This is a genomic window from Nocardia sp. FDAARGOS_372, assembly GCF_002554515.1.
Taxonomy (GTDB): Bacteria; Actinomycetota; Actinomycetes; order Mycobacteriales; family Mycobacteriaceae; genus Nocardia; species Nocardia farcinica.
Map to the genome: position 1 here is coordinate 1053727 of NZ_PDDW01000001.1, position 113766 is coordinate 1167492.

General features: G+C 71.9%; 108 protein-coding genes and 1 riboswitch (2 of these 109 cut by a window edge). Of the genes, 46 read left to right on the top strand and 62 right to left on the bottom strand.

Going from position 1 to position 113766, the window contains the following annotated elements:
• The 3 genes from CRM89_RS05390 to CRM89_RS05400 form a co-directional block, all read right to left on the bottom strand.
• On the bottom strand, window positions 1-689 hold the 5' portion of the coding sequence (locus CRM89_RS05390) for a nuclease-related domain-containing protein (protein WP_098083378.1). Its footprint begins 202 nt before the window's first position; 689 of the gene's 891 nt are visible here — the first part of the coding sequence; its start codon is at window positions 687-689; its stop codon lies off the left edge, out of view.
• Between the two features lie 104 nt (window positions 690-793).
• Window positions 794-2185: a DUF2252 domain-containing protein gene (locus CRM89_RS05395; protein WP_098083379.1), complete on the bottom strand. Its 1392-nt coding sequence runs from the start codon at window positions 2183-2185 to the stop codon at window positions 794-796.
• A gap of 52 nt (window positions 2186-2237) precedes the next feature.
• Window positions 2238-3932 carry a GMC oxidoreductase gene (locus tag CRM89_RS05400; RefSeq protein ID WP_098083380.1) on the bottom strand — a complete coding sequence of 565 codons (1695 nt, stop codon included), beginning with the start codon at window positions 3930-3932 and terminating at the stop codon, window positions 2238-2240.
• A gap of 129 nt (window positions 3933-4061) precedes the next feature.
• Here CRM89_RS05400 and CRM89_RS05405 point away from each other — a divergent pair, with 129 nt between their 5' ends.
• The 7 genes from CRM89_RS05405 to gcvP all read left to right on the top strand — a co-directional run bounded on the left by CRM89_RS05405 (window position 4062) and on the right by gcvP (window position 11230).
• Window positions 4062-4655: a CDP-alcohol phosphatidyltransferase family protein gene (locus CRM89_RS05405; RefSeq protein ID WP_011209016.1), complete on the top strand. Its 594-nt coding sequence runs from the start codon at window positions 4062-4064 to the stop codon at window positions 4653-4655.
• Window positions 4656-4733: 78 nt separating this feature from the next.
• Window positions 4734-5132: a glycine cleavage system protein GcvH gene (gene gcvH, locus CRM89_RS05410; protein WP_011209017.1), complete on the top strand. Its 399-nt coding sequence runs from the start codon at window positions 4734-4736 to the stop codon at window positions 5130-5132.
• Window positions 5133-5296: 164 nt separating this feature from the next.
• Window positions 5297-5782, top strand: a complete 486-nt coding sequence (locus CRM89_RS05415; protein WP_011209018.1) for an FHA domain-containing protein — start codon at window positions 5297-5299, stop codon at window positions 5780-5782.
• Window positions 5783-5927: 145 nt separating this feature from the next.
• On the top strand, window positions 5928-6701 hold the full coding sequence (locus CRM89_RS05420) for a MerR family transcriptional regulator (protein WP_098086881.1): 774 nt from the start codon (window positions 5928-5930) through the stop codon (window positions 6699-6701).
• Window positions 6702-6846: 145 nt separating this feature from the next.
• Window positions 6847-7320 carry a bifunctional nuclease family protein gene (locus tag CRM89_RS05425; RefSeq protein WP_011209020.1) on the top strand — a complete coding sequence of 158 codons (474 nt, stop codon included), beginning with the start codon at window positions 6847-6849 and terminating at the stop codon, window positions 7318-7320.
• A 185-nt stretch (window positions 7321-7505) separates the two neighbouring features.
• Entirely contained in the window at window positions 7506-8063 is a 558-nt protein-coding gene (locus CRM89_RS05430) for a MerR family transcriptional regulator (protein ID WP_011209021.1), read from the top strand.
• Window positions 8064-8161: 98 nt separating this feature from the next.
• A riboswitch (glycine riboswitch) is annotated at window positions 8162-8260 on the top strand.
• A gap of 165 nt (window positions 8261-8425) precedes the next feature.
• Window positions 8426-11230, top strand: a complete 2805-nt coding sequence (gene gcvP, locus CRM89_RS05435; protein ID WP_098083381.1) for an aminomethyl-transferring glycine dehydrogenase — start codon at window positions 8426-8428, stop codon at window positions 11228-11230.
• 4 nt (window positions 11231-11234) lie between these two features.
• On the opposite strand, the gene CRM89_RS05440 is transcribed toward gcvP, so the two are convergent.
• Window positions 11235-11843, bottom strand: a complete 609-nt coding sequence (locus tag CRM89_RS05440; RefSeq protein WP_228786976.1) for a TetR/AcrR family transcriptional regulator — start codon at window positions 11841-11843, stop codon at window positions 11235-11237.
• A gap of 72 nt (window positions 11844-11915) precedes the next feature.
• Here CRM89_RS05440 and CRM89_RS05445 point away from each other — a divergent pair, with 72 nt between their 5' ends.
• Together CRM89_RS05445 and CRM89_RS05450 are read left to right on the top strand one after the other, a co-directional pair.
• Entirely contained in the window at window positions 11916-13391 is a 1476-nt protein-coding gene (locus tag CRM89_RS05445) for an ABC-F family ATP-binding cassette domain-containing protein (RefSeq protein WP_371392049.1), read from the top strand.
• A complete protein-coding gene (locus CRM89_RS05450) occupies window positions 13384-14223 on the top strand; it encodes a virginiamycin B lyase (RefSeq protein WP_098083383.1) in 840 nt (279 codons plus the stop codon). Before CRM89_RS05445 ends, CRM89_RS05450 begins: the two co-directional genes overlap by 8 nt.
• Window positions 14224-14237: 14 nt before the next feature.
• Here the strand turns inward: CRM89_RS05450 and CRM89_RS05455 are convergent, their stop codons facing one another.
• The 5 genes from CRM89_RS05455 to CRM89_RS05475 all read right to left on the bottom strand — a co-directional run bounded on the left by CRM89_RS05455 (window position 14238) and on the right by CRM89_RS05475 (window position 18293).
• Window positions 14238-15842 (bottom strand): VWA domain-containing protein, encoded by a 1605-nt coding sequence (locus CRM89_RS05455; RefSeq protein ID WP_229434995.1) that lies wholly within the window; start codon window positions 15840-15842, stop codon window positions 14238-14240.
• Window positions 15843-15966: 124 nt separating this feature from the next.
• The gene (locus tag CRM89_RS05460; protein WP_011209027.1) at window positions 15967-16239 is read right to left on the bottom strand and encodes a WhiB family transcriptional regulator; all 273 of its coding nucleotides are present in this window, start codon (window positions 16237-16239) and stop codon (window positions 15967-15969) included.
• Between the two features lie 38 nt (window positions 16240-16277).
• Window positions 16278-16811, bottom strand: a complete 534-nt coding sequence (locus tag CRM89_RS05465; RefSeq protein ID WP_098083385.1) for an HNH endonuclease — start codon at window positions 16809-16811, stop codon at window positions 16278-16280.
• A 50-nt stretch (window positions 16812-16861) separates the two neighbouring features.
• A complete protein-coding gene (locus CRM89_RS05470; protein ID WP_098083386.1) occupies window positions 16862-17053 on the bottom strand; it encodes a hypothetical protein in 192 nt (63 codons plus the stop codon).
• A 109-nt stretch (window positions 17054-17162) separates the two neighbouring features.
• Window positions 17163-18293, bottom strand: a complete 1131-nt coding sequence (locus tag CRM89_RS05475) for an acyl-CoA dehydrogenase family protein (protein WP_098083387.1) — start codon at window positions 18291-18293, stop codon at window positions 17163-17165.
• Between the two features lie 87 nt (window positions 18294-18380).
• On the opposite strand from CRM89_RS05475, the gene CRM89_RS05480 reads away from it, so the two are divergent.
• A complete protein-coding gene (locus tag CRM89_RS05480; RefSeq protein ID WP_098083388.1) occupies window positions 18381-19070 on the top strand; it encodes a winged helix-turn-helix transcriptional regulator in 690 nt (229 codons plus the stop codon).
• A gap of 25 nt (window positions 19071-19095) precedes the next feature.
• Here the strand turns inward: CRM89_RS05480 and CRM89_RS05485 are convergent, their stop codons facing one another.
• From CRM89_RS05485 to CRM89_RS05500, 4 genes are read right to left on the bottom strand one after another with little or no spacing between them, the layout of a single operon-like run.
• On the bottom strand, window positions 19096-20388 hold the full coding sequence (locus tag CRM89_RS05485; protein ID WP_098083389.1) for an acyl-CoA dehydrogenase family protein: 1293 nt from the start codon (window positions 20386-20388) through the stop codon (window positions 19096-19098).
• A gap of 2 nt (window positions 20389-20390) precedes the next feature.
• Complete coding sequence (locus tag CRM89_RS05490; protein ID WP_098086882.1) at window positions 20391-21029, bottom strand: TetR/AcrR family transcriptional regulator; 639 nt, start codon at window positions 21027-21029, stop codon at window positions 20391-20393.
• On the bottom strand, window positions 21026-22075 hold the full coding sequence (locus CRM89_RS05495) for a zinc-binding dehydrogenase (RefSeq protein WP_060591646.1): 1050 nt from the start codon (window positions 22073-22075) through the stop codon (window positions 21026-21028). Before CRM89_RS05495 ends, CRM89_RS05490 begins: the two co-directional genes overlap by 4 nt.
• 34 nt (window positions 22076-22109) lie before the next feature.
• Window positions 22110-22850: an SDR family NAD(P)-dependent oxidoreductase gene (locus CRM89_RS05500; RefSeq protein ID WP_041560938.1), complete on the bottom strand. Its 741-nt coding sequence runs from the start codon at window positions 22848-22850 to the stop codon at window positions 22110-22112.
• A gap of 199 nt (window positions 22851-23049) precedes the next feature.
• On the opposite strand from CRM89_RS05500, the gene CRM89_RS05505 reads away from it, so the two are divergent.
• Entirely contained in the window at window positions 23050-25230 is a 2181-nt protein-coding gene (locus CRM89_RS05505) for a malate synthase G (protein ID WP_060591644.1), read from the top strand.
• Window positions 25231-25475: 245 nt separating this feature from the next.
• Here the strand turns inward: CRM89_RS05505 and CRM89_RS31555 are convergent, their stop codons facing one another.
• From CRM89_RS31555 to CRM89_RS05525, 4 genes are all read right to left on the bottom strand, one after another.
• On the bottom strand, window positions 25476-25760 hold the full coding sequence (locus CRM89_RS31555; protein WP_228821052.1) for a hypothetical protein: 285 nt from the start codon (window positions 25758-25760) through the stop codon (window positions 25476-25478).
• 523 nt (window positions 25761-26283) lie between these two features.
• A complete protein-coding gene (locus CRM89_RS05515; protein WP_098083390.1) occupies window positions 26284-26916 on the bottom strand; it encodes a DUF305 domain-containing protein in 633 nt (210 codons plus the stop codon).
• Window positions 26913-28487, bottom strand: a complete 1575-nt coding sequence (locus tag CRM89_RS05520) for an LVIVD repeat-containing protein (RefSeq protein WP_098083391.1) — start codon at window positions 28485-28487, stop codon at window positions 26913-26915. Before CRM89_RS05520 ends, CRM89_RS05515 begins: the two co-directional genes overlap by 4 nt.
• A 119-nt stretch (window positions 28488-28606) precedes the next feature.
• The gene (locus CRM89_RS05525) at window positions 28607-29491 is read right to left on the bottom strand and encodes a hypothetical protein (RefSeq protein WP_041560939.1); all 885 of its coding nucleotides are present in this window, start codon (window positions 29489-29491) and stop codon (window positions 28607-28609) included.
• A 293-nt stretch (window positions 29492-29784) separates the two neighbouring features.
• On the opposite strand from CRM89_RS05525, the gene CRM89_RS30785 reads away from it, so the two are divergent.
• The gene (locus CRM89_RS30785) at window positions 29785-29952 is read left to right on the top strand and encodes a hypothetical protein (RefSeq protein ID WP_011209040.1); all 168 of its coding nucleotides are present in this window, start codon (window positions 29785-29787) and stop codon (window positions 29950-29952) included.
• 192 nt (window positions 29953-30144) lie between these two features.
• Window positions 30145-31401 carry a CdaR family transcriptional regulator gene (locus CRM89_RS05530; RefSeq protein WP_098083392.1) on the top strand — a complete coding sequence of 419 codons (1257 nt, stop codon included), beginning with the start codon at window positions 30145-30147 and terminating at the stop codon, window positions 31399-31401.
• A gap of 47 nt (window positions 31402-31448) precedes the next feature.
• Here the strand turns inward: CRM89_RS05530 and CRM89_RS30790 are convergent, their stop codons facing one another.
• Window positions 31449-31928 (bottom strand): hypothetical protein, encoded by a 480-nt coding sequence (locus tag CRM89_RS30790; RefSeq protein WP_041560101.1) that lies wholly within the window; start codon window positions 31926-31928, stop codon window positions 31449-31451.
• Window positions 31929-32299: 371 nt separating this feature from the next.
• On the opposite strand from CRM89_RS30790, the gene CRM89_RS05540 reads away from it, so the two are divergent.
• Window positions 32300-33235: an alpha/beta hydrolase family protein gene (locus CRM89_RS05540; RefSeq protein WP_011209043.1), complete on the top strand. Its 936-nt coding sequence runs from the start codon at window positions 32300-32302 to the stop codon at window positions 33233-33235.
• A 58-nt stretch (window positions 33236-33293) separates the two neighbouring features.
• Here the strand turns inward: CRM89_RS05540 and CRM89_RS05545 are convergent, their stop codons facing one another.
• From CRM89_RS05545 to CRM89_RS05590, 10 genes are all read right to left on the bottom strand, one after another.
• Complete coding sequence (locus tag CRM89_RS05545) at window positions 33294-34358, bottom strand: hemolysin family protein (RefSeq protein WP_060591629.1); 1065 nt, start codon at window positions 34356-34358, stop codon at window positions 33294-33296.
• Window positions 34351-35730, bottom strand: coding sequence for a hemolysin family protein (locus CRM89_RS05550; RefSeq protein ID WP_098086883.1), 1380 nt, complete (start codon window positions 35728-35730; stop codon window positions 34351-34353). Before CRM89_RS05550 ends, CRM89_RS05545 begins: the two co-directional genes overlap by 8 nt.
• Window positions 35731-35942: 212 nt before the next feature.
• Complete coding sequence (locus CRM89_RS05555; protein ID WP_098083394.1) at window positions 35943-37379, bottom strand: GuaB1 family IMP dehydrogenase-related protein; 1437 nt, start codon at window positions 37377-37379, stop codon at window positions 35943-35945.
• 53 nt (window positions 37380-37432) lie between these two features.
• Window positions 37433-38464, bottom strand: coding sequence for a DMT family transporter (locus CRM89_RS31560; RefSeq protein WP_098083395.1), 1032 nt, complete (start codon window positions 38462-38464; stop codon window positions 37433-37435).
• Window positions 38465-38634: 170 nt separating this feature from the next.
• Window positions 38635-40137: a DEAD/DEAH box helicase gene (locus CRM89_RS05565; RefSeq protein ID WP_229434999.1), complete on the bottom strand. Its 1503-nt coding sequence runs from the start codon at window positions 40135-40137 to the stop codon at window positions 38635-38637.
• A 224-nt stretch (window positions 40138-40361) separates the two neighbouring features.
• On the bottom strand, window positions 40362-41303 hold the full coding sequence (locus CRM89_RS05570; protein WP_011209049.1) for a M56 family metallopeptidase: 942 nt from the start codon (window positions 41301-41303) through the stop codon (window positions 40362-40364).
• Between the two features lie 96 nt (window positions 41304-41399).
• The gene (locus CRM89_RS05575) at window positions 41400-41792 is read right to left on the bottom strand and encodes a BlaI/MecI/CopY family transcriptional regulator (RefSeq protein ID WP_041560102.1); all 393 of its coding nucleotides are present in this window, start codon (window positions 41790-41792) and stop codon (window positions 41400-41402) included.
• Between the two features lie 128 nt (window positions 41793-41920).
• Window positions 41921-42760: an ABC transporter ATP-binding protein gene (locus CRM89_RS05580; RefSeq protein WP_060591617.1), complete on the bottom strand. Its 840-nt coding sequence runs from the start codon at window positions 42758-42760 to the stop codon at window positions 41921-41923.
• The gene (locus CRM89_RS05585; RefSeq protein WP_060591615.1) at window positions 42757-43860 is read right to left on the bottom strand and encodes an iron chelate uptake ABC transporter family permease subunit; all 1104 of its coding nucleotides are present in this window, start codon (window positions 43858-43860) and stop codon (window positions 42757-42759) included. Before CRM89_RS05585 ends, CRM89_RS05580 begins: the two co-directional genes overlap by 4 nt.
• A complete protein-coding gene (locus CRM89_RS05590; RefSeq protein WP_011209053.1) occupies window positions 43857-44903 on the bottom strand; it encodes an iron ABC transporter permease in 1047 nt (348 codons plus the stop codon). Before CRM89_RS05590 ends, CRM89_RS05585 begins: the two co-directional genes overlap by 4 nt.
• Window positions 44904-45010: 107 nt before the next feature.
• Between CRM89_RS05590 and CRM89_RS05595 the strand changes: the two genes are divergently transcribed.
• The 5 genes from CRM89_RS05595 to CRM89_RS05615 all read left to right on the top strand — a co-directional run bounded on the left by CRM89_RS05595 (window position 45011) and on the right by CRM89_RS05615 (window position 48845).
• Entirely contained in the window at window positions 45011-45721 is a 711-nt protein-coding gene (locus tag CRM89_RS05595) for a hypothetical protein (protein WP_098083396.1), read from the top strand.
• Between the two features lie 236 nt (window positions 45722-45957).
• Window positions 45958-46404: a PaaI family thioesterase gene (locus CRM89_RS05600; protein ID WP_011209055.1), complete on the top strand. Its 447-nt coding sequence runs from the start codon at window positions 45958-45960 to the stop codon at window positions 46402-46404.
• An 86-nt stretch (window positions 46405-46490) separates the two neighbouring features.
• Entirely contained in the window at window positions 46491-46793 is a 303-nt protein-coding gene (locus CRM89_RS05605; RefSeq protein WP_011209056.1) for an urease subunit gamma, read from the top strand.
• A 7-nt stretch (window positions 46794-46800) separates the two neighbouring features.
• A complete protein-coding gene (locus tag CRM89_RS05610) occupies window positions 46801-47127 on the top strand; it encodes an urease subunit beta (RefSeq protein ID WP_060591610.1) in 327 nt (108 codons plus the stop codon).
• Entirely contained in the window at window positions 47124-48845 is a 1722-nt protein-coding gene (locus CRM89_RS05615; RefSeq protein ID WP_011209058.1) for an urease subunit alpha, read from the top strand. Before CRM89_RS05610 ends, CRM89_RS05615 begins: the two co-directional genes overlap by 4 nt.
• Before the next feature lie 67 nt (window positions 48846-48912).
• Here the strand turns inward: CRM89_RS05615 and CRM89_RS05620 are convergent, their stop codons facing one another.
• The gene (locus CRM89_RS05620; protein ID WP_011209059.1) at window positions 48913-49695 is read right to left on the bottom strand and encodes a VOC family protein; all 783 of its coding nucleotides are present in this window, start codon (window positions 49693-49695) and stop codon (window positions 48913-48915) included.
• Between the two features lie 218 nt (window positions 49696-49913).
• Here CRM89_RS05620 and CRM89_RS05625 point away from each other — a divergent pair, with 218 nt between their 5' ends.
• The 3 genes from CRM89_RS05625 (at window position 49914) to CRM89_RS05635 (ending at window position 51933) form a co-directional block, all read left to right on the top strand.
• Window positions 49914-50510 (top strand): YbaB/EbfC family nucleoid-associated protein, encoded by a 597-nt coding sequence (locus CRM89_RS05625; RefSeq protein ID WP_127516067.1) that lies wholly within the window; start codon window positions 49914-49916, stop codon window positions 50508-50510.
• An 88-nt stretch (window positions 50511-50598) separates the two neighbouring features.
• On the top strand, window positions 50599-50934 hold the full coding sequence (locus tag CRM89_RS05630; RefSeq protein ID WP_011209061.1) for a hypothetical protein: 336 nt from the start codon (window positions 50599-50601) through the stop codon (window positions 50932-50934).
• A 3-nt stretch (window positions 50935-50937) separates the two neighbouring features.
• The gene (locus CRM89_RS05635; RefSeq protein WP_098083398.1) at window positions 50938-51933 is read left to right on the top strand and encodes a WXG100 family type VII secretion target; all 996 of its coding nucleotides are present in this window, start codon (window positions 50938-50940) and stop codon (window positions 51931-51933) included.
• A gap of 20 nt (window positions 51934-51953) precedes the next feature.
• On the opposite strand, the gene CRM89_RS05640 is transcribed toward CRM89_RS05635, so the two are convergent.
• Window positions 51954-52790, bottom strand: a complete 837-nt coding sequence (locus CRM89_RS05640) for an SGNH/GDSL hydrolase family protein (protein ID WP_098083399.1) — start codon at window positions 52788-52790, stop codon at window positions 51954-51956.
• Between the two features lie 121 nt (window positions 52791-52911).
• Here CRM89_RS05640 and CRM89_RS05645 point away from each other — a divergent pair, with 121 nt between their 5' ends.
• The gene (locus CRM89_RS05645; protein ID WP_098083400.1) at window positions 52912-53574 is read left to right on the top strand and encodes an O-methyltransferase; all 663 of its coding nucleotides are present in this window, start codon (window positions 52912-52914) and stop codon (window positions 53572-53574) included.
• On the opposite strand, the gene CRM89_RS05650 is transcribed toward CRM89_RS05645, so the two are convergent.
• Complete coding sequence (locus CRM89_RS05650) at window positions 53571-54245, bottom strand: TetR/AcrR family transcriptional regulator (RefSeq protein ID WP_098083401.1); 675 nt, start codon at window positions 54243-54245, stop codon at window positions 53571-53573. The two genes, CRM89_RS05645 and CRM89_RS05650, sit on opposite strands and share 4 nt — an antisense overlap.
• Before the next feature lie 107 nt (window positions 54246-54352).
• Here CRM89_RS05650 and CRM89_RS05655 point away from each other — a divergent pair, with 107 nt between their 5' ends.
• Entirely contained in the window at window positions 54353-55846 is a 1494-nt protein-coding gene (locus CRM89_RS05655) for an MFS transporter (RefSeq protein WP_098083402.1), read from the top strand.
• 116 nt (window positions 55847-55962) lie between these two features.
• Window positions 55963-57645, top strand: coding sequence for an ABC transporter ATP-binding protein (locus tag CRM89_RS05660; protein ID WP_098083403.1), 1683 nt, complete (start codon window positions 55963-55965; stop codon window positions 57643-57645).
• A 12-nt stretch (window positions 57646-57657) separates the two neighbouring features.
• On the opposite strand, the gene CRM89_RS05665 is transcribed toward CRM89_RS05660, so the two are convergent.
• From CRM89_RS05665 to CRM89_RS05670, 3 genes are all read right to left on the bottom strand, one after another.
• Window positions 57658-58815 carry a methyltransferase gene (locus CRM89_RS05665; protein ID WP_098083404.1) on the bottom strand — a complete coding sequence of 386 codons (1158 nt, stop codon included), beginning with the start codon at window positions 58813-58815 and terminating at the stop codon, window positions 57658-57660.
• A gap of 297 nt (window positions 58816-59112) precedes the next feature.
• Complete coding sequence (locus tag CRM89_RS30320) at window positions 59113-59331, bottom strand: hypothetical protein (RefSeq protein ID WP_127516069.1); 219 nt, start codon at window positions 59329-59331, stop codon at window positions 59113-59115.
• Between the two features lie 114 nt (window positions 59332-59445).
• On the bottom strand, window positions 59446-60180 hold the full coding sequence (locus CRM89_RS05670; RefSeq protein WP_098083405.1) for a hypothetical protein: 735 nt from the start codon (window positions 60178-60180) through the stop codon (window positions 59446-59448).
• 154 nt (window positions 60181-60334) lie between these two features.
• Here CRM89_RS05670 and CRM89_RS05675 point away from each other — a divergent pair, with 154 nt between their 5' ends.
• The 3 genes from CRM89_RS05675 to CRM89_RS05685 all read left to right on the top strand — a co-directional run bounded on the left by CRM89_RS05675 (window position 60335) and on the right by CRM89_RS05685 (window position 62582).
• Window positions 60335-60985, top strand: a complete 651-nt coding sequence (locus CRM89_RS05675) for an urease accessory protein UreF (RefSeq protein WP_098083406.1) — start codon at window positions 60335-60337, stop codon at window positions 60983-60985.
• Window positions 60986-61012: 27 nt separating this feature from the next.
• Window positions 61013-61729, top strand: a complete 717-nt coding sequence (gene ureG, locus CRM89_RS05680; RefSeq protein ID WP_060591580.1) for an urease accessory protein UreG — start codon at window positions 61013-61015, stop codon at window positions 61727-61729.
• Window positions 61730-61868: 139 nt separating this feature from the next.
• A complete protein-coding gene (locus CRM89_RS05685) occupies window positions 61869-62582 on the top strand; it encodes an urease accessory protein UreD (RefSeq protein ID WP_195039540.1) in 714 nt (237 codons plus the stop codon).
• A gap of 24 nt (window positions 62583-62606) precedes the next feature.
• On the opposite strand, the gene CRM89_RS05690 is transcribed toward CRM89_RS05685, so the two are convergent.
• The 3 genes from CRM89_RS05690 to CRM89_RS05700 all read right to left on the bottom strand — a co-directional run bounded on the left by CRM89_RS05690 (window position 62607) and on the right by CRM89_RS05700 (window position 65377).
• Entirely contained in the window at window positions 62607-64037 is a 1431-nt protein-coding gene (locus tag CRM89_RS05690) for an NAD(P)/FAD-dependent oxidoreductase (RefSeq protein WP_011209074.1), read from the bottom strand.
• A gap of 188 nt (window positions 64038-64225) precedes the next feature.
• On the bottom strand, window positions 64226-65125 hold the full coding sequence (locus CRM89_RS05695) for a serine hydrolase (RefSeq protein WP_011209075.1): 900 nt from the start codon (window positions 65123-65125) through the stop codon (window positions 64226-64228).
• A 99-nt stretch (window positions 65126-65224) separates the two neighbouring features.
• Window positions 65225-65377, bottom strand: coding sequence for a hypothetical protein (locus CRM89_RS05700; RefSeq protein WP_228788317.1), 153 nt, complete (start codon window positions 65375-65377; stop codon window positions 65225-65227).
• Between the two features lie 248 nt (window positions 65378-65625).
• Between CRM89_RS05700 and recC the strand changes: the two genes are divergently transcribed.
• From recC to recD, 3 genes are read left to right on the top strand one after another with little or no spacing between them, the layout of a single operon-like run.
• A complete protein-coding gene (gene recC, locus CRM89_RS05705; RefSeq protein ID WP_098083407.1) occupies window positions 65626-68964 on the top strand; it encodes an exodeoxyribonuclease V subunit gamma in 3339 nt (1112 codons plus the stop codon).
• Window positions 68961-72302 carry a UvrD-helicase domain-containing protein gene (locus CRM89_RS05710; protein ID WP_098083408.1) on the top strand — a complete coding sequence of 1114 codons (3342 nt, stop codon included), beginning with the start codon at window positions 68961-68963 and terminating at the stop codon, window positions 72300-72302. Before recC ends, CRM89_RS05710 begins: the two co-directional genes overlap by 4 nt.
• Window positions 72299-74185: an exodeoxyribonuclease V subunit alpha gene (recD, locus tag CRM89_RS05715; RefSeq protein ID WP_098083409.1), complete on the top strand. Its 1887-nt coding sequence runs from the start codon at window positions 72299-72301 to the stop codon at window positions 74183-74185. Before CRM89_RS05710 ends, recD begins: the two co-directional genes overlap by 4 nt.
• A 51-nt stretch (window positions 74186-74236) precedes the next feature.
• Here recD and CRM89_RS05720 read toward each other — a convergent pair whose 3' ends face one another.
• The 4 genes from CRM89_RS05720 to CRM89_RS05735 all read right to left on the bottom strand — a co-directional run bounded on the left by CRM89_RS05720 (window position 74237) and on the right by CRM89_RS05735 (window position 79361).
• On the bottom strand, window positions 74237-75124 hold the full coding sequence (locus CRM89_RS05720) for an amidohydrolase family protein (RefSeq protein ID WP_011209080.1): 888 nt from the start codon (window positions 75122-75124) through the stop codon (window positions 74237-74239).
• Window positions 75121-76188, bottom strand: a complete 1068-nt coding sequence (locus CRM89_RS05725) for a nucleoside hydrolase (protein WP_011209081.1) — start codon at window positions 76186-76188, stop codon at window positions 75121-75123. The genes CRM89_RS05720 and CRM89_RS05725 overlap by 4 nt, the downstream gene beginning before the upstream one ends.
• Before the next feature lie 100 nt (window positions 76189-76288).
• Window positions 76289-77839, bottom strand: a complete 1551-nt coding sequence (locus CRM89_RS05730) for an MFS transporter (protein WP_371392050.1) — start codon at window positions 77837-77839, stop codon at window positions 76289-76291.
• Between the two features lie 175 nt (window positions 77840-78014).
• Entirely contained in the window at window positions 78015-79361 is a 1347-nt protein-coding gene (locus tag CRM89_RS05735) for a CoA transferase (protein WP_172456722.1), read from the bottom strand.
• Window positions 79362-79400: 39 nt separating this feature from the next.
• Here CRM89_RS05735 and CRM89_RS05740 point away from each other — a divergent pair, with 39 nt between their 5' ends.
• Complete coding sequence (locus CRM89_RS05740; RefSeq protein ID WP_098086888.1) at window positions 79401-80159, top strand: thioesterase II family protein; 759 nt, start codon at window positions 79401-79403, stop codon at window positions 80157-80159.
• 39 nt (window positions 80160-80198) lie between these two features.
• Here the strand turns inward: CRM89_RS05740 and CRM89_RS05745 are convergent, their stop codons facing one another.
• On the bottom strand, window positions 80199-80573 hold the full coding sequence (locus CRM89_RS05745; RefSeq protein ID WP_098083410.1) for a DUF2784 domain-containing protein: 375 nt from the start codon (window positions 80571-80573) through the stop codon (window positions 80199-80201).
• Window positions 80574-80592: 19 nt separating this feature from the next.
• Window positions 80593-82023 carry an SDR family NAD(P)-dependent oxidoreductase gene (locus CRM89_RS05750; RefSeq protein ID WP_098083411.1) on the bottom strand — a complete coding sequence of 477 codons (1431 nt, stop codon included), beginning with the start codon at window positions 82021-82023 and terminating at the stop codon, window positions 80593-80595.
• A gap of 116 nt (window positions 82024-82139) precedes the next feature.
• On the opposite strand from CRM89_RS05750, the gene CRM89_RS05755 reads away from it, so the two are divergent.
• The 4 genes from CRM89_RS05755 (at window position 82140) to CRM89_RS05770 (ending at window position 85669) form a co-directional block, all read left to right on the top strand.
• Window positions 82140-82823: a flavin reductase family protein gene (locus tag CRM89_RS05755; RefSeq protein ID WP_307786469.1), complete on the top strand. Its 684-nt coding sequence runs from the start codon at window positions 82140-82142 to the stop codon at window positions 82821-82823.
• A gap of 128 nt (window positions 82824-82951) precedes the next feature.
• Window positions 82952-84097: an acyl-CoA dehydrogenase family protein gene (locus CRM89_RS05760; RefSeq protein ID WP_011209088.1), complete on the top strand. Its 1146-nt coding sequence runs from the start codon at window positions 82952-82954 to the stop codon at window positions 84095-84097.
• A complete protein-coding gene (locus CRM89_RS05765; RefSeq protein WP_098083412.1) occupies window positions 84081-84707 on the top strand; it encodes a TetR/AcrR family transcriptional regulator in 627 nt (208 codons plus the stop codon). The genes CRM89_RS05760 and CRM89_RS05765 overlap by 17 nt, the downstream gene beginning before the upstream one ends.
• A 269-nt stretch (window positions 84708-84976) precedes the next feature.
• Entirely contained in the window at window positions 84977-85669 is a 693-nt protein-coding gene (locus CRM89_RS05770) for a hypothetical protein (RefSeq protein ID WP_098083413.1), read from the top strand.
• A 7-nt stretch (window positions 85670-85676) separates the two neighbouring features.
• Here CRM89_RS05770 and ligD read toward each other — a convergent pair whose 3' ends face one another.
• The 9 genes from ligD to CRM89_RS05815 all read right to left on the bottom strand — a co-directional run bounded on the left by ligD (window position 85677) and on the right by CRM89_RS05815 (window position 96157).
• Window positions 85677-86678, bottom strand: coding sequence for a non-homologous end-joining DNA ligase (ligD, locus tag CRM89_RS05775; protein ID WP_060591555.1), 1002 nt, complete (start codon window positions 86676-86678; stop codon window positions 85677-85679).
• Complete coding sequence (locus CRM89_RS05780; RefSeq protein WP_194998353.1) at window positions 86675-87763, bottom strand: ATP-dependent DNA ligase; 1089 nt, start codon at window positions 87761-87763, stop codon at window positions 86675-86677. Before CRM89_RS05780 ends, ligD begins: the two co-directional genes overlap by 4 nt.
• 133 nt (window positions 87764-87896) lie before the next feature.
• Window positions 87897-88289, bottom strand: a complete 393-nt coding sequence (locus CRM89_RS05785) for a cold shock domain-containing protein (RefSeq protein WP_060593358.1) — start codon at window positions 88287-88289, stop codon at window positions 87897-87899.
• 94 nt (window positions 88290-88383) lie between these two features.
• A complete protein-coding gene (locus CRM89_RS05790) occupies window positions 88384-90096 on the bottom strand; it encodes an acyl-CoA dehydrogenase family protein (RefSeq protein ID WP_098083414.1) in 1713 nt (570 codons plus the stop codon).
• Between the two features lie 93 nt (window positions 90097-90189).
• A complete protein-coding gene (locus CRM89_RS05795; RefSeq protein ID WP_060591549.1) occupies window positions 90190-90816 on the bottom strand; it encodes a TetR/AcrR family transcriptional regulator in 627 nt (208 codons plus the stop codon).
• A 55-nt stretch (window positions 90817-90871) separates the two neighbouring features.
• A complete protein-coding gene (locus CRM89_RS05800) occupies window positions 90872-92197 on the bottom strand; it encodes a pyridoxal-phosphate dependent enzyme (RefSeq protein WP_098083415.1) in 1326 nt (441 codons plus the stop codon).
• Window positions 92197-93606: a Y4yA family PLP-dependent enzyme gene (locus CRM89_RS05805; protein ID WP_098083416.1), complete on the bottom strand. Its 1410-nt coding sequence runs from the start codon at window positions 93604-93606 to the stop codon at window positions 92197-92199. Before CRM89_RS05805 ends, CRM89_RS05800 begins: the two co-directional genes overlap by 1 nt.
• A complete protein-coding gene (locus CRM89_RS05810; protein WP_098083417.1) occupies window positions 93603-94868 on the bottom strand; it encodes a heavy-metal-associated domain-containing protein in 1266 nt (421 codons plus the stop codon). The genes CRM89_RS05805 and CRM89_RS05810 overlap by 4 nt, the downstream gene beginning before the upstream one ends.
• Window positions 94865-96157, bottom strand: a complete 1293-nt coding sequence (locus tag CRM89_RS05815; protein WP_098086890.1) for an aminotransferase class V-fold PLP-dependent enzyme — start codon at window positions 96155-96157, stop codon at window positions 94865-94867. Before CRM89_RS05815 ends, CRM89_RS05810 begins: the two co-directional genes overlap by 4 nt.
• A gap of 138 nt (window positions 96158-96295) precedes the next feature.
• Here CRM89_RS05815 and CRM89_RS05820 point away from each other — a divergent pair, with 138 nt between their 5' ends.
• Window positions 96296-96727, top strand: coding sequence for a pyridoxamine 5'-phosphate oxidase family protein (locus tag CRM89_RS05820; protein ID WP_011209100.1), 432 nt, complete (start codon window positions 96296-96298; stop codon window positions 96725-96727).
• A gap of 6 nt (window positions 96728-96733) precedes the next feature.
• Here the strand turns inward: CRM89_RS05820 and CRM89_RS05825 are convergent, their stop codons facing one another.
• The 3 genes from CRM89_RS05825 to CRM89_RS30805 form a co-directional block, all read right to left on the bottom strand.
• Entirely contained in the window at window positions 96734-97168 is a 435-nt protein-coding gene (locus CRM89_RS05825; RefSeq protein ID WP_011209101.1) for a CBS domain-containing protein, read from the bottom strand.
• A gap of 90 nt (window positions 97169-97258) precedes the next feature.
• Entirely contained in the window at window positions 97259-98515 is a 1257-nt protein-coding gene (locus CRM89_RS05830) for a CdaR family transcriptional regulator (protein ID WP_098083418.1), read from the bottom strand.
• A gap of 260 nt (window positions 98516-98775) precedes the next feature.
• Entirely contained in the window at window positions 98776-98952 is a 177-nt protein-coding gene (locus CRM89_RS30805; RefSeq protein ID WP_167547506.1) for a hypothetical protein, read from the bottom strand.
• A gap of 191 nt (window positions 98953-99143) precedes the next feature.
• On the opposite strand from CRM89_RS30805, the gene CRM89_RS05835 reads away from it, so the two are divergent.
• On the top strand, window positions 99144-101246 hold the full coding sequence (locus CRM89_RS05835; RefSeq protein ID WP_172964447.1) for an MMPL family transporter: 2103 nt from the start codon (window positions 99144-99146) through the stop codon (window positions 101244-101246).
• Window positions 101247-101249: 3 nt separating this feature from the next.
• Here the strand turns inward: CRM89_RS05835 and CRM89_RS05840 are convergent, their stop codons facing one another.
• Window positions 101250-101828 (bottom strand): TetR/AcrR family transcriptional regulator, encoded by a 579-nt coding sequence (locus CRM89_RS05840; protein WP_098083419.1) that lies wholly within the window; start codon window positions 101826-101828, stop codon window positions 101250-101252.
• A 61-nt stretch (window positions 101829-101889) separates the two neighbouring features.
• Between CRM89_RS05840 and CRM89_RS05845 the strand changes: the two genes are divergently transcribed.
• On the top strand, window positions 101890-102546 hold the full coding sequence (locus tag CRM89_RS05845) for a class I SAM-dependent methyltransferase (RefSeq protein ID WP_098083420.1): 657 nt from the start codon (window positions 101890-101892) through the stop codon (window positions 102544-102546).
• 18 nt (window positions 102547-102564) lie between these two features.
• Here the strand turns inward: CRM89_RS05845 and CRM89_RS05850 are convergent, their stop codons facing one another.
• The 5 genes from CRM89_RS05850 to CRM89_RS05870 are packed head-to-tail and all read right to left on the bottom strand — an operon-like array spanning window position 102565 to window position 106875.
• Window positions 102565-103611, bottom strand: a complete 1047-nt coding sequence (locus CRM89_RS05850; protein ID WP_011209108.1) for a prenyltransferase — start codon at window positions 103609-103611, stop codon at window positions 102565-102567.
• On the bottom strand, window positions 103598-104326 hold the full coding sequence (locus CRM89_RS05855) for a methyltransferase domain-containing protein (protein ID WP_011209109.1): 729 nt from the start codon (window positions 104324-104326) through the stop codon (window positions 103598-103600). The genes CRM89_RS05850 and CRM89_RS05855 overlap by 14 nt, the downstream gene beginning before the upstream one ends.
• On the bottom strand, window positions 104313-105587 hold the full coding sequence (locus CRM89_RS05860; protein ID WP_098083421.1) for a glycosyltransferase family 4 protein: 1275 nt from the start codon (window positions 105585-105587) through the stop codon (window positions 104313-104315). The genes CRM89_RS05855 and CRM89_RS05860 overlap by 14 nt, the downstream gene beginning before the upstream one ends.
• Window positions 105588-105589: 2 nt before the next feature.
• The gene (locus tag CRM89_RS05865) at window positions 105590-106450 is read right to left on the bottom strand and encodes an LLM class F420-dependent oxidoreductase (protein ID WP_011209111.1); all 861 of its coding nucleotides are present in this window, start codon (window positions 106448-106450) and stop codon (window positions 105590-105592) included.
• 38 nt (window positions 106451-106488) lie between these two features.
• Window positions 106489-106875, bottom strand: coding sequence for a carboxymuconolactone decarboxylase family protein (locus CRM89_RS05870; RefSeq protein ID WP_098083422.1), 387 nt, complete (start codon window positions 106873-106875; stop codon window positions 106489-106491).
• 370 nt (window positions 106876-107245) lie between these two features.
• On the opposite strand from CRM89_RS05870, the gene CRM89_RS05875 reads away from it, so the two are divergent.
• The 7 genes from CRM89_RS05875 to CRM89_RS05905 are packed head-to-tail and all read left to right on the top strand — an operon-like array spanning window position 107246 to window position 113628.
• On the top strand, window positions 107246-108451 hold the full coding sequence (locus CRM89_RS05875) for a cytochrome P450 (protein WP_011209113.1): 1206 nt from the start codon (window positions 107246-107248) through the stop codon (window positions 108449-108451).
• Window positions 108451-109245, top strand: coding sequence for an SDR family oxidoreductase (locus CRM89_RS05880; protein WP_060591515.1), 795 nt, complete (start codon window positions 108451-108453; stop codon window positions 109243-109245). The genes CRM89_RS05875 and CRM89_RS05880 overlap by 1 nt, the downstream gene beginning before the upstream one ends.
• A complete protein-coding gene (locus CRM89_RS05885; RefSeq protein WP_011209115.1) occupies window positions 109242-109469 on the top strand; it encodes a ferredoxin in 228 nt (75 codons plus the stop codon). The genes CRM89_RS05880 and CRM89_RS05885 overlap by 4 nt, the downstream gene beginning before the upstream one ends.
• A complete protein-coding gene (locus tag CRM89_RS05890; protein WP_011209116.1) occupies window positions 109466-110017 on the top strand; it encodes a nuclear transport factor 2 family protein in 552 nt (183 codons plus the stop codon). Before CRM89_RS05885 ends, CRM89_RS05890 begins: the two co-directional genes overlap by 4 nt.
• 5 nt (window positions 110018-110022) lie before the next feature.
• The gene (locus CRM89_RS05895; RefSeq protein ID WP_098083423.1) at window positions 110023-111267 is read left to right on the top strand and encodes a hypothetical protein; all 1245 of its coding nucleotides are present in this window, start codon (window positions 110023-110025) and stop codon (window positions 111265-111267) included.
• Between the two features lie 23 nt (window positions 111268-111290).
• A complete protein-coding gene (locus CRM89_RS05900; protein WP_098083424.1) occupies window positions 111291-112391 on the top strand; it encodes a dihydrodipicolinate reductase in 1101 nt (366 codons plus the stop codon).
• A 10-nt stretch (window positions 112392-112401) separates the two neighbouring features.
• Window positions 112402-113628, top strand: coding sequence for a cytochrome P450 (locus CRM89_RS05905; RefSeq protein ID WP_011209119.1), 1227 nt, complete (start codon window positions 112402-112404; stop codon window positions 113626-113628).
• Window positions 113629-113714: 86 nt separating this feature from the next.
• On the opposite strand, the gene CRM89_RS05910 is transcribed toward CRM89_RS05905, so the two are convergent.
• On the bottom strand, window positions 113715-113766 hold the final stretch of the coding sequence (locus CRM89_RS05910; RefSeq protein ID WP_098083425.1) for an FAD-dependent oxidoreductase. Its footprint extends 1613 nt past the window's final position; the window shows 52 of its 1665 coding nt (coding positions 1614-1665); the start codon falls outside the window, past its right edge — the gene reads right to left on this strand; the stop codon is at window positions 113715-113717.

The following is a 113766-nucleotide window of genomic DNA, read 5'->3' on the forward strand; positions in this document are numbered from 1 at the left end:
AGCTCCTCGGCGTAGGCCTCGGCCTGCGCCTGGGCCGGGCCGCCGTGCCACAGGGTGATGTCGATCGGCCCCAGAAAGCCCTCGTTCAGCAGCTCCTGCGGAGCGGGTAGGTAGGGGAGCAGGCCGAGCCCACGAAACGCCACCGCGACGTCGTTGGCCGTCCACAGGTGCTTCTCGCTCTGCGCCAGCGTGTCGAAGTAGTGCCGCAACCGGCCCTGGTCACTGCCCAGGATCGCATCGAAGCTCGGGTCGCTCCAGGCTTGGCGGACCTCGAGCTTCGACCCGCGCGGCGGGATGACCAGCGCCACCCCGTGCACCGCCCGCTGGCCGAGGCCGCGCGCGGACAACCAGTCCTGCAAGGCGAAGGTGTGCTCGCGGGACCGCTCCAGCGGGGTGCGCTTGTCGCGGCCGGTCATCGTGATCTGCTCGCCGTCGATGGTCCACGGGCCGTTGAGCGGGACCTCGAGGGTGCCGTCGCGCTGGGTGTCGGGCTCGGCGGCCTCGATCACCACGCAGCTGGTCGGCGTCCACACCACCGCGTCGAACTGGTGCAGCCGATCCTGGTGGAACAGACTGCAATTGATCGTCGCGACGCCGTGCGGGCTGTCCGGGTCCTTCCAGGTGCGCAGCCAGTCGATCAGCGCCCGCTCGGCAGTGGTGCCTGCCGGGTTCTGTACTCGCACAAGCATTCGCGACCGCCCTTCACGTCGTCACTCGACTCCGCACAGGATACGAGGAATCCGCCACCGCGCGCCCCGGCGCCGACGCGGCGCGGCGTGTCGGCGCCCGGTGCTCACTCCGGGAGTTCGGCGCGCAACCGGCCCGACGCCACCGCGCGCACGAGCTCGGCGTGGTCGGCCTCGGTCCGGTCGGCATAGCGGACCGCGAAGGCGGCCACCGCCTCGTCGAAGCGCTCGTCGCCGTCCAGATAGCCCGACAGCAGTCGCGGGTCGAGCGAGCGGGCGTGTGCCCTGGCCAGCAGCGCCCCCGCCAGCCGGCCGTAGTCGTCGAGATCGTCCTTGCCCAGGCCCGCCGGATCGATGCTGCCCTTGAGATTGCGGAACTGGCGCACGATGAACGGCAACTCGCGCCCGTCCAGCCGCAGCGTGGTCCACCCGAGCAGGATGTCGGTCTCGGCCTGAACCAGCCTGGCGCCCTGCACGATTCGTTCGCCCTCGTGCGCGACCGGGACGGCGGGCAGGTAGGGCGCGAGCGCGGAGGGGATGGCCTGCTTGAGCTGCAACACCAGCACCTCCTCGTCGTTGCCGTGCAGCAGCGCGACGTAGCTGTGCAGGCCGACGCTGCCGGTGCCGACGATGCGGAAAGCGATGTCGGACACCGCGAATCGGGCGAGCAGATCGCGCCGCGACTCGCGCAGCGTGATGCCGTAGCGTTCCAGGCCGTCGGTGACCGCCTCGGCCACCTCCTCGCTCACCTCGGTGAGCACCGGCGGGTCGGCGACGAAGCGGCGCTTGCGCACCCCCGTCTCGTGGTCGTCGATGTGCTCGGTCCACTTGGCGGCGACCTTGGCGCTGGTGTTCTTGCGCGCCTTCTTGGCGGCCTTCTTGAAATCGTCGATCAGGTCGTCGGCCTTGGCCCGGCCGAGGATCGATTCGTCGGGCAGCGCGCTCCAGGACTCCATGAACGGCCGCCCCGCCAGGTCGTCGATCGCCAGCCGGTAGGAGCGCGCCGCGTCCAGCGCGGCGGCCCGGCAGTCGTCCTCGCCGACGCCGGACTCCCGGCCGGCCAGCACCAGGCCGGCCGCCAGCCGTTCCAGGTCCCATTCCCACGGCCCGCGGATCGTCTCGTCGAAATCGTTGATGTCCATGACGATCTCGCCGCGCGAGGTGCCGTAGAGGCCGAAGTTGGCCGGGTGGGCGTCCCCGCACAGCTGGGCGTGCACGCCGGTCGCCGGGCCGTCCGCGAGATCGGCGGCCATCAGGCCCGCCGCGCCCCGGTAGAAGGTGAACGGACCGCTCGCCATCCGGCCCACCCGCAGCGGCACCAGATGCGCGAGCCGGTCGGCGTGCGCGGCGGCGAGGAAATCGAGCACGGCGGGCCGGCGCGGCCCGGCGGCCTGCCGGTCGCGAGCCGTCGCCGGCACGTGCTCCCGCAGGGCGCGGCCCTTGGCGCGTACCTCGTCGGCGGGCACGAAGGTACGCAGGTCGATACGACTGTCTGACACAGCCGCTCACGTTAGTGCCGTGGCCTGCGCCGCGCGCGGAACCCGGCCGGGATCACGGCGCGGGCACCGGCGGATCGACGGGGGTGATCGGCAACCGCAGCGCGCCGGGCGCGTGCTCGGGCACCGTGGGCCGCACCGGCCGGACCGGGTCGATGCGCCGGTACGGTGCGCCCAGCTCCGGGCGCGGATCGGGCTCACCCTTGTTCGGCCAGAACGCCATCGCGCGCTCGGCCTGCGCGGTGATGGTCAGCGACGGGTTCACGCCCAGATTGGCCGTCACCGCGGAACCGTCGGCCACGTGCAGGCCGGGGTGCCCGAACACGCGCTGGTAGGGGTCGACGACACCGGAGCGCGGGGTCTCGCCGATCACGCAGCCGCCGATGTAGTGCGCGGTCGCCGGGATGTTGAACACGTCCATGATCAAGCCGTGGGTGTCGCCGTCGATCTTGTCCGCGAACCGCCGCGCGATGTCGTGCGCCAGCGGGATCCAGGTCGGATTCGGCTCGCCCGTGCCCTGTTCGGTGCGCAGCGCGCCGCGCTTGCGGAACGAGGTCAGCGAGTTGTCCAGCGACTGCATCACCAGCAGGATCACCGACTTCTCCGAGCCGCGGTAGGGCACGCGGCTGCGCAGGAACGCCAGCGGATGGGTCAGGATCGCCAGCAGGAACCGTAGGAACCGGAACGCCCCGCCGTCCACCAGCGGCACCGCCATGGTCGCCAGCGCGTTCTGGCCCTTGCCGTAGTGGCACACCTCCACGTGCGTGTTCGGCTCCGGGTGGATGGAGGAGGTGATCGCCACACCCTGGGCGAAGTCGTACCGGGACCGGCTGGCCACGTTCAGGATCGCCTCGGAGTTGCTGCGGGTGAGTTCACCGAGCCGGGGGGACAGTCCGGGCAGCACGCCCTCGTCCCGCATCCGGTGCAGCAGCTTCTGGGTGCCCAGCGCCGCGCCCGCGAAGACCACCTGCTCGGCGGTGAAGGTCCTGGGCTCCTTGCGGATCCAGCGCCCGGACCGCTCGGTGTCCACCGCGTACCCGCCGCCGGACAGCGGCCGCACCGCGGTGGCGGTGGTGAGTTCGTGCACCCGCGCCCCGGCCTGCTCGGCGAGGTAGAGGTAGTTGGTGGTGGTCGTGTTCTTGGCGTTGTGCGGGCAGCCCGTGAAACAGCGCGCGCAGTGGACGCAGCCGCTGCGGCGCGGCCCCGCCCCGCCGAAGTAGGGGTCGTCCACCTCCTCGCCCTGCCGGTCCTCGTTGAAGAACACACCCACCTGGGTGGGATGGAAGGTGTCGGCCACGCCGATGTCCTCGGCGACCTCCTTGATGATCTCGTCGGCCGGGGTCGTCCGCGGGTTCGGCGCCACGCCGAGCATGCGCTTGGCCTGGTCGTAGTACGGGGCGAGTTCGCTGCGCCAATCGGTGATGTGGGCGCACTGCCGGTCGGTGTAGAAGGCGGGCAGCGGCTCGTAGAGGGTGTTGCCGTAGATCAGTGACCCGCCGCCGACCCCCGCGCCGGAGAACACCGCGCACTTGCCGAGGATGCTGATCTGCTGCGGCCCGGTCAAGCCCAGTTTCGGTGCCCAGATCGACTTGCGCAGATTCCAATTCGTGGCGGGCAGATCCGCGGCGTCCCAGCGCCTGCCCGCCTCGAGCACGCCGACCCGGTACCCCTTCTCGGTCAGCCGCAGGGCGGCGACGCTGCCGCCGAACCCGGAGCCGATCACCACCACGTCGTAGTCGAACTCGGCCATGTCTTCCTCTCCATCACCATCGGTTCGATGAGATGATTTCACAGTCATTCTTTCACCGCGGGTGTTGTGGCGAAAAGCAACCGCGCGCCCGGATGGCGGTCACCGGGGCCGGTGCGGTAAGCACAGCGTGTGACGACGACGCCGGCCGACCGCATCCTCACCGTCCCCAACGTGCTGAGCGTGCTGCGACTGATCGGCGTGCCGGTGTTCCTGTGGTTGTTGCTGGTCGAACGGGCCGACGGCTGGGCCTTCGCCCTGTTGGTCGCCAGCGGGATCACCGACTTCCTCGACGGCAAGCTGGCCCGGCTGCTCGACCAGAGTTCGCGGCTGGGCGCGCTGCTGGATCCCTTCGTCGACCGGCTCTATCTGGTCACCACGCTGGTGGCCTTCGTGGCGCGCGGGCTGCTGCCCTGGTGGGTGGCCCTGCTGCTGGTCGGGCGCGACGCGGTGCTGACCCTGACCCTCTCGATCTATCGCCGACGCGAACTCGACCCGCCCGAGGTGATCTACCTCGGCAAAGCCGCCACCTTCGCGCTCATGTCGGCGCTGCCCTGGCTGCTGGCCGGGCAGATGGACTGGCCGCTGGACGGTTTCGGACGGGCCTTCGGCGGGGCATTGTTGATCTGGGGCACCGCGGTGTATCTGTGGACCGGCGTGCTCTACACGGGCAAGGCCGTCGCGGTGGCACGGGCGATACCGGCTGTGCGGCAGCATCACCCATAACCGCCGGCGTCACCCGGTACCGATAAGGTTGCGTGCAGCGTTCACGACGAACGACGGTCATGACGGAAAGGACGCCCAGTGGCAGTGACCCCCGAGGATCTGCGCTACACCGAGGAGCACGAGTGGGTCCGGCGGATCGGCCCCACGCGGGTCCGGGTCGGCATCACCGACTACGCCCAGTCCCAGCTGGGTGACGTCGTGTACGTTCAGCTGCCGGACGAGCAGCGCGAGGCCGCCGCGGGCGAGAGCATCGCCGAGGTGGAATCGACCAAGAGCGTCTCGGACATCTACGCCCCGCTGGCCGCGAAAGTCGTTGCGGTGAACGAAGAACTGTCCAACGCGCCGGAGACGCTGAACGCCGATCCGTACGGTGCGGGCTGGCTGTTCGAGCTGGAGGTGGCCGATGCCGCCGCACTCGACGTCACGCTGGGCGAACTGCTGGATGCGGCAGGTTATCAAGGAGTTATCGGGGGCTGAACCGGCCTTCCCGGTTCTCCCTGCACGGGCGGGCCCCGGCAGGGTACGGTCAAAGCCAACGGATGAGCCGGCGCGGTGACGTCGGCGTTCTGACGACACGACCTCGTGTCGACCAAAGCATCACCTGCTTGCATGGATAATCAGGTTCGAGGAGGAGAGAAACGGTGAGCGAGAACAAAGACCCGGGTTACCAGGAGACCGCGGCCGAGACGACGTCGGTCTTCCGCGCGGATTTCCTGAACGAGGTCGACGCGTCGCGCTCCGGTGAGCAGACCGGCGAACAGCCGGTTCAAGGGGTCGAGGGCCTACCGGCGGGCGCGGCCCTGCTGGTCGTCAAGCGTGGCCCCAACGCGGGCTCGCGGTTCCTCCTGGACCAGCCGACCACCTCGGCGGGCCGCCACCCCGACAGTGACATCTTCCTCGACGATGTCACCGTCAGCCGTCGGCACGCGGAGTTCCGTCAGGACGACGACACCTTCCAGGTGGTCGACGTGGGCAGCCTCAACGGCACCTACGTCAACCGGGAGCCGGTGGACTCCTCGGAACTGCAGAACGGCGACGAGGTGCAGATCGGCAAGTTCCGGCTCGTGTTCCTCACCGGTCCGCGCGCACAGGTGAACGAGCCCTCGGCGGGTGCGGGCAGTCTATGAGAACCACGTCGGACGGCGGCGTTCGCGGGGGCACGCGTGGCGGTAGCGCGCGGTCGTCGAACCCGTCGCCGGTCCGGCGTGCGGCAACGGACGGGAAGGACTCGGCGCGGTGACGGGCGCGGCGCAGCAGTGGGCACGCGGAGGCATGTCGATCGGCTCCGTGCTCGACCTGTTGCGGCCTGATTTCCCGGACGTCACGATCTCCAAGATCCGTTTCCTCGAATCCGAGGGCCTGATCCGTCCGGAGCGCACCCCCTCGGGGTACCGGCGGTTCTCGGTGGCCGACTGCGAGCGGCTGCGCTTCATCCTCACCGCGCAGCGCGACCAGTACCTGCCGCTGAAGGTGATCAAGGAGCAACTCGAGGCGATCGACAAGGGGGCGGCCACCCTCGGCGTGCGCGAGGCTCGCGCCAGGGCGCTGTCGAGCCGGGCGGGCGGCGCGGAGGCCCCGGGGGCCGGTGCCGGCTCGGCCGGCGGGCGCGGCGCACCCCGCAAACTGGGTGTGGTGCCCGACGAGGTATCGCCGGAGGAGTTGCGTGTCGATCACGAAATCCGGCTCACCCGAGCCGATCTGCTCGCCCAGGCGGGCATCGATGAACCCTTCCTCAACGACCTGATCCGTGCCGGGCTCATCACGCCCGGTCCCGCGGGCTTCTTCGACGGCGAGGCGGTGACCCTGGCCAAGACCGCCCGCGCGATGGCCGAATTCGGGCTGGAAGCGCGCCATCTGCGGGCGTTCAAACTGGCCGCCGACCGCGAGGCCGCGCTGCTGGCCCAGATCGCCGCGCCGATCGCCAAGAGCCGTGATGCCGGCGCCAGGGCCAGGGCCGAGGAGACGGTGCGGGAGCTGGCGGCGCTGTCGCTGACCCTGCACACGTCCCTGGTGAAGGCCTCGGTGCGGCACGCGCTCGGTAACTGAACCGCGCCGCCGTCGGCCGGGCAACACGCCCCGGGCGGCGGCACGGACCGATCGCAGCACCCCCGCCCGTTCGCTTAGACTCGGAGTTACGGCGAGCTCTGCAGCGGTTCGAGCCGGGCGGCCGGCGATTATGGGAGGCAGTGGCATGAGTGAAATGCGTGTGATCGGCATCCGCGTCGAGCAGCCACAGAACCAGCCGGTGCTGTTGCTTCGCGAGGTGTCCGGCGATCGGTATCTGCCGATCTGGATCGGGCAGGCCGAGGCCACAGCCATCGTGCTCGAGCAGGAGGGGGTGACCCCGATCCGTCCGCTGACCCACGATCTGATCAAGATCATGATCACCGAGCTCGGACACACCCTCAAAGAAGTGCGGATCGTGGATCTGCAGGAGGGCACCTTCTACGCGGATCTGGTCTTCGACAACGATCTGCGGATTTCCGCGCGCCCCTCGGACTCGGTCGCGATCGCCCTGCGGGTCGGTTGCCCGATCTATGCCGAGGAGCCGGTGCTCGACGAGGCGGGACTGGTGATGCCCGACGAGCGCGAGGACGAAGTGGAGAAGTTCAAGGAGTTCCTGGAATCGGTCTCCCCGGACGATTTCAAGGCCACCGACAGCTGAATTTCTCGACCTGAAGTACAGCCTGAGACTTTTACCGCGCGTCGCGTTTGGTCCGATGATGCCATTCCCCGGACAATCGACGGGAGTAATCTCGATAGTTGGGCCGCGATCATCACGGTGCTCGCGGTCGTCACGGAGTCGGGTCATCGGTGCGGCCGGGCGTCGGCGGAGCAAGGGAGTGGTCAGTGGCAGAGCAATCGCAGGATGTGGTACAGCCAGGCCTGTTCCCGAACGACGCGGTGCCCGACGACCTGGTCGGCTATCGCGTGCCCAGCGCCTGTCAGGTGGCGGGGATCACCTACCGCCAACTCGACTACTGGGCGCGCACCGGGCTGGTCGTGCCCTCGATCCGCGGCGCCGCGGGCTCGGGGAGTCAGCGGCTCTACTCGTTCAAGGACATCCTGGTCCTGAAGATCGTCAAGCGGCTGCTGGACGCGGGCATCTCGTTGCAGAACATCCGCATCGCGGTCGACCACCTGCGCAGCCGCGGCGTGGAGGATCTGGCGGGCATCACGCTGTTCTCCGACGGCACCTCGGTCTACGAATGCACCTCGCCGGAAGAGGTCGTCGATTTACTGCAGGGCGGCCAGGGCGTGTTCGGGATCGCGGTCTCCGGCGCCATGCGTGAGCTCACCGGCGTCATCGCGAATTTCCCCGCCGAACGGGCGACCGCGGCCACCGAGCGGCCGGAGGACGAATTGGCCTACCGTCGCAAGGCGCGGATGAACCGGGCCACCGGATAGGCGGACAGTGCCGATCGCTGTCCGTTCGCGGGAGTGACGAGCGCGACATCGGAGTCGGCGCGTGGTTTCGGCACCGCGCGCCTTACACTGACGGTGCGTCGCGCCGTGCGGGAGAGTCCCGGTCTCAGCCGAGTCCGGGCGCCGAAGGAGCAGCACCTCCCCGTCAATCTCTCAGGCAACCGGACCGTGCGGCTTTCGACGCCTCTGGAAAGCGGTGGTCCGCGCGCTGACGCGGGTGCGCCCGCCCACGGGGAAAGGGGGCCGGCAGCGCGTCGGCATCCCGAATCTCTCAGGCATCACGACAGAGGGGGAGGGCCGGTACCCGTCGACACCGTCGACCCGCCCGACCTGGAGTTGCCGCCGTGACCCGATCCTTCGCCGACCGCCACATCGGACCCGATGCCGCCGAACTGTCCCGGATCCTCGAGGTCGTCGGGGTCGACTCCCTCGACGCGCTGGCCGCGGCCGCGCTGCCCGCGAGCATCCTCGACGACGCAGGCGCGGGCCCGCTGGCCGCGTTGCCGCCCGCGGTGAGCGAGCACGAGGCGCTGGCCGAACTGGCCGCCCTCGCGCAGTCCAACACCGTGACGACCTCGATGATCGGCCTCGGCTACTACGACACGCTGACTCCGCCGGTGCTGGTGCGCAACCTGCTGGAGAACCCCGCGTGGTACACCGCCTACACCCCGTACCAGCCCGAGATCAGCCAGGGCAGGCTCGAGGCACTGCTCAACTTCCAGACGATGGTGTCGGATCTGACCGGGATGGAGGTCGCCAACGCCTCCATGCTCGACGAGGCCACCGCGGCCGCGGAAGCGATGACGTTGCTGCGCCGCGCGGGCCGCTCCCGATCGAACCGGCTGCTGATCGATGCCGACCTGTTCCCGCAGACCCGCACGGTGCTGCACACCCGGGCCGAGCCGCTGGGCATCGAGATCGTCGAGGCCGACCTGGCCGCCGCCGGACTGCCCGAGGGAGAGTTCTTCGGTGTGATCGTCCAGCTGCCCGGCGCGTCCGGCCGGGTGGTGGACTGGACCGCGCTCATCGCGGCGGCCCACGAGCGCGGCGCGCTGGTCGCCGCGGGCGCCGACCTGCTGGCCGTGACGCTGATCGTCCCGCCCGGTGAGCAGGGCGCCGACGTGTGCTTCGGCACCACCCAGCGCTTCGGCGTGCCGATGGGCTTCGGTGGTCCGCACGCGGGCTATCTGGCGGTGCGCAGCGCCCACGCGCGGCAGTTGCCGGGCCGGTTGGTCGGTGTCTCCAAGGACGCCGACGGCAATCCCGCCTACCGCCTGGCCCTGCAGACCCGCGAACAGCACATCCGCCGGGAGAAGGCGACCTCCAACATCTGCACCGCCCAGGTGCTGCTGGCGATCGTGGCCGCGATGTACGCCTGCTACCACGGCGCCGACGGGCTGCGCGCCATCGCGCGCCGGGTGCACGGCCATGCCGCGCGGATCGCCGGGGCGCTCGGGGAGGCGCTGGTGCACGACACCTACTTCGACACCGTGCTGGCGCGGGTGCCCGGCCACGCCGAAGCCGTCGTCGCCAAGGCCGCCGCCTGCGGGATCACGCTGCGCCTGGTCGACCCCGATCACGTCGCGGTCGCCTGCGACGAGGCCACCACCGACGCGCACGTCGAGGCCGTGCTCGACGCGTTCGGCGTGGCGCCCGCCGAGCCGGTGGACGCGGGCATCGCCACCCGGACCTCGGAGTTCCTGACGCATCCGGCGTTCACCCGCTACCGCACCGAGACCGCGATGCTGCGCTACCTGCGGTCGCTGTCGGACAAGGACATCGCCTTGGACCGCAGCATGATTCCGCTGGGCTCGTGCACCATGAAGCTCAACGCGACGGCCGAGATGGAGCCGATCACCTGGCCCGGCTTCGCCAAGCTGCACCCCTACGCACCGGTCGAGCACGCCCCCGGCCTGCTGAAGCTGATCGGTGATCTGGAGAGCTGGCTGGCCGAGATCACCGGCTACGACGCGGTGAGCCTGCAACCGAACGCGGGCAGCCAGGGCGAGTACGCGGGCCTGCTGGCGATCCGCCGCTACCACCTCGACCGCGGCGACACCCATCGCGACACCTGCCTGATCCCCTCCAGCGCGCACGGCACCAACGCGGCCTCCGCCGCGATGGCGGGGCTGCGGGTGGAGGTGGTCAAGTGCCGCGAGAACGGTGACGTCGACCTCGACGACCTGCGCGCCAAGATCACCGACCACGCCGAGCGGCTGGCGTGCATCATGATCACCTACCCGTCCACGCACGGCGTCTACGAGCACGAGATCGCCGAACTGTGCGCGCTGGTGCACGACGCGGGCGGGCAGGTCTACGTCGACGGCGCGAACCTCAACGCGTTGGTCGGGCTGGCCAGGCCGGGCCGGTTCGGCGGCGACGTCAGCCACCTGAACCTGCACAAGACCTTCTGCATCCCGCACGGCGGCGGTGGTCCCGGTGTCGGGCCGGTCGCGGTGCGCGCGCACCTGGCGCAGTACCTGCCCGGCGACCCGCTGGAATCGGACTCGCACGCGGTTTCGGCGGCGCGCTACGGCTCGGCCTCGATCCTGCCGATCACCTGGGCCTACATCCGGATGATGGGCGCCGAGGGGCTGCGCAAGGCGACGCTGACGGCGATCGCCTCGGCCAACTACCTGGCGCGCAGGCTCGACGAGTACTTCCCGGTGCTCTACACCGGCGAGAACGGCATGGTCGCCCACGAGTGCATCCTGGATCTGCGCGAGCTGACCAAGCGCACCGGCGTCACCGTCGACGATGTGGCGAAGCGCTTGGCCGACTACGGTTTCCACGCACCGACGATGAGCTTCCCGGTGGCGGGCACCCTCATGGTGGAGCCCACCGAGAGCGAGAACCTCGCCGAGCTGGACGAGTTCGTGGCGGCGATGATCGCCATCCGTGCCGAGATCGATCAGGTCGGCGCGGGCGTGTGGCCCGCCGAGGACAACCCGCTGCGCGGCGCCCCGCACACCGCCGAGTGCCTGGTCGGTGAGTGGGCGCACCCGTACTCGCGCGAAATCGCGGTCTACCCACGGGGTCTCGGCCACGCCAGGGCCAAGGTGTGGCCCGCGGTGCGGCGCATCGACGGCGCGTACGGCGACCGGAACCTGGTGTGCTCGTGCCCGCCGCTCGAGGCGTACGCGGAATAGCCGATCAGGACCGGCCCGGTGCGCGATCGAGCAGCCCGGCGCGGGCGGCCGCGATCGCGGTGTCGGCGGCGTGCCGGGTCAGTGTCTCGTCCACGGGTTCGTGGGTGATGAGCAGGCGGTGGAACACCGGCGCGATGGCGTAGCGGACCACCGCCTCCGGGTCGACCTCGGGCCCGAGCTCGCCGCGGGCGACGGCGCGGCGCACGATCTCGGCGGATTGGTGGTGGCGGGCGCGGTAGAACGCCCGCAGCGCCGTCGCGGCGTCGGGGTTCTGCAGTGCCGCGGTGACGAACGCGGTGGCGACCGGTCCGGCGTCGGGGTCGGTGAAACCGGTGTGCACGGCGGCGGTGAGGGCGCGCAGATCCGCGGTGAGATCACCGGTGTCGGGCAGCGGCCATGCCTCCTCGGCTGCCAGTTCGAGTGCGTCGGCGACCAGACCGGCGGGGGAGCCCCACCGGCGATAGACGGTGGTCTTGTGGACGCCGGAGCGCTGCGCGACGTTGTCGATCGTCAGCCCGGCGTAGCCGTGCGCGACGAGCTCGTCGAGGGTGGCCTGCCGCACGGCCGCGCGCACGCGCGCGCTGCGGCCGCCGGGGCGCTTCGTGGTCTCCAAAGACAACTCCTGTTGCATTAATCGAGTGGTGGGACTATCTTAAAGCTACACACGTAGCGATTGGAGAACCACCTGACCACTCAGCTGTCTTTGCGGACCATCGAGAAGTCCTACGGCGCCCGGGTCGTGCTCGACGGAGTGTCCCTGTCGATCCGGCCCGGCGAGCGGGTGGGCATCGTCGGGGAGAACGGCTCCGGCAAGTCCACCCTGGTGCGGATCATGGCCGGGCTCGAGGCGCCCGACGACGGCGAGGTCGTCTGCTCCGCGCCCGGCGGCGTCGGGCACCTCGCGCAGACGCTCGACGCCGAGACCGTCGGCGCCGCCATCGATGCCGCGCTCGCGGACGTGCGCGAACTCGCCCGGCGGATGGAGATCGCCGCCGAAGCCCAGGACATGGCCGCCTACGGCGAACTGCTCACCGCGTTCGAGGCGCGGGACGGGTACGAGGCCGACCTCCGGGTCGACCAGGCGCTGCACGGGCTCGGCCTGGGACACCTCGACCGCGACCGCGCACTGACGGCGCTCTCCGGTGGGGAGCGGGCCCGGTTGGCACTGGCCTGCCTGCTGGCCGCCTCCCCGGAGATCCTGCTGTTGGACGAGCCGACCAACCACCTCGACGACGCCGCGCTGACCTGGCTGGAAGAGCGGCTGCGCGGCCATCGCGGCACGGTCGTGGTGGTCTCGCACGACCGGGTGTTCCTGGATCGCGTGGCCACCGCGATCGTGGAGGTGGCCGACGGCGGCGTCACCCGGTTCGGCGGCGGCTATTCCGGATTCCTGGCCGAGCAGGCGGCGGCGCGGCAGCGCTGGGAGCAGGAGTACGCCCGCTGGTGCGCCGAGATCGAGCGATTGCGCGAGTTCTCCCGCGACACCGCGCACCGCGTGGCGGTGGGCCGGGCCATGCGTGACAACAACAAGATGGCCTACGACCGCAATGCCGGGCGGGTGCAGAGCTCGGTGTCCTCGCGGGTGCGCCAGGCCGCGGAGAAGGTGCGCCGCCTCGAGGCCGACCCGGTGCCGCGGCCGCCGGAGCCCCTGCGGTTCCGCGCGGGATTCCGTGCCGCGCAGCCGAAGTCGTTCGATCTCGGCGTGCTGACCCTGGGCCCGCGGGATCGGCTGCTGATCCACGGTCCCAACGGCGCGGGCAAGTCGACGCTGCTGGACCGGCTCTACGCCACGGCGCCGGGCCGGGTCGGCTATCTGCGCCAGGAGGAGACGTTCGATCCCGAGCAGACCGTGCTCGCCGCCTACGGACGCGGGCGGGCGGCGCTGCTGGCCACCGGCCTGTTCGCGGCCGAAACGCTGGATGTGCGGGTGGGGGCGTTGTCGGAGGGGCAGCGGCGCAGGCTGGCGCTGGCCAGGCTGCTCGCCGGCGAGCACGACCTGCTGTTGCTCGACGAGCCGACCAACCACCTGTCGCTCCGGTTGGTCGAGGAGCTGGAACAGGCGCTGGCCGAGTACCGCGGCGCGGTCGTCGTCGTCACCCACGATCGTGGGCTGCGGCGCCGCTTCCGCGGGGTGCAGAAGGGAGTGTGGGAGTTTGCCTGAGATCCTCGAGGTGGTCGACGTCGACGGTGGCCCGTACGGGGTGACCGTGGACGAGACGGGCACGCTGTGGTTCACCCTCGCGGCCCGCGGCGCCGTGGGCCGGCTGGTCGACGGCACGGTCGAGACCGTCGCGCTCGAACCCGCGGACGGCTCGCCCACGGTGATCGTGGCCGAGGGGGACGGCGCGTGGTTCACCGAGTTCCGCGGAAACCGGATCGGCCGCGTGGAGGCGAACGGCGCCCTGTCCTTCCTGGCCGCCGAGTCGCCCTACGGGCTGTGCCGGGCGGGCGACGGCGGGCTCTGGTACACCGAACTGTCCGCGGGCGGCGTGGTCCACCGGGCACCCGACGGCACCGCGACCCGGTACGCGGTCGAGGGAATGCCGTCGATGATCGCCGAGGCCGCGGACGGGACGGTGTTCGTCACCCTCAACCAGGGCAACGCCGTCGCCCGCATCACCCCGGACGGGCAGGTGCGCACCACCGCCCTGCCCACCGCCGGGGCCGGACCGGTCGGCCTCGCCCCGGCCGCCGACGGCGCCTGGTTCGTCGAACTGCTCGCCGGTCAGCTCGGGCACGTCGACCGGGACGGGACCGTCACCGAACATCCGCTGCCGGACCGCGACGCGCGCCCGCACGCGGTGGTGGTCGCCCCGGACGGCACGGTGTGGTTCACCGAGTGGGCCGCCGCGCGCCTCGGCCGCCGCACCGCCGACGGCGAGATCACCGAGCTGGCGTTGCCCGGCACCGAACCGCACGGACTGACCGTGGCGCCGGACGGGACGCTGTGGGTGGCGATGGAGTCCGGCGCGCTGGTGCACGTCCGTCCCTGACGGCGCCGGCCGGCCTAGGTCGTCGTCAGCGCCTGCGCCATCGCGGTGCCGAAGGCCAGGTCGTTCGAGGTGGGCACCGTGGTGTAGGTGCCGCCGGTGCGTTCGGCGGCGGTCTGCAGGGTGTCGGTGCCCGCGCCGCCCACCACGATGACGTCGATGCGGACCGGGCGGGCGGGGTCGGCGGCGGCGGCGAGATCGGCGAGCAGCTGCGGCCCGGTGACCGCGGAGTCGTCGTCGGGGCCGTCGGTGACGAGCAGGACGGTGTTGGTGCGGCCCGCCTGGTGGTTCTGCACGGCCTGGCGGTAGGCCGCCAGCAGCGTCGGGTAGGCCTGGTCGGGGCGGGTGTCGGTGGCGCGCACCGAGGACAGCGCCTGGTCGACGGCGGCGCGCTGGGCGTCGGTGAGCAGGCCGGTGGGGGCCTGGACCTCGTAGGGCCGGTTGCCGTCGAGGTTCTTGCCGAAGGTCCACACGCCGAGACCGAAGTCGGGCGGCATGACGGTCATGGTCGAGCGCAGCGCGCCCAGGGTGTTGGCCAGGCGGGTGGTCGAGCCCTCGGTGGTGGCCATGCTGGCGGAGACGTCCACCAGCACGGTGGCATGGACGCCGAGGACCGGGTTGGCGAGGGTGGCGCGCACCGTCTCCAAGGCCGCCCGGTCCGCGCCCGCGCCGGTCGGTGCGGGGGTGGCGGTGAATCCGGCGGTGGTGAAGAACGCGGCCTGGTCGGGGTGGCGCAGGTAGTCGACGAACATGCCCGCGGCCAGGTTCTGGGTCTGGTCCACCCACGGGCCGGACAGCAGCGCGGCCGGGTGGTCGGCGACCGGTGTGGTCCCGGCGGGCCGGAACGCGGTGAGCTGCGGGTGCGCCGCGATTTGCTGTTCGGTTGCGGCCACCGCGTGCACGGGTGCGTTCCCGCCTCCGGCGGCGGCCAGCGCGGCCGCGGTGTCCCCGGCGTCGGGCGCACCGACGGCCAGCCCGGAGACGGCGGCGACCGCCTGCCCGGACGCGGCGCCGGACTCGGTCAACGGTTCCTCGCCCGCGACCGCCGCCGCGACGGAGGTCGCGACCGCCAGGGCGGCGTCCCCCTCGGGCAGCGCCAGCCGCAGCCCGCCCCACCCGGACAGCCCGAGTTCGTCGAGCGAACCCTGTTGCAGCCGAGGCAGATCCGCCCACGCGACGTTCGCCTGCGCCAGTGCGGCGCGCAGCGGCTCCGGCACCGCGAGCGCGACGGGCGTGGCGGCGATCGGCGACGGCTCACCGGCGACCAGCCCCGGCACCCGCATCGCCTCGACCGAGCGCGAGGAGTCCGGAATCCACAGTGCCGGTTGCGGTCCCAGCGTGCTGTTCCACGGGCCACCCGCGCGGAAGGCCTCGACGACCGCCGCCGAGGGTTGCGCGGTGACGGTCACCGTCACGCAGTGGTCGCGCACCTGCGGATCGGTGGCGTTGTACTTCTCCGCGATGGCACGCACCGGCGCCTCGATCCCGGGGTCGACCGTGACGGAGACCGTCGCCGACCCTTCGACACAGTCGGCCGCGGCCGCGCTGTCGCGCTCGGCCGCCCGGTCCCGGAACTGGAACCACGCGAAGACCGCCGCGACCAGCAGCAGAACGGCAACCACTGCGATAACCGGACCTTTGCTGACGCCCCGGGATCGGGTTCCGCTGCGATGAGTGCCCACGGGGCAACAGTGTATGGTCACCCGCTCGGGCAGGCCCCGCGAGGGAGCGATCCCGGTTACCCGGTCACTCGCGCACCAGGCGGCCGCGATCGAACTCCGACCCGCCCCACACCCCGGACTGTCCGGTCTCGGCCGCGAACTCGCCGCAGGCCACCCGGATCGGGCAGCCCGCGCAGATGGCGCGGGCGTAGTCGAAGTCCTCCGACGGGTACGGGAACCACGCGTCGTGGTTGGGATCGCCGCGGCAGGCGGCGCGGTGCCAGCCTCGCGCGTCGGAGAGCGGCAGCAGCTCGGTGAGCGCCCGCTGCGCCGCGCTCGGTAGGGTTCGGACGGTCATCGTGTTCGCTCCTCTCCGTGCGGATTCGCGTGAAGTCCTCACGCGGACAACTGCTTCCAGATGCGCCGCTGGCGCTTGCCGAAGTGGTCGGGCGCCTTGGGCTGCCACAGCAGCCGCATGCCCGCCTCCTCCGGGGTGCGGTCGGCCTTGCGGGTGTTGCAGGGCGCGCAGCAGGCGACGAGGTTGTCCCAGGTGTTGGGGCCGCCCCGGCTGCGCGGGCGGATGTGGTCGACGGTGTGCGCCCAGTCGGCGCAGTACCCGCACCGGTTGCCGTCGCGGCGCAGCACACCGGCCAGGGTGGCGCGGCTGTCGTCGTGCACCACCGCGGCGTGCTCGAGGAACACGTAGTGCCGCAGCCGGATGGTCTGCGGCAGCGCGATCTCGAGTCGCTGCGACCGGATCGGCAGATAGGGCTCGCGGTCGGCGATCGACTCGGCGATCCCGCCGATCAGCAGCACCACGGCCCGGTCCGCGGTGACCTCGGTCAGCGCCTCGTAGGAGGCGTTGAGCACGAGTACGCGGGTGTGTATCCAGTTGTCGGCGGTCACCTCGGGGACGGCAGCGGGCAGCATGGGGCTCACCATGTTTCGTGGGGAAAGTGGGAAGGGCGGCGGGACGCGGCTCAGGCGCCGTGTTGTCCGGCGATGCCGGGCACGCCGGGGACACGGCGGGCGACCGCGCGGCGTTCGCTCGACATCCCCTGCGGCGACGGCAGATCCGTCGGATTCGATGGATACGAACGCATGGTCACCCCCTTCCCGGTCCTGGTGGTCGCGGCCGGTCCGGCCGGGCGCGCGACATCGTGGAATGCCATGGTGGCACAGGGCATACGGCTCTGTCGGCTCATTTTTTCCGCGGTCGGGCCGACGCACGACGAACGCCTCGCCCCGGTGCGGGGGCGAGGCGTTCGCGCCGGTCGGGTGTCAGCCCAACGGGCCGTGTCCGAGCAGCACGTTGCCGGTGAACCGCAGCTGTTTGGCGCGGGGGAGCGGATGGAAGAGGATGCCGTGCACGTCGCGGTAACGACGCTCGATGTCGCAGGACCGCGAGTAGCCGAGCCCGCCGACGGTCTCCATCGCCAGCCGGACGGTGGTCACCAACTGGTCGCCCGCCACGGTCTTGCGGCTCAGGATCGCCGCGGCGTGCGCGTCGGTGTTGTCGAAGCCCAGGTCGTCGGAGGCGGCGAACATCGCGTCCACCAGGTCGGCGGCGGTGGTGTGGGCGTTGGCCATCTCACCGGTCAGTGCGATCACGTGATCGTCGGTGCGTCCGCGCACGAGAGCGAGTGCGGTGTCCACCGCACCGTCGGCGATGCCCAGGTAGGCGGCGGTGATGAGCGGCATGGCCGCGCCCATCACGATGTTGAGCAGCGGCGGCCACACGTCGGCCGGGCGGATCAGCGACACCGCGGCATCGGGGACGAACACGTCCTCGAGCACGACGGTGTGCGATCCGGTGGCGCGCAGGCCCAGGGTGTCCCAGGTCTGTTCGATCCGCACGCCCGGCGCGTTCAGCGGTACCGCGCAGTGCAGCACCCGCGCGCCGTCCGGAGCGTCCCACCGGATGCTGGTCACCAGGATGGTGCCGACCTCGCACCCGCTGGCCGGTGCCTTGCGGGCGGACACGCGATAGCCGCCCTCGACCCGCTCGGCCCGGCCGTTGGAGGCCACCCAGTCCGAGGCGCCGGTGCTCACCAGGATCGCCCCGGCCCCCACCTTGCCGAGCACCCCGGAGGCGTCGGCGCCGTGCTTGTGCCGCCACACCTGGGCGGCGACGAGGTGGCAGTGCATGGCGAAGGCGACCGCGGTGCTCGGGTCGTGGCGGCCGAGTTCGCGCAGTATCGCGCCGATCTCGGCGTGGGTGGCCCCGCCCCCGCCGAATTCGACCGGCACGCCCGCGGCGGTCAGGCCGTGCTCGCGCAGTGTGTCGACGGCGGTGGGGGAGATGACGCCGGTGCGGTCGCGGTCGGCGACCTCGGGGCGCAGCGTCGCACCGACCGCGCGGGCGCGATCGATCCAGTTCACGGTGGTCTCGGGAGCGGCGAAAGTAGTCATGTTTCGAAGCTAGGAATCGGCGCGATAACCGGATAGTCCAGGAAATGGACCGTCCCGGTCCCGAATCACGACCTCCGAGGTGAGCCGATGCCGAGCCCGACCGCAGCCTACGGCCAGTACTGTCCGATCGCGCGCGCCCTGGATCTGCTCGGCGAGCGCTGGTCGCTGTTGATCCTGCGGGATCTGCTGCTGGGCAGCACCCGCTTCAACGACCTGTCCCGCGGCCTGCCCGGCCTGTCCCGCAGCCTGCTCGCCAAGCGGCTGCGCCAGTTCGAGCGGGCCGGCCTGGTCGAGAAGGTCGGCCTCCGGTACGTGCCGACCCAGGCGGGCCTGGATCTCGAGCCGGTGCTGTTCGGGCTCGCCGAGTGGGGCGCGAGCTGGAGTTTCGGCGCACCCGACCCGGCCGAACTCGACGCCGACCTGCTGGTGTGGTGGATGCACACCCGGCTCGACACCACCGGACTGCCGGGGCTGCGGCAGGTGTTCGCGGTGCGCTTCACCGACGACGCGCGGCGCTACTGGATCGTCGTCGACCGCGGCGCGCCGTCGGTGTGCGTGACCGATCCGGGCTTCCCGGTCGACGTCACCATCCGGTCCGATGTGGCCTCGCTCTACCAGGTGTGGCTGGGCCGCCTCCCGATCGGGCACGCGCAGCGCACCGGCCGCCTGGAGTTCCTCGGCCCGCCCGCGCTCACCCGTCGCATGTCGACCATCCTGCGGCTGAGCCCGGTGGCCCCGTACTCGGCCACTCCACTGCGGATGGCGGAGACCGCGTGAGCCGGAGGCCCCGGGCGCGCCGGCCTCACAGGTTGCCGACGACGTGCTCGAGGCGCTCGGCGAGGTATTCGCGCGCCTGCTCGCGCAGCGCCGGACGGTACCCGCTCGGGTACACCGGGTCGCCGGGCGCGTAGTTCTTCAGCACCTCCTTGGCGAGGGTGATCTTGTGCACCTCGGTCGGCCCGTCGGCCAGGCCCATCACCTCGGCGTAGGTGAGCATGTCCACGAACGGCAGGTCGGTGCTCACGCCGATGGCACCGTGCAGGTGCAGGGCACGCTGGGCGATGTCGTGCATGACCTTGGGCATCGCGACCTTGATGGCGGCGATGTCCTTGCGCACCTTCAGGTAGTCCTGCTCCTTGTCGATACGCCAGGCGGTGCGCAGCACCAGCAGGCGGAACTGCTCCATCTCGATCCAGCTGTCGGCGATGCGCTCCTGGGTCATCTGCAAGGCCGCCAGCGGGCGGCCGTTGCGCATCTCCCGGGAGACCGCGCGCTCGCACATCATGTCGAAGGCCTTGCGCACCAACGCCACCGTGCGCATGGCGTGGTGCACCCGGCCGCCGCCGAGGCGGGTCTGGGCGACGACGAAGCCCTGGCCCTCCGCGCCGAGCAGGTGGTCGGCGGGCACCCGCACGTCGGTGAAGCGCAGGTGTCCCTCGTGCTCGCTGAACCCGGGGACGTGGAAGTTCTTGACGATCTCCAGTCCGGGCGTGCCGGCGGGCACGATGAACATCGACATGCCCTGGTACGGGCTGACGTCGGGGTCGGTGACCACCATGACGATGTGGAAGCTCGCGAACTCGGCGTTGGAGTTGAACCACTTCTCGCCGTTGATGACCCAGTGGTCGCCGTCGCGCACCGCGCGGGTCTTGAACAGGGTGGGATCCGAGCCGCCGGTCGGTTCGGTCATCACGTAGCAGGAGCCGATCTCGCCGTCGAGCAGCGGCTGCAGGTACTTCGCCTTCTGCTCGGGGGTCCCGTAGTGGGCGAGGATCTCGGCGTTGCCGGAATCCGGCGCCTGACAACCGAATACCGACGGCGCCCATACCGACGTGCCGAGCACCTCGTTGAGCAGGGCCAGCTTCATCTGGCCGTAGCCGGGACCGCCGAGCTCGGGGCCGAGGTGGCAGGCCCACAGCCCCTGCTCCTTCACCTTCTCCTGCAGGGGCCGCACCAGCGCCATGGCCGCGGTGTCGGAGCGGTCGTAGGGATTCGGGTAGATCAGGTCGAGGGGCTCGACGTCGGTGCGGACGAACTCGGCGGCCCAGTCCAGCTTCTGCTGGAACTCCGGGTCGGTTTCGAAATCCCAAGCCATGGTCAGCCTTTCGTGTGGGAGATGGTGACGACACCGTCGAGGACGGTGGCGGCGAGGATGTCGGCGATCTCGGCGGGGGTGCGTCCGCCGTGCGGGCGATACCAGAGGGTGACGGTGTTGAGCATGCCGAGCACGCTGTTGGTGACCACGTGGTCGGCGGTGCGCAGCAGACCGGCGGCGTGGCCGGCGTCGAACACCCGCTGCCAGTGTGCCTGGATGCGGTCGCGCAGTTCCTGGAGTTGCGCGGCCCGCTCGCCGGTCAGGGCGCCGACATCGCGCAGCTGGATGGCGACCTCGCGGCGGTGCCGGATGATCAGGACGACGTGGCTGCGGATCAGCTTGCGCAGTTTCGCCACCGGGTCGTCGTCGCCGTCGGTGATGCGTTCGGCGTCGGCGAGCATCAGCGCGGTGTAGCCGTGCAGGATCTGCCACAGCAGCTCTTCCTTGGAGCCGATGTGGTAGTACAGCGCCCCGCGTTGCACGTCGGCGCGGTCGCCGATCTCGGCGACGCCGGTGCCGTGGAAACCCTTCTCCGCGAACAGCTCCACCGCGGCGCGCACGATGCGCTCACGGGTGTCGGCGGCGCCGGCCGCCGAGGCGGGTGGCCTGCCGCGGCGGCGGGTGCGCGTCTGCTCGCTCATCGCCACGGGTCGAGCACGACCTTGCACACGTCGTCGGCGCGGTCGGCGAACATCCGGTAGGCCCGCGCCCCGGCCGACATCGGCAGCCGGTGCGACACCACCACCTCGGGGCGTAGCCTGCCCGCGGCCGTGAGACTCAGCAGGGCGGGAAGTTCGTACTGCACCGAGCACAGGCCGATGTGGAACTCGAGTTCCTTGACCTGCGCGAGCGGCAGATGGAACGGGAACGCCCGGTTCTGGCTGACGCCCACGACGGCGACCCGGCCACGGTGGCCGACCACGGCGGTCGCCAGCGCGATGGTGGCGTCGGCGCCCACGGCCTCCAACGCGACGTCGGCGCCGCCGCCGAGCATCTCGCGCACGGCCTGCTTGGGATCGTCGCCCTCGACCGGTTCCGCGCCGAGTGCGGCGGCGCGGGCGCGCCGGTCGGCGACCAGGTCGACGCCGAGCACCCGGGCCGCCCCCATCACGAACGCGGCCTGCACGGCCATCAGCCCGACCGGACCGAGACCGATCACCACCACCGTGTCGCCCGGGGCGATCCGTGCGCGCCGGGCGCCGTACCAGGCGGTGGGGGCGTTGTCGGTGAGCACGACCGCCGCCTCGTCACCGATCGCGTCCGGCAACCGGACCAGGTTGCCGCCGGCGTGCGGCACCGCCAGCAGCTGCGCCTGCGCACCGGCCAGTGCCCCGCCCAGCCCGTAGCACGCGTCCACCGGCAGCGGCTGCCGCGCACACGCCGCCACGACGCCGGCCCGGCAGTTCCCGCACCGGTCGCAGCCCGCGGAGGCGGGCACCAGCACCCGGTCGCCGACCGACAACCCGTGCGCCTGCGGCCCGAGCTCCACGACCTGCCCGACCGCCTCGTGCCCGACGCCGTACCCGGTGCCCGGGGTGAAGCCGTGACCCCCGTAGATGTGCAGATCGCTGCCGCAGATCCCGGCCGCCGTCACGCGCACGATCGCGCCGTCCGGGCCGGGCAGGGCCGGAACGTCCACCTCGGTGCACGAAATCGCTTGCGGCCCCGCGTAGGTCAGTGCTTTCACGCCGTGCCGCCGTTCGCCTCGGTGCCGTGGCCCCTCATCGCCAGCCACCGTCGAGGGCGAGGGTGGCTCCGGAGGCGAACGAGGACGCCTCGGTGGCGAAGAACAATGCGGCGCCGATGATCTCGTGCGGTTCGCCGACCCGGCCGAGCGCGGTGTGCCGGGCCAGTTCGGCGCGCAGCTCGTCCGGCCAGGCGGCCGAGATGTCGGTGGCGAACGGGCCGCACTGGATGGTGTTGACCCGCACCGTCGGGCCGAAGGTCTGCGCCAGGCCCGCGGTGAGGGCGTTGAGCCCGGCCTTGGCGGCGGCGTAGGGCACGGCGAGCGGTTCCGGCCGGGCCGCCTCGATGGAGGAGATGTTGATGATGCTGCCGCCCGCGCCCGCGGCCATCCGCGCGCCGATCAGGGCCGAGAGCCGGAACGGACCCTTGAGATTCACCCCGATCACCTTGTCGAACAACGCCTCGCTCACCTGGTCCAGGCTCGGGTACAGCGGCGAGAGGCCCGCGTTGTTCACCAGCACGTCCACCCGGCCGAACTCGGCGTAGGCGGCCTCGGCCAGCGCGTCGCACTGCGCCCAGTCGCTGACGTTGGCCGCCACCGGGAGCGCGCGCCGCCCGTGCTGCTCGCGCACCTGCTCGGCCAGCGCGGCGCAGCCGTCGAACTTGCGGCTGGCGATCACCACGTCCGCGCCCGCCGCGGCGAAGGCCAGCACCATCTGCTTGCCGAGGCCGCGACTGCCTCCGGTGACCAGGACGACCTTGTCCGTGAGCGACACCAGCACTCCTTGCGTCGGGGAAACGGGGTTCCGGCCGAAATGTTCCGATCAGTACATTAAGGGCCGCCGCGGTGCCGGGCAAGGGGCGCCGCCCGGCCAACCCGCAGCTACGCCCTCGGCCCACGGAAAGGGGCCCACTACCGGTGGGTAATATGAATGCCGTCCTTTCCCACCCGGCTTCTCGGAAATGAGGCAGTAGATGACAGAGCGGATTCAGGTCGGCGGGCTCCAGGTGGCCAAGGTTCTCCACGACTTCATCGAGAACGAGGCACTGCCCGGCTCCGGCGTAGATTCCGCCGCGTTCTGGGCGGGTGCGGAGCAGGTGATCACCGATCTGGCTCCGCGCAACCGCGCCCTGCTGGCCGAACGCGACGAGATCCAGGGCAAGCTCGACGCCTGGCACGCGGAGCACCCGGGCGCGAACTACGACAAGGCCGCCTACAAGAACTTCCTCACCGAGATCGGTTACCTGCGGCCCGAACCCGCCGATTTCCAGATCACCACCCAGAACGTCGACAGCGAGATCGCCGAGACCGCGGGCCCGCAGCTGGTTGTGCCGGTGATGAACGCGCGCTTCGCGATCAACGCCGCCAACGCGCGCTGGGGCTCGCTCTACGACGCCCTCTACGGCACCGACGCCATCCCCGAGGACAACGGCGCGGAGAAGGGCACCGGCTACAACAAGGTCCGCGGCGACAAGGTCATCGAGTGGGCGCGCAACTTCCTCGACGACGCGGTCACCCTGATCACCGGCTCGCACATCGGCTCCACCTCGTACGCGATCGTCGACGGTGAGCTCGAGGTCGGGCTGGAGGACGGCACCACCATCGGCCTCGCCGACGCCTCGCAACTGGTGGGCTACCAGGGCGATCCGGCCAAGCCGACCTCGATCCTGTTGAAGCACAACGGCTTGCACATCGACATCCAGATCGATCCCGAGTCGCCGATCGGCAGCACCGACACCGCGGGCATCAAGGACATCGTGCTCGAGTCCGCCGTCACCACCATCATGGACTTCGAGGACTCGGTCGCCGCGGTCGACGCCGAGGACAAGGTGCTCTGCTACCACAACTGGCTCGGCCTGATGCAGGGCACGCTGGCCGAAGAGGTCAGCAAGGGCGGCAAGACCTTCACCCGCACCATGAACCCCGACCGCGTCTACACCGCGCTCGACGGGTCCGAGCTGCGCCTGCACGGCCGCTCGCTGCTGTTCGTGCGCAACGTCGGCCACCTGATGACCTCCGACGCCATCCTCGACGCGCAGGGCAACGAGGTGCCCGAGGGCATCATGGACGGCCTGATCACCTCGCTCATCGCCAAGCACTCGCTGCGCGAGGACGTCGAGCTGAAGAACAGCCGCACCGGCTCGGTCTACATCGTCAAGCCGAAGATGCACGGCCCCGACGAGGTGGCGTTCACCAACGAGCTGTTCGGTCGCATCGAGGACGTGCTCGGCCTGGCCCGCAACACCCTCAAGGTCGGCATCATGGACGAGGAGCGCCGCACCACGGTGAACCTGAAGGCCTGCATCGAGGCCGCCAAGGAGCGCGTGGTCTTCATCAACACCGGCTTCCTCGATCGCACCGGCGACGAGATCCACACCTCGATGGAGGCCGGGCCGATGGTCCGCAAGGCCGACATGAAGTCCCAGCAGTGGATCGCCTCCTACGAGGACTGGAACGTCGACACCGGCCTGGCCACCGGCCTGCCCGGCAAGGCCCAGATCGGCAAGGGCATGTGGGCCATGCCCGACCTGATGGCCGACATGCTCGCCCAGAAGATCGGCCACCCGAAGTCGGGCGCCAACACCGCCTGGGTGCCCTCGCCGACCGCCGCGACCCTGCACGCCACCCACTACCACCTGGTGGACGTGTTCAAGCGGCAGGCCGAGATCGCCAAGGGCGGGCGGCGCGCGAGCGTCGACGAGATCCTGGAGATCCCGCTGGCGGCGAACCCGAACTGGTCGCCGGAGGAGATCCGCCAGGAGCTGGACAACAACTCCCAGTCCATCCTCGGCTACGTGGTGCGCTGGATCGACCAGGGCGTCGGCTGCTCCAAGGTGCCCGACATCAAGGACGTCGCCCTCATGGAGGACCGCGCCACCCTGCGCATCTCCAGCCAGCTGATGGCCAACTGGCTGCGCCACGGCATCGTCACCGCCGACGAGGTGGTGGCCAGCCTGGAGCGGATGGCCCCGGTGGTGGACCGGCAGAACGCCGGCGACCCGAACTACCGCCCGATGGCGCCGGACTTCGACGGCAGCATCGCCTTCCAGGCGGCCAAGGAACTGATCCTGGAGGGCACCAAGCAGCCCAACGGCTACACCGAGCCCATCCTGCACCGCCGCCGCCGTGAGGCCAAGGCGCTCTCGCGGGTGTGAGCCGCTACCCTGGGCCACGCACTGCAATCGAGAGGTTAGGTATTCATGGGAAGCGTCGTTCTCGACATCGTCGCCTTGGTCACCAATCGTGCCGCGGCCTTCTGGAATTGGATGGCCACCGGCTCCGCGGGATTCCCCCCGCTGTGACCTGCCGCTGATCCCGGCGCAACGAACCCCCGGCCACTGGGCCGGGGGTTCGTTCGTTTCCGGGCGGTCGGGCGGTCAGGGCAGTGGATGCCGGGCGGTCAGGGCAGTGGATGCGGGGAGGGCTCGCGCGGCTCGATCCACAGCGCCTCGGCCACCGCGCACAGCTCGCCCGAGGACGTCGCCAGCGCCACCCCGACGGTGTGCTTGCGCCCCTCGACGGCCAGCGGCCAGGCGTAGCTGATGTGCGGCGCGCCCGCCTCGACCGGTGCGAGCAGGGTGGTGGTCAGCGCGGCGGTCACCGATCCCTGCCGCATCCCGGTGAGGGTGAAGCCGACCCAGCCGCCGGGGCAGTCCATCGCCGCCCAGACGTTCTCCCTGCCCACCGTGCCGTCCGGACCGGCCAGCGCCGGATCGGGGGTCCAGGCGGAGACGACCAGGCCGCGCTCGCGCAGCGGCGCGGGGAATAGCCGCAGGCCCCGGCCGGGCGGGCAGCCCTGCCCGCAGCCGTAGCAGTGCGTGTAGGGGCGGCGCGTGGAGCGCAGCGCGCGGTCGGTGGCGGCCTCGACCTCGGCGCGCGGCGGGCAATCCGGGACGTCGAGGTCGAGGGTCGCGGGATGGGCTTCGGTGAGAACGGCGCCGTCGGCGTCGGTGAGGGCCAGGGCCGCGGGCGGTGCCGGTGCGGGTCAGTGGTGTGCCGACCGGCACCGCGCCGCGGAAGTCGACACGCAGGGTCTCGGCGGGGGAGTGGGTGGCGAGCACGCCGGCGACGTAACCGCCGAAGGCGACACCGGGATACCCGAACACGTGCTCGGGAATGGTGATCTGGTCCAGCTGGATCATGCGCGCGGTGGTGTCCTTCCCCTCGACCCGGACGTGGTCGAGCTGATCCGACGATACCGCCGCCGCTCAGGGCAGTGGCTGCCCGCCGAACTGCACCAGCAGCGCGTTGAGCACACCGAGCTCCTGACCCTGCTGCTGCACCATCGAGCGCGCGGTCTCCTTCACCGGCCCGCGCTCGAGCAGCGCGTCGGCGGCCCGCGCCATCGCCACCCCGCCCTCGTGATGGCGGATCATCAACTGCAGGAAGAGGATGTCGGCGTCGCGGCCGCGGGCGGCGGCGAGCGCGTCGAGGTCGGCGGTGCTCGCCATGCCCGGCATGCCACCGGCGGCCTCGTCCGGCCCGTCGTGCCGGTGTCCGGCGGGCAGCCAGCCCAGGTGCTCGGTGGGCAGCGGGGAGGCGCCCGCCAAGCGCAACCAGCCCAGCATCGTGCCGATCTCGATGCGCTGCGTGTCGGTGATCTGCCGGGCGAGCCGCCGCACGGTCGGGTCGGCGTCGGGCGCGAGCCGGTCGGCCATGAGCAGCGCCTGTTGATGGTGGGCGGCCATGTCCTGGGCGAATCCGGTCTCCACGGTGCCGAGCACCGGCGGCGCGGAGTGGCGTTCGGGCAGCACCAGCGGGCGCAGCGCCGCGCCGAGCACCAGCAGCGTCAGTGCCAGTGCGGCGGAGGCGGCGATCCGCATCGCGCGCGGCACGGTCACGACCCGACGACCGAGCGTTGATCCGGCGGCGGCGTGTACACCCCGTTCTCCAGTTGCAACACCATGAAGCCGTTGTCCGAGCAGGCCACGTAGAGCTGGTCGCCGCGCCACTCCGGCGGCGAGAAGCACCAGTCGGTGGACACGTCGCCGAAGGCCAGCCTGCCGGTGCGGGGGGTGAGCGCGTCGTGCGGGTTGAACTCGCCCTCCAGCACCGCCCGCACCGCGGTCGGCGCGCTCATCAGCGGCACGCCGATCAGCGAGGCCAGCGCGTGCGGGGAGTTCCACAGCTCGAGGTTGCGCCCGGTGCGGGCGGGCGGGTTGAAATAGGCGATCTCGCGGATCGCGAAGGGATCACGCACGTCGAACACCCGGATGCCGGAGGAGATCCACCCGCAGGCCAGCGCGGTCGGATTCACCTGCCGGTCGGCCGCGCAGTAGTGCGATTCGTAGGCGAAGGCCGAACCGCCCATCGAGGAGCCGATATTGCTGTCGATGTGCTGGGGCAGGTTGATCTCGAGCTTGAGCTTCGCGGCGACCTTCGGCGCGGTCTCGTCGGAGAGGTCGATCAGTTTGACCCCGCCGGAGCCGCCTTCGTCGACGGTGAACAGGAACGGTTCGCCGTCGTAGCTCACCGGGATGCTGTGCTGGGTGGCCCACCCGTCGGTCCAGAAGGTCCGCCCGATGTGGTGGACCTGCGGGTTCGGGTCGCGGCGCTGCACGGCGGCGACGTCGAGCACGGTGAAACCGCCCAGCGCGGACAGATACAGCCGGTTGCCGTCGGGGCTGACGCCGAACCCGTGCGCCTCGATGCCGGTGAGGCCCTGCCAGATCACCCGCGGGTTGGCGGGATCGGTGAGGTCGACGGCACTGAGGAAGCCGGGCACGATGCCCGAGGCCCAGTAGGTGCGCCCGTCCGGGGAGAAGCCGCCCTCGTGCGTGGTGATCGGCAGCGGCATCGCCGGGTTGGTGCCGGGCCCGGGATTGAGCAGCCGGGGATGCGCGCAGTCGGAGACGTCGTAGACCGACAGGAAGCCGGCCCCGAGGAGCAGCGGCACGCCCGTGCCGACGAGCAGTTTCCGTTCGGTGTTGACCTTGAGGCTCTCCCAGGTGCCCGCGACCATGGCGGGTTCGGTGAGCGTGGCCGTGTGCCGGGGAGCGGCCGGATCGGACAGGTCGAGTACCTGCACGCCGCCGCCCTGCGTCAGCAGATTGCCGGGGAAGAAGGTACCCAGGTAGGCGCAGTGCTCGAAGCTCGTGGAGGTGATGCCCGCGCCGTGGCCGGGATACTGGCCCACCATCGAGATGTTGCAGCTGTAGCCCATCGTGCTGCGGCCGCTGTCGCGGTCGGCGGCGGGCACGTCACCCTGCAGGCCGGGCTCGGGTCGCGAGCCGGGCCCGCAGTCCGCCCGCGGCACGGCGGTGCGGCCCACGTCGAAGAACTCCTGGACGGCCGTCTCGATGTCGGAGCGCAGATCCGCGCCCGCGCCGCCGGGCAGCATCATCGCGGCCAGCACACCGGCGACCAGCACGGCCAGCGGCCGGGCGCGGCGCATCCCGCTCGGAGAACGCATCGTCGCAATCCCCCCAACTTCCTTGTCAGGTGCCCGCCGGACCCGGCGGTGCGAACTGACTGCATGGTAATGAGAGGTCCGCAGCGCCGGAGGCGATTTCCGGGAACCGGGCGGACGCGTCAGGACGACACGGTCGCTGTCGCCGCCTCGACCGGATGCGCGAGCAACCGTTCACAGGCGGCGCGCAGCCGGGCGCGCAGCCCGCCCGCCCGCTCGGCCAACGCCGCCTGACCGCGCACGTATTCGGCCCGCCCCGACGGTGTTTCGATCGGCACCGGCGCGTAGCCGTAGTCGCGCAGATCGTAGGGACTGGCCCGCATGTCCAGCTCGCGGGCCGCGCACGCCAGCTCGAAGCAATCCAGCAGCAGCGCCGAATCGATCAGCGGGACCAGTTTGAAACCCCACTTGTACAGATCCATGTTGGCGTGCAGGCAGCCGGGCTGTTCGACGGCGATCTGGTCGTCGCGGGTCAGCGCGGCCGCGTTGCGCCCGACGGCCTCCGGGGTGAAGAAGCGGTAGGCGTCGAAATGGGTGCAGCGCAACGACATCGATTCGACCACCGCGTCGGTGCCCGCCCGGCCCAGGCGCAACGGCACCTGCCGGTGCCTGACCTCGTCGGTGCGATACACCATCGCCCACTCGTGCAGGCCGAAGCAGGACAGCTGCGGTGGCCGGGCGGCGGTGGCGCGCAGCAGATCGGCGATGAACACCACGGTGTCCCGGCGCCGGGCCAGAAAGGCCGGATCGGCGGTGACGACGCCCCCGACCCGGTGGTAGCCGCGCGCCCCGTCGTACTCGCCCGCGCCGGCGAGCCCGACGCCGAAGCCGGGATGCCAGCGCCGCAACTGCGCGGGCTTGTGCCCGTAGTAGGTGAACAGGAAATCGATCACCGGGTGGTTCTGCCCGGCTCGGCGGCGTTCCAGGTACGGCCCGACCAGCTCCTCGAAGCGCGCCCGGTGCGCCCGCGCGCGTGCCCGCCACTCGGCCGGCGGCAATACCCGCAGGTCGGGAAGGTGATCGAGGGTGGTGCGCGTGCTCACCCCGCCATTGTCCCGCACCGGTTCGCGGGGACCGAACGGGTGGGGATGGTCGGAGCGGGAAACAACGGGCATTCCTAGCCGATGCCGTGCGTGTCCGCTGCAAGCCGTCGTTGTGGATTTCTCCGACGATTCCGGCCGGCGCGATAGGGAAAGGCCGAAACATGAAAATCCGTTCCGGTGGTCGGGCGGCGCCGTGATCTGATCGAGATGTCCCGCAGATCGGGATGTTTCACCGAAGTTCGACCGAGGAAGTATCCATGAACTCCAGAATTGTCCGCTCGTTCGCAGTCGCTACGTTCGCGGTGGCCGTCGCGGCGCTCAGCACCGGCACCGCTTCCGCCGCCGCACCGGCCCCGGTGTCGGGTTCGGTGGAGGTGTGCCTGCCGTTGCCGCTGCCCGTGCTCGAAGTCAGCTTGTGCGTGTGACCTGTTAGACCGCGCGGAGCCGGTGTGGACGAGGGTCCGGGGGCGTCCACACCGGCCCGGCGGTCGTTGTCGGCTTCCCTAAACGATCGCGCGTTCTTTTGCCGTTTGTCACAAGCGGAGCGGGGACCTCACAAATGGCCGACGCGGTAGTTTGGTCACTTGCCCAGTGAACTGGGTGGGAAGGATTCACTCATGGCTGCACCGACATCCATCGAACCGTTCTTGACCGCCGCGGGCCGCCCGGTCTCGACTCCGCTGAAAGATGTTCGTTCGGTCGCGCGGCAGATGGTCGTGCATTTCATCGAAAACGTCGCGCCGTGTGCCACGCTGCCCGGCGAAGCCCTCGACGGCGACGTCACCACCGTGACGCGCGTGTGCCTCGAACTGACCCGAAGCATGCTCGACGGGCGCGATCTGCCCGGCCGGGTGGAGCGGGTCCAGGCCGCCGCCGCCGACTGGGCCCGCGAAGGCATCCCGATCGACACCATCCACCATGCCGTGCACGAGGGCTTCAAACTCGGCTTCGACCTGCTGATCGCCAATGTCACCAGCCACGACTACGACACCCTGGTGGGGGTGATGCGGCGCCTGATGGACGCCCAGGACATGATCACCTCCGCGGTCTCGGCGGCCTACGTGCGCGAACTGCGTGCGGTGGTCAGCGAACACCACACCGCGGTGCACACCCTGACCTCGGCGCTGCTCGGCGGCCAGAACACCTCGACGATGGCCCGGGAATGCGGGATCGAGGTCGCCGACGAATACTACGTCGTGGCGCTGGAACTGCCGCCGCACGCCGAGGAATCCACACCGGGCCTGAACGCGAAAGTCGTCGCGCGGCGCAAGTTGCGGCGGGTGCAGGCCGAACTCGCGCACCGGTGCGACGGGAAGGTGCTCTCGTTGCTCAGTGTCGACGGCGGCACGCTGCTGTTGCCCGCCTCGGTATTCACCGCGAACCAGGTGGACGAGCTGATCGGGCACCTCTCGGCGGCCGCCCAGGTGCCGGTGCGCGCGGTGGCGACCACGGCCGCGCCCGGCGAGATTCCGCGCGCCGCCGAACAAGTCCACGAACTCGTCGAAATCGTGCACCGACTCGGCGAGCCGGGGAAGGTGTACCGGCCCCACGAATTGGCGTTCGAGTATCAGCTCACCCGCCCCGGGCCCGCCCGCGACTATCTGAGTTCGGTGGTGGATTCGCTCGAAGCGCACCCCGAACTGATGCAGACCCTCGAGGTGTACCTGGCCACCAACATGCAACGCGCACGCACCGCCCGGCGATTGTTCGTCCACACCAACACGGTGGATTACCGCCTCAAACGAATCAGCCAGATGACCGGATTCGATCTCAACGACGTCACCGGATTGTGCTATCTGCGCGCCGCCCTGCTCATCCGCGCCCACCGCGGCGCCGGAAACTCCGAATTCTCCCCGGATACCCGCGCCAGCTGACCTCGCTCGGCCTCGGAATCGGATGACGCATGGCATGCGCCGAACCGTCAGCTGATGTCGATGGTCCCGTCGAAGATCAGCGGGGTCGGGCCGGGCTGACAGCCGCGGAAGCTGGTGGTCGGCATCGGGATCCCGTAGCCGATCCGGTTGGGTTCACCGTTCTCGCCCTTGGTGACGGTGATCTGGATGGCCATCGAGTCGGGGGCGAAGACCATGACGGGTTCGGCGGTGGTGATCGGATACACGAGCGAGACGGTGTTGCCGTTGATCGTCAGGCAGGTCACCGGGCCGGTCACCCGGACCGGTAGCGGCATGTTGCCCAGGCGTCCGGTGGCGACGTAGGTGCCGGTCGCCGGGTCGGCGCCGGTGCCTTGGGCGTCGACGTGCAGCACGTTCAGGCCCAGCACCTGCATGTTTCCGTTGATCGAAACACTGTCCGGTTCGGCGGAAGCCGATCCGGCGCCGGCGATGAGCGCGGCGGTCGCCAAGGCCGCGGCTGCGCCCAGTCGAGTGAGTGCGATAGCCATTGGTTTGCCTCCTGGGTCGATGGTTCCCTGGCCGCGGCTTACCCGGCCCGGCGGGATTCACGCTCGGCCACGTCGACCACTCCGCAGAATTCCGTGCGGTCCCCAGCGGCCGGTTCGACAGATCTCGCCGGGCGCCGGGCCGGTTCGGGTGCGGCGGACGGGGGTGCTGGGGCACTATGGTGTTCACCGCTCTCTGTCGGTCGGGCGGGGTGCGCATGCCGCCCGCTCGTTCGTCTTGTCCAGGTCAGCAGGGTGCGGAGCGCCGGGGCGAGGTCCGAGGTCCCCGAACAACCGCGGGATTCCGGCCTTGCCGGCCACGGCCGTCCGGTGCCGACGCCGGCCGACGATGTCTCGCGCGCAGGGAGGACACCGTGGAGAAGGGCGTTCGCGGCTGGCTGATCGCCGCCGCTGTGCTGATCAGCGTGTCGGGCGGTGCCTCTCCCGCGCCCGCCGAGCCGGGAGCCGGGGTGATCGACGTGATGCCGCTGGCGCCGCGGGTCGACCAGGTGCAGGTGTACTCGCCGTCGATGGACGCCGTGGTGAGCAGCACAGTGATCCGGGCCGACGGACCGGCGCCCACGCTGTACCTGTTGGCCGGCGCCGGGGGAGGAACAGACGGGATCTCGTGGTGGCACCACACGGACGTGCGGCAGTTCTTCGCCGACAAGAACGTCAACGTCGTGATGCCGATCGGCGGCCGGTTCAGCTTGTACACCGATTGGCAGGCCGACGACCCGGTGCTGGGCCGGAACCGGTGGCAGACGTTCCTGACCCGGGAACTGCCCGCGGCGATGACGCCGTGGCTGGGAGCGACCGGCCGGGACGCGATCGCCGGGGTGTCGATGAGCGCGGCCTCGGCGATCGACCTCGCGATCCAGGCGGGTGACCGCTATCGCGCGGTCGCCGCCTACAGCGGCTGCCCGTGGCGCGCCGACCCGCCGGGCATGACCCTGGTCGCCGCCCAGGTGCTGCGCGGTGGCGGGAATCCGGTCAACATGTGGGGGCCGCCGGGGGACCCCGGCTGGCAATCGCACGACGCCTTCCGCAACGCCGGGGCACTGGCCGGCAAGACCGTCTATCTCTCGGCCGCCTCCGGCATCCCCGGCCCGATCGATCGGGGCGGTCTTCCGGCACCGACACTCGAGGCGATCGCGCGCACGTGCACCGCGGCGTTCGCCGATCGGCTCGCGGAACTCGGCATCGCCGCGGTGCACGTCGACCGGCCACTCGGTGCGCACACCTGGGGTCAGTTCGAGACCGACCTGCACGAATCCTGGCCGCACCTGGCGGCCGCGCTGGGCGCGTGAGCCGTCACCGTCGACCGGGGACCGGCATCGCACCCCGGCGTCACCCGAATGCGCGCGTTCAGTCCGAGAGACGGTGGGTGGTGTCGCGGACGGTGCCGACGAATTCCTCCACCAGGTCTTCCAGCGCGACGATGCCGCAGGTGTTGCCTCGGCTGTCGACCACGCGGCCGAGGTGGCTGCTGGTGCGGCGCAGCCGGGCCAGCGCCTCCACCAGCGGGGTGCCGATGCCGACGGTGGGCAGGGGGCGGATGTCGGTGCGGGGGATCGGGGTGTTCGGGCCCGCCTGTTCGTCGGCGACCTTGTCGAGCACGTCCTTGACATGCAGGTAGCCGACCAGGGAACCGTCGCTCGCGCGCACCGGGTAGCGGGAGAAGCCGGTCTCGGCGACCGCGGTCTCGATGTCGCCGAGGGTGGTGCCGTTGCCGCGCAACGGGACCGAGCGGGTGGTGGCCAGCGGCACCATCACGTCGGCGACGGTGCGCTCGGAGGTGCCGAGCGCCTGGGTGAGCCGGCGATGCTCCTCCTCGTCCAGCAGGCCCTCCGAGCGGGACTCGCCGATCATCTCGGCCAGCTCCACGCTCGACACGGTGGCGTCCAGCTCGTCCTTGGGCTCGATGCGCAGCATCCGCAGCGAGAGGTTGGCCGCCAGGTTGTACAGCGCGATGAGCGGGCGGGCCAGCCGCAGGAACATCAGGTGGATCGGCACCAGCAGCAGCGCGGTGCGTTCCGGCCCGGCCAGGGCGATGTTCTTCGGGATCATCTCGCCCAGCAGGATGTGCAGGATCACCACGATGGTCAGCGCCAGCGCGAAGGCCACCGGGTGCAGCAGTTGGTCGGGCAGTCCGGCCAGCTCGAACGGCTTCTCCAGCAGATGCGCGACGGCGGGCTCGCCGACGCGGCCGAGCAGGATCGAGCAGATGGTGATGCCGAGCTGGGCGGCGGCCAGCATCATCGACAGGTTCTCACCGGCCTTGATGACGGTCATCGCGTTGCGTTTGCCCTGCGCCACCAGCGCCTCCAGCCGGTCGCGGCGCGCGGAGATCAGCGCGAACTCCGCGCCGACGAAGAACGCGTTGCCCGCCAGCAGCACGACGGTGAGCGCGACACCGAACAGATCACCCATGGCTGTGCTCCTGCAACGTGCGCGACACCAGTTCCTCGGCGGTGACCGGGATCAGCCGGACGCGGTCGATGCGCCTGCCGTCCATCCGCTCCACCCGGGCGATCCAGCCGCCCTGTTCGGTCTCGTAGGGATGACGATGATGGGCGGGCGAATTCGGCAGCATCACCTCGTCGCCCACCTCGGGGATGCGGCCCAGCCGGGTCAGCACCAGACCGCCGAGCGTCTCGTACTCGCCCTCGGGCGCCTCGTACCCGGTCGCGCGGCTCACCTCGTCGATGCGCAGCAGGCCCGAGCAGTCCCAGCCGTCGGCGGTGCGCCGCACATCGCGTTCCTCCTCGTCGTGCTCGTCGCGCACGTCGCCGAGGATCTCCTCGATCAGGTCCTCCATCGAGACCAGGCCCGCGGTGCCGCCGTATTCGTCGACGACCAGCGCCACCTGCATGCCGTGCGCGCGCACGCGTTCGAGCAGTTCGTCGCCGTCGAGACTGGCAGGCACCACCGGCACCGGCCGGGCGAGCAGGCGCAGCGGGATGGTCCGGCGCTGCGCGGCCGGCTGGGTGAAAGCCTGCTTGATGTGGACGACGCCCAGGGTGTTGTCCAGGTCGCCGTCGATGACCGGGAACCGCGAGTAGCCGGTGCGGCCGGCGGCGGCGAGGAGGTCGGCGATGGTGTCGTCCTTGTCCAGCGACTCGACCTTCACCCGCGGGGTCATCAGCTCTTCCGCGCTGCGCTCGCCGAACTGCAGCGAGCGGTCCATCACCTGCGCGGTGCGCTGGTCCAGCGCGCCACGCTGGGCGGAGGTGCGCACCAGGGAGCCGAGTTCCTGCGGGGAGCGTGCCGAGCGCAGCTCCTCGGCGGGCTCGACGCCGAGCCTGCGCACCACCCAGTTCGCGGTGCCGTTGAGGAAGTGGATCATCCACTTGAACACCACCGAGAAGCCGACCATCGGTCCGGCGGTGGCGCGGGCGGTGGCCAGCGGCTTGGCGATGGCGATGTTCTTGGGCACCAGCTCGCCGTAGATCATCGACAGCGAGGTGGCCAGCACCAGCGCCAGCGCCAGCGAGATGCCGCCCGCGGCGCTCTCGCCCAGGCCCACCGCGGTGAACACCGGCCGCAGCAGCCGCGCGAGCACGGGCTCGGCGATGTAACCGGTGATCAGGGTGGTGATGGTGATGCCGAGCTGGGCGCCGGAGAGCTGGAACGACAGCGTGCGATGGGCCTGGCGCACCATCCGCGCGCGGACGTCACCCTCGCGGGCGTGTGCCTCGACGGTGCTGCGTTCCAGGGCGGTGAGGGAGAACTCCGCGGCGACGAACAACGCCGTGCCCGCGGTCAGGGCGATGAGGCTGAGAACGGTCAGGACGGTGGACACGGTCAACACCGTCCGGGGAGAGCATGTGCAGCGACTGCGCCGGGTTGGTCACCCGGCTCGGTAGAGGAGCCCTCCTGAGTGGCGCCCTCGGACGCGGGTGACAACTTGTTCCTTTCGGGGTGCGGCGACGGGGGTGCCGGGCGAACCGGCATCCCTCATGGTACCGGGCGGGCGTGCCTGTCGCGTCGCCCGCCTCCGGCGCGTCCGTCCGCTCACCACCCGCTCGGCAGCGGCCGTCCCTCGGCGAATCCGGCGGCCGACTGCACCCCGAGCACCGCCCGGTGATGGAATTCCGGCAGGGTGCGGGCACCGGCGTAGGTGCACGCACTGCGCACGCCCGAGCAGATGTGGTCGATCAGGTCCTCGACCCCCGGCCGCTCCGGGTCGAGCCGCATCCGCGAGCTGGAGATGCCCTCCTCGAACAGTGCCTTGCGGGCCCGGTCGAAGCCGCTGTCGGTGGCGGTGCGGGCGGCCACGGCCCGCTTGGACGCCATGCCGAAGCTCTCCTTGTAGGCGTTGCCGTCCCGGTCGACGCGCAGGTCGCCGGGCGACTCGTAGGTGCCGGCGAACCAGGACCCGATCATCACGTTGGACGCGCCCGCCGCCAGCGCCAGCGCCACGTCGCGCGGGTGCCGCACGCCGCCGTCGGCCCACACGTGCACACCGACTTCCTTTGCCGCGGCAGCGCATTCGGCCACCGCCGAGAACTGGGGGCGGCCCACGCCGGTCATCATCCTGGTGGTGCACATCGCGCCGGGGCCGACACCGACCTTGACGATGTCGGCGCCCGCCTCGGCCAGATCGCGGGTGCCCTGCGCGGACACGACGTTGCCCGCCGCCAGCGGGACGCCGAGCCCGAGCCCGGCGACCGCGCGCAGCGCCTCGAGCATCTTCTCCTGGTGGCCGTGCGCGGTGTCGATCACCAGCAGGTCGGCGCCGGAGTCGACCAGCGACTTCGCCTTGGCGGCCACGTCGCCGTTGATGCCGACGGCGGCGGCGATGCGCAGCTTGCCCTCGGCGTCGACGTTGGGCTGGTAGATGCCCGCCCGCACGGCGCCGGTGCGGGTCATCACGCCCGCCAGCGCGCCGTCCTCGGTGGTCAGCACAGCCAGCTGCGCGTGCTCGGCCTCGAGCAGATCGAACAGCGCGCGGGGCGAGGTGCTCGCGGGCGCGGACACGAAGTCGGTGCGGGCCACCTCGCGCAGCCGGGCGAACCGGTCGACGTCGGTGCACGACGCCTCGGTCACCACACCGACCGGCTTGCCGTCCTCGACCACCACGACCGCGCCGTGCGCGCGCTTGTGCATCAGGGCGAGGGCCTCGGCCACCGAGTGCTCGGGCTCCATCGACACCGGGGTGTCGGCGGTGAGCGAGCGGCTCTTGACGTAGGCGATGGTGTCGGCGGCCGCGTCCAGCGGAAGGTCCTGCGGCAGTACGACGATGCCGCCGCGGCGGGCGACCGTCTCGGCCATCCGGCGCCCCGCGACGGCGGTCATGTTCGCCACGACGATGGGAATGGTGGTGCCCGATCCGTCCACGCTCGACAGGTCGACGTCGAAGCGCGACGCCACATCCGTCCGGTTCGGGACGAGGAAGAGGTCGTCGTAGGTCAGATCGTAGGGCGGCTGGTGTCCGGGGAGGAACTGCACTCGACCGATAGTAACGATCGGCAGGACAACGCGCCCGTTTCGGCCGGGTCGCGCTATTCGGCGGCTTGCGCGTGGGCCAGGCGCACGGTGGTCACGCACAGCACGGCCACCGATGCGACGACGACCACGAGCCCGAATCCGTCGGTGCGCAGCCGTTCGTCGAGCACGGTCAGGCCGAGGAACGCGGCGGCGAGCGGTTCGGCGATGGTGGCGGCGGGCAGCGCCGCGGCGATGCTGCCCACCTGGAATGCCCGCTGCTGCACGTAGACGCCGACCACGCCCGCCGCGACCAGCGCCCACGTCTGCCACGTGGTGAGTACCGCGCCGAGTCCGTGCGTGAACCGGCCCGCGACGAAGTCGGTGAGCGCGGCGGCGAGACCGAACAGCGCGCCACCGGCCGCACCGAACAGCAGCGGGGCGCGCAAGGCGGAACGTGGGGATGCCGGGGGCGGGCGCTGAACCGATCGAGCGACCGTCGCGGGAGTGGACTCCGCGGCGGGGGAGCCCTCGGGCGGCGGTCCCGTCGACCGGGTGGTGGGGTCGGCCGGAGGGGTGCCGCGCGGCGTGGGCTGGTCCGGTGGTCGACGCGGCGTGTGCGCGGGGTCGGTCGGCTCCGGGGTTGGGCTCCTGCTGCCCGCGACCACGGCGAGGATTACCGCGCCCAGCAGGACCGCCGACGGCACGGCCCAATCACGTAGCGGGGCAGTGGGATTCCCGGAGGTGGGCGCGCCGACGACGAGGAAGCACGCGAGCGCCGCGAGCAGCAACAGTGCCGCCGCCCAGGTCCGGCGACCGACCGCCCTGTGGTCGACCCGGGCCGCGATCGGCAGCGCGAACACCAGCGAGGTCACCAGCAGCGGTTGGACGAGCAACACCGGACCGAGCGCGAGCGCGGCCACCTGCAGCCCGTAGCCACCGCCGTCGCCGACGATCCCCGCCCACCAGCGTGGGCTCCGCAACAGCGTCCGCACCAGTGAATCGCCCGCAGGCACCGCCGCCGCGGCCCGCTGCTGCGCCACGGCCGCCACCGCGAACAGCAGTGCCGCCGCCAGCGCGCAGACGATCGACCAGATCGGATGCTCCACCCATCCAGTTTGCCGTCCGGTAGCCGACCAGGTTCGCGAGTCGCCGCAGCTCGGCGAGTCGCGAAACCCGGGCGTGTATCAGTCGGACGAGGGGGCCGCCGCCCGGCGTGGCCGGCGGCACCGGTGGGCGGGGTGACAGACCGTGCGCGACCTCCGGGCCGCGCCCGGCGTCATCCCTGGGCGCGCCTGCGGCGGCTACCGGTCGGGGCGCCGGTGTGCCGGGCGGGGCGGCCGGGGTGCCCACCGCGCGTGCCGCGGGCTTCGGCGTTGCCTTCCGCGCGGCGGGAGCCGGTGCGGGCGCCGCCCGTCTCGGCCGCGGCGCGTCCGCGGGCGGGGCGATCGGCGTGGCTGCCCACGGCCTCGGTGGTGCGGGCGCCGCCGCGGCCGCGGCGGGCCGAGCCGACGCGGTGGGTGGTGACGGCGCCGCGGCTCTGCGGAGCCTGCTGCGGCCCGCCGGGCGGAGTGGGCGCGGGGACCGGCACCCCGGAGGGCGTCCGCGCGCCGGTGATCTCGCGCAGCGCCGGGTGGCCGGGGGTGACGTTCACCCCGACCACGTCCACGCCCGCCTTGCGGGTCATCTTCTCCACGTCGGCGCGCTCGTCCTCGGTCACCAGGGTGACCACCACGCCGTCCTCGCCCGCGCGCGCGGTGCGGCCCGCCCGGTGCAGGTATGCCTTGGGCTCTGCGGGCGGATCGGCGTGCACGACCAGCGAGATGCCGTCGACGTGGATGCCGCGGGCGGCCACGTCGGTGGTCACCAGCACCGGCACCGAGCCGTCGGCGAACGCGGCCAGGGTGCGGGTGCGGTTGTTCTGGGCCTTGCCGCCGTGCAGCGCCCCGGCGGCGATGCCCGCCGCGCGCAGCTGCTTGGCGAGCCGGTCGGCGCCGTGCTTGGTGCGCACGAACAGGATCGTCAGGCCCTCGCGCGCGGCGATCTCGGCGATCACCGCCCGCTTGTCGGCCTTGCGCACGTACAGCAGGTGGTGCGACATGGTCGCCACCGACGCCGAGGGCGGCGCGGTGGAGTGCGTGACGGGGTTGCGCAGGTAGCGCTTGACCAGCTTGTCGACCTCACCGTCGAGGGTCGCCGAGAACAACAGCCGCTGCCCGTCGGCGGGGGTGCGGTCGAGCAGCCGGGTGACCTGCGGCAGGAAGCCCATGTCGGCCATGTGGTCGGCCTCGTCGAGCGCGGTGATCGATACGTCGTCGAGCGCGGCCGCGCCCTGGGCGATCAGGTCGGACAACCGGCCGGGGGTGGCGATGAGCAGGTCGACCCCGCGGGCGAGCCGATCGGCCTGGCGCTTGATCGGCGCGCCGCCGACCACGGAGGCGACCCGCAGGCCCAGCGCGAGGGCGGGCTCGTCGAGGGCGCGCTCGATCTGGGCGGCCAGTTCCCGGGTGGGCACGAGCACCAGCCCGCGCGGGCGGCGCGGCGCGGCGGCGTTACCCGCCAGGCGCACCAGCATGGGCAGGCCGAAGGCCAGGGTCTTGCCGGAGCCGGTGGGGCCGCGGCCGAGCACGTCCTTGCCCGCGAGGGCGTCGGGCACGGTGGCGGCCTGGATGGGGAAGGGGGCGTCGATGCCGTTGCGGCGCAGGGCCTGGACGAGCACGGCGGGCAGGCCCAGTTCCGCGAAGGTCACGGTGGGCGTCGCGGCGTCGGGCGAGGTGGTCACGGAGATGGAGCCTTTCGTGGCGCGGCGCACCGGGGCGCCGCGGGGGAGAGCCACGCCGGTGGGCGCGGCCCGTGCGCGCCGGACCGTCGCGATCGTCGCTGCGGAGGGTGCGCCCGCGCGCTGCCCTGCGGAGAACCGGGGCCTGCTCGCGGTGGAGGAAACGTTCGTACTCGGGCGGTGGAGTCCGCTCGGTGGGGAACGGCTGTCGGCTCAGCGGGAAACGCTCAGCTGTTGAACAGCCGACTGAGTTCGACCAACCACGGTACCGCGACAGCCAGCGTCGGCACCACCAGGATGGCGATCGAACCGAGATACGCGGCTGTGGCGATGCGCACATCGCCACTGCCACCCTGGCCCAGCCGCTGCACGCGGATCAGTGTGGTCGGCCCGCCGGCGGCCAGCGCCCCTTGCGGCGCAGTGGATTTCGCGCAGGCGACCAGCGCGCGGGCCAGCGGCGCCGGACCGGTGACCTTGACCGCGGAATCGTCGGCGAGCAGTTCGATGAGCAGTTTCACCGATCCCAGCGCCGCCTTGCTGCGCACCACCCGCGGGAACGCCTCGTGCACGGCGGTGAACGCCTCGAGCACGAGATCGTGGCGGGCGCGCAGGTGCGAGCGCTCGTGGCTGACGATCGCGGTGACCTCCGGGTCGGCCAGATTCGTCAGCGTGCCCTCACTGAGCACCACCCGCTGGCGCAGGCCGGGCAGGCAGTAGGCGATCGGTTCGGTGGCCGCCAGCACGCGGATGTCGTGCGCGCGCCTGCGCGGCCCGCTCTGGTCGAGCAGGTCGACCAGCATGCGGTGCTTGGCCCGCCGTCTGCGGGTGTGCACGCCGACCCGCACGATGGAGAAGATCAGGCGCGCGCCGACGAGCAGCGTGAGCGCGAAGACGACGACGTAGGCCAGCCACAGCGGAAAGCCGAGCGCGTCGATCTCCCGGGTGGGGGAGGTGGTTGGCCGCCCGTCGGGGCCGGGGACGAGCAGTTCGGCGGCGATCGCCAGACCCGACCCGAACGCGCTCAGGACCGCGGCCAGCGCGATGGCCTGCCAGAGGACCAGCGCCGCGCGCGGCGTGCGATACGGCCACTTGGCGCGACTGAGCAGCGCGGGGGCGGGCCCCGCGAGAAGCAAAGCGAGACCGGCGAAGACCGGCGCGGTTGCGTTCATCGACTCAGCTCACTGCGTTGTGGGGGGCCGAGGGCTCACGGCGTTGTGCGCCCCGGGGCACGAAGCCGCCCCCATACTACTGGGCGGCCTGCCGTGCTACTCGCCCGGCGGTGAGGTGCCCTCGGCGGCCTCGAGCTTGGCCAGCGCCTCACGCAGCGCGTCGGCCTCGTCGGGGCCGACCTGTTCCACGAAGTGCACGAGCGCGGCGGCGCGGCTGCCCGCCTCCTCGGCCTGTTGCAGCGCGTCCACCATCAGGCTGGCGACGAGTTCGTCGCGGGTGTGCACGGGGGCGTACCGGTGGGCGCGATCGTCGCGGCGCTGGACCACGAGGTTCTTCTTCGCCAGCCGTTGCAGCACGGTCATCACCGTGGTGTACGCGAGTTCCCGGCGTGCGGCCAGCGCCTCGTGCACCTGCCGGACGGTTTGCGGTTCGTCACTGGACCACAACTGGTCCATGACCGCCTTCTCGAGTTCACCAAGACCTGCCATTCCCCAAGTTTACGGACTCAACGACACGAACGCGTACTACACCCTGTCGTAACTGTCCGATTGCTGGTGTGGTATTGCTCATACCGACCGCCCCGCTGTGGCCTGGAACGGCCCCGGCGACCTCCCGGTCAGGCGGGGCGGGCGGCGCCGGGGCGGACGTGCCGGGTGCCGATCGGCACGATCATCGGCCGTCCGGAGACCGGGTCCTCGAGCACCGAGGCGTCGAGGGTGAACACCTCGCGCAGCAGCTCGGCGGTGATGATGTCGCCCGGACTGCCCTGGGCCACGATGCGCCCGTCGTGCATGACCACGAGCCGGTCGCTGTAGCGGATGGCCAGATTCAGGTCGTGCAGCACCATGACGACGGTGCGGCCGAGTTCGTCGTGCAACCGGTCGACCAGGTCGAGCACCTCGAGCGAATGCGCCAGGTCGAGGTAGGTGGTCGGCTCGTCCAGCAGCAGGATGTCGGTGCCCTGGGCCAGCGCCATGGAGATCCAGGCGCGCTGGCGCTGGCCGCCGGACAGTTCGTCCAGCGGCCGGTCGGCCAGGTCGGCGATGCCGGTCTGTTCCAGCGCGGCCAACACCTCGGTCTCGTCGTCGGCCGACCACTGCCGCAGCCAGGACTGGTGCGGATGCCTGCCGCGGGCGACCAGGTCGGCGACGGTGAGGCCCTCGGGCGCGACCGGGGTCTGCGGCAGCATGCCGACGATGCGGGCGACGTCCTTGGTCTTCATCGACGAGATCGCCTTGCCGTCCAGCAGCACCTGGCCGGCGCTCGGGCGCAGCAGCCTGCCCAGCGAACGCAGCAGGGTGGACTTGCCGCACCCGTTCGGGCCGATGACGGTGGTGACCACGCCCGGCGCGATGTCCAGGCTGAGCCCGTCGACGATGACGCGATCGCCGTAGCCGAGGCGGATGCCCTGGGCGCCGAGCTGGTGCGCGGCGGCACCGGTGGTGGTGACGGTCATGTCAGGGTCGCCTTCCGATTCATGCGCACGAGCAGGTAGAGCAGGAACGGCCCGCCCGCACCGGCGGTGACGATGCCCACCGGCAGGTCGACGGGGAACAGGGTGCGCGCGGCCACGTCCGCCCCGACCACCAGGATGGCACCCACCACCGCCGACCCGATCAGCGGTTCACCGGCGGTGCGCAACAGGCCGCGGGCGATCTGCGGTGCCGCGAGCGCGACGAAGGCGACCGGCCCGACGGCCGCGGTGGCCACCGAGGCGGCCACGACGGCCGCGCCGACGAGGATCGCCTGCTGGGTCTGGATGCGCACACCCAGGATGCGGGTGGTGTCGGTGCCCATCCGCATCGCCGCCAGCGTGCGGGCCGAGGCCAGCGCGACGAGCGTGACCACGGCCAGTGCGACCGCCGCGGGGAGCAGGCGGTCGTGGTCGGCGCCGTTGAGCGTGCCGGTCAGCCACTGCTGCGCGCGGGCGGCGTCCTCCGGTTTTGCCTGCGCGACCAGCCAGCTCACCCCGGCGCCGAGCAGCGCGTTGACGCCGATGCCGATGAGCACGAAGCGCAGTCCGGTGGTGCCTGCCTCGCCGCCCGGAGTGCGGCCCCAGGCCAGCAGATAGATGAGCACGGCCGTGCCGATCCCGCCGACCAGGGCGGCCAGCGGGGCGCCGACCGTCGCGGCCAACCCGGTGGCGCCGCCGGTGCCGACCAGCACCGCGACCGCGCCGAGGCTCGCGCCGGTGGTGATGCCGAGCAGGTCCGGGCTGGCCAGCGGGTTGTGCAGGATCGACTGGGTGATCGCGCCGGCCAGCGCCAGCGCCGCGCCGATCACCAGCGCGGTGAGCGCGCGGGGCAGCCGCGACTCCAGCACGATGAACCGCTGCGAGCGGGTGCCCCCGCCGCCGAGCACGTCCAGCACGCGGCCGAGCGGAATGGTGGTGTCGCCGAAGGCGATGTCGCAGCAGAACAGCAGGAACGCCAGCGCGGCCAGCACCGCCACGATCGCGATCATCCGCGGCCGCAGCACCAGCGAGACGGGCCCGACCCGCAGCGCGGGCCGCACCCGCCGGAGCGCGGTGTCGGGGTCCTGCACCGTGACGTTCACAGGCTCACCAACTTCCTGCGGCGCACCAGGGCGATGAAGTAGGGCGCGCCGACGACCGCCAGCATCACGCCCACCTGCAACTCGCCCGGCCGTGCGACGATCCGGCCCAGCGTATCGGCGCACAGCAGCAACACCGCGCCGAGCAACGCGGAATAGGGGATGAGCCAGCGGTGGTCCGGCCCGGTGAAGGCTCGCGCGATGTGCGGGACGACCAGCCCCAGGAACGCGATCGGCCCGACCGCCGAGGTCGCCGCGCCGCACAGCAGCACGACCGCGGTGAAGCCGAGCGCCCGGCTGCGGGCGATGTTCATGCCGAGTCCGCGTGCGACATCGTCGCCGAGACCGAGCAGGTTCAGGCCGGGCGCCGCCGCCGTCGCCAGGACCGCGCCCACCGCGATGAACGGCAGCACCTGCCAGAACACCGCGGCATCGCGCCCGGCGACCGTGCCGACCACCCAGAACCGGTAGGTGTCCAGCGCGGTCGCGTCGAACAGCACCACCGCCTGCGTCATCGCCTGGAGGAAGGCCGTCATCGCGGCGCCGGCCAGCACCAGGCTCAGCGGACTGGCCTTGCCGCCGCCGAGCGAGGACGCGCCGAACACCGCGAGCCCGGCCAGCAGCGCGCCGGCCATCGCGAACCAGATGTACTGCTCGGGGTCGGTGAAGGCGAACAGGTACACGCTCAGTGCCGCGAGGAACGCGGCGCCGGAATTGAGGCCGAGCAGGCCCGCGTCGGCGAGCGGGTTGCGGGTGTAGCCCTGGATGAGAGCACCGGTGGCGCCGAGGGCCAGGCCCGCGACGAGTGCCAGTGCCGTGCGCGGAATCCGCAGGCCGCGCACGATTTCCTCGGTGGTGGAGGCGGCCGGGCAGGTGAACGGCCCGTCCGCGCACCCCAGCGCGTGCGCGACCGCCTCGTAGACGGTGCCGGGTGCGATGGCGCGCGCGCCGAGGGCGACGCTGGCCAGGGCGGCCAGCGCCAGCAGCGCGAGCAGGGCCAGCAGGCCGACGCGGCGTCGTCGCCGCACGGTGCCAAGGGTTGTCACGGCGACGACGTGCTCCTGCCTCGATCTGGTGCCAGGGGTTCAGGTCTGGTAAGCCTAACCTATCTTCCCGCTCCGACTCCATCGCGGAGCCGACCCGAGGAGGTTCGATGACCGAGCCCGTGACCAGCATTCCCGATCGTTACGCCGACCCGGTGTTCGGGCGTGCCTGTTCCCGGCTGCGCGCGCTGCAGCCGGACCATCCGCGCGTCTACGCCGTGGCCGCCGTCGCCGAACACGGCCGCCGCCGCTGGTGGAAACTCTCGGAGGGGTTGCGCGAGGGCCGCATCGAGCTGATGTACCGGCGCCACGCCGCCGAGATGACCAACGCCGAGGTCGCCGCCGAGGTGGTCGCGACCGCGCTCATCCACGCCGTCGTCGGCCGGGTGGCCGCGCTGCTGGTGATGGAGGGCCGCGCCTGGGATCCCGGCCCGGAGAACCTGTGGGTGCACAACGACAACGACGGCGGCATCGACTGGGCGGGCCTGGAGGACACCACGATCCGCGTCCTCGACGACGACCCGCTGGTCGGCGCGCACGGCGTCGTCGGATTCCCGTGCGAGCGGGCGATGTCGGTGTGGCTGGCGCACCGCTGCGAGGCGTCGCTGGCGCTGGTGCACCACGGGCTGTCGCGCTGTTCGGGGCTGAGCGCGCGCCGATTCTGGTCGCTGGTGGGCGAATCGGTGGTCGGCGCCGCCACCTACGTGCCGGATCTGGCGCGCACCGATTCGGTGCTGGGGGCGCGCCGCGGGCAGGGACTGCTGGCGGCACTCGAGGAGCGGGGGTTGCCGGTCCGCCGCAGTGCTTGCCTGCTGGGCTGAGCGGGGCGGACGCCGGAATTCGACACGGGAGACCTCGACGCTCTTGCAAGTTAGGTAAGCCTGTCCTATAGTAAATCCCGGCGTGAGGATCGAGCGAGAGTCCTGAGGGCTGCAGTGACCCCCGATCCGTTGCCGCGGCGGGCCCCACCACCATGGGGCCCGCCGCTTTTTCGTTCGCCGCCCTTCCGGCGGCCCGCCCGTACCGCCCGGTCCGGTGAGGTGTAAAGGTGGAACGCATGACGCAACAGCAGACGCCCCCGGTCCAGTCGCTGGCCGGCGTGACACCGGAGATGCTGAACGAATTCGAGCAGGGCACCTTCGCCGACCTGCTCGGCCTGCGCTACACCGAACTCGGCCCGGACCGGGTGCGCGGCGAATTCGATGTGCAGCCGCACCTGTTCCAGCCGGCGGGCATCGTCAACGGCGGCGTCTACTGCACCGTGATCGAGACACTGGCCAGCGTGGCGGGCAGCGTCTGGTACGGCGACCAGGGCACCGTCGTCGGCGTCAACAACAACACCGACTTCCTGCGCGCGGTCCGCGAGGGCCTGCTGCGCGGCGAGGCCACCCCGCTGCACCGCGGCCGACTCCAGCAGTTGTGGCAGGTGGTCATCACCGACGAGCAGGAGCGCGTGGTCGCGCGCGGCCAGGTCCGCCTGCAGAACCTGCCCAAGCGGGACTGACCACACCGGGTGCGCTCGACCGGCGGCACCGCGGTGACCGTGCCAGAATGACCGTCACCCGTCCGCCGACCCGGTGAGGAGCCCGGATGCGCCTGTCGCCGCACGAGCAGGAACGCCTGCTGCTGAGCTACGCCGCCGAGCTGGCGCGGCGCAGGCAGGCCCGCGGCCTCAAACTCAATCACCCCGAGGCGGTCGCGCTCATCACCGACCACGTCCTCGAGGGCGCGCGGGACGGGCGCAGCGTGGCCGAGCTGATGGCCTCGGGCCGCACCGTGCTCACCCGCGACGACGTGATGACCGGCGTACCGGAGATGATCCACGACGTCCAGGTCGAGGCCACCTTCCCCGACGGCACCAAGCTCGTCACCGTCCACCAGCCGATCGCGTGAGCCCGTCGTGATTCCGGGCGAATACCTCTGCGCCGACGGGGTGATCGAGATCAACCCCGACCGCGAACGCATCGCACTCGACGTGGTCAACACCGGCGACCGGCCCGTGCAGGTCGGCAGCCACGTGCACTTCCCGCAGGCCAACGCCGCGCTCGACTTCGACCGTGCGGCCGCCCACGGCTGCCGGCTCGACATTCCGGCCGGCACCGCCGTGCGCTTCGAACCGGGCCTGGCGCAGCGGGTTTCGCTGGTGCCGCTGGCCGGTACCAGGGAGGTGTACGGGATCGGGCCGAACCCGCCCGGCAAGCTGGACGACCCCGAGGGAGAACAGTGACCGAACTGAGCCGGGCCCGCTACGCCGAACTGTTCGGCCCCACCACCGGCGACCGGATCCGGTTGGCCGACACCGACCTGCTGATCGAGATCACCGAGGATCGCAGCGGTGGACCCGGGCTGGCCGGCGACGAAGCCGTCTTCGGCGGCGGCAAGGTGCTGCGCGAGTCCATGGGGCAGTCGCGTGCCACCCGCGCCGACGGCGCGCCGGACACCGTCATCACCGGTGCCGTCATCGTCGACCACTGGGGAATCGTCAAGGCCGACATCGGCATCCGCGACGGTCGCATCTGCGGCATCGGCAAAGCCGGCAATCCCGACACCATGTCCGGTGTGCACCCCGACCTCGTGGTCGGCCCCTCGACGGAGATCATCGCCGGCAACGGGCGCATCCTCACCGCGGGCGCCATCGACTGTCACGTGCACTTCATCTGCCCGCAGCTGATGGACGAGGCGCTCGGCGGCGGCATCACCACCCTCATCGGCGGCGGCACCGGCCCGGCCGAGGGCAGCAAGGCCACCACCGTGACGCCCGGCGCCTGGCACCTGGCCCGGATGCTCGAGGCCACCGACCACTGGCCGCTGAACATCGCGCTGCTCGGCAAGGGCAACACCGTCAGCGAAGCCGCCATGTGGGAGCAGTTGCGCGCGGGCGCTTCCGGTTTCAAGCTGCACGAGGACTGGGGCTCCACGCCCGCGGCGATCGACGCCTGCCTACGGGTCGCCGACGCCTCCGGAGTGCAGGTCGCGCTGCACTCGGACACCTTGAACGAGGCCGGTTTCGTCGAGGACACCCTCGCCGCCATCGCCGGGCGCGGCATCCACGCCTACCACACCGAGGGCGCGGGCGGTGGCCACGCGCCCGACATCATCACGGTGGCCGCGCATCCCAACGTGTTGCCGAGTTCCACCAATCCGACCCGCCCGCATACCGTCAACACGCTCGACGAGCACCTGGACATGCTCATGGTGTGCCATCACCTGAGCCCGTCCATCCCCGAGGACCTGGCCTTCGCCGAGAGCCGCATCCGGCCCTCGACCATCGCCGCCGAGGATCTGCTGCACGACCTGGGCGCCATCTCGATGATCGGCAGCGACTCGCAGGCGATGGGCCGCATCGGCGAGGTGGTGATGCGCACCTGGCAGACCGCGCACGTGATGAAACGCCGCCGCGGCGCGCTGCCCGGCGACGGCGCCGCCGACAACGCGCGGGTGCGCCGCTACATCGCCAAGTACACGATCTGCCCGGCCGTGGCGCACGGCCTGGACGCCGAGATCGGGTCGGTGGAGGTGGGCAAACTGGCCGACCTGGTGCTGTGGGACCCCGCCTTCTTCGGGGTGCGCCCGCACGCGGTGCTCAAGGGCGGCGCGATCGCCTGGGCCGCCATGGGTGACGCCAACGCCTCCATCCCGACGCCGCAGCCGGTGCTGCCGCGCCCGATGTTCGGCGCCGCCGCACCCGTCGCGGCCGCCACGTCGCTGCATTTCGTCTCCGAGCATGCCCTGGCCGACGGACTCGCCGAGCGGCTGGCGGTGCGGCGGAAGCTGGTCGCGGTCAAGGACGTTCGCCGGCTCACCAAAACCGACATGCCGCTCAACGACGCCATGCCGCGCATCGAGGTCGACCCGGACACCTTCACCGTACGGGTCGACGGCGAGGTGTGGGCCGAACAGCCCGCCACCGAACTGCCGATGGCGCAACGGTATTTCCTGTTCTGACCCACGTCGCGCCGACCGGCACCGGTGATCGGCGCGACGCTGCCGTCGGTCGGCCGGATGCCGCCGTTCAGCCGAACGACATCGTCGCGAACGTCGCGCCCGCGGGGTCGGCCAGCGCGCCCACCCGCGACGGGCCGGGCATGTCCGCGGCGGCGGTCACCACCGAACCGCCGAGTGCGACCGCACGTTCGGCGAGCGCGTCGCAGTCCTCGACCCGCAGGGTGACCGACCAGGACGGCGCGGGCTCACCCTCGGTGGCCGCGTGGGCGCCGCCGAACTCGCGGCCACCCGCGCCCGGCGCGAGCGCCTGGTAGGGGGCGACGGTGTCGGTCTCCCACGCGGCGGTCTGGTGGCGCCAGCCGAGCACGCGCGCGTAGTGCGCCATCGCGTCGGCCGGGGCGCCGGTCGCGGCGTACTCCACCCAGCAGGGGTTGTTCACCTCGGCCCAGCGGGCCGTGCCGGGATGGGTGACGAGCTGGGCCACGGCGTACATCGCGCCCGCCGGATCGCCGAGGACCGCGAAGGTCAGCTGTCCGAACACGTCGGTCGGCTCCAGGTACACCTGCGCGCCCGCCTCGCGCGCGGCGCGCACCGTGGCCTCGGCGTCGGGGACGGCGAAGTAGGTCGTCCACATGGGCGGGGCGGTGCTGCCGTCGGGCGCGGTCGCGGGCGCGATGCCCGCGACCGGCGCGCCGTCCTGGCTGAGGATCGTGTAGTGCCCGGCCTCGGGCCCGAGATCGTCGGCCTTCCAGCCGAACAGCTCGCTGTAGAAGGCGGCGGTGGCCGGAATGTCGGGGGACGTCACGTCGAACCAGCAGGGTGCACCCGTGGCGAAACCGGACTGCGTCATCTGTGTCTCCTGGAGAGTCGGAGGATCGGATACAACCGTAGTGACGGGACCGCCCAGGCGAATTCATCGGTACCGCGACGAGCCGTTCCGACCCGCCCGGCATCGCCCGGCCACGGCGGCGGTGGGTAAGGTGCCCGCCGACGAAACGGGGGAGTCGGCAGGCGACGCCCCGGTGACCGGACGCCGCCCGCGGGCGGCCACGCGTGGAAGGGGACGCCGTGCTCGGCAACGATGCGAATCAGGCCGCCGACGAGCTGGCCCGGTGGGCCGAGAACCTGGAGCGCACCGCGCAGCGCTACCAGGACCTGCAGGGCCGGATGCGGGCGATCTCGGTGACCGAGCGGAGCGCGGACGGCAGGATCGCCGTCACCGTCGACGCCGACGGGGTGACCACCGGCATCGAACTCGCACCAGGCACCCGCGGAATGGACCCGGCCGCCGTCGCCGCCGAGCTCATGGCGTGCACGCACCGGGCACAGGCCCGGCTGCGCAGGCAGGTCGGCGAGCTGGTCCACGACCTGGTCGGCCAGGACGGGGCAGGCCAGGCCATCCTCGCGCAGTACGCCGAACGATTCCCCGACCCGGTGCCCGCCGCGCCGCAGGCCGACCCCGCCGCGCATGCCGACCCGGCAGTGCACATCGACCCGGCACTGCACGTCGACCCGCCGGTGCCCGCCGATCCCACGCCGCCGGCGGCCTACACACCGCCGCCGACCACCCCGGGCACCCGTAAACCGGACCGGGACCGGACGGTCGCGCCCGCCGAGCCCGACGCCGACGACCTCTACTACCGGCGCCGCTCCTGGCTGGAATAGATCGGCGGCGGTCCGGCGGAACCGAATCCGGTCCCGCCGCGTCAGAGACAGATGAGGCCGGGGGAGACGGACGAGAGGCGGAGGCGAGATGACCAGTGCCGAAGGCGTGAACATCGAGGTCGGTGTGCTGCGCGCGCACGCTGCCACGGTGACGGAGACGATCGAGGGCGTGCCGAAGGCGCGCGAGGCCGCCGACTATCTCGGCCACGTCGACGACGGCTACGGCCTGCTCGTCGGCCCCTACGCCCGGTCGATCCTGAATCCGCTGCACGACCGGATCTCCGAGCGGTTGCGGGTGCTGGTCGAGGAGACCGGGGCGATTCCGCCCAAGCTGTGCATCGCCGCCGACCAGTTCCAGGCACTCGAAGAAGAGCGCGCCAAGCAGCTCGCCCAGCAGGGCGAGCAGATCGACCGGCAGGGGTGAGGGATGTCCTACGAGAACCAGGTCGGCAAGTTCCTCAACGAGGAGGCCGTCCTTCCCGGCTTCCCGAGCACCTTCGACGACCCGGCCGCCCCCGAGGGCAACGACCTCATCGAGGACAAGGCCGACTTCCGCAACGAGTACTACCAGGAGGACGTCCCGTTCCTCACCAAGGTCGGCGTGCCGAAAGGCCAGGTGGGCGAGACCGATCCCGATGCGCAGATCCTCAAGGGCACCGTCGTCGGTGACACCTTCGAGGGCCTGCACAACGCGTGGGCGGCGTTGCAGGGCCAGGATTCCGGCCGCAACCTGTACGGCGCGGCGCTCAAGGCGTGGGGTGTCGCCGCCGACGCCGTCGAGATCGCCGACATGGCGAAGAACTGCCTGCGCGGCATCCCGCTGGCGAAGTTCGACCCGTTCAACTATCTGGGCGGCCAGCTGATGGGCTGGATGCTCGAACACGTCGAGCCGTTGCGCAAGTCGCTGGATTCGCTGGCGGGCAATCCCGACATGGTGAAGGCGTATTCGTCCTCGTGGGCGAAGATCTCGCAGGAGTTGGCGGGGGTCGCGGCCGACTGGCAGCGGGACTGCGCCACCCGCACGGCAGGCTGGGTCGGGGCGACCGCCGACGCGTATCGCGCCAAGGTCGACGAGCTGACCGCCGACCTGATCACCCAGGCGGGCCTGGCCGACGTGCTGAGCACGGTCAACCAGAAGATGGCCGACGTGGTCGACGGTGTGCGCGGCATCATCACCGAGATCCTCAACAGCCTCGCCGGGGTGCTCGTCGAGATCGCGGCGATCCTGATCGCCAGCGCGGGCAGCGCCTCCCCGGGCCTGATCGCCCGCGCGGTGTTCGAGATCTCGACCGCGACGATGAGCGTCTCGCGGATGCTGACACAGCTGGCGACGGTGCTGTTCGATATCGCGGCGCTCGCCGACGACGTGACGAAGATGCTGGTGGGGGTGGTCGAGGTGCAGGCGGCCGCGGCGCAGGCGTGAAGATCTCGCGGCGGGTCGGGTCAGCGCGCCCGCACCGCCGCGACGATCAGGTCGGCCACGCCGCGCATGCCCTGCGGAGTCGGGTGGTAGGGGAGCAGGGTCTCGGTCGCCAGTACCGGGTCGAACCACCGCACCCCCGCGGGCGCGCACATGTCACGACCCTCGGACGGGCCGCGGGTGTCGACGTAGTCGGCCCCGTGCTCGGCGGCGGCGCGGGCGACGACCGCGTTGAGCCGGTCGAAGGCGCGCTGCACGAGTACCGCGTCCTCGGGACGCAGGCCGACGAGCTCGGGGCAACCACCGGGCCGGACATAGGTCGGCCAGCCGTCCACGATCACCCGGGCGTTCGGCGCGAGCTGCGAAATCCGTTCCAGCGCGGCGGAATACTCGTCGGCGATGCCGTCGATCGCGGCGTCCCAGCCGTCGGTGGTGCACGCGCCCATGCCGAGTCCGGCCAGGTGGCAGCCGACCACATACGAGGTCATGCCGGTGTCGTTGGCGCCGATGTGCACGGTGACGAGCCGGGTCGCCGGGCCGAGGGCGTCGAATTGCGGAGCGATGCCCGGGCCCTGGGAGATGGACAGGTGGTCGATCTTGGCCGAACTGCAGGTGCGGTCGTCCAGCCGCAGGCCCAGTTCGGCGGCGACGAGCTTCGGCGTGTCGGCGGTCGAGCGGGCACACAGCAGTGGCGCGCCGAGGTCGAGGTCGCGCACCCCGGTCGTCGCCGCACCCGAATCACCCAGTGCCACATACTCCGCGCCGCCGTCCGTGGGTGCGGCGGTGGCGCCGGGGAGCAGGACGCCGGGCAGGGCGAGCAGGCCCGCCGCCGCGGCGGCGAGACGGTGACCGAGGGGCATGGTGAACTCCGCTTCGTCGAGGAGGCGTCAATCTGAGACGCATTGGTTCCGGTTTGCACGCTACCGTGCCCGCTCCGCGGGCGGAGCCGATTCCGGCGGCCCGCGATGGCAGACTGCTGATATGACGACAGCTGACTGGGCGGATGTGGACGGCTACCTGGTATCGCACCTGGTGCGCGACCCCGCGTCGACGGCGACGCTCGAGGCCAACGCGGCGGCGGGCCTGCCGCCCATCGACGTCTCGGCCGCCCAGGCCAAGTTCCTGTATCTGCTCGGCAAGTCCCTGGGCGTGCGGCGGGTGCTCGAGATCGGGACACTGGGCGGCTTCAGCACCTTGTGGCTGGCCCGCGCGGTCGGCGAGCAGGGGCGCGTCGTCACCCTCGAGTACCAGGAGCGGCACGCCCGGGTCGCGGGCGAGAACCTGGCGCGCGCCGGCGTCGCCGGGCGGGTGGAGATCCGCGTCGGCGCGGCGATGGAGACGCTGCCCGCGCTGGCGCAGGAGCGGCCCGAGCCGTTCGACCTCGTGTTCATCGACGCCGACAAGGAGAACAACCCGAACTACGTCGACTGGGCGGTGCGGCTGGGCAGGCCGGGCACCGTGATCGTGGTCGACAACGTCGTGCGCCACGGCGCGCTGATCGACGAGGCCTCCACCGATTCGGCCGTGCACGCCAGCCGCGAGCTCGTCGAACTGCTGGACCAGGACCCGCGCCTGGACGCCACCGTGCTCCAGACGGTGGGCGCGAAGGGCTGGGACGGCTTCGCCTTCGCCGTGGTCGACTAGCCGGTGCGCGCCGCCACCCGGGCGGCGAAGCCGTCGCACAGCGCCTCCAGGCCGGCGTAGAGCAACTGTTCCTGGGTGAGGTCGTCCGTGCCCGCGCCGAGCAGATCGGCGAGTGCGGCGGGCGGTTCGCCGATCGGCTCGCCCTGGAGCAGCGCGCGCAACCCGTTGCCCGTTTCGGCCCCCGCGTCCTGGCGCAGCAGCAGCGCCTCGCTGATGTGCGGCAGGGTCGCGCCGGAGATGTAGTTCCATACCGTGAACGTCATCCGCATCGCCTCCCGGGTGCTCACCCCCAGCTCGCGGAAGCCCTCCACCAGCCAGCCCAGGCAGCTCAGGCTCTGCGGGCCGAAACTGTACCGGGGCATGGCGAAGGTCAGCAGCACCCACGGGTGCTGCTGGTAGAGCTGCCAGTCCACCTCGGCGGCGATGCGGACGCGGTCGCGCCACGTCCAGCCGCGACCGGCCGCCGACGGATAGGGGTAGCGGCCGGCGACCTCGTCGGTCATGGCCGCGATCAGCTCGTCCTTGCCGGCGACGTGCCGGTACAGCGACATCGCACCCACCCCCATCCGGTCGGCGATGCGCCGCATGGACAGCGCGTCCAGGCCGTCCTCGTCGGCGAGGGCGATCGCGGCGTCGACGATCGCCTCCCGGCTGAGCTTCGGCTCGGTCATCCCATCACTCACTTCCCCTCGGGAGCCCGTGTGCGTACACTGTACCCCGGCCGGGCGTACGGTGTACGCGAGATGGGAGAGGATTCGGATATGACAGGGGCGCAGCCATGACTCAGGTGCAGGCGCAGCCGCCCGTGGATGCGGCGGCGCCCACGGTCGGCTCGCGACGGGCCTGGCTGGGGTTGGCCGTCCTGCTGCTGCCGGTGCTGCTGGTGTCGATGGACGTCTCGGTGCTGTTCCTCGCGCTGCCGACGCTCACCACCGACCTGGATCCGTCGGCCACGCAACAGCTCTGGATCCTCGACATCTACGGCTTCCTGATCGCCGGCCTGCTCATCACGATGGGCAATCTCGGCGACCGGATCGGCCGCCGCAACATCCTGCTGGCGGGCGCCGCGGTTTTCGGTGTCGGTTCGGTGCTGGCCGCCTTCGCGCCCAGCGCCGCCGTGCTGATCGCCGCTCGCGCCCTGATGGGCATCGGCGGTGCGACGTTGCTGCCGTCGAGCCTGGCGCTGATCTCCACCCTGTTCGCCGACGCGCGCGAGCGTGCCGCCGCCATCGGCGTGTGGACGGCCTTCTTCGCGGGCGGGTCGGCGGTCGGCCCGATCATCGGCGGGCTGCTGCTGCACCATTTCTGGTGGGGTTCGGTGTTCCTCATCAACGCCCCGGTGCTGCTGGTGTTGCTCGCGCTCGGCCCGCTGGTGCTGCCCGAGCACCGCTCCCGGGAACTGGGTCCGCTCGACCTGCCCAGCGTCGCGCTGTCCATCGGCGGCATCCTGCCGGTGGTCTACGCGGTCAAGCACGCCGCCGCCGAAGGGGTGGATCTCGAGGCGGTGCTGATCGGCCTGCTCGGCGCCGTCGTGCTGGTGCTGTTCGCCCGCCGCCAGCGCGTGCTCGACGAGCCGCTTCTCGATCTGGACCTGTTCCGTCGCCCGCAGTTCCGCGTGGCGATCGGCTCCAGCCTGGCCGGCATGATGTCGCTGGCCGCGCTGAGCTACCTGACCAGCGTGTACCTGCAGTCGGTCACCGGGCGCGACCCGCTGGCGGCGGCACTGCTCGGCATCCCGATGGCGATCGCGGTCTTCGTCTTCTCCATGGGCGGTGCGCGGGTGGGCCACGTGCTCGGCGTGCGCGCCACGTTCGTCATCGCCCTGCTGGCCGCCGCGGTGGGCAACCTCATGGTGCTCGGGGTCGGCGTGGACGGCGGCGTCGGCTGGTACGTGGCGGGCTCCACCATCGCGGGCGTCGGCTATGGCCTGGCCTTCACGCTCGTCTCCGATGTCGCCGTCTCCTCGGTGCCGCCGGAACGGGCCGGGTCGGCCGTCGGTATCTCCGAGACCAGCTTCGAGCTCGGCAACGCCCTGGGCCTGGCCCTTCTCGGTTCCCTGGCCGCCCTGGTCTTCCGCTCCGGCGGCGACTTCGGCGACACCCTCGGGGAGACGGTGCAGCACGCCGCGGGCAACGACGCGGTGATCCACGCCGCCCGTGAGTCGTTCGTCACCGGCATGCACGTCGCGACCGGGGTCGGCGCGGCCGTCCTGACGGCGATGGCGGTGATCGCGTGGGTGAGCACCGGGCGCGGGCGGGTGGGCGAGAGCTGACCCCGGCGGGGGCGCCGGGTGTCGGTGGGCCGTGGTAGACCTGCCTCGGTCGGCAGCTGTCCGACCCGCCGTCGAGCGGTGCCCGGGACGGCGACCTTCGGGGAGGGGAGAGCTGGATGCGCGGTGCGGGCGCGCTGATGTCACCGGTGCAACGCGGGGTCGTGCTGGCCGGGCTCGGGGCGGCGCGCTCGCGGGTCGCCGCCTTCGTGGCGGTGACCGCCCTCGGCTCGACGTGTGCGATCGCCTCGCCGCTGATCCTCGCCGGTATCGTCCAGCGGCCGGACCGCCCGGCCACGACGGTGGCGGCCGCGCTGGCCGCCTATGCCGTGGCGGTCGCCGCCGCCCGGTTCCTGTACGACGTCCGCATGGTGCTGGCGAATGCGGTCGAGCAGCGGGTGGCCACGACGGCCGACGGTACGGTGCTGCGCAGCCTCCTGGGCGCCGACGGCTCGCTGGCCGTGGCCAACAACCCGGCGCGCATCGCGAGCGTGGTCGCGAGTTTCCATCGGTCCAACAAGATGCTCGTGCAGATCCTGCTGATGGCCTTCCTCGGCGGGCTCTTCGACGTCGCGCTGTCGTTCCTGGTGATCGGCGGCTATGTCGACTGGACGATCGGTGCCGCGGTCGTCGGCTACGGCGCGGCGAGCGTGTGGCTGACCCTGCGCGCCAACAAGGTCACCAGCGCGTATCTGAAGCGCGCCCAGCACAACAGCGACGAAGCGTCGAACCTGCTCGGCAACGTTCTCACGAATCTGGTGTCGCTGCGGGTGTTCCGCGGCATCGACTGGGTCGTGGCGGCCAACGACCGGTACTTCCGGCGATCCCGGCAGGGGTGGACGGACTTCTACCGTCGCCGGGTCGGATTCGGCGCGCTGCAGGGTGTGCTGATCGTGGTGCAATACGTCGCGGTGTTCGGGCTGCTGCTGTGGCGCGAGGGCACCGCGCAGCTGGCGCAGGTGGTCGTGCTCGTCATGGTCCTGAGCCAGTTGAACCGCCCGTTCGAGTTGATCGCGACCGCGCTGCGGGAATTCGCGGTGGCCAGGAGCATGGCGGCGCCGCTGCAGGATCTGCTGGACGCGCACGCACCGGTTCCGCGGGTCGGCCGGGCGCGGGTGCCCCGTGATCGTGCCTTCGACATCGTCCTGGACGACGTCGGTTACCGGTACCGATCCGACGCCGCGCCGACGGTGGCGGGAGTGCGCGCGGCGATCGAACCGGGGCGCCTCACCTTCGTGGTCGGGCCGTCCGGGGCCGGCAAGTCGACGCTCCTGGGCATCCTGCTCGGCACCCATCCCGGCTACACCGGTTCCGTGCGCGTGGCCGGTGCCGAACTCGCCGACCTCGACCTCGAGGACTACTGGCGCCTGGTCGGGTACGTGCCGCAGGATCCGATGATGATGAATGCCAGCCTCCGCGACAATGTCCTGTTCGGCAGGCCCGGCACAGACGCCGAAGTCCTCGAGGCGTTGCGCGCGGTGGAATTGGGCGGCGGGTGGCTGGCCGAGCTCGACGGTGGCTTGGACTACCGCATCGGGGAACGCGGGAGCCTGCTCAGCGGCGGCGAACGCCAACGCCTGGCGCTGGCCCGCGCCCTGATCGGCGCACCCCGGCTGCTCCTGCTGGACGAGCCGAGTTCGGCGCTCGACGAACAAACCGAGCGCAGCATCTTCGAGCGCCTGCGCGCCGCGGGCCGAGAGATGACCATCGTCGCGGTCACCCATCGCACCGGGCTCGTCCGCGACGGCGACCACGTCATCCGCTGCGGCGCGCCGGTGGCCGAACCGGCACTGCCGCGGTGACGTCCGTGCTGCTCAGGGCGTCGCGGGCCGCAGCCGCCAGAGCACGGTGCGCTCGCGGGAACGAGCGGCGTGGAACGGGTCGGCGCGGTCGGTGCTGCGGGGGTGGCGCGGCGCCGTCTCGGCACGCCCGACGACGGTGAGACCCGCGGCGGCGATGCGCGCCCGGAGCTCGTCGGGGGGACGCAGGCCGAGACGTTCGGCGAGGTCGGACAGGATCAGCCAGCCTTCGCCCTGCGGGGTCAGGTGGTCGGCCAGTCCGGTGAGGAAGCGGTCGAGCACGGCCGAGCCGGGGTCGTAGACGCCGAGTTCCAGCGCCGAGGTCGGATGCCCGGGGAGCCAGGGTGGATTGCACACGATCAGGTCGGCGTGCGCCGGGACGGCGGGCCACAGATCGGCTTCGGTGACGTGCACGCGATCGTCGAGGCCGAGTCGGTGCAGGTTGGACCGCGCACACCGCACCGCGCGCGGGTTGAGGTCGGTGGCCCGCACGTCGGCGGCGCCGCGCTGGGCGAGAACGGCCGCGAGTACCCCGGTGCCGGTGCCGATGTCGAAGACGACGGGGTGGTCGACGCCGGGCGGCAGGGGCGAACGGGCGACGAGGTCGATGTACTCGCCGCGGGTGGGCGCGAAGACGCCGTAGGCGGGGTGGATGCGGGCCCCGAGGGCGGGGATGTCGATGCCTCGGTCGTGCCACTGATAGGCGCCGACGACGCCGAGCAGTTCCGGGAGCGAGACCACGGTCGGGGTGTCGGTGGCCGCGCCCGGCTCGCCGGCGAGATGACCGTAGGCATGCCGACAGGCGGCCCGCACATCGGGTGCCCGGCGGAGCCGGACCGAGTGGTCGCGCTCCACCGCGACCACGACCTTCCCCAGGAGCGCGGCGCGGCGCGCGCGTGCCCGGCGGTGGGCGTGGAAGTGGGCGCCGAGGTCATCGGGTGTCGCGTGCGCGGGTGCCGGGAGTCGACGCCCCATGGCGCGCAACAGGTTACCGGCGTTGTGGAAATCGCCGCGCCACAGCAGGGCGGTGCCCGAACGCGCGAGGCGCAGCGCCGCGGCCGCCGACGTGCGGTCGTCGGCGACGACGACGCGGGCGGGCGGCGGCGTGCCGTTCTCGGAGTGCCAGCGACCGGTTCGTCGCGTTCCGTGCTCGGTCCAGCTGATCGTGGACATGTGATGCTCCCGGGAAGGTCGTGGGTGGTCGTGGCCGACGACGCTTCGAGGGGGAGCAAGGCGGGCTACCCGGTGATCACGAGGTAGGCGGCACCGCCGGCTCCCGTGCCGAAGCGCGGGAGTGGCGGTCGCCCAACACCATGCCCATGGTCACGACGGTCAGTCCTTCCGATCGGGTGCGGTGTCGATCCTCGCACGACGCCGGTCGCGGCGACCCGTCGCGTCCGCAGAGCACCGGACCGGGATGGTCTACACGCGCAGGACGCGCGGCGGATCGGCCGGGCTGCCGACAGCGAATCAGGAGTTGTCCCAGGAGTCTTCGCGATGGAACGGCACGGCACGACCTGCTGCCGCGAGTGTGGTGGCGACGCGGTGGAGGAAGGCGCGGGCGCCCGGCGTGGTCGCGGCGGCGCCGATGCTGTCCACCGACCACGGTGTGCCGTTCGGTTCGCGGCGGTGCCGGTCGGGCGCCGGCGCGCGCTGCGGTGCGATCGATCGGGTCCCTGATACATCCATGGCAGCAAGTCTTCACAACACAACTTCCTGCCACGAGTGGCAGCGGTGCCATAGTGCGCAAATATCCGGCCAAGTACGTGAGCCGTCAGGCACGCGAGTCGTCGGCCACGCGAGTCATCGCCCGACGACGGCGGACAGCACCTCGGCGGCGACGCGATTCATGGGGGCGACCACCCGCCGGTGCACGAACCGGACCGGCCGCACGACGGCGAACCGCCACATCTCGGCCACCCACCGCAGCACGGGACCGACGATCACCCGGTACAGCAACCGGCACGGCCGCACCACCAGGACATCGACGATCGCCGTCGCCGCCCGCCACCCGAACCAGGCGACGGCCGCGACCGCGATCCACAGCGGACGCAGCACCCACCGCCAGAGCACCCGCAGCGGCCATTCCACGCACCACCGCCACAGCCGGCCCGCCACGACCGCGACCGCGTATCCGATCGGCCGCAGCACCCATCGCCACAGCAGGACCAGGCCCGGCCGCAGCACACGCCGCCACACCCACTCCTCGACGGCCCGGCGCAGCGGCCGCAGCAGGCGGTCCAGCAGGAACGCACCCAGTGGCGTGAGCACCATGCCCCACAGCACATGGTGCAGGGCCCACCCCCACACCGCGTCCTTCGCGAACAGCCACAGCGGGCGGACCACCCAGTACCAGATCACCCGGCCCACCGGCGCGATCAGCCGGTCCAGCAGATACCGGCAGGCGGCGCCCACCGCGCGCCCGCACAGCCGCGCACCCTCCCACAGCATCCGCACCGGCACCAGCAGCACCACCGCGATCATCCGCGCCAGCCATTCGCCGGGGGAGACCCGCCGCCTGTCGTCCGTCGTGTCCATCGAAACCTCCTGCCCGCGAGGATCTTCGCACCCCGGCAGCCCGACGCGCCCCGGTGAACCCACGCACCCGCCCTGAGTGGAAACACCCACGCCGGTGGCGCAGCCCACCCCGGCTCGCCCGGCGGCACCGACACGCCCGGCATAGGATCGGGCGATGAACTCCAGCGGCGCGCAGCCCCGGGCGATTCTCTACGCCCTGGCGGATTCGCGCCTGCCGATCGGCGGCCACGTGCACTCCGGCGGAGTGGAGGAGGCCGTCACCTCCGGTCTGGTTCGCGACCTCACGTCCGTGGAGGCGTATCTGCGCCGCCGGGTCGCCACCTCGGGCCTGGTGGCGGCGTCGCTCGCGGCGGCGGTGTGCGCCGGCGAGCTGACGCTGGGCCGGGCCGATGCCGAGGCCGACGCCCGGACGCTCGCACCCGCCGCCCGCGCCGCCTCCCGAGCGCAGGGGCGCGGGCTGCTGCGACTGGCCAAACAGGTGTGGCCACAGGCGGAGTGGCGGTCGCTGCCGTCGAAACCGCACCTGTCCACGGCCTTCGGCGCGGTGGGGCTCGCGTGCGGGGCCGCGCCCGCCGAGATCGCGGGCGTCGTCGTCTACACCACCCTGACCGGCGCCGCGACCGCGGCGCAACGCCTGCTGGCCCTCGACCCCGCCGACATCGCCGCGTGCACCGTCCGGCTGGCCCCGGTGTGCGATCGCACCGCCGCCGCGGCCGTCACCGGGCTCGCGGCCCTGTCCGACCCGCTGCAGGATGTGCTGGCCGAACGCCATCCGCGGCGGGACATGCCGCTGTTCGCCAGCTGATCCCGCCCGACCGAGAAGGAGAACCCGATGCCACCGCACCTGATCGACGGTGAACCCCACGACCACGCGCACGACCGTCCGAAGCGGCAGCGCACGCCGGGGGAGCCGCTGCGGATCGGCATCGGCGGACCGGTCGGGTCGGGCAAGACCGCCCTGGTCGCGGCGCTGTGCAGGCAACTGCGCGAGGAACTCTCGCTGGCCGTGCTCACCAACGACATCTACACCACCGAGGACGCCGACTTCCTGCGCAGGCACGCGGTGCTGCCCGACGAGCGCATCACCGCGGTGCAGACCGGCGGCTGCCCGCACACCGCCATCCGCGACGACATCACCGCCAACCTCGACGCCATCGACGACCTGATCGCCGCCAACCCGCCGCTGGATCTGATTCTGGTGGAATCCGGCGGCGACAACCTCACCGCCACGTTCTCCTCCGGGCTCATCGACGTGCAGATCTTCGTCATCGATGTGGCCGGCGGCGACAAGGTGCCCCGCAAGGGCGGCCCGGGCGTCACCTACTCCGACCTGCTCGTGGTCAACAAGACCGACCTCGCCCCGCTCGTCGGCGCCGACCTCGGGGTGATGGAGCGCGACGCCGCCAAGGTCCGCCAGGGCCGTCCCACCGCCCTGATCTCGCTCACCGACGACCCCGCCGCGACCCCGGTACTGGCCTGGGTCCGCGAGCAACTCGCCGCGATCGCCGAGGCGGACCGGCACGGCGCCGCATCCGGCATTGCCCACTGACGCCGAACCGGGCACGGACCGCCGCGGCCCCGGGCCCGGCCCGCTCGCCGCTCACCCGGTGCCGCGGCTGTCCGGTGGAGCGTCGGCACCGGCCGGAGCCGGTGCCTGCGACGGGCTGTCGTCCGACAGCGGCTCGCCGGTGCACACCCGGCTCCGCATCGTCGCCGAGGCGGGCACGTTGCCGCGCATCGAGGCCGGCGGCGGGTTGGCGGCACGCCGCACCGGCCCGGACACCGTCCACCTCATCGGCACCGCGGCGACTCCGCTGGGCGGTGACCACCTCGACATCACGGTCGTCGTCGGGCCGGGCGCGCGGCTCGCGGTGCGTGCGGTGGCCGCCGCCCTGGCACTGCCCGGGCGGGGCACCCCGGTGTCCACGGCGCACTGGCGATTCGAGGTCGCCGCGTACGGCGAACTGGACATCGAGACCCCGGCGATGATCGTCGCGGGCGGCGCCGAACACCGGACGGCGACGACCGCGCTGCTCGATCCGGACGCCCGGCTGCGGATGCGGGAACTCGTGCAGATCGGCCGCAGCGGCGAGCGGCACGGCCGGTGGCGCGGTGACCTGACCGCCGACCTCGGCGACCTGCCGCTGGTGCGGCATCGGATCGAGCTGGGCGAGCACACCGCCGTCGACGACGTCCTCACGGCGCCCCGTGCGCTGGTGAGCGAACTCCGCTACCCCGACGACCGTCCGGCCGCCACCCACGGCGTCGCGGCGGCGCGCCTGCCCCTGGCACCGGGCGGCAGCCTCTTCACCGGTCTCGGCGACCGGCTGGCGGACACCCCGACGCCCGAACGCCTCACGGACGCCGCGGCACTGCCGGCACAGTCGTCGCCGCGCCGGTGATGAACGACGAGCCGCCCCCCGCGCTCAGGAGGCGCGCTGATCCGCCGCCTTGCTCCCCGGTGCCCGCCCGGCCGCCGGTGGCGCACCCAGCGCCGCCGCCAGTTCGTCGGCGTCGGCCTGGTCCTCGTTGACCTGTTCCAAGGCGAGCCGCGCGAACACCCACTGCTCGGTGGCCGCCATCTGCCCGCGGCTGCGGCCGAGGAAGGTGACGAACCACTGGATGCAGGTGATGATGCGGCTGCGGTAGCCGATCAGGTAGTACAGGTGCAGGGCGAGCCAGGCCAACCAGGCGATGAACCCGCCGAACTCCAGCTTGCCGATCTGGCAGACGGCGCTGAACCGCGAGACGGTCGCCATGCTGCCCTTGTTGAAGTACTTGAACGGCTTGCGGTCCTCGGGCCGCTGGCCGTGCAGCCCGGCCTTGATCTGCTTGGCGGCGTAGGTGGCGCCCTGGATCGCGCCCTGCGCCTGGCCGGGCACGCCCGGCACCGACATCAGGTCGCCGACGACGAAGACGTTCGGATGACCCTTGATGGTGAGATCGGGCTCGACGATGACGCGACCGGCGCGGTCCACCTCGGTGCCCGCGGAGCGCTCGGCCAGCATCTTGCCCAGCGGGCTGGCCTGCACGCCCGCCGACCACACCTTGCACGAGGACTCGATGCGGCGGATGGTGCCGTCGGCGTCCTTGACCGTGACACCGTGCGCGTCGACATCGGTCACCATGGCGTTGAGCTGGATCTCCACGCCCATCCGTTCGAGCCTGCGCTGGGCCTTGCCGCCGAGCTTGGGACCCATCGGGCCGAGCACCGCGCCCGCACCCTCGATGAGGATGACGCGGGCGTCGCGCGGGTCGATGTTGTCGAAGGTGCCTTCCAGTGTGCGGTCGGCGAGTTCGGCGATCTGCCCGGCCAGTTCCACACCGGTGGGGCCGGCGCCGATGACGACGAAGGTGAGCAGCCGGTCGCGCATCTCCTGGGTGGTGGCCAGCTCCGCGCCCTCGAACGCGCCGAGGATGCGGCCGCGGAGCTCGAGGGCGTCGTCGATCGTCTTCATGCCGGGGGCGTAGGTGGCGAACTGGTCGTTGCCGAAATACGACTGCTGGGCGCCGGTGGCGACGATGAGGCTGTCGAACGGGGTGACCGTGTTCTGGTTGAGCAGCCGGGAGGTGACCGTCTTGGCCTCCAGGTCGATATCGATGACCTCGCCGAGCAGCACCCTCGCGTTCTTCTGCTTGCGCAGCACCAGGCGGGTCGCGGGAGCGATCTCACCGACCGAGAGGATGCCGGTGGCGACCTGGTAGAGCAGCGGCTGGAACAGGTGGGTGGAAGTCTTGGAGATCAGGGTGACGTCCACGTCGGCGCGCTTGAGGTGCTTGGTGCCGAACAGGCCGCCGAAGCCCGAGCCGATCACCACCACCTGATGACGACGGTTCTCGCCGGTCCGATTGCTCATCGTCGTGCTCCTCGACAGACCCGGGGCTCACCCCGCCAACGGTTCTCCTGACACGCACAACGGTAGTCGGCCGCTGTGCGGTCGTCACGACGAGGACGCACTACGGCGTGGTGCGTCGCGACCGCGGGCGGGCCGCCGCGCCCGGGCGGGCGCGGCGGCGGTCGGCCGGCGCGGCGCGAACGTCGCGCTCAGCGCCCCGCGAGCAGCAGTTTCGCCAGCTGGGTGTCGGTGTCGGCGCCCTCGGTGTAGCCGCCTTCGCCGCCCATCGACGTCATGATCGCCAGCGTGTAGCGCTCGCCCGGCCCGGCGAAGCCGACCGAGTTGACCACCCAGCCGCCCTGCTCTTCGGACCAGCCGTTCTTCAATCCCGGACGCATCGACTCGCCCGCGCCCCACACGCCCCAGTGCTGATTGGAGTCGACGGCCCGCATGCGGTCGAGCAGGTAGGCGCGATCGTCGGGGTGCATGACGTCGAGCACGTGGTTCATCATCCGGTCCAGATCGGCGGCGGTGCACTTCTGGAACGACCAGTCGGGGAACAGCGCGGTGCTGGTGGGTTGCGGCACCAGGCTCACCATGCCGTTGGCGCGGAAGGCGTTGTTGTAGGCCATCCGGTCCGGGCCCGCGTACTTGTTCCACAGCAGGTCGGTGGCGGCGTCGTTGGAGGTGGCGAGCATGGACTCGATGAGGCCGCGGTCCTCGGGGGTCAGCACGATCGCGCCGACGCGGGCGCGGTTGAGCAGGTCGGCGGCGATGGCCAGCTTGATGGTGGAGGCGGTCCACACCGAGTCCTCGGCGTGCTCGTTGGCGTACACCGCACCGGAGACGCGGTCGCGCAGCACGTAGCCGGTGACGCCGGGGCGGCCGGCGAGGTAGTCGTCGGCGGCCCGGATGCGGCTGCTCATGTCGCAGTCGAACCCGGCGAAGCAGCCGGCGGGGGCGGCATGCGCCGCGGGCGCGGTGACGCCGGGCAGCGGGGTGGGCGCGCCGGGCATCAGGATCGCCGCGGCGGCCAGGACAGAGGCGGTTGCGGCCACGCGGGGGACGGCCCCGGTGGCGGCCTTCGGATAACGCACGAGGGACGACATTGGCACACTACGGCTCAGGATGCACGTCTTGAGCTCACCGCGGTGATGTGTTAGGCGCTCGGCGACCCCGGTTGTGTTGGCCCGCAGGGTGTTTCGGCGTCAGTGAAAGGCGGCGCGCAGTTCCTCGACGGTGCGGCCGTTGAGCCGGTAGCAGTGCTCGAAAGCCTCGGAGTGCCGCTCGCGCGGCCAGGTGTGCAGCACGACGTCGCGGCCGTAGTGGCGGGAGTTGACCAGTTCCCAGCGGTCACCCACGCGGCGCACCGTGAACCCGTTTCTCGGGACCAAGGGAATGACCATCGAACCCATGAACGCGAACCAGCCTTTCGACATGAACTTTCCCGTTCCACCCCGTACCAGCTCCTCCCGGTTGAGCACTGTCGCACACAGGTCCGACACAGACGCGGTGACACGGCGAACTCGCGCGCCCGGGTGTGTTCCAATTCACTCCGCCTCGGCGGGCCGGGCGAGTTGCGCGCCGGTCGCTGGCGTATAAACGTGCAATGCCGCTGCACATCCGACGGGCCGAGCGCGCGGACATCCTGGCCGACGCGCTCGCCGCGCGATTGGCCGTGCCGCAGCCGGATCCGTTCGCGGCCGAGGTCGTCGCGGTGCCGGCCAAGGGGGTCGAGCGCTGGCTGACCCAGCGCCTGTCCGCGGTGCTCGGCGTGTCCGCGGGCGGACGCGACGGGGTCGCCGCCAACATCCGCTTCCCGTCACCCGCGGCGCTGGTCGCCGAGGCGCTGGCCGCCTGCACCGGCATCGCGCCCGAGGACGACCCGTGGGCGCACCAGCGGGTGGTGTGGACGCTGTTGCGGGTGATCGACCGCGCCGTCGCCGAGCCGTGGTGCGCGGTGCTGGCCCGCCACCTCGGCGCGCCCTCGCGCGGCCGCGACCACCGGATCGGCAGGCGCTATGCCACCGCCGCGCAGCTGGCCGCCCTGTTCGACAGCTACGCCGCGCAGCGTCCGGCCCTGCTGCTGGACTGGGCCGCCGGCGGTGACGGCGACGGCGCCGGCGGCGAGGTGCCCGCGGACCTGCGCTGGCAGCCGCGCCTGTGGCGGATGCTGCGCGCCGAGATCGGCAGCCCGAGCCCGGCCGAGCGGCTCGCCCCCGCGTGCGAGCGGCTGCGCGCCGAACCCGGCCTGCTGGACCTGCCCGAGCGGCTCTCGCTGTTCGGCGTCACGCGCCTGACCACCGATCAGCTCGCGGTACTCGACGCGGTGGGCGCGGGTCGCGAGGTCGACGTGTGGCTGGTGCATCCCAGTCCCGCGCTGTGGTCGGCCTTGGTCGGCCGCCCGCCCGCGCGTGCCCGCGCCGCCGACACCAGCGCGAGCGCCGTCCGGCATCCGCTGCTCACCGGGCTGGCTCGTGACGTCCGCGAACTCCAGCAGCGGCTGGCGGGCACCGGCGCGATCGACACCGGGCCGCTGTCGGCACCGGAAGCGCCGTCCCCGCAGCAGCTTTCGCTGCTGGCCGGCGTGCAGGCAGGCATCCGCGACGACGCGTGGCCGCCCGCGCGGCTGCCCGCCGACGGCACGGTGCAGGTGCACGCCTGCCACGGTCCCGCGCGCCAGGTGGAGGTGCTGCGCGACTGTCTGCTCGGCCTGTTCGCCGCCGATCCGACGCTGGAACCGCGCGACGTGCTGATCATGTGCCCGGAGGTCGAGGCGTACGCGCCGCTGGTGCGGGCGGCGTTCGGCGCCCGGGGCGGCGCCGACGAGGCCCCGGAGCCGGCCCACCCCGCACACCTGCTGCGGGTGCGCCTGGCCGACCGCGGCCGCGGTGTGACCAATCCACTGCTCGCCGTCGTGCAGACCCTGCTGGAGCTGGCGGACGGGCGCGTCACCGTGACGCAGGTGCTCGACCTCGCCGCCTCCGAAACCGTCCGCCGCCGGTGCGGGTTCGATGACGACGCCATCGAGCGGTTGCGCGAGTGGGCCGCCGCGGCGGGCGCGCGCTGGGGGATCGGGCAGCGGCAGCGGCAGGCGTTCGGCTTGGCCGACTTCGCCCAGAACACCCTCAACGGCGCCGTGGACCGCATCCTGCTCGGCGTCACCGCCGACGAATCCGGCGACGACTGGCTGGATCTCGCACTGCCGCTGGACGACGTGGACAGCAACGACGTCGATCTGGCCGGGCGCTTCGCCGAATTCGTCGACCGCCTCGCGGTGTGCCTGCGCGATCTGCGCGGCCCGCGCTCGGCCACCGAGTGGGCCCAGGTGCTCGGGCGGGCGCTGGAACTGCTCACCGACGTGCCCGACAGCCAGTCCTGGGTGCGCACCGAGGCACGTGCCGAGATCGCGGCCGCCACCGAGCACGCCGGGGATGTGCCGTTGCGGCTGGCCGACGTCGCGGTGCTGTTCGCCGATCGGCTGGCCGCCCGGCCCACACGCGCCAACTTCCGCACCGGGGAGCTGACGGTGTGCACGATGGTGCCGATGCGGTCGGTGCCGCACCGGGTGGTGGTGCTGCTCGGCCTGGACGACGACGTCTTCCCGCGTACCGGCGGCGTCGACGGCGACGACGTGCTCGCCCGGGAACCGCTGCTGGGCGAACGGGATCCGCGCAGCGAGGACCGCCAGCTGCTGCTGGACGCCGTGCTCGCGGCCCGCGAGCGGCTGCTGATCTTCCACACCGGCGCCGACCCGGTCACCGGCTCGCCGCGCCCGCCTGCGATCCCGGTCGCCGAACTGCTCGACGTGGTGCGTGCCCACGTCGGCGCCGACGCGATGGCGCAGGTGCTGACCCGGCACCCGTTGCAGAGCTTCGATCGCCGCAATTTCGACCCCGCCGCGCCGTTCAGCTTCGACACCGTCGCGCTGGCCGGGGCCCGCGCCGCCGCCCGGGTGCCCGAGCCGGCGCCGCCGTTCCTGCCCGAACCGCTGCCGCCCGCCGAGCGGGGCGATGTCGCACTCGCCGACCTCATCGCCTTCGCCGAGCACCCGGTGCGCGGATTCCTCTGGCAGCGACTGGGTTTGCGGGTTCCCGAGCACGAGGAGGACCTCGCCGACGCGTTGCCCATCGAGCTCGACGGCCTGGCCAAATGGGAACTGGGCGAACGGATGCTCGCGGCCCGGCTCACCGGCGCGGACCCGGCGGGACTGCGCGCCGCGGAGTGGCGGCGCGGCACCCTGCCGCCGTTCCGGCTCGGCGGTGCGGTGCTCGACGAGATCGAACACACGGTGGACACCCTGGTGCGGGTCGCGCAGCCGGATTACGCGGCCGCGCCGCGCGCGGTCGACATCGCCGTCGACCTCGGCGACGGCCGCCGGTTGACCGGCACGGTGCCGGAGGTCCGCGGGGAGACGCTGGTGCGCACCACGTTCTCGCGGGTCGCGGCCAAGCACCGGATCGGGGCGTGGGTGGCGCTGCTGGCGTTGGCCGCCACCGAGGATCGGTCCTGGCGCGCCGTCACCACCGGCCGGGGGAAGTTCCGTCGCCCGGCGTGGCGCTGTGAGCTCACCGCACCGGACCGCCCGGCGGCCGTCGCGGTGCTGCGCGACCTGGTGCGCCTGCGCGACGAGGGACTCACCGAGCCGCTGCCGATCGCGCCCGCGTCCTCGGCCGCCTACGCCGAACGCCGGGTGCGCGGCGGCTCGGCCGAGGACGCCTTCGCCGCGGCCGAGCGCGAATTCGACGGCGGCCCCAACGGTCCCGACAAATTCGGCGAACACACCGACCGGCACCTGCGGTACGTGTGGGGCACCGCCCCGCGCCTGGACCACCTCGCCGCCGCCCCCGCGCCCGCGGGCTCGCCCGGTGAGCCGACGCGCTTCGGCGCGTTGGCCGTGCGGCTGTGGACCCCGCTGTTGGCCGCCGAGACCCAGGGGCAACCGTGAGCACACCGTTCGCGCTCGACCACGCGCCCGTCACCCCCGAGACCTTCGACCCGTGCGGCCCGCTGCCGCGGGGCACCACGGTGCTCGAGGCCAGCGCGGGCACCGGGAAGACGCACGCCATCGTCGGCCTCGCCGTGCGCTACGTGGCCGAGGCGGGGGTACGCATCGCCGAGTTGCTGCTGGTCACCTTCAGCCGGGCCGCCACCCAGGAGCTGCGCGAACGCGCCCGCGACCGGTTCGTCGCGGTGGCCGCCGCGTTGGCCGACCCGGACTCGGCCCGGGCGGCGGGCGACGAGCTGATCGCCCATCTCGCCGCCGCCGACGACACCGAGGTCGCGCTGCGCCGCGCCCGCCTGCTCACGGCCCTGTCCGACTTCGACGCGGGCACCATCGCCACCACGCACAGCTTCTGCCAGCGGATGCTCGACGAACTCGGTCTCGCCGGCGAGCGCGACACCGCGGCCCGGCTGGTGGAGACGGTCGACGATCTGGTCGTCACCGTGGCCGACGACCTGTACCTGCACCGCTACGCACGCGCGCAGCCGCCGTTCGGGCGCAAGGAGGCGCACACGCTGGCGCTGGCCGCGGTCCGGGACCGGCACGCCCGGCTGGTGCCCGACGACGAGGACGAACCGGGCGAGCGGGTGGCCTTCGCCGCCGCGGTGCGCGCCGAGACCGAACGCCGCAAGCGGCTGGCCGGGCTGCGCGACTTCGACGATCTGCTGGTGCTGTTGCACGACGTACTGGCCGACCCCGACCACGGCGAGGGCGCCTGCGCCCGCGTCCGGGCCCGCTACCGGGTCGCGCTGGTCGACGAGTTCCAGGACACCGACCCGCTGCAGTGGGACATCCTGCGCCGCTCCTTCCACGGCCACACCACCCTCGTACTGGTCGGCGACCCCAAGCAGGCCATCTACGCGTTCCGTGGCGCGGAGGTGCTCAGCTACCTCGACGCGGTCGCGCACGCCGACAGCCGCAAGGAACTCACCAGGAACTGGCGCAGCGACGCGGGCCTGCTGCGCGCCCTGGACCATCTGCAGGGTGGCGCCGCGCTCGGACATCCCGAGATCAGCGTGTACCCGGTCGAGGCGACACGGCCGTGGAGCAGGCTGTCCGGCCCGGCCGAACTGATCACCCCGCTGCGGCTGCGCTGCCTGCCGCGCACGGGCGCGGGCCCACTCAACAAGTCGGGCTTTCCGGCGGTCGGGCGGCAGCGGGCCAAGGTCGCCGACGATCTCGCCGCCGACCTGGTGCGACTACTCGAATCCGGCGCCGAGGTGACCGACGGGCACGGCGCCGGGGCGGTCCGGCGGCCGGTCGCGGCGGGCGACATCGCCGTGCTCGTGCGCACCCGCACGCAGATCGATGTGGTGCGCGCGGCCCTGGACCGGGTCGGTGTCGCCTCGGTCCTGGCCGGTGGCACCAGCGTGTTCGGCACGCCGAGCGCCACGCACTGGCTGTGGGTGCTGCGCGCGCTCGAACAGCCGCACCGCTCCGACCGGGTCCGGCTGGCCGCCGCCACCCCGATCCTGGGGTACCCGCCGGCCGAGATCGACCGGGGCGGAGCCGATCTCGTCGGGCGGGTGAGCGCGCAGTTGCGCGACGCGGCCCGGCTGTTCGCGCGCGCCGGGTTCGCCGCGGTGTACGAGCGTCTCGCCGCGCAGGCGCGTCTCGCGCCCCGGCTGCTCGGCATCGAGAACGGTGAACGCACCCTCACCGACCTGCGCCACATCGCCCAGCTGCTCGACCAGGTGGCCCTCGCCGACGGACTCGGCCTGACCGCGCTGACCCGCTGGCTCGCCGACCGGGTGCGCGACCCCGCCTCCGGCGCGGTCGCCGATCGTTCCCGGCGGCTGGACCGAGACGCGGCCGCCGTGCAGATCGCCACCGTGCACGCCAGCAAGGGACTCGAATTCCCCATCGTGTACCTGCCGTTCGCGTGGGACAACGCCAAGAATCCCTATCCCGGCTCGCTGCTGTTCCACGACGACGACGGCACCCGGGTGCTCGACGTCGGCGGCCCCGACGCGCCCGGCTACGCCCAGCGCAAACTGCGCTGCGAGGCCGAGGAGGCCGGGGAGGAACTGCGCTTGCTCTACGTCGCGCTCACCCGCGCCAAATGCCAGGTCGTCGCCTGGTGGGCGCCCGCGCACAGCACCGCCGCCGCACCGCTGCACCGGATGATCCTCGGCCGTCCCGAGGGCGGCCCGCACGTGCCCGACCGGGCGCCGGTGCCCGCCGACACCGCGGCCGTCCCGATGTTCACCGCCTGGGCCGAGCCCGCGGGCGCGGCGATCTCGGTGACCGCGGTGGACACCGCCGAGGCCGTCGAGATCCGCCGCGTGCGTGTCGAACCCGTCACCGGGGAGCTGGCCGCGGCCCGGTTCGACCGGTCGCTGGACCTGCTGTGGCGGCGCACCTCCTACTCGGCGCTGACCGCGGGCGCGCACGACCTGGTCACCGACGCCGAGCCCGAGGACGTGCGCGGCCCCGGCGACGAACCCGAGACCCCGGCACTGCTCAGCGACGAGCCCGCCGCCACCGCCGCGCCCTCGCTGATGAACGACCTGCCCTACGGCGCGGAATTCGGCACGCTCGTACACGGGGTGCTCGAGCGCATCGACACCGACGCACCGGATCTGGCCACCGAGGTGCGCACCCGCTGCCGGGAGGCGGCGGCCGAACTGCTCGCCGACCTCGACCACGGCGTCCTGGCCACCGCGCTGCTCGCCGTGCTGCGCACCCCGCTCGGCTTCGGCACCCTGGCCGACATCGCCGCCCGGGACCGGTTGAGCGAGTTGGAGTTCGAGCTCCCGCTCGGCGGCGGTGACACCCCCGCGGCCCGGGCCGCCACCCTCGGCGCGATCGCCGAACTCGTGCGCGCCCACCTCGGCCCGGCCGACGACCTGTCGGGCTACCCGGACCTGCTGGCCGGGCTCGACGACGTCACCCTGCGCGGGTATCTGACCGGCAGCATCGACGCGGTGCTGCGGCTGCCCGGCCCGAAATTCGTGGTCGTCGACTACAAGACGAACCGGCTCGGCACCGGCGACCTCACCGTCGGCCACTACACCCGCGAGCGAATGGCCGCGGAGATGCTGCGCTCGCACTACCCGCTGCAGGCGCTGCTGTATTCGGTGGCGCTGCACCGGTATCTGCGCTGGCGGCTGCCCGGCTACGACCCCGCGCGCCACCTCGGCGGCTGCCGCTACCTGTTCGTGCGCGGCATGATCGGACCCGAGACGCCGCCCGGCCACGGCGTGTTCGACTGGGACCCGCCCGTGCCGCTGGTGCTCGCGCTCTCGGATCTGCTCGCGGGCGCCGAGGAGGACCGGTGACCTCGATCCAGCTGGCGCAGCGCGGCACCGGACTGCTGCGCACCTTCAACGAGGCCGGGGTGCTCTCGGCCGCCGACGTGCACGTGGCGGTGCGGCTCGGCAGGCTCGGCCGCGAGGAATCCGAGCTGGTGCTGTTCGCGGCCGCGCTGGCGGTGCGGGCGGTGCGGTCGGGGTCGGTGTGCCTGGAGCTGCACCGGATGCGCGAGATCGGGGTGGACGCCGACGAGAGCTGGGACGCGGGCACCGGCATCGACCCGGCCACCCTGCCCTGGCCGGACGTCGAGGCCGTGATCGCCGCGCTGCGGGTGAGCCCGCTGGTGTGCGGTGGTCCGGCCGGCCCGCTGTGCCCGCTGCGGGTCGTACCCGGCGACGACGGCCCGCTGCTGTACCTGGACCGGTACTTCCGGCAGGAGCAGACCATCCGGCGCGTACTCACCGAACGCGCCGCGAGCCACCCCCCGGTCGACGCCGCGATCGTCCGCCGCGAACTCGACCGGCTGTTCGGCGCCGACCACGACGGCGCGCCCGATCGGCAGCGGCTGGCGGCCGCCCTGGCCGCCACGCACTGGACGACGGTGGTCGCCGGCGGGCCTGGCACCGGCAAGACCCACACCATCGCCCGCATCCTCGCGCTGCTCGACGCCCACCGCCGCGCCGACCCCAAGGCGCCGCCGCTGCGCATCGCCCTGGCCGCCCCCACCGGCAAGGCCGCCGCCCGGCTGCAGGAGGCGGTGCGCGAACAGGCAGGCGAGCTCGGCCTGCCCGAGCTGTCCGCCGCCACCCTGCACCGGTTGCTCGGCTGGCAACGCGGCCGTCGAACCCGCTTCCGCCACAACGAATTCAACCGCCTGCCCTACGACGTGATCGTGGTCGACGAGACCTCGATGGTGTCGCTGACCATGATGAGCAGCCTGCTCGCCGCGCTACGGCCGGACACCCGGCTGGTACTCGTCGGCGACCCGGACCAGCTGGCGTCGGTCGACGCGGGCGCGGTGCTCGCCGACCTCGTCGCCGGGCCGGTGCTCGGCACCCCCAACCCGGAGCTGGACCGCATCCTCGGCGGCCCCCCGCCCGACCTCGCCGCGCATCCGGAGGGCCTGACCGCGTTGGAGCGCACGCGGCTGCGCGGCGGCATCGTCCGGCTCACCCGCGGGCGCCGATTCGGTGGCCGCATCGCCGAACTCGCCGTGGCGGTGCGCGCCGGCGACGCCGACCGCGCACTCGACCTGCTGCACACCGGCGGCGACGACCTGTCGTTGTGCGCGCCCGACGACGTCGCCGCCGTCCGCGCCGACGTGGTGCGCGCCGCCCGGACCGTCACGGCCGCCGCGCAGGCCGGGGACGCGACCGGCGCGCTGACCGCCTTGGAATCGCATCGGCTGTTGTGCGCGCACCGGCAGGGCCCGTTCGGTGTGGAACGCTGGGACCGGCTCGCGGGGGAGTGGGCCGCCGCGGCGGGCGCGGGCCCGGACTCCGCGCAGTCGTCCTGGTATCCGGGCCAGCCGTTGCTCGTCACCGCCAACGACCACGAGGCCCGCATCTACAACGGCGACACCGGGGTGATCGTCGCCATGCCCGACGGCTCGCTGCGGGCGGCCCTGCAACGCGGCAGCGAGCCCTACCTGGTCCACCCCACCCAGTTCCCAGCGGTGGTGACCGTGTTCGCGATGACCATCCACCGCAGCCAGGGCAGCCAGTACGACACCGTCTCCATCGTGCTGCCCGAACCCGAATCCACCCTGCTCACCCGCGAACTGCTCTACACCGCGATCACCCGGGCGCGCGGGCACGTCCGCGTCATCGGGACCGAGGAGTCGATCCGGGCGGCGGTGGGGCGGCGCGTGTTGCGGGCGAGCGGGCTGTCGCGGCCCGCGGGCGGATGAGCGGCGCCGAGCGCTCCGCGGCTCGGCCCGGCGCCTCGGGCGCGCACCGGTTCAGGTGAGACCGAACATCCGGGCGCCGTTCTCCCAGCACACCCGGCGCAGCCAGTCCTCGCCCAGCTCGAGGCGTTCCAGGGCCTGCACCGCGTGGGCGTACGGGTAGGGGATGTTGGGGAAGTCGCTGCCGAACAGGATCCGGTCGGCCAGGTCGCGTAGCCGGCCGTGCTCGTGCACCGGATAGGGTGCGTCGCTCTCGCTGAAGTCGGTCCACACCATGGTCGTGTCGAGGCAGACGTTCGGGAAGCGCTCGGCCAGATCCAGGAACTCCGAGTACTCGGGCGTGCCCATGTGCGCGACGATCAGCCGCAGGCCCGGGAAGCGGGTCAGGATGTCGGCGACGGGTTCGGGCCCGGTGAACCGGCCCGGCGCCGGACCCGAACCGCAGTGGATGACCACCGGCGTCCCGGCCTCGGCCACCAGCCCCCACACCGGGGTGAGCAGCGGGTCGTTCGGCGGGAAGTCGCCCACCTGGATGTGCACCTTGAACACCCGCGCGCCGTCGGCGAGCGCGGCCGCCACATAGTCGGGCGCGGAGGGTTCCGGGTAGAAGGTGGCGGTGTGCAGGCAGTCGGGGGTGCGCGCGGCGAACTCGGCGGTCCAGCCGTTGAGCCAGGCCGCCATCTCCGGCTTGTGCGGGTAGACCAGCGAGGTGAACGCGCGGACCCCGAAGTCGCGCAACGTCTTCAGCCGGACCTGTTCCTCGTCGCGGTAGGTGATCGGCCACTCCCGGCCGACCAGCGGGCCCACCGCGTCGAAATACGCCCACACCTTCCGCATCACCGGTTCCGGCATGAAGTGCGTGTGCACGTCGACGATGCCGGGCAGGCCGAGCCGCGCCCGGAACCCGGCGAGGTAGGCGGTGTCGTCGGTGTGGTCGGTCACGGAACCTCCTGTGTCGCGGGCAGATTCGCCACGGGCGGGTACAGCGACCGCGCGTACGCGCCGACGCGGTCGATCATGCGCTCGAAGAACAGCGCCGGGTCGGTGCCGAGCACGATGTCGGCATTGAAGGGCCTGCCCCACATGCCCGCCCAGTCGGCGACCGTGGTCGCCCGGGTGATGGTGCCGGTGAGCTCGACGTCCACGGTGGCGGGCCGCACCCGGGCCAGCGCGGGGTCGAGCGCGACGGCGGCGGCGAACGGGTCGTGCATGTGCGCGAGATAGCCCTGGTCGTAGGCGTCGTGGAATTCGAAGTAGAAGCGCACCGCGTCGGTGACGTGCCGGATCACCGGGTTGGCGGCCGTCGACCGCGTGCCGGGCGGATCGGTGGGGGCGGGCTGTTCCACCGGCGTGCTGCCCGCCCGCCGGGCGAGCTCGGCGAGGTGGTGCGGGTGCATCTCGATGGTCTCGGTGATGTCCAGGGCGCAGATCAGTGGCCTGCGCTCGGGCGGGGCGGCGGAGAAGGCGTCGAAGACCGCCTTGGCCGCCTCCGGATCGACGTGGACGTTCCACTCGTTGGTCGGCGTGGTGTTGCCGGGATGGTTGAACGCCCCGCCCATCACCACCAGCCTGCGCAACAGCAGCGGCAGGGCGGGCTCGAGTCGCAGGGCCAGCGCCAGGTTGGTCAGCGGTCCCGTGCACAGTCCGGTGATCTGGCCGGGATGCGCGCGGGCCAGGTCGACCCACAGCTGTGCGGCCGAGCGGTCCGAGAGCGGGCGGGCCGAGGTGGGCAGTTCGGCGTAGCCGACCCCCTGCGGGCCGTGGGTGTCCTCGGTGGTGCGCAGCGGGATCGCCAACGGTGCGGCGGCACCGAGGGCGACCTCGATCGCCGGCGCCCGGCACACGTCCAGCCAGGCCAGGTTGTTGGCGGCCACCTGCGCCGCACTCACATTGCCCGCCGTCGCGGCGATGCCGACGATCTCGGCCTCGGGGGAGGCCAGCAGATACAGCAGCGCCAGCGAGTCATCGATGCCGGTATCGACGTCCACGATGATCTTCTGCCGCACGAACCGAGCCTAATCAACCCGTTCCCGCCCACGCCCGGGTGCCCTCCGCGGCCGGTCGGAGCTGGGTCGTTCACCGGCGCACCGGGCGCGGGCGGGTCGCTCAGTGCCCGGCGTCGAGTTCGCCCGCAGGCAGATGCCGCAGCCGCCGCAGCGCGAACACACCGATGACGAGCGCGCACACGCCCGCCAGCCCGGCGGTGAGGTGCACACCGTGCAGGAAGGCCGCCCGCGCCGCCGTCAGCACGGCTTCACCCGTGGCGGCAGGCAGCTCCGCGGCCACCCGCGCCGCCGCGCCGAGCGTGTCGCGTACGTCGTCGCGCTGAGCCGGATCCAGCCCGTCGGGCAACGTCGTGTTCAGGTCGCCGCGATAGATGGCCACGCTGATACTGCCCAGGATCGAGATGCCGAGCGCCCCACCGAGTTCCGCGCCGGTCTCGGACACCCCGGAGGCGGCGCCCGCCTGCTGCGGCGGCGCCGAACCGACGACGATCTCGGTCGTGATGCCGAACACCGGCGCCAGGCCGAGCGAACTGATCAAGGCGGCCGCCACCGCGAGACCGGCGCCGCCGTCCGCGGCCAGCCGGGTCATGAGCAACAGCCCGATCCCCGCCGTGAGCAGCCCGCCACCGACGAGGTAGGCGGGCCGGACCACCCGGACCAGGCGCGGTGCGGCCTGCGAACCGACGATGAACGCCAGCCCGGACGGCGCCATCATCAGCCCCGCCTGCCACGGCGAGAGCCCGAGCACCAGCTGGAGGTACTGCGCGACGAACAGGAAGTACCCGAACGCGACGAACACCCCGACCACGTTGATGAGCAGCGCGTAACGGAAGGTGGGCAGCCGGAACAGGCGCAGATCCAGCATCGGCGCGGCGCCGGTGAGCTGTCGTCGCACGAACACCGCGCCCAACAGGAGCCCCGCGCCGAGCGCGCCCACCGCGACGACGCCGGGCCCGTCCTGGGCGATCTTCTTCATCCCGAACACGACCGCGAGCATGGTGGCCACGCACAATGCCGTGCTCAGCGGGTCGAGCCTGCCCGCGGTGGGATCCCGGTACTCCGGTAACACCATCGGGCCGAGCACCAGCAGCAAACCCATCACCGGGACCGCGAGCAGGAACACCGATCCCCACCAGAAGTGTTCGAGCAGCACGCCGCCGACGATCGGCCCCACCGCGCCGCCGGTGGAGAACGCGCCCACCCAGACCCCCACGGCCAGTGACCGCTGCCGCCGATCGGCGAACATGTCGAAGATCAGCGACAGCGTCGAGGGCGCCACCGTCGCACCGGCGATGCCGAGCAGCGCGCGGCACAGGATCAGGATCTCCGCGCTGGGGGCGAAGGCGGCCACGATCGAGACCAGGCTGAACAGCGCCGCCCCGAACAGCAGCATCCGCCGCCTGCCCAGCCGGTCGCCGAGCGTGCCCGCGGTGATCAGCAGCCCGGCGACCATGAACCCGTAGATGTCGATGATCCACAGCAGTTGCGAGCCGGTCGGGTGCAGATCGGCGCTGATCATCGGCACGGCCAGGTGCAGCACCGTCAGGTCCATCGCGTACACCAGGCAGGCGAGGGCGAGCACGGCGAGGCCGACCCATTCGCGGCGGCCCGCCCGCGCGGGCGCCGCGGTGGGTAGGCGGTCGCCGATGATGTCCACGATGAGTCCCCTGCCGCGTCGTTGGTCGTGTCCGCCGACCGGGATGTCGGCGGTGACCCATTCCACCGCCCGCCGCGGTGGCGGCGCAAAGGAATTTCGGGCGGGTGGGGACAACTTCTCCGGTGTGGACCAGCGGTCGCGGAGCAGTCGTTCGTGGTCGCGCCGTGGACTACCGGGTGCGCACCGGCCAGGCGGGTGCGCCGGACCCGAACTGCGGTGCGGGCCAGGCGTAATCGGGATACTCGGCCAGCGCGGGCGCGGCGGTCAGCAGTGTGCCGTGGGCGACCACCGCGTGCGGGTTCGGCGCGGCGGGCGGCGGATGCTTGACGGTGCGACCGGGAGCGGCCAGCAGCCAGGACGCGGTGCGCGCCAACGACACTCGCACGTCGCGGCCGACACCGTCGAAGGTGCGGGCGGCCAGCGCGTCGATCACACCCGCCGCCAGCAGGTACCCCGACGCGTGGTCGAGCGCCTGGGCGGGCAGCGCGCCGGGCACCTGCGGGGCGCCCTCCAGCACGGCGATTCCGGTGGCGGCCTGCACGATGCTGTCGAATCCGCGGCGATCTCCCCACGGACCGCTCTCGCCCCAGGCGCACACCCGGGCGTGCACGAGCCCGCGGCGCACCGCGGTGATCAGGCCCGCCTGCTCCAGCGCGCCGGGCCGATAACCGGTCACCAGCACGTCGGCGTTGGCGAGCAGGTCGTGGAAGGTGCTCGAGCCGGTGCGCAGGTCCAGCAGCACCGAGTGCTTGCCCTGACAGGTGTCGGCGAACTGCCACGGTAGCTCCGGTAGCCACGGCGGATCGACCCGCAGCACCTCGGCGCCGAGCAGCGCGAGCGTGCGGGTGGCCACCGGCCCGGCGACGACGCGGGTCAGATCGAGCACCCGCACCCCGCGCAGCGGCTGGAACGGCGTCGCCTCCGAACGCATCATGCTGCCCGAGCGGTCCTCGCGCTGCTCCATCGCCACCACCGGCCCGGCCGCGGCGGCCGCGGCCTGCGGGGTGGCCGCCCACTCCTGTTCGGTGCGCACCCGTACCGCGATCGCCCCGGCCGCGGCGGCGTTGTCCTCGATGTCGGCGGCGCGGCTCATGGCGATCTGCGCGACGGCGATGTCGAACGGGATGTCCTCGGGTAGTCCGAGCGCGGTGAGCAGGCGGGCGCGGTGGTGCGGATAGTTGGCGTGGGTGCGGACCCAGCCGTCGAAGGTGGGGAAGAAGCCGGACAGATCGGCGAACGCGGTGACCGGGCGGCCGTCCACGCGCATCAGGTGATCACTGGAGAACGCGGCGGTGATCCGCTCCGGGTCGATACGGTGGGGGACCGGAGCCAGTCCGTGCGCGTCGCGCAACCGGTTGGCCGCGGCGGCCACCGCGGCGACCGACCCGGCGGCCAGCGCCCACACCGGCAGGGTCGCAGCGAGATTGCTACCGGGATCGGGAGAATCGGTAATGCCGGACGCGGGGACACCGATTCCGGATTCGTAGTCGTGGACCAGCCGTGTGTGCGCGTTCACCAGTCCGAGACTAGCCGTTACGACCCGGAGGAGACCGACTTGGAGAGGGCGATCGCCGCCACCGATTGGCTGCGCGAACTTCGAACCGACCCCGCGCCGCGCCATCACCTGGTGTGTTTCCCGCCGGGCGGTGGTTCGGCCACCGCGTACCGCGAACTCGCCCGCCGCACCGGCCCCGGCATCGCGGTCCTCGGTGTGCAATACCCGGGCAGGCAGGACCGCCTCGGCGAGCCGGCGGTGCCGGATCTGCACACCCTCGCCGACCGGATCGCCGCGGAGTTGCTGCCCCAGCCGGTCGATCGGCTGGCCCTGTTCGGGCACAGCATGGGCGCCACCGTCGCCTACGAGACCGCGCGCAGGCTGACCGAGGCGGGCCTGCCGCTCACCCACCTGTTCGTCTCCGGCCGTCCCGCACCCACGTTCGTCGAACCGGGCAGGCTGCACCAGGGTCCGGACGAGGGCTTGATCGCCGACCTCGAGCGCCTGGCCACCGATCCGTCCTCGGTCGCGGTGCTGCGCACCGAGCCCGGCCTCGCCGACCTGGTACTGCCCGCGGTGCGCGCCGATTACCAGGCGGTGGAGACCTACACTCCCGGCGGCACCGATCCGCTGCCGTGCCCGATCACCGCGCTGGTGAGCACCGCCGATCCGACGATGACGCCCGAACAAGGCGACGAGTGGCGCGATTTCACCACCGGCGCGTTCCGGCGCGAGACCTTCCCCGGCGGGCACTTCTACCTCGACGAGCAGGTCGCCGAGGTGGCCGCGCTGATCAGTTCCGTGCTCGCCGTGCCCTGACCGGGCACCGCGCACGCCGCCCCGCTCGGGCGCACATCGTCACGACCCGACCGGGGCGCCGCGGCGGCGGATCGTCACCAGTGCCCCCGCCCAGGACGCCACGACGACCACCGCCACCAGCAGCCGCACCAGGTCGACCGCGTCCTCGGGATAGATCACCCCGGTGAGGTAGTGGTCGATGAACCCGGTGGCGGGCAGTTCGGCGTCACCGGCCCGGCGGCGCGCCCAGTTCTCCACGTGCGTGAGCGGGCAGTCGTAGCCGACGAGCACGGTGCCGAATCCCCACCCGACCGCGGCCAGGTGCGGCCAGAACGCCCACGGCCGCGACCACGCCAGGAACCCGCCCAGGGCCACGTACCCGACGAACGCGAAATGCGTCAGCGCGGTGAGATCGGCGAGCAGGCGGTAGCCCATGCCTCCAGGGTAGGCACTCTCACCAGGGCGAGGGCCGGTAATCCTTGAGGAAGCAGCCGTAGAGATCCACGCCGTTCTCGCCCTGCACGATGGGGTCGTAGACGCGGGCGGCGCCGTCGACGAGATCCAGCGGCGCGTGGAAGCCTTCCTCGGCCAGCCGCATCTTGGTGTAGTGCGGGCGCTCGTCGGTGATCCAGCCGGTGTCCACCGCGGTCATCAGGATGCCGTCGGATTCGAACATCTCGCCGGCGCTGGTGCGGGTCAGCATGTTCAGCGCGGCCTTGGCCATGTTCGTGTGCGGGTGGCCCGGGCCCTTGTAGCCGCGGCTGAACTGTCCCTCCATGGCCGAGACGTTCACGATGTACTTGCGCCGCGCCGGTGCCGCCGCCATGGCCGGGCGCAGTCGGGAGACCAGGATGAACGGCGCCACCGAATTGCACAGCTGCACCTCGAGCAACTCGGTCGGGTCCACCTCGCCGACGGTCTGCACCCAGCTGTTGGTGTGCGCGAGATCCGGTACCAGGCCGCCCGCGTCGATCGCCACGCCACGCGAAATCCGGTCGGGGGTGGCCGATCCCGCGACGAGGGCGAGTTCGGCGACGTCGGCGGCGGTGAGGCTGGGCGCCAGCGAGGCGGTGAGTGCGGTCGGGTGCGGCTGCATCGTCTTGCCGTAGGTCACCACGTCGGGCAGCGCGCCCGCGGGCAGCGGCGCGGATTCGGCCTCGACCAGCGCGCTGTAGGCGCCGGGGGAGCGGCGCACGGTCTGGGCGGCGTTGTTGATGAGGATGTCGAGCGGGCCCTGCGCGGCCACGTCGTCGGCCAGGGCCACCACCTGGGCCGGGTCGCGCAGGTCGATGCCGACCACGCGGAGCCGGTGCAGCCACTGCGCGCTGTCCTCCATCGCGGCGAAGCGGCGCACGGCGTCGTTGGGGAAGCGGGTGGTGACGGTGGTGTGCGCGCCGTCGCGCAGCAGCCGCAGCGCGATGTACATCCCGATCTTGGCCCGGCCGCCGGTGAGCAGCGCGCGCCTGCCGGTGAGGTCGGTGCGCGCGTCGCGCTTGGCGTGGCCGGCGGCCGCGCACTCCGGGCACAGTTGGTGATAGAAGGCGTCCACCCGGGTGTAGCGCTGCTTGCAGATGTAGCAGGGCCGTGCCCGCAGCAGTTCGCCCGCGCTGGCGCCCGCGGCGCTCGAGGACAGCGGGATACCGGCGGTCTCGTCATCGATGCGGTTCGGTGAGCCGGTGGCGGTGGCGGCGACGACGGCGCGGTCGGCCTCGGCGACGCGACGGCGGGCCTCGCTGCGCCTGCGCTGCTTGAGTTTCTTGAACATGTGGCCGACGGCCCGCTGCACCGCGACCGAGTCGGGGTCGTCCTTGTCCAGCTCGGCGGCCTGATCGAGCACCCGTAGACAGGTGGCCAGCTCGTCGGGATCGATACGGGTCTCGGCCATCGGGTCTGGGAACATCCTTCGTGAGCTGGGGGCGAACGCGGCATCCATTCTCGCAAACCCCCGGCGGTGCCCCGACCGCGGTGGGTGAGCAGCCGCGGCGGACCCGATCAACGGCTGTGGCAATCGTCGCCGTCGCCGCCGTTCCGCTCGGCCTCGGTACGGTGGACGGGGCGGCCCTCGGTGGGCCGCGGGACGGCGCGCACGGCTCGCCCCCGACCGTCGCGCGCGCTACCAGGGGGCGCGACCGCCGCGACGGGTACGCCCGCCCGCGGCGGGACGAGGGTGAGGAGGGAACCGTGGTCGTTGCCCGGCAGGGTGTCGAGGAGGCCTTCGACGCGGTCGTCGCCGCCGCCGACTATCCGGTATGGGTGGTGACCACCGTGGCCGACGGGGTGCGGGCCGGCTGCCTGGTCGGCTTCGGCACGCAGGTGAGCATCGAACCGCGCCGGTTCCTCGTCGGGCTGTCGAAGAAGAACCACACCTATCGCGTCGCCGCCGATGCCGAGTATCTGGCGGTGCATCTGCTCGCCTCCGGCCAGCAGGCGCTGGCCCGGCTCTTCGCCACCGAATCCGGCGACACCGTGGACAAGTTCGCCCACTGCGCGTGGACGCCGGGCCCGCACGAGGTGCCGGTGCTCACCGGCGCGTCGGGCTGGTTCGCCGGGCGCATTCTCGAACGCCACGACTTCGGCGATCACTGCGGGTTGCTGCTCGAACCGCTCGCCGGGCGCGCGCCGGTCGCCGGGCCCGCCCTCCGTTACGACCGCGTCGCCGGTCTGCGACCCGGTCACGAGGCCTGACCGCTCCGGTTCCACCCGCGCGGCGGACTCTTGTCCGTCCTTTGTTGACAAGCCGCCAATAGGGCTGGGACTCTGATGCCGGGGTCCGGTGCCCGAGGCCGGGCCACAGCGAGCAAAGGATCGACACCATGGCACGCGCGGCGTGGAGTGACGACGAGGTCGAGGCGGTACGCGAACTCGCCCGCAACTTCTTCGAGAAGGAGGTCGTCCCGCACGAGGAGAAGTTCGTCGAGCAGGGCCACCCCGACCGCCACCTGTACAACCGGGCCGGTGAACTCGGCCTGCTGTGCACCGCGATCCCGGCCGAATACGGGGGCGGCGGTGGGACGTTCGCGCACGAGGCCGCCATCATCGAAGAGCAGACCTTGGCCGGCGACGGCGCCCTCGGCATGCCCGTGCACAGCTCGATCATCGCGCCCTACCTCGCCGAGTTCGGTTCCGAGGAGCTCAAGCGCCGCGTGTTGCCCAAGGCCGCCAGCGGCGAGATGGTGCTCTCCATCGGCATGACCGAACCGGGCACCGGCTCGGACCTGCAGAACATCAAGACCAGGGCGGTGCGGGAGGGTGACGAGTACGTCATCACCGGCTCGAAGATCTTCATCACCAACGGCTGGCTGTGCGACGGCATCATCATCGCCGCCAAGACCGACCCGACCAAGGGCGCCGCGGGCGTCTCGCTGATCTTCGCCGAGGTCGGCGACGACACCCCGGGCTTCACCCGCGGCCGCATCCTGAGCAAGATCGGCGGCAAGGGCCAGGACACCGCCGAGCTGTTCTTCGACGGCCTGCGGGTGCCCGCGAGCAACCTGCTCGGCGAGGCCGAGGGCCAGGGCTTCTACCAGATGATGCAGCTGCTGGCGCAGGAGCGCCTGGTCACCGCGGTGATCGCGGTGCCGATGATGGAGAAGGCCGTCCAGCTCACCGTCGAGTACACCAAGGGCCGCGAGGCGTTCGGCAAGCCGCTGTACGCCATGCAGAACACGAAGTTCGAACTCGCCGAATGTGCCACCATCGCCAGGGTGGCGCGCACCTTCCTCGACGACGCGATCGTCAAGCACCTGCGCGGGGAACTCGACATCCCCACCGCGGCGATGACCAAGTACTGGATCACCGACCAGCTCGGCGGCGTGGTGGACCGCTGCCTGCAGCTGTTCGGCGGCTACGGGTACATGACGGAGTATCCGATCTCCCAGCTGTACACCGGTGCCCGTGTGCTGCGCATCCTCGCGGGCAGCAACGAGGTGATGAAGGATCTCATTGCCCGGTCACTCTGAGGCCCCCGCGCGCAGGCGCCGGCTCGAACCCGACGAGCGGCGCGCGCAGATCCTGGCCCGCGCGATCGAGATGTTCGGCGAGCGGCCGTACGCGGCCGTGTCCACCGCCGAACTGGCGCAGCGGGCCGGGGTGGCCCGCGGCTTGATCAACCACTACTTCGGCAACAAGCGCGACCTGTATCTGGCGGTGGTGCGCCGGATGGTGACGCTGCCCCGCGCCGACGACATGATCGAGCCCACCGGCACCCCGCGGGAGCGGGTGGACGCCAGCGTGCGGTGGCTGCTGGACACCATCGCCGAACACGGCAGCACCTGGGTGAAGGTCACCAGTCACGAAGGCGTCGGTGACGATCCGGAGGTGCAGCAGATCCTCGACGAGGCCGACGACGCGGCGGCCGAGCGGACACTGCGGATGGTCGGTCTCGCCAATTCTGCACACAGTGCAGAATTGCGCGCGATGGTGCGGTCCTACGGTGGGCTGGTGAAAGCCGCGGGCCGCGAATGGATCAGCCGCGGCAACCTGACCCGCGATCAGGTCCACCATCTGCTCGCCGATCTGCTGTACACCCTGGTCACCGAGACGATGCGCACGGTCGACACGGCCGAGTGATCCGGTCCGGCGGGTGGCGGCATGTCGCGTCCCGCCACCGGTCGACCGTGATGCGCCGATCGCCCGCCGCGTCATGCACTGGATGCCGTTGTGCATCGAGTGCAGAAATCGGTTCCCTTCAGCCGATTGCGGTGTGACGCGTATTACGTCCCGATCACCGCGGTGGCCCGACCATCCGCCGGACGCGCCCGTATTCTGTCCCGGTATCTGGTGGGGTTCGCCGCTTCCGGGGCGCCGCGCGAGAGTGGGATGTGCGAGAGGGACCGGCGATGGCACGGACGCAGGAATGGCAGGACAGCGAGCCGTGGCCGCAGGCGTGGCCCGACGAGCACGAGCCCGACGACCCGTTCCCGCCCGAACCGCGCCCGATGGTCAACCCGTACGCGGTGATCGCGCTCGTGGCCGCGTTGCTCGCGCTGTTCCCGGTCGCGATCGTGTTCGGCCTGATCGCCTTCGGGCATCCGCGCGGCCGGGCGATGGCGACGTTCGCGGTGTTGCTCGGGCTCGCCGAAGTGGCCGCGCTGGCGGCGCTGGTGCTGATGTCGGGAAACCTGCTGTCGGACGGCCTCACCCGCGCCGACGACCTGGTCGCCCCGCAGTCCACGGCCGGATCGACCGCCGCGCCGCCCACCACGACCCCCACCCCGCCGCCGGCGAGCACCGCGCCCACCGCGCTGCCGACGGCCGAGGCGCCGGTGGTGCGCAAGGGCGCCGCGTGCACCGCCGCGCAGCTCGGGATGATCGGCAGCGCGGCCGACGGCGGCACGCTGCTGTGCCTGGGTGACCCGGCCACCGAGGGTGTCTACCGCTGGTCGGGGCCGTACCACGTCGGCACCGGGGTGTACGAACCGGGCGAGACCTGCGATCCCGGAATCGCCAAATCCGGGCGCACCGCCGACGGCCGCGCGCTGGTGTGCGAGGGTGGCGCGCGGGACGCCGCCTGGGTCCGCTGGACCGAGTGAGGCGGCGCTACTGCTTCTTGGCCCGGCTGGGCTGCACCCGCGGCGGCTCGTTGGGCATCTTCGGGTACTGCGGCGGCCACGGCGCGTCCATCATCCCGGCGGCCATGTCCCGTTCCGACATCGCCAGCAGCGGCTCGATCGATTGCGGCGCCCGGTCCGCCCACGGATCGCCGCGCTCGGCCAGCCGCGCGGGCACGGTCGCGATGGTGAGATCGTCGGGCACCACGCTGTCCAGGTCGTCCCAGGAGATCGGCGTGGACACCTGCGCGCCGACCTTCGGCCGCACACACCAGGCCCCGAACACGGTCTTGTGCGGGGCGTTCTGGTTATAGTCGACGAAGACCCGCTGTCCGCGCTCCTCCTTCCACCAGTGCGCGGTGATCAGGTCCGGATGCCGCCGCTCCAGCTCCCTGGCCAGCGCGACCGCCGCCGCGCGCACCTGGTACCCGTCCCAGCGCGGCTCGAGCGCGACGTAGATGTGCAGACCGCGCGAGCCGGAGGTCTTCACGGCCGACGCGATGCCCAGCTCGTCGAACAATCCCCTGGTCAGTTTCGCCGCCTGCACCAGGTCCGGATAGCCGATGCCGGGGGAGGGATCGAGATCGATGCGCAGCTCGTCGGCGACGGTGAGGTCCCGCACCCGGTTCGGCCAGACGTGAAAGCCCAGGCAGCCCTGGTTCACGGCCCACAGGATGTGCGCGAGGTCGTGCGCGACGAGCGCGTCGCTGGTGGTGCCGTTGGGGGTGGTCACCTCGACCGTGTGCAGCCAGTCCGGGGCCGACTTGGGCACCCGCTTCTGGAACCACGACTTGCCCGAGGCGCCGTCGGGGTGCCGTTCCAGCAGCAGCGGCCGATCGCGGATCACCCCGAGCAGCGGCTCGGCCACCGCCTGGTAGTAGCGGACCAGATCCGCCTTGGTCTCCCCGCGCTTGGTGAAATACACCTTGTCCGGGTTGCTGATGGCTAGCACCCGGCCGTCGACCTCGACCTCCAGGGTGGGCCCGCTCATCGCGACGCCGCCGTCTCGGTGAAGATCTCCGACAGTTCCGCGGGCGCGACTTCCTCGAGCTGGGCGTAGGTGCACGACTGCGGCGTGCGGTCGGTGCGGAAGCGCACCAGCCTGCCGCCGTGGCGCAGCCGGCCGGACTGCACGTGTTCGTAGCGCACCTCGGCGACCAGCTCCGGCCGCAGCGCCTCCCAGGACAGATCCTTGCCGCCGGTCCACCGGCTGATCCCGCCCGGCATCTTGCCCTCCGATCTGGCCTGGGCCGCCGCGTCGGCCCACTCCCGCCAGGGGTGGTCGACGAGCGCGTTCTCCCGCAGCGGGGCGAGTTCGTCGACCAGTTCCGCGCGCCGGGCGGCGGTGAAACTGCTGGCGACGCCCACGTGGTGCAGCCGCCCGTCGTCGTCGTAGAGACCGAGCAGCAGCGAACCGACCCCCTGGCCGTCCTTGTGCCAGCGGAAGCCCGCCACCACGCAGTCGGCGGTGCGTTCGTGCTTGACCTTGAACATCACCCGCTTGTCCTGCTGATACGGCTGATCGGCGGCCTTGACCATCACCCCGTCGAAGCCGGCGCCCTCGAACCGGGTGAACCAGTCCTCGGCGACGTCGGGATCGCGGGTGAGCGGGGTGAGGTGCACGCGGGCCAGCTCGGTGTCGAGGATCTGCTCGAGCCTGCGCCTGCGTTCGGCGAACGGCTCGCCGGTGAGGTCCTCGTCGCCGAGGGCGAGCAGATCGAAGGCGACGAAGCTGGCCGGTGTCTCCACGGCCAGCTTGTTCACCCGGGAGGCGGCCGGATGCAGGCGGTTCTGCAGCACGTCGAAATCCAGGCCGTGTTCGGTGACCACCACGATCTCGCCGTCCACCACACAGCGCGCCGGCAGCGCCTGCTTCAACAGCTCGGCGACCTCGGGAAAGTACCTGGTCAGCGGGCGGTCGTTGCGGGAGCCGAGCTCGACCTCGGGGCCGTCGCGGAACACCACGCAGCGAAAGCCGTCCCATTTCGGCTCGTAGCACAGGCCGGGCTCACGCGGCACCGACGGCGTCGCTTTCGCCAGCATCGGCTTGACGGGTGGCATCACCGGCAGGTCCACGCTTCCTCCTCGGGTCGGCGTCCTCACCCGTGTCGACGCCGCGGCCGACGCGAATTCATCGCCCGGCGGGCGATCGGCTCGATCGTAGGACGCCGGTCCGACACGAGCGCGGATCTGCGCGCCCGCCGCGCCGTCAGTCCAGCCAGCCGCGTTCGTCGGCGAACGCGGTCAGCCGCTCCCGGATGGTGAGGATCTCCCCGGCGGTCAGCGCGGGGCTCGCGTCGAGCAGCAGCTCGGTGATCAACCGGCGATGCTCGTCGGCGCTGAGCTGGCCGCCGCGGTCCTTGCGGACGCGCGGTGCGGCGGCGGGCCCGCCACCGCCGACCGCGCTCAGATTGATCGCCTTGGGGCCGCGGTCGCCCTCGGTCACGTCGAACTCGAAGACCCGGCCCTGGCGTAGCTCGTCCTCGTCCAGCCCGATGTCGTTGACGTGGACGAACACATCCGGCCCACCGTCCTCCGGGCGGATGAACCCGAACCCCCGCGAACTGTCGAAGGACACCAATTTCCCGATGGACACCAACACCCGCTCCTCGCCGCCGTCGCTATCGGGCAACTCTAGCTCGCCAGCTCGCCGCGGTCGGCCCGAAGCGCGGTGGCGTCGTGTGAGTCGGCCGCCGTTACGGCGCCATCTCGTAGCTGCCCGCGTACCCGAGCACCTCCGCGTAGAGTCGCCGCGCGCCCTCGGGGTCGGAGACGGGCTTTGCCAGCGCGGCCAGCGCCCAGTCCTGCTGGGCCGGGGTCGAGGACGGCTTGGTGAAGATGCCCAGCGCGTACCCGGCGAAGTCGCGGACCAGCACCTCGAAGATCGCGTCGACGAGTTCTTCGGCGGTGCCGGCCAGCGCGGCCTGTTCGACGATGAGCTGGCCGTAGGGCAGCAGGGTGAACAGTTCGCCGACGGCGAGCTGGAAGTCGAGATCGGCCAGTTGCGCGTCGGTCATCGGCGCCTGCACCGGGAACTGCACGAACCGCTCGGCCTGGGCCAGGAACAGGGCGACGTTGGGCAGGTGCTCGAATCGGCGGAACGGGATCCGCCAGTCCGCGAAACGGACTTTGCTCAGCCCCGCCGCGCCGGGCTGGCGGAACAGCGCCTCGTCGTCGCCGGGATCGCGGCGCACCGGCACCGGCGGCAGCTCGGCCGGGTTGTAGAGGAAGCTGGTCATGAACTTCAGCGTCAGCGCCATGTTCACGTGCGCGGTGCCCTCGAGCCGCGGCATCGAATCGATGATGCCGCGCGCCATCGAGAAGTAGGTGTCCTTCTCGAATCCCTTGGCGGAGATGACATCCGAGAGTTCCCGGAACACCCGCTCGCCCTCGCGGGTGACCTTCATCTTGCCGATCGAGTTGAACAGCACGAACCGCCGGTCCGCCGGGGACGAACAGCGCATGTAGTCGATGGCGCGCTCGTGGTAGAGCTTCATCGCGGTGATCCGCACGTAGGCGTCGGACAGGATCTGGCGCACCTGACCGAAATCGGTGACCGGGTGCCCGAACAGGATCTTGCCGTGCGCCTGGTTGATCGTCTCGTAGAAGCTGTGCTGGACGATGCCGAGGGTGACCATCCCGATGTTGAACTTGCCGCAGTTCACGGCGGCGAGTGCGACGTCGAAGGCCCGCCTGCCGGTGTGCAGCACGTCCTGCGCGCGCACCGGGTAGTTCGCCAGATCGTAGGCGCTGACGTAGTTCTGGCCGTGGATGACGTTCTTGACCAGCGTGTAGTTGGGGTGCTGGGAGTCGGCGAGGAACCACACGTAGGCGTCGGGGCCCTCGATGTCGGTGCGCCTGCCCAGGGTCGGCACCAGCCGCGCGACGTTGCCGTTGCCGATGTAGTACTTGCCGCCGGTGGCGGTGAAGCCGCCGGCACCGTCGGGGGTGAGCAGCATGTCGGTGGCGTAGATGTCGGCGCCGTGGTCCTTTTCGGACAGGCCGAAGGCGATGACGCCGCCGCGGTCGAGTTCCTCGGCGGCGCGGGCGTGCGCCTCGGCGTTGTCGCTCTGCCAGATGGTGGCCAGCCCGAGTGTGGACACCCCCCAGGCGTACCAGTACTGGGCGCCGTAGAAACCGGTGATCTCGTTGAACTTGGAGATGAAGGCGGTGTCCCAGCGCTTGTCCGGATCGCCGCCGGCGTGCGCCTTCGGGGTCGCCATGTAGGCGAGGATGCGGGACTCGGCCAGGAAGGCCATCCAGTCGTCGTACCACTCGGCGCGGTGGGTGTCGGCCGTCAGCTTCTGCTTGCCCTTGCGCTCGAAGAAGTTCACGAGTGCCGTCAGCAGCTCCCGCGTCTTCGGATCGAACTCCGCGAAGGTGTCCGTCGTCGGGTTGAACAGTGGCATGGCAGCGACGCCTTTCATCTGAGGGCAGGTGCCTTCAATTTAGAAGTGAAGGCAGCCGCCGTCAATGCGGTGCCGCGAAGAAACCGTCCGGTGTCAGGAGCGGTAGAGCGTGCGGTAGGCCCCCAGCATCGCCACGCAGTGCTCGACGATCTGCTCGCGGGTCGCGCGCAGCGAACCGTTCAACCACGCCGAGAACATGCCCGCGTTCCCACTCGCCATGCTCACCGCCGCCAGCCTCCGCTTGACCGGATCCTCGATGTGGACGAACAGGTGATCCTGGATCAGCCGGGTGAACGCGGGCATCACCGCGATGGTGGTCTGCCCCAGGCCCGTGCTCGAATACGGCTCCACCAGGAACAGCCGCGACTTGCGCGGATCCTCGAGCACCTTGTCGACCAGCACCTCGGCCAGCGCCCGGTCGCGGGAAGGATCGTCGGCGTCGGTGAACGCCGTCATCGGATCGAGGAACTCCTCGGCGACCCCGCGGTAGAGCACGTCGAGCAACTCGTCGCGGCTGCTGAAACTCTCGTAGAAGTAGCGGTCGGTGAGGTTGGCCCGCCGGCACACCGCGCGCATCGTGACTCCCGCCGCCCCCGCCTCGCCGATCAGGTCGAGCGCGGCCTCGAGCAGCGCGGCACGGCGCGCCTCCCGGCGCTCGGTGAGCGTCGTTCCACCCCAGATGCGGGGACCGGCGTCGTCTGAATCCTGACCTGTCTGCACGGCCCCACACTATCGTTCGGCCGGCGGCGCCCCGCTCGCTCAGTCGCCCGCGTCGTCAGCCGCGCTCCCACGGTAGGCCCGCGTCGCGCCAGGCCACCACGCCGCCGTCCAGGCTCGCGGCGTCGTAGCCCGCCCGCCGGGCGCGGACCGCGAAACGCAGCGCGACCTCGCCGACCGGGCAGACGAAGACGACCGGCCTGCCGCGGGGGAACGGCACGCCGTGGGTGAGCATGTCGTCGAGCAGGTCGTCGCGCAGATTGATCGCGCCGGGCACGTGCCCGATCCGGTAGGCCATCGCCCCGCGGGTGTCGACGACGGTCAGCCGCTCGGTCCGGTCGCGGTCGGCGAGTTCGGCCGGGGTCAGGCGGGGAACGGCGGCGAGTTCGGCCGGCGTGGGCGCCGCCTCGGGATCCGCGCCGCCGAACAGGTCGGGCCTGCGCTTCTTGATATAGGACAGGTACGGCTCGAGCCGGTCGCAGACGATCACGACCGCGACGACCGGACCGTCCGGTGGCCGCCGCGAACGGTCGAGGTCGCGCAGCGTCTGCAGGGCCGCCGCGTAGGACGCGCCGCTGGTCGGCCCGGCCAGCACGCCGTACCCGGTGGCCAGGCGCAGGGTGGCCTCGATGGCGGCGCCGGAGTCGACCGCGAGGATGCGGTCGTAGAACTCGGGCCGGAACAGCCCCACGTCCCACATCTCGGTCTCCGAGCGGATGCCGGGGATGAAATCCGCCCGGGTGGACACCACCCCGATGGTGCGTAGGCCGGGATGGTGGGTGCGCAGGTGGGTGGCGGTGCCGCGGGTGGAGCCGGTGGTGCCGAGTCCGCCGACGAGATAGTCGACCCGGTCGATGCCGCGCGCGGCGAGGTCGCGGTGGATCTCGCGGCCGGTGCCGTGCCAGTGCGCCTCGATGTTCTTCTCGTTCGTGTACTGCGAGGGGTGGTGGTAGGCGCCCGGTGCCTGCGCCATCGTCGCCGCGATCACCGCCGCGACGTCGTTGGGCGCACCGGGATCGGGGCATTCCGACAGCCCGGGCAGTTCCACGATCTCGGTGCCGAGCAGGCGCAGCAGGTCACGGACCTCGCCGACCTTGATCCGGTTGGTGACCGCGCGCAGCCCGACGCCGGACATCGCGCCGAGCACCCGCAGGGCCTTGGCGGTGTTGCCGCTGGAGGCTTCGATCAGCCTCTGCCCGTCCGCGCGCACGCGGTCGAGTTCGTCGCGCAGCAGGGCGACCGCCACCCGGTCCTTCACCGAGCCGAAGGGATTGTGCGACTCCAGTTTCGCGAACAGCTCGACCCCGTCCAGGCCGTGCACCGCCGGATCGAGTCGCAGCAGGGGAGTGTTGCCGACGAGGTCGGTGATGTGGTCGTAGCGCATCAGGCGGCGGCCTCGGTGTCGGGGCGCGCCGCGAAACCCGCCTCGGTGGACTCCACGACCCACCGCCGCGGCGGTGCCCACCTCGCCGCGGTCGAGGCGGACAGATCCATGTGATAGGCGGCGGTGTTCGGGAAGACCACCACGTCACCGGGCGCGGGCAGGCCGGGCAGGGACACCTGCCGGGTCGTGATCAGGTCGCGTTCGAGACACAGCCTGCCCGCGAAGTAGACCCCCACCGCGGGACCGTCGTCGCGCCGCGCACCGGGCAGGACCAGCGGGTCGACCATCACCTCCTGGTCGGCGGGGGTCACGGTGTCGCGGCTGAGGTCGAGGGTGACCAGCACGGTGCCGTCGCCGAGTTCCTTGACGAACTCCACGCTCGCCAGCGTCAGCCCCGCGTGGTCGACCAACGCCTTGCCCGGCTCCAGCCAGAGCTCGAGCAGGTTGTCGGCCAGCACCGTGCCCAGTGGGCGACCCTCGTGCTCGGCCAGCGGGGCGGCCAGCAGTTCGGCGAGCATGTCGGCCGCGCCGACGGTGTTGCCGTACTTGTGGAACACCGGCGTGCCGTGGGCCGCACCGCCCGCGACGTGATACCCGAACGTCTGCCCCGGCCAGCTCATCGCAGGCCCACGCCCGGCCAGCCCGGCGCGCAACGCGCGGACGTAGCCGTCGAAACGGTCGGCGTCGGCGGTGAACACCTGGCGCAGCCCGCCGCCGATGTCGAGCACGTGCGGGGCGAGGCCGTGGGCGTGGGCGCGTTCGATCAATGCCAGGCAGGTCTGCACGGCGCGCACCCGATCGGTCACCGCGCCGGAATCGAGGTGAAAGGCGAAGCCGAGGAACCGGATCCGCGAGGTGGACGCGGCCAGCAGCCGCAGGGCGTCGTCGACCCGGGGCAGCGGCACACCGAAGCGACTGCGCGGCGTCCCGGGGAGGTCACCGACGCGCAGCAGCGCCGGTATCGGGTCCGTGCCGCGGGCGAGGTCGTCGAGGGCGGCGAGTTCCCAGAGGTTGTCCACGTTGATCGTGGCGCCGGACGCCACCGCCGTCGCCAGGAAGCGCGCGCCTTTCGGCCCCGTCACCTCGATCCGCGCGGGCGCGAAACCCGCCGCGCGCGCGTTCGCCAGTTCGCCGGGGGAGGCGACATCGATGCCGATGCCGCACCGCTCGGCCGCCCTCGCCAAGGCCGGCGAGCGATTCACCTTGTGCGCGTAGTACATCCGCGATCGCACCGGGCTCCGGTCGAGCACCGCCGCCAGCGCGTCCGCGTTCTCGGCGAGCACCTGCGGGAACACCACGTGCGCGGGTGTGCCGGAGTCGGCGACGGCCGCGACGGCGGCCCGGTCGTCGAGGAAGGCGCGCACCAGCGGATGCAGCCGCGCCGGTAGCGCGGGCGGTTCGCCGCTCATACCACCGGCTCGGTGGCCGGACCGGCCACCCGCGGCCGCTCCGACACCGGGGTGTAGCCGCCGTCGCGCAACGCCTCGAACACCCTGGCCCGGTTGCGCGGGCTGCGGAACTCCGCCACGACCCGCTTGGTCTCCAGGTCGACCTCCAGCACGGGGACGCCCATGCCCGCCAGTGTCGCGGTGATGGTGCGCACGCAGTGCCGGCAGCTCATGTCGGGGACGTAACAGACCATGTCCTCCGCGGCGAGCGGCTCGTCGCCGGGTTCGCCGGTCTCGGGCGCGGTCACGATCCGGCAGCGGTCGACGACCGCGCCGAAGGTCTCCACGAAGCGGTCGATCACCAGCGGCAGCAGCGTGTAGTGCCGCCCGTCGAGCTGATGCGGCATCGCCGCCAGGCAGGCGGGCCGGGTGCCGGGCCCGAGCAGCGCGTACTGGCGGGAGATGAGGTCGAGCTCGTCGTGGTACTTGGCCAGCGCCTCGGCCACCGTCAGACCCTCGGTGGTGGTCGCGCGGCGCATCACCGCGTGCGCCTCCGCGATGGTCGCGTCCTTCATCGCCCGCAGCGTGGCCACCGTCTCGGCCGTGTAGCGGACGGTGCCGTCGGGCAGCGCGACCAGCGTCGCCGGGATCATGCCGCGGCGGTAGGTCGAGGCCTGCAACTCCCAGAACCAGCGCGTGGCCACCGCGGTGAAGATGCCGGAATCGGCGAGCCCGCGGGCGAATTCGCCGGGCTCCCGGTACGGCGTCTGCCGGGCCAGCAGCGCGTGCTGTGCCAGCGCGCGCGCCGCGGCCTCGATGCCGACGCACAGGATCTCCAGCGGGTCGTGGTCGGTTGTGGTACCGGTCAGCACCGCGTGCTGCTGCGGTCCGAGCGCGGCGATCCGGGCGGCGAGCGCGGTGTCGGCGGTGAGCGCCCGCCGGAGCACGAGCACGGTTTCCCTGGCCGCGACGGGCACCAGCGGGCCGAGGCCGTCGGCGCGGAAGTGCCCGGTGTTCGGGACGCCGTCGCTGTCGGTCCAGGTCATCCGATGCGTGGCGGTGGTGACCTGCTCGGGACGGCAGGGTCGCATGAACCGCTCCAGATACATCCGCTGGGAGGTGGTGAGGTGGCTGCCGGGCTCGCCGCGCACCGGGGTGGTGGTGTATTCGACGAGCCGGGGTTCACCGGGCTCGAGCGGGCCGGTGAACAGGCCGGGCTCGGTGAGCTCGGCCAGCACCCGCGAGGCCGCCCTCCGGTCGTAGCGGGGGGTGTGCGCACTCACGTGACCTCCTCGGCGATGGTGGCGACACAGCGGACGAACCGGTCGATCTGCTCGACCGTGGTGTAGACGTGCGTGCTCACGCGCACCGAATCACGGTGCGGGGCAGCATGGTGCGCGGCCGGCACGCAGTGCGATCCGGTGCGCACCAGGAAACCGTGCTCGGCCAGCACGAAACCGAGATCGGCGGCGGCGATGCCGTCGAGGGTGAACGAGACGATGCCGTCGCCGTCGGTCTCGGGGCCGTGGGCGGGCCCGGGCAGGAAGTCCAGGCCGGGCACCGTGCGCAGGCCGTCGATCAGCCGCCGGGTGAGCAGGTGGTTGTGGGCGGCGATGCGGTCGCGGCCGAGGGATTCCAGCACGTCGAGGGCGCTGCCGAGCGCGAGGACGGCGGGAATGTCCGGGGTCCCGCCCTCGAGCAGGTGTGGCATGCCGGTCGATTCGAGGCCCGAATCAGCCACCCGCACACCGGAGTTCCCGCCCGGCAGGAACGGCAGCAGCGAGGCGTGTACGCGTCGGCCGCAGTACAGCACGCCGAGGCCGGGTGCGCCGAACATCTTGTGGGCGGCGAGAACTGTGAAGTCGGCGCCGAGGGCGGTCACGTCCAGCGGCAGATGGCCCGCGCTCTGGCTGGCGTCCACGCACAGCGCCACCCGCCGGTCCAGGCCCGCCCGCAGCGCCGCGACATCGGTGCGGCCACCGTAGACCTGGTGCAGGTGGGCGACGGTGACCAGCCGGGTGCGCGGGCTCGCGCGGGCGAGGATGTCGTCGATGTCGGCGGTGCCGCGGCGGGTGGTCGCGTACGGGACCAGGTCGATCCGCCGTCCGGCCCGGCCCAGCAGTCCGCGCAGGTGGTGCCACGGCAGCACGTTCGACGCGTGATCGGCCGGGCTGTAGAGGATCTCGTCGCCGTCGTCGAGCACGGCGAGACCCCAGGAGAGTGCCACGGCGTTGAGCGCGGCGGTGGCGCCGGGGGTGAACACGATCTCGTCGGTGTGCCCCGCGCCGAGGAAGGCGGCCGTCCGTGCCCTGATCTCGGCGATGCGTGCGGCCAGCGCCGTCGACCACGGGTAGGAGCCGCGTCCGGCGTTGGCGGTGCGCTCGCGGTGGTAACGGGTGACGGTGTCGATGACCGGCACCGGCTTCTGGGTGGTGGCAGCGCTGTCGAGATAGGTGTGGGCGGGGTCCGCGAGCGCGGGGAACAGTGCGGGCACGGACGCGAACGACGCGCCGACGGGGGAGGCGTTCGACGGGCGGGTGGACGTGGGCGAACCCGGCGTGGATGTCCGCACCGTGACCCTCCCTTCACCCACCGGGTGGACGGAATCCACGATACGCAGTTTTCCCGCCGCGCTCGAAGGTTTCACGCACTCAACATGTTTCGGCTCGCGGGCGGGGCGGTGCCGGACCCGCGGCCTACACTCGGAGGTATGCCGTTGAGCCTGGAAGAGCGTCAGGAGTTTCTCACCCGGCCGCACAGCGCGGCCCTGTCGGTCGCCGCTGGTCCCGGCCGCGGCCCGCTGCTGGTGCCGATCTGGTACCAGTACCGCCCCGGGTCGGACCTGTGGGTGCTGACCGGCGCCGACTCCCGCAAACTGCGCCACATCCGCGACGCGGGGCGGTTCAGCATCATGGTGCAGCAGGTCGAGCCCACCATCCGCTACGTCACCGTCGAGGGGCCGGTCACCGGGATCGAGCCGATGACCGACGCGCAGCACCGCGAGATGGTCGAGCGGTACCTGCCCGCCGACAAGGTGGAGTCGTATCTGAAGGCGGCCGAGGCCTACGGGCCGCAGGTCGTGGTGTCGATGCGGCCGGAGCGGTGGCTCTCGGCCGACCTGGGATCCGTCGACGACATGTGAGTGCCGTCAGTAGCGGCCCTGCACGTAGTCGACCAGCAGCTGGCGCTCGGTGGCGAGTTCGGAGATCGCGCTCTTGACCACGTCGCCGATGCTGACGATGCCCACCAGGCGGTCGTCGCGCACCACCGGCAGGTGCCGGACCCGGTGCTCGGTCATGATGCGGCGCAGGCCGTCCACCCGGTCCTCCGGCGCGCACGTGCGCACCGGCGTGGTCATGATGTCGCTGACCGGCGTGTCCAGCAGCCCCGCACCGTACTCGTGCAGGCCGCGCACCACGTCGCGCTCGGACACGATGCCCGAGATGCGGCCGCCGCCCGGCGACACCACCACCGCACCGATGTTGTGCTCGGCCAGCACCGCCAGCAGCGCACGCACCGTCGTACCGGGAGTGACGGTGGCGACCTCGCAACCCTTTCGACGCAAGATCTCCGCGATACGCATAAGCCTCACCATCCAGACTCACGGGGTTCCAGGATCGCGCGATCCCGCCCCCCACACCAGCACGAATCGGCATCGAGTGGGGGGTCGGGGTCAGTGGGGGGTGCGGGTGGGGCGGTGGAGGTCGCGGGCGAGGAGGGCGATGGCGGCTTGGGAGATGCCCGCGGAGGTGGCCAGATCGATGCCGGTGAGTTGGGCGATGCGGCGCAGGCGGTAGTCGACGGTGTTGGGGTGGACGAACAGCTGGCGGGCGGTCATCCGGCGGTTCATGTCGTTGCGCAGGTAGGCGCGCATGGTGTCGGAGAGTTCGGGGTGGGCGTCGAGGGGCTCGAGCAGACCGGCGACCTGGTGGGTTGCGGGACCGCCGCGGGTGAGCTGGTACTCCACCGCGAGGTCGGCCATTTCGTACAGGCCGGGCCCGCGTCCGGCCAGCTGCGCCAGCTCGAGCAGTTCGTGCGCCTGTTCGGCCGATTCCGGGATCCGGTCGGTGGCGGCGGTGACCACGGTCGCCGACAGCGGCACCTCGGCGGCCTTGCCCAGTACCGCGAGCAGTTCCGCGGTGAACGGCCGGTGCTGCTCGCCGTGCGGGACCAGCAGTGTCCCACCGGTGGGCGACAGCAGCGCCAGCACTTGCGCGTCGAAGGCGGTGGCCAGCCCGGATTGCACGCGGCGCAGCTTGCGGCGCGCCGCGACCTGGGTGTCGATGCGCGGATCGAGCTCGTCGGGGTGCGCGGGAATGGCCAGCGCGACCACCTGGTAGACCTCGGCGATCGGGATCCCGCTCTGGCGTGCCACCGCCGAGCTGGCGCGGCCGCTCAGCAGTGCCGAGGCCAGCGTCTGCGCGGCGGTCTGATGTTCGCGCGCGACCAGATGCTGCTCGTCGACGTAGGCGTCGCACACGGCGGCCGTGATCGATTGCAACAGTTCCAGCATGAGGTCGGTGGCGACCAGGACCTCGCCCACGTCACCGTCCTCGGCGGGCGCGGTGACCAGCCCGAACGCCATGCGCAGGCCCTCGTGGTAGGCGCGCAGGATGGTGCTCAACGGCACCGCTTCCCGGGCCCACTGCGCGGCCGCTTCGCGGACCTCGCCCAGCTGGTCGGCGGCGGGTACGGCGCGCCGGTCGAACATCTCCGCGGCCAGCGCCAGGCAGAAGCGGGTCACCTTGGTGACGTCACCGCGCAGCTGCTCCCCGGGCAGCGTCCGGCACGGGGCGGTGGACGCGAAGTGCCCGACCATCGTCGAGGCGACCCGGTCGGTGTTCTGCAACGGCACCGACGCCGGCCGCCCGCCGATTTCGAGCGCAGGCGCGGACGGCTCCGGAGAGAGGTCCGGCGCGGGCAAGGTCATGGATCAGCGCTCCCACTGCCACCTCGGGCGTCCTGCGACCGCGCCCGAATCGTGCCTCACTATAGGAAACGATTCCCACCAGCGGGTCGGCTTCGGCGAGATCGACACCGTTCGGTCGGGTATGTCCTGATTGCGGGTTCGCTTGACATGTCAGGCATTCGGATCGCCATAGCGTGCGGCGATGTCGGGCGCGGCACGCAGACGACGATCGGCCGCCGGATTCATCGCCCTCGGTGCGGTGTCGTCCCGGCGCGTCCTTGTCAGGGCCGCGGGGTGGTGTCGGTCGTGCCGAGCAGTTCGCGTTCGATCGCCACCGCGGCGTAGTGCTGGCCGCACGCCCGCAACTGCGCGATGCGGCGATGCAAGGCCTCGGTGCCGTAGACGGCGGCGATCTCGGCGATGCCGAGACGACGGGAACGTGATGGTGGCTGAGTCATGACGCCTGGCCTTCGACGGGTGTGAAGCTCCCCTGTTTCGGGTGATCCTAAGCGCGGTAATCGTGCAGATGCAAGCACATCTGTACGAACACCATTGTGCGCAAAGATTTTTCGGGACATCCGACAGTGGCCCGCGGCGCGCCGCGCCGGGGCACCGGCCGCGCACCCGCGCGGACGGCGGATCTGGGAAGGTGGACGACGTGAATCCGTGGGATCGGTTGGCCGCCGTCGTCACCGGGCGGCGCTCCTGGCTCGTGCTCCTCGCCCTGCTGCTGGCGTCCGGCGCCCTGCTTGGCCTGGTGGGCGCCAACGACTCGGCAGGACAGGCACCGACCTCGCTGCCCGACTCGGCCGAGTCGGCGCAGGTGCAGCGGCTGCTGCGGGATTTCCCCGGCGGCGACGTGGCCACCGCCATCGTCGTGCTGGACCGCCCCGACGGCGCGGAACTGACCGAGGACCAGGTGGCCGCGGCGAGCGCCGCCGTGGCGGGCCTGCGCACGGACGCGGGCGCCGCCCCGGATCGGCTCACGGTGTCCGAGGACCGCAAGGTCGCTCTCGGGCAGGTGCCGGTGCCCGGTGAGTTGAACGGCACGGCCCTCACCGACGAGATCGAGCGGCTGCGCACCCTGGCGGGCGAGGCCGTGCCCGCGGGGCTGCGCGGCCAGATCACCGGTGGCCCGGCGTTCGGCGCCGACATCGCCGACTCGTTCGCCGGCGCCGACGTCACCCTGTTGGTGGTGACCGCGCTGGTGGTCGCGCTGCTGTTGGTGCTCACCTATCGCTCGCCGGTGTTGTGGCTCGTGCCGCTGCTCGTCGTCGGTTACGCCGACCGGGTCGCCGCCGGCGTCGGCGTCGGCCTGGCCCGGCTCACCGGGCTCACCTTCGACGGCTCCACCGCGGGGATCACCAGTGTGCTGGTCTTCGGCGCGGGCACGAACTACGCCCTGCTGCTCATCTCCCGCTACCGCGACGAACTGCACCGCGCCGAGGATCACCGCGCGGCCCTGCGCGCCGCCGTGCGCCGCTGCGCCCCGGCGATCGTCGCCAGCAACGTCACGGTCGTACTCGCACTGCTCACCCTGCTGCTGGCCACCCTGCCCAACACCCGCAGTCTCGGCCTGCTCGCCGCGGCCGGACTGGTGGTGGCGGCGGTGTTCGTGCTGATCGCGCTGCCGCCCGCGCTCGCCCTGTGCGGGCGGCGGGTGTTCTGGCCGTTCGTTCCCCGTGTCGACGGCCGGGACGTGGCGGGGTCCGGGGTCTGGTACCGCATCGCCGCGGCGGTGGTGCGCAGACCGCTGCCGATCGCGGCGGCCACGCTCGGCGCCTTGCTGGTGTGCGCCACCGGGCTGTTCGGCGCGGATGTCGGACTCGCCCAGGCCGACCAGTTCCGGGTGCGCGCCGAATCGGTGGACGCGCTCGACACCGTCGCGGCCCATTTCCCTTCCGGCGCTTCGGATCCCACCGTGGTGCTGGCGCGCGCGGAGGCCGCCGCCGGCGTGCAGGCGGCGCTCGACGGCACCGACGGGGTGTCGCGCGCGATGCGCACCGGCCCCGGCCATGACGGGCTGGCCCGCTGGACCGTGGTGCTCGACGCCGCCCCCGCCTCGGCCGAATCGTTCGACACGATCCGCGCCCTGCGCACGCAGCTGGACCGGGTGCCCGGCGCCGAGGCGTTGGTCGGCGGCAGCGACGCGAAGGAACTCGACACCGCCGAAGCCGCGCGCGGCGATCAGCTGCTGGTGATTCCGCTGATCCTGGCCGTGGTGTTCCTGGTGCTCCTGGCGCTGCTGCGCGCGCTGCCCGCGGCCGTGCTGCTGATCGGGGTGACGGTCCTCAGCGCGCTGGCCGCGCTCGGGCTCGGCAGCCTGGTGAGCGAGCACATCTTCGGCTTCCCGGCGCTGGACACCACCGTGCCGCTGTTCGGCTTCCTGTTCCTGGTCGCACTCGGGGTCGACTACACGATCTTCCTGGTCACCCGGGCCAGGGAGGAGGCGCCGGAATACGGCACCGCCACCGGCATCGTGCGCGCGGTCTCGGCGACCGGACCGGTGATCACCAGTGCGGGCATCGTGCTGGCCGCGGTGTTCTGTGTGCTGGGTGTGCTGCCGCTGATCACGCTGACCCAGCTCGGCATCGTGGTCGGCATCGGCATCGTGCTCGACACCTTCGTGGTGCGCACCGTGGTGGTGCCCGCGCTGTTCGCTCTCGTCGGCGCGCGGGTGTGGTGGCCGAGCCGCCTCGACGCCCCGACGGACACCGGTGACGTGCCGGCTCCGCGTGCCGAAATCGGTTGAGGCTCAGCGCAGGACGAGCATCGCCGAGCGCACGATGCGATCGGCGATGTCGGCGTAGGACTCGTGGCCCATGCCCGCGCGCATCAGCGCGCCTGCGTAGATCAGCTCGAGCGACTCGATGATCTCCGGGTCGGGCTCGGGGGCGAGCGCGGCACTGATCCGGCCGCGGATCTCCACGCCGATGCGGGTGCGCAGGTGCTGCACATCGGGATCGCGGCCGAGCAGCGCGCCCGTCACCGCGCCGGACAACTCGGGCTCGTCGGCGACCAGCAGGGCGATCGTCCGCAATTCGGCGATCACGCGCGCCGTCCGGTCGGACCCGGCCGCCGCGGGCACGGGTGCCGCGCGCAGGCGCCGCCAGAAGATCTCGGCCACCAGGTGTTCCTTGGAGGAGAAGTAGGTGTAGGCGGTGGCGGCGCCGACGCCCGCCGCGGCGGCCACCATCCGGATCGTCATTCCCGCGTAGCCCTCCCGCGCCAGCACGTCGAGCGCCGCGCGCGTGAGCTTGTCGACGGTGTCGGCCTGTTTGCCGCTGAGCCGCCTGCGCGTCGCCTCGAGGGTGATGGAATCGCGTTCGGACATGTGTCTAGATGCTACTATTGTCGTTCCTGAACAGCAATATTCGAGGGAGAACGGTCAGTTCATGACGCAGCTCAGCGCCGGGTCTGCGGTCTCGGAAGCCGAATTGTTCGACATTTCCCGGTCGGTGCGCGGATTTCTGCCCGAGGACGAGGGACGCGCGCTGCACGCGGCCGCCGCGCGGTATTGCGCGGGCGGTCCGCTGGTCGAAATCGGCACCTACTGCGGAAAATCCACGCTGTTGCTCGGCGCGGCCGCGCGCGCGTGCGGGTCGACCGTCTACACCGTGGACCACCACCGCGGTTCGGAGGAACACCAGCCGGGCTGGGAATACCACGACAGTTCCCTGGTGGATCCCGAAACCGGGTGTTTCGACACCCTCCCCGAATTCCGTCGCACCGTCCTGCGGGCCGGATTGGGCGACACCGTCGTCGCGTTGGTGGGCTCGTCCACCCAACTGTCGTCGGTGTGGGGCGCGCCGCTGGATTTCCTCTTCATCGACGGCGGACACACCGAAGAAGCGGCGCAGGCAGACTATTCCGGCTGGGCGAAATTCGTGGCGGTGGGCAAGGCACTCGCCATTCACGACGTCTTTCCCGACCCGGCCGACGGCGGGCGCCCGCCGTATCACATCTACCGACGCGCGCTCGACAGCGGCGAATTCCGTGAGGTGAGCGCGACCGGCTCGTTGCGCGTGCTGGAACGAACCGGCGATTCCTGACCGGGACGCCCGTGTCGGTCAGACGCCGACCGGCGCCGGCACCGGGAGCGCGGTCGAGCGGAACAGTCCGTTGGCGGGGGTGGTGCGTGAGAGCGCATCGGCGGCCAGCACCACCGCGGCCGCGGTCCAGGTGGTGCGCTCCTCGGGCCAGCGCTTGCCGTCGGCGAACACGAGGCCGGTCCAATACGAGCCGTCGTTCTCCCGCAGGTGCTGCATGGCGGCGAACAGGCGGTGCGCGCGGTCGTCGTCGCCGAGCGCGTCCAGCGCCATCACCAGCTCGCAGGTTTCCGCGCCGGTCACCCAGGGCCGGTCGGCCACGCAGCGGATGCCGATGTTGCCGACCACGAAGTCGTCCCACCGCGCATCGATCCTGGCCACCGCCGCCGGACCGCGCAGCGCTCCGCCGAGGACCGGGTAGTACCAGTCCATCGAGTAGCGGTCCTTCGGGGTGAACAGGTCGGGTCGATGCCGCAGTGCCGCGCCGAGCCGGTGCCGGGCCAGCGCCCACTCCGGGCGCGGATCGTTCATCAGCTCGGCCAGCGCGACGGCGCAGCCGAGGCTGTGGTGGATGCTCGCGCACCCGGTGACCAGGGCCTCGGCGAGCACACCGCCGTGTTCGTCGGCCGCCCAATAGATCTGGCCCTGCGGACCGGCGGCGGCGAGGACGAAGTCGACGGCGGCGCGCACGGTCGGCCACAGCTCCGCGGCGAGATTCAGGTCACCGGTGCACAGGACGTGGTGGTAGACCCCGGTGGCCAGGTAGGCGCAGAAGTTCGTCTCGGCGCCACCGTCCTCGACCACCCCGGCGCGGAACTGGCGCGGCCACGACCCGTCCGGCCGCTGCGTCTCGGCCGACCACCGGTACGCGGCGACCGCTTCGTCCCGGAAACCGGTGACGGTCAAGGCCATCGCCGATTCCACGTGATCCCACGGGTCGGTGTGCCCGCCCGGAAACCAGGGGATCGCGCCCGTGGGTTCCTGCGCGGCCGCGATCGAGGCGCCGGTGCGGTGGCACTGTGAGCGGGTCAGCGCCCACGGGACGCCGGGCAGCTCAGACGGCGGCACGGTGCACCGCCGGCTTGGCGAAGTACAACGCGACGCTCTTGCCGATGAGCGGATCGAGCAGTGCTTCGGCCACCCGGGTGACCGCGGGACGGGACATCATGTCCCACACCAGCATTCGGTGGTAGGCGCGCACGAGGGCATGATCGCGCTCGACGCCGACCGCGCACTTGATCCACCAGTACGGCGCGTGCAGGGCGTGCACGTGGGTGCGGTGCACGAAGCGCATGCCGCGGCGGGCGATCTTGTCGCGCAGCTCGTCCGCACGATAGATCCGCACGTGCCCGCCCTCGTTGCTGTGGTACTCGGTCGACAGCGCCCAGCACACCCGCTCGGGCAGCCAGCGCGGCACCGTCACCACCAGCTGGCCGCCCGGTTCCAGTACCCGCACCAGTTCGGCGATGGCCTGGTCGTCGGCGGGGATGTGTTCGAGGATCTCCGAGGCGATCACCACGTCGAAGTGGTTGTCGGGATAGGGCAGTGCCAGGGCGTCGCCGCGCACCGTCCGCGCGTTCGCGCCGGCGGGCGCCTCGCCGGCGGCCGCCATCGCCTCGAACATGGTCTGCACCCCGGCGAGGTCGTCGGCGTTCTGGTCGAAGGCGATGATGTCGGCCCCGCGCCGGTAGGCCTCGAAGGAGTGCCGTCCCGCGCCGCAACCGACGTCGATCACCCGGGTGCCCGGGCCGAGTGCGAGCCGGTCGAAGTCAACGGTGAGCACGAGGAACCTCCTGGGCGTTGTCGAGTGCGCGGCTCCCGGTACGGGCGATGGCACGCAGGTAGATCCGGGCCGTCTGGGCGGCGACCGATTCCCAGCTGAACACCGAGACGGCCCGCTCGCGGCAGGCGGTGGCCATCGCCTGCCTGCGCAACGGCGCGTCGAACAGCGCGCCGAGGGCGGCGGCCAGTTCGTCGGCGTCGCCGGGGGTGATCAGATCGGCGCAGACCCCCGGTTCGCCGACCACCTCCGGCAGCGCGCCGGTACGGCTGACCACCAGCGGCGTGCCGCTGGCCATCGCCTCCACCGCGGGCAACGAGAAGCCCTCGTACAGCGAAGGGATGCAGGCGATCTCGGCCGAGGCGAGCAGATCGGCCAAGTCCGCGTCGCTGAGGCCGGCACGCACGGTGACGATGTCGGACAGGCCGAGTTCGGCGATGAGCTTCTCGGTGGGACCCTCGGGTTCGAGCTTGGCGACCAGCTGCAGTTCGATCCGGTGGGTCACCCGCAGCCGCGCGCAGGCCCGCAGCAGATGCGCCACGCCCTTGAGCGGCTTGTCGGCGCTGGCCACCGCGACGATGCGGCCCGCGACCCGCGGGGCCGCCCGCGGCGCGAACAGGGTGGTGTCCACGCCGAGCGGCACCACGTTGAGCCGGCCAGGGTCGACGCCGAAGTCGGCCACGATGTCGGCGGCCGACGAACTCGACACGGTGACCAGGTCGGGGATCCTGCGCGCGACCCGTTGCTGCATGCCGAGGAAGCCGTACCAGCGCCGAACCAGCGGTTTGCGTCGCCAGGGTGCGGCGGCCAGGTCCACCGCGCGGTCGCGGGTGATGGGGTGGTGCACGGTGGCCACCACCGGCAGGAACTCGGCGATGTCGAGCAGCCCGCTGCCCAGGCACTGGTTGTCGTGCACCACGTCGAAGTCGCCTGCGCGCTCGCGCAGCAGCCGCGCGGCGCGCAGGCTGAAGGTGCGCGGCTCGGGGAAGCCCGCGGTCCACATGGTCGCCAGCTCCAACAGGTCGATCCGGTCGCGGATCTCGCGCGGATGCGGGGTGCGGAACGGGTCGGACTCGCGGTAGAGGTCGAGGCTGGGCACCTCGGTCAGGCGCACCCGCGGATCGAGGTCCTCCGGGTACGGCTGACCCGAGAACACCTCCACCTCGTGTCCGAGTTCGGTCAGCCCCGCGCTGAGCTTGCGGACGTAGACGCCCTGTCCGCCGCAGTGGGTCTTGCTCCGGTAGGACAGCAGGGCGATCCGCACGCTCAGTTCCCTTCCCCGGCCGGGACGGCCAGTTTGGCGGCCAGGCGCTCCAGATAGGCCCGCACCTGTTCCTCGGGCTTGTCGGGCAAACCGTACAACACGTCGGTCACTCCGGCGGCCCGCCATTCCGCGAGCCGCTGCGCGTCGGGTTTGATGTCGAGTGCGACCACCCGGGGCGCTCCCGGCCTGCCCGCTTCCGTCCAGATCGACCGCAGCAGCGCGAGCCGGTCGGTGATGTCGGTTTCGCCCGGGGTGGTGATCCAGCCGTCGGCCGAGCGGGCGATCCAGCGGAAGGTCTTCTCGGTGCCCGCCGCGCCGATCAGCACCGGCACGTCGCGGCGCACCGGCTTGGGCCAGGCCCAGCTGGGACCGAAGTCGAGGTGTTCGCCGTGATACTCGGCCTCGTCGTCGCGCCACAGCGCCCGCATGCCCTCGAGGTATTCGCGCAACACCGTGCGGCGCTTGCCCGCGGGCACCTTGTGGTCGGCGAGTTCGTCGGTGTTCCAGCCGAATCCGGCGCCGAGCAGCACCCGGCCGCCGGAGAGGTGGTCCAGTGAGGCGATGGTCTTGGCGAGGGTGATCGCGTCGTGCTCGACCGGCAGCGCGACCGCGGTCGCCAGTTCGATGCGTTCGGTGACCGCGGCCGCCATGGCGAGGGAGACCCACGGATCGAGGGTGCGCATGTAGCGGTCGTCGGGCAGGCTCGCGTCACCGGTCTGTGGATGCGCGGCCTCGCGTTTGACCGGAATGTGGGTGTGCTCGGGAACGTAGAAGGAGTGGAAGCCGAAATCCTCGGCCGCGCGGGCCGCCGCGGCCGGGGTGATCCCGCGGTCGCTGGTGAAGAGAACGATGCCGAAGCGCATGGGTGTGCTGCCTTGTCTGTGCTGGGTCCGGTCGTGCGTCACGCGCGCCCGAGCGCGGCGGTGACGACCTCGTCGAGTGCGTCGCCCTGCGCGGGGTCGAGCTGTGTGCCGAGGAATCGGGCGATCGCGTGCAGCTGCTCGCCGGTGCACTCCCCGTTGTGCAGCGCGGCGCTCACCTGGATGCTCGCGACGTCCGGCAGGCCACCCGCGGTGAGGGCGCCCAGCAGTAGCAACCTGCGATCGCGCACGCTCAGCCCGGGCCGCGACCAGATGCCGGCGAAGAGGTGGTCGGCGGTCAGGGCGAAGAGCTCGTCGGTGCCGTCGGCGAAGTCGAAGCCGTAGACCTCGGCCATCTTGGCCAGCCCGCGCTCGCGCACGGTCGGTCCGGGGTTCTCGGCGCCGGTGGGCGGGTGCGGCGCGGTCATGGCCGCGCGATCCGCGCGCCGGTGCGGACGGTGTGCTCGGTGGTACGCCGCATGCGGTCACTCCTGGGGCCCGGGGGAGCCGCGGGGCGGGGTCCGCGGCTTTCCTGCGCTGTCTGGACAGGTGTTCGGAATATAGTCCGAACTGATCATGAACCGCAAGAACATGTTCCTGTTTTTCGCGGTCGTCCGGTAGTGCGATTTCGCTGCGCGGCGCATCGCCGCGGCGGTTTCATGGAGTGATCGTACGTTCCCATTGTTATGGAATAGTGTCGGTGGTAGTGTCCAGACACATGTCCAGCTATCTGTCTCCACGCTGCGTCACGGGGCCGCCGCCCCGGAAGAACCTGTTATCGAAATGGGGGTGCGCGCGATGACGGCGGCATCGTCGGAACCGGTGATCTTCGACCCCTACGACTACGCCTTCCACGAGGATCCCTATCCGGTCTACGCGCGGCTGCGCGCCGAGGCGCCGCTCTACCACAATCCGGAGCTGGACTTCTGGGCGCTGTCCAGGCACGCCGACGTCACCGCGGCCTTCCGTGACGCCACCCGGCTCTCCAGCGCCAACGGCGTCTCGCTCGACCCGGCCGCCTGGGGCCCGCACGCGCATCGCACCATGTCGTTCCTGGCGATGGACGACCCGCGGCACATGCGCATGCGCAAACTGGTCTACAAGGGGTTCACCCCGCGCCGGGTCGCCGAGATGGAGACCCGAATCCGCGAGATCACGCTGTCCTACCTCGAGCCCGCGCTCGAGCGCGGGCGGCTGGACTGGATCGACGAGTTCGCGGGCAAGCTGCCGATGGACGTCATCTCCGAGCTGATGGGCGTGCCCGAGCCGGACCGCGCCGAGATCCGCAGGCTGGCCGATCTGGTCGTGCACCGCGAGGACGGCGTGCTGGACGTGCCCGACGCGGCGATCGACGCCTCGCTGCGGCTGGTCGGCTACTACGCCGACATGGTGAAGGACCGTCGGGCCGACCCCACCGACGACCTCACCTCGGCCCTGCTCGACGCCGAAATCGACGGCGACTCGCTCTCCGACGACGAGATCATCGGCTTCATGTTCCTGATGGTGGTGGCGGGCAACGAGACCACCACCAAACTGCTGGGCAACGCGGTCTACTGGGCCGCGCGCAACCCCGCCGAGTACGCCAAGGTCGCCGCCGATCCCGACCGGGTACCGGACTGGGTGGAGGAGACGTTGCGGTACGACACCTCGAGTCAGATGGTCGCCCGCAGCGCCACCACCGACATCGACTACCACGGCGGCACCATTCCCGCGGGCGCCAAGGTGCTGCTGCTGATCGGCTCGGCCAACCGGGATTCGGCGGCCTTCGACGACGCCGACAGTTACCGCATCGACCGGCACGACACCAGCGCGCTGGCCAGCTTCGGCGCGGGCGTGCACTTCTGTCTCGGCGCGCACCTGGCCCGGCTGGAGGCCAATGTCGCGCTGCGCGAATTCGCCACGCGCGTCACCGATTACACCGTGGTCACCGAGGGCATCGAGCGGGTGCACTCGACCAACGTCCGCGGGTTCGCCCACCTGCCCATCACCGTGGAGGTGCACTGATGCCCCGTTTCGACCCCCATCCCGCGCGCAGGCCCGCGCTGATCGCGGGCGCGTCCTCGGGCATCGGCGCCGCCACGGCCGTGGCGCTGGCCGCGCTCGGACACCCCGTCGCCCTGGGCGCCCGCCGGGTCGAGCTGTGCGAGGAGATCGCCGGGAAGATCCGCGCCGACGGCGGCACCGCGCTGGCGCACCGCCTCGACGTGACCGACGACGCCTCGGTGGACGCGTTCGTCACCGCCGCCGAGGCCGCCCACGGGCCCACCGAGATGCTGGTGTCCGGCGCCGGGGACATCGAATTCGGGCCGGTGGGGGAGATGGCGCCGGACCAGTTCGTGAAGCAGGTGCAGGTGCATCTGGTCGGCGCGCACCGCATGGTGCACCGGGTGCTGCCGGGCATGACGGCGCGCCGGCGCGGCGACATCGTGCTCATCAGCTCCGACTGCGCCGACCACCCGCGCCCGCACACCGGCGCCTACAGCGCGGCCAAGGCCGGTGTCGAGGCGATGGCGGTGCAGTTGCGGATGGAATTGGAGGGCACCGGGATCCGGGCGTCGCTGGTGCGGCCGGGGCCCACCCAGACCGGGATGGGCATGACCTCGGCGCCGGAGGTCGTCGGGCCCATGCTGGAGGCCTGGCAGGAGTGGGGCTTCGCCCGGCACCCGTACTTCCTGCGGGCGTCGCAGCTGGCCGACGCGGTGGTCGCGGTGGTCAGCGCGCCGCGCGGCGCCCACCTGGTGCTGGTGGAGGTGCAGCCGGAAGCGCCCCTGAAGCCGCGGCCGGAGGCGGACTCGTGAGGATTGTGGTCGACCTGGACCTGTGCCAGGGGCACGCGATGTGCCAGGCCGAGGCGCCGGAGGTGTTCCGGGTGCCCAAGCGCGGCCAGGTCGAGATCCTCGATCCCGCCCCAGGTCCGGGGCTGCGCGCGCAGGTCGCCGACGCCGTCCGCTACTGCCCCACCCAAGCTCTGTCGCTCGTCGAGGACGAGGACGATTCCACTGCGAAAGGGACACACCGATGACGGGTTACGAGCGCGAAGAACTCGACGAGATGGTGCGCCGCTGGGTCGCGGAGAACCAGCGATGCGAGGAGAAGGGCGACTGGAAGCCGCTGGCCGAGCTGTACACCGAGGACGCCACCTACGGCTGGAACTACGGGCCAACCCAGGAGTTCATGGCGGTCGGCCGGGCGGAGATCCGCGAGCTCGCCCTCGGACAGGAGATGCTCGGCCTGGAGGGCTGGACCTATCCGTACCAGGAGTTCGTGGTCGACGACCGCAGCGGTTCGGTGATCGGACTGTGGAAGCAGGTCGCCGACGCCACCCGCCCGGACGGCAGCCACTACACGGTCAACGGCATCGGCGGCAGCTGGTTCCGTTACGGCGGCAACTTCCAATGGTCCTGGCAGCGTGACTTCTTCGACTTCGGCAACGTCTCGGCGCTGTTCCTGGAGATGATCACCGCCGACGCGCTCTCGCCCGGCATGCAGCAGCGCATCCAGCGCTCCACCTCCGGCACGCGACTGCCGGGCTGGTACAAGATCGGCGAGTCGCCGGTCCCGCTCTGGTGAGTGCGATGAGCGAGTCCAGCCGATTCCGCCCGCTCGCCCGCGAGACCCTGGCCGCACTGGTGCCCGAACTGCTGCTGTGCGGGCACCTCATCGACCGGTCGGGCATGGCGTACTCGATCGCCGCGTTCGGGCGCGAGGGGATGGCGCAGGTGGCGATCGAGGAGTGGCAGACCGCCAGCCCGGTCTACACCCGGCGCATGCAGGCGGCGTTGAACTTTCGTGGCGACAGCGTCGAAACCATCTTCAAGGGCCTGCAACTCGACATCGGCGCGCCGCCGCAGTTCATGGACTTCCGGTTCCGCGTCGACGACCACGATCACGGCGAGTTCTGGCTCGACCACTGCGGCGCGCTCGCCGACGTGGAACCGATGGGGGAGGAGTTCGTGGTCTCGATGTGTCACGACATCGAGGACCCGACCTTCGACGCCACCGCGCTGGCGACCAACCCGCACGCCCAGGTCCGCCCGATCCACCGCCCGCCCCGCAACCCGGCGGGCCGGGTGCCGGTGTGCGCGTGGACGGTCACCATCGATGCCGCGCACGTCCCGCCGCCGGTGCCGCCCAACGCCGGGCTGCTCGCCGGATCGGCGGCCGCCCGGCTGGACCTGGCCCCGATCGACCCGACCGAGGAGGGACAGGCCGACTATTCCGGTCCGCTGCTCAGCGATCTGCGCTTCGCCGACTTCTCCCACTCGGCGCTGGTGCGCATCGCCGAGGAGGTGTGCCTGCAACAGCACCTGCTGACGATGGGTTTCCTGATCGCCGTACGCGCCAGGACCGGTGCCGAGGAGGCGGCGGTGATCGCGCGCAAACAGTTCACCGGCATCGCCGGGCTCACCGCGGAACGACTGCGCCGCTGCCTCGGGCTGGGTACCGACGCCGCCGCGCTGGCCGCCGTCCTGCGCGTGCATCCGGCGCTGAATCCCTTGCCCTACACCGGAATCGAGATCGAGGAGGCCGGGGAGCGGGTGCGCCTGCACATTCCGCGGGCGAGCGGCGCGCAGACCGACGGCACCTGGCCCGCCCTGTTGACCGCGGGGCAGCTGCAGCCGCTCGACGCGCTCGCCCGCGCGGTCGACCCGCGATACGTGGCGACCGGCGAGGACACCGCCGACGGCCTGTCCGTCGAGTTCACCCTGGCCGACCGGCCGTTCCGGGAGGCCTCCGAGGTGGCCGTCACCCGGTTCAGCACCGGGGCGGCCTTCGAGTTCACCGACCGGGGAATTCCTTTGCCGCTCACCGTGGTGTGAGCGAGAGAGCGAGGCGAGAGCCGATGGCAGACCAACCTCTGCGGGTCATCCAGTGGGCCACCGGCGGGGTGGGGCGCGCCGCGATCGAGGGCGTCCTCGACCATCCCGGCCTGGAACTCGTCGGGGCGTGGGTGCACAGCCCGGACAAGGACGGCCGGGATCTCGGCACGCTGGTCGGGCGCGCCGAGATCGGGGTGCGGGCGAGCACCGACGCCGACGCCCTGCTCGCGCTGCCCGCCGACTGCGTGATCTACAGTCCGATGACGGCCGACACCGCGGTGATGCGGGCGATCCTGCGCTCCGGCAAGAACCTCGTCACCCCGCTGGGCTGGTTCCATCCGGCGGGCAAGCAACGCGCGGGCTTCGACGCGGTGTGCCGGGAGGCCGGCGTCACCCTGCACGGCACCGGCATCCACCCCGGTGGCATGACCGACAAGCTGCCGATCGTGCTCTCGGCGTTCTCCGGTTCGATCACCGAGGTGCACGCGCACGAGTACTCCGACATCCGCACCTACGGCGCCCCCGATGTGGTACGCGAATGGATGCGCTTCGGCGCCACCCCGGCCGAGGCGACCGGCGGACACATGGCGGCGATGCTCGCCGGCGGCTACGGCCAGTCGGTGCGGATGATCGCCGACGCGCTCGGATTCGCCCTCGACGACGAGGTGCGCACCGTGCACGAGGTCGCCGTGGCCACCGCGCCCATCGAATCACCGATCGGGGTCATCGAACCCGGCCTGGTGGCCGGACAGCGCATCCGCTGGGAGGGCACCGTCGACGGCGCGGCGGTGGTGACGGTCGGGGTGAACTGGCTGATGGGGGAGGACGACCTCGACCCGCCGTGGCGGTTCGGTCCGGGGGGCGAACGCTACGACATCCGGATCGTCGGCGACCCCGGCACGCACGCGGTGATCACCGGCATGCACGCGCACAGCACCACGGCGGGCCTGGCACGGCATCCCGGCATCGTCGCCACGGCCATGCACTGCGTCAACTCCGTGCCCGCCGTGGTCGCCGCCGAGCCGGGCGTGCGCACCTATCTCGACCTGCCGCTGCTGGGTGGTGTCGCCGCGGGGCCCGTGCACCGCGCCGCCGCTCCCGCCGGCGACCACCCGCATTCCTAGGAGGTACCCCATGAGCGCACCGTCGCTGCCCCCGGGCTTCGACTTCACCGACCCCGGCCTGTGGGCCCGGCGCCGTCCCGTCGAGGAGTTCGCCCTGCTGCGCCGCACCGCGCCGGTCTGGTGGAATCCGCAGTCCGACGCGGACTCCGGCGGCTTCCACGACGGCGGCTACTGGGTGGTGAGCAAGCTCGCCGACATCAAGGAGATCTCGCGCCATCCGGAACTCTTCTCCTCCCAGCTCAAGGGCTCCATCATCCGGCTGCCCGGCGACATCACCCCGCAGCAGATGAACGAGACCGGCGCGCTGCTGCTGAACATGGACCCGCCCAAGCACTCCAAGATCCGCCGGATCATCGCCAAGGGTTTCACCCCGCGGGCGGTGGAGAGCCTGCGCGCCGCGCTCACCGAACGCGCCGAACGCATCGTGCACGAGGCGAAGCGGGCGGGCAGCGGCGATTTCGTCGAACAGGTCGCCTGCGAGCTGCCGCTACAGGCGATCGCCGAACTGCTCGGCGTGCCGCAGGAGGACCGCCGCAAGGTCTTCGACTGGTCGAACCAGATGCTCAACTACGACGACCCCGAGTACGGCGACCCGGCGATGGCCTCGGCCGAAATCCTCGGTTACGCCTGGAACATGGCCGAACAGCGCCGAGCCTGCCCGGCCGAGGACATCGTCACCGAGCTCGTGCACGCCGACGTGGACGGCGACGGGCTGGCCTCCGACGAGTTCGGCTTCTTCGTCATCCTGCTGTCGGTGGCGGGCAACGAGACCACCCGCAACGCCATCACCCACGGCATGAAGGCCTTCGTCGACCACCCCGAGCAGTGGGAGCGGTTCAAAGCCGAACGCCCGCGCACCGCGCCCGACGAGATCGTGCGCTGGGCCACCCCGGTGACCGTCTTCCAGCGCACCGCCACCGCAGACGTGGAACTGGGCGGGCAGACCATCCGGGCCGGCCAGCGCGTCGGATTGTTCTACGGCTCGGCCAATTTCGACGAGGACGGCTTCGACGACCCGTTCACCTTCGACATCGGCCGCAACCCCAACCCGCACGTCGGCTTCGGCGGCACCGGCACCCACTACTGCGTCGGCGCCAACCTAGCCCGCCTCGAAATCGACCTGATGTTCAACGCCATCGCCGACGCCATGCCCGACCTGCGCCAGCTCGCCGAGCCGGTCCGCCTGCGCAACGGCTGGATCCACGGCATCAAGAGCTGGCAGGTCGCCTACGAATAGGTCTGCGGAACCGGCGAAGCGCCGCGATCGAGGGGTCGCGGCGCTTCGTGGCGTGTGTGTCGAGTGGTGTGCGCTCGGTGGTCCGGTCAGCCGCGGCGGGCGGTGGCGAGCAGGGCTTCGACGCTGGTGAGTTTGACG

What these genes read in the sequence shown, in the direction of transcription:
- CRM89_RS05400 (WP_098083380.1), bottom strand. Translation starts at nt 3,932, where the DNA reads ATGGCCGAGTTCGACTACGACGTGGTGGTGATCGGCTCCGGGTTCGGC.
- CRM89_RS05420 (WP_098086881.1), top strand. Translation starts at nt 5,928, where the DNA reads ATGTCGATCGGCTCCGTGCTCGACCTGTTGCGGCCTGATTTCCCGGAC.
- CRM89_RS05425 (WP_011209020.1), top strand. Translation starts at nt 6,847, where the DNA reads ATGAGTGAAATGCGTGTGATCGGCATCCGCGTCGAGCAGCCACAGAAC.
- CRM89_RS05460 (WP_011209027.1), bottom strand. Translation starts at nt 16,239, where the DNA reads ATGACCGTCCGAACCCTACCGAGCGCGGCGCAGCGGGCGCTCACCGAG.
- CRM89_RS05465 (WP_098083385.1), bottom strand. Translation starts at nt 16,811, where the DNA reads ATGCTGCCCGCTGCCGTCCCCGAGGTGACCGCCGACAACTGGATACAC.
- CRM89_RS05470 (WP_098083386.1), bottom strand. Translation starts at nt 17,053, where the DNA reads ATGGCATTCCACGATGTCGCGCGCCCGGCCGGACCGGCCGCGACCACC.
- CRM89_RS05475 (WP_098083387.1), bottom strand. Translation starts at nt 18,293, where the DNA reads ATGACTACTTTCGCCGCTCCCGAGACCACCGTGAACTGGATCGATCGC.
- CRM89_RS05480 (WP_098083388.1), top strand. Translation starts at nt 18,381, where the DNA reads ATGCCGAGCCCGACCGCAGCCTACGGCCAGTACTGTCCGATCGCGCGC.
- CRM89_RS05485 (WP_098083389.1), bottom strand. Translation starts at nt 20,388, where the DNA reads ATGGCTTGGGATTTCGAAACCGACCCGGAGTTCCAGCAGAAGCTGGAC.
- CRM89_RS05490 (WP_098086882.1), bottom strand. Translation starts at nt 21,029, where the DNA reads ATGAGCGAGCAGACGCGCACCCGCCGCCGCGGCAGGCCACCCGCCTCG.
- CRM89_RS05505 (WP_060591644.1), top strand. Translation starts at nt 23,050, where the DNA reads ATGACAGAGCGGATTCAGGTCGGCGGGCTCCAGGTGGCCAAGGTTCTC.
- CRM89_RS05520 (WP_098083391.1), bottom strand. Translation starts at nt 28,487, where the DNA reads ATGCGTTCTCCGAGCGGGATGCGCCGCGCCCGGCCGCTGGCCGTGCTG.
- CRM89_RS30785 (WP_011209040.1), top strand. Translation starts at nt 29,785, where the DNA reads ATGAACTCCAGAATTGTCCGCTCGTTCGCAGTCGCTACGTTCGCGGTG.
- CRM89_RS05530 (WP_098083392.1), top strand. Translation starts at nt 30,145, where the DNA reads ATGGCTGCACCGACATCCATCGAACCGTTCTTGACCGCCGCGGGCCGC.
- CRM89_RS30790 (WP_041560101.1), bottom strand. Translation starts at nt 31,928, where the DNA reads ATGGCTATCGCACTCACTCGACTGGGCGCAGCCGCGGCCTTGGCGACC.
- CRM89_RS05545 (WP_060591629.1), bottom strand. Translation starts at nt 34,358, where the DNA reads ATGGGTGATCTGTTCGGTGTCGCGCTCACCGTCGTGCTGCTGGCGGGC.
- CRM89_RS05570 (WP_011209049.1), bottom strand. Translation starts at nt 41,303, where the DNA reads ATGAACGCAACCGCGCCGGTCTTCGCCGGTCTCGCTTTGCTTCTCGCG.
- CRM89_RS05575 (WP_041560102.1), bottom strand. Translation starts at nt 41,792, where the DNA reads ATGGCAGGTCTTGGTGAACTCGAGAAGGCGGTCATGGACCAGTTGTGG.
- CRM89_RS05580 (WP_060591617.1), bottom strand. Translation starts at nt 42,760, where the DNA reads ATGACCGTCACCACCACCGGTGCCGCCGCGCACCAGCTCGGCGCCCAG.
- CRM89_RS05595 (WP_098083396.1), top strand. Translation starts at nt 45,011, where the DNA reads ATGACCGAGCCCGTGACCAGCATTCCCGATCGTTACGCCGACCCGGTG.
- CRM89_RS05600 (WP_011209055.1), top strand. Translation starts at nt 45,958, where the DNA reads ATGACGCAACAGCAGACGCCCCCGGTCCAGTCGCTGGCCGGCGTGACA.
- CRM89_RS05605 (WP_011209056.1), top strand. Translation starts at nt 46,491, where the DNA reads ATGCGCCTGTCGCCGCACGAGCAGGAACGCCTGCTGCTGAGCTACGCC.
- CRM89_RS05620 (WP_011209059.1), bottom strand. Translation starts at nt 49,695, where the DNA reads ATGACGCAGTCCGGTTTCGCCACGGGTGCACCCTGCTGGTTCGACGTG.
- CRM89_RS05630 (WP_011209061.1), top strand. Translation starts at nt 50,599, where the DNA reads ATGACCAGTGCCGAAGGCGTGAACATCGAGGTCGGTGTGCTGCGCGCG.
- CRM89_RS05635 (WP_098083398.1), top strand. Translation starts at nt 50,938, where the DNA reads ATGTCCTACGAGAACCAGGTCGGCAAGTTCCTCAACGAGGAGGCCGTC.
- CRM89_RS05640 (WP_098083399.1), bottom strand. Translation starts at nt 52,790, where the DNA reads ATGCCCCTCGGTCACCGTCTCGCCGCCGCGGCGGCGGGCCTGCTCGCC.
- CRM89_RS05645 (WP_098083400.1), top strand. Translation starts at nt 52,912, where the DNA reads ATGACGACAGCTGACTGGGCGGATGTGGACGGCTACCTGGTATCGCAC.
- CRM89_RS05650 (WP_098083401.1), bottom strand. Translation starts at nt 54,245, where the DNA reads ATGACCGAGCCGAAGCTCAGCCGGGAGGCGATCGTCGACGCCGCGATC.
- CRM89_RS05655 (WP_098083402.1), top strand. Translation starts at nt 54,353, where the DNA reads ATGACTCAGGTGCAGGCGCAGCCGCCCGTGGATGCGGCGGCGCCCACG.
- CRM89_RS05660 (WP_098083403.1), top strand. Translation starts at nt 55,963, where the DNA reads ATGCGCGGTGCGGGCGCGCTGATGTCACCGGTGCAACGCGGGGTCGTG.
- CRM89_RS05665 (WP_098083404.1), bottom strand. Translation starts at nt 58,815, where the DNA reads ATGTCCACGATCAGCTGGACCGAGCACGGAACGCGACGAACCGGTCGC.
- CRM89_RS30320 (WP_127516069.1), bottom strand. Translation starts at nt 59,331, where the DNA reads ATGGATGTATCAGGGACCCGATCGATCGCACCGCAGCGCGCGCCGGCG.
- CRM89_RS05670 (WP_098083405.1), bottom strand. Translation starts at nt 60,180, where the DNA reads ATGGACACGACGGACGACAGGCGGCGGGTCTCCCCCGGCGAATGGCTG.
- CRM89_RS05675 (WP_098083406.1), top strand. Translation starts at nt 60,335, where the DNA reads ATGAACTCCAGCGGCGCGCAGCCCCGGGCGATTCTCTACGCCCTGGCG.
- ureG (WP_060591580.1), top strand. Translation starts at nt 61,013, where the DNA reads ATGCCACCGCACCTGATCGACGGTGAACCCCACGACCACGCGCACGAC.
- CRM89_RS05690 (WP_011209074.1), bottom strand. Translation starts at nt 64,037, where the DNA reads ATGAGCAATCGGACCGGCGAGAACCGTCGTCATCAGGTGGTGGTGATC.
- CRM89_RS05695 (WP_011209075.1), bottom strand. Translation starts at nt 65,125, where the DNA reads ATGTCGTCCCTCGTGCGTTATCCGAAGGCCGCCACCGGGGCCGTCCCC.
- recC (WP_098083407.1), top strand. Translation starts at nt 65,626, where the DNA reads ATGCCGCTGCACATCCGACGGGCCGAGCGCGCGGACATCCTGGCCGAC.
- CRM89_RS05745 (WP_098083410.1), bottom strand. Translation starts at nt 80,573, where the DNA reads ATGGGCTACCGCCTGCTCGCCGATCTCACCGCGCTGACGCATTTCGCG.
- CRM89_RS05750 (WP_098083411.1), bottom strand. Translation starts at nt 82,023, where the DNA reads ATGGCCGAGACCCGTATCGATCCCGACGAGCTGGCCACCTGTCTACGG.
- CRM89_RS05760 (WP_011209088.1), top strand. Translation starts at nt 82,952, where the DNA reads ATGGCACGCGCGGCGTGGAGTGACGACGAGGTCGAGGCGGTACGCGAA.
- CRM89_RS05770 (WP_098083413.1), top strand. Translation starts at nt 84,977, where the DNA reads ATGGCACGGACGCAGGAATGGCAGGACAGCGAGCCGTGGCCGCAGGCG.
- ligD (WP_060591555.1), bottom strand. Translation starts at nt 86,678, where the DNA reads ATGAGCGGGCCCACCCTGGAGGTCGAGGTCGACGGCCGGGTGCTAGCC.
- CRM89_RS05790 (WP_098083414.1), bottom strand. Translation starts at nt 90,096, where the DNA reads ATGCCACTGTTCAACCCGACGACGGACACCTTCGCGGAGTTCGATCCG.
- CRM89_RS05800 (WP_098083415.1), bottom strand. Translation starts at nt 92,197, where the DNA reads ATGCGCTACGACCACATCACCGACCTCGTCGGCAACACTCCCCTGCTG.
- CRM89_RS05805 (WP_098083416.1), bottom strand. Translation starts at nt 93,606, where the DNA reads ATGAGCGGCGAACCGCCCGCGCTACCGGCGCGGCTGCATCCGCTGGTG.
- CRM89_RS05820 (WP_011209100.1), top strand. Translation starts at nt 96,296, where the DNA reads ATGCCGTTGAGCCTGGAAGAGCGTCAGGAGTTTCTCACCCGGCCGCAC.
- CRM89_RS05825 (WP_011209101.1), bottom strand. Translation starts at nt 97,168, where the DNA reads ATGCGTATCGCGGAGATCTTGCGTCGAAAGGGTTGCGAGGTCGCCACC.
- CRM89_RS05830 (WP_098083418.1), bottom strand. Translation starts at nt 98,515, where the DNA reads ATGACCTTGCCCGCGCCGGACCTCTCTCCGGAGCCGTCCGCGCCTGCG.
- CRM89_RS30805 (WP_167547506.1), bottom strand. Translation starts at nt 98,952, where the DNA reads ATGACTCAGCCACCATCACGTTCCCGTCGTCTCGGCATCGCCGAGATC.
- CRM89_RS05840 (WP_098083419.1), bottom strand. Translation starts at nt 101,828, where the DNA reads ATGTCCGAACGCGATTCCATCACCCTCGAGGCGACGCGCAGGCGGCTC.
- CRM89_RS05845 (WP_098083420.1), top strand. Translation starts at nt 101,890, where the DNA reads ATGACGCAGCTCAGCGCCGGGTCTGCGGTCTCGGAAGCCGAATTGTTC.
- CRM89_RS05865 (WP_011209111.1), bottom strand. Translation starts at nt 106,450, where the DNA reads ATGCGCTTCGGCATCGTTCTCTTCACCAGCGACCGCGGGATCACCCCG.
- CRM89_RS05870 (WP_098083422.1), bottom strand. Translation starts at nt 106,875, where the DNA reads ATGACCGCGCCGCACCCGCCCACCGGCGCCGAGAACCCCGGACCGACC.
- CRM89_RS05875 (WP_011209113.1), top strand. Translation starts at nt 107,246, where the DNA reads ATGACGGCGGCATCGTCGGAACCGGTGATCTTCGACCCCTACGACTAC.
- CRM89_RS05880 (WP_060591515.1), top strand. Translation starts at nt 108,451, where the DNA reads ATGCCCCGTTTCGACCCCCATCCCGCGCGCAGGCCCGCGCTGATCGCG.
- CRM89_RS05890 (WP_011209116.1), top strand. Translation starts at nt 109,466, where the DNA reads ATGACGGGTTACGAGCGCGAAGAACTCGACGAGATGGTGCGCCGCTGG.
- CRM89_RS05895 (WP_098083423.1), top strand. Translation starts at nt 110,023, where the DNA reads ATGAGCGAGTCCAGCCGATTCCGCCCGCTCGCCCGCGAGACCCTGGCC.
- CRM89_RS05900 (WP_098083424.1), top strand. Translation starts at nt 111,291, where the DNA reads ATGGCAGACCAACCTCTGCGGGTCATCCAGTGGGCCACCGGCGGGGTG.
- CRM89_RS05905 (WP_011209119.1), top strand. Translation starts at nt 112,402, where the DNA reads ATGAGCGCACCGTCGCTGCCCCCGGGCTTCGACTTCACCGACCCCGGC.